Source organism: Streptomyces sp. NPDC049541 (assembly GCF_044465725.1).
Classification (GTDB): domain Bacteria; phylum Actinomycetota; class Actinomycetes; order Streptomycetales; family Streptomycetaceae; genus Streptomyces.
The window spans coordinates 629,655-741,611 of record NZ_JBITLY010000002.1 but is presented as its reverse complement, the minus strand read 5'-3'; the positions used below and the strand labels follow the sequence as shown (position 1 = coordinate 741,611).

General features: G+C 71.4%; 104 protein-coding genes and 4 pseudogenes (2 of these 108 running past the window's edge). 55 read left to right on the top strand and 53 right to left on the bottom strand.

What is annotated here, in order from left to right; genetic code table 11:
- From ACIBW9_RS10485 to ACIBW9_RS10445, 9 genes are all read right to left on the bottom strand, one after another.
- Nucleotides 1–1,523, bottom strand: the 5' portion of a protein-coding gene (locus tag ACIBW9_RS10485; RefSeq protein ID WP_398953296.1) for an alginate lyase family protein. 436 nt of this gene lie to the left of the window's left edge; only the first 1,523 of its 1,959 coding nucleotides appear in the window; its start codon is at nt 1,521–1,523; the stop codon falls past the left edge of the window.
- The gene (locus ACIBW9_RS10480) at nt 1,520–3,700 is read right to left on the bottom strand and encodes a bi-domain-containing oxidoreductase (RefSeq protein WP_398953294.1); all 2,181 of its coding nucleotides are present in this window, start codon (nt 3,698–3,700) and stop codon (nt 1,520–1,522) included. The genes ACIBW9_RS10485 and ACIBW9_RS10480 overlap by 4 nt, the downstream gene beginning before the upstream one ends.
- Before the next feature lie 17 nt (nt 3,701–3,717).
- Nucleotides 3,718–5,652, bottom strand: a complete 1,935-nt coding sequence (gene asnB, locus ACIBW9_RS10475; RefSeq protein WP_398953292.1) for an asparagine synthase (glutamine-hydrolyzing) — start codon at nt 5,650–5,652, stop codon at nt 3,718–3,720.
- 3 nt (nt 5,653–5,655) lie between these two features.
- Complete coding sequence (locus tag ACIBW9_RS10470) at nt 5,656–7,173, bottom strand: Wzz/FepE/Etk N-terminal domain-containing protein (RefSeq protein WP_398953290.1); 1,518 nt, start codon at nt 7,171–7,173, stop codon at nt 5,656–5,658.
- A complete protein-coding gene (locus tag ACIBW9_RS10465; protein ID WP_398953288.1) occupies nt 7,170–8,540 on the bottom strand; it encodes a polysaccharide biosynthesis protein in 1,371 nt (456 codons plus the stop codon). The genes ACIBW9_RS10470 and ACIBW9_RS10465 overlap by 4 nt, the downstream gene beginning before the upstream one ends.
- Nucleotides 8,537–9,787 carry a glycosyltransferase family 4 protein gene (locus ACIBW9_RS10460; protein WP_398953286.1) on the bottom strand — a complete coding sequence of 417 codons (1,251 nt, stop codon included), beginning with the start codon at nt 9,785–9,787 and terminating at the stop codon, nt 8,537–8,539. Before ACIBW9_RS10460 ends, ACIBW9_RS10465 begins: the two co-directional genes overlap by 4 nt.
- Before the next feature lie 4 nt (nt 9,788–9,791).
- The gene (locus tag ACIBW9_RS10455; protein ID WP_398953284.1) at nt 9,792–11,108 is read right to left on the bottom strand and encodes a nucleotide sugar dehydrogenase; all 1,317 of its coding nucleotides are present in this window, start codon (nt 11,106–11,108) and stop codon (nt 9,792–9,794) included.
- A gap of 103 nt (nt 11,109–11,211) precedes the next feature.
- Complete coding sequence (locus ACIBW9_RS10450; RefSeq protein ID WP_398953282.1) at nt 11,212–12,690, bottom strand: sugar transferase; 1,479 nt, start codon at nt 12,688–12,690, stop codon at nt 11,212–11,214.
- A gap of 933 nt (nt 12,691–13,623) precedes the next feature.
- Nucleotides 13,624–14,025 (bottom strand): hypothetical protein, encoded by a 402-nt coding sequence (locus tag ACIBW9_RS10445; RefSeq protein ID WP_398953280.1) that lies wholly within the window; start codon nt 14,023–14,025, stop codon nt 13,624–13,626.
- 35 nt (nt 14,026–14,060) lie between these two features.
- Between ACIBW9_RS10445 and ACIBW9_RS10440 the strand changes: the two genes are divergently transcribed.
- Both ACIBW9_RS10440 and ACIBW9_RS10435 read left to right on the top strand, forming a co-directional pair.
- Entirely contained in the window at nt 14,061–14,402 is a 342-nt protein-coding gene (locus ACIBW9_RS10440; protein ID WP_398953978.1) for a CoA transferase, read from the top strand.
- A gap of 105 nt (nt 14,403–14,507) precedes the next feature.
- Complete coding sequence (locus ACIBW9_RS10435) at nt 14,508–15,893, top strand: MFS transporter (RefSeq protein ID WP_398953278.1); 1,386 nt, start codon at nt 14,508–14,510, stop codon at nt 15,891–15,893.
- 40 nt (nt 15,894–15,933) lie between these two features.
- Here the strand turns inward: ACIBW9_RS10435 and ACIBW9_RS10430 are convergent, their stop codons facing one another.
- The 4 genes from ACIBW9_RS10430 to lnt all read right to left on the bottom strand — a co-directional run bounded on the left by ACIBW9_RS10430 (nt 15,934) and on the right by lnt (nt 20,972).
- The gene (locus ACIBW9_RS10430) at nt 15,934–17,883 is read right to left on the bottom strand and encodes a helix-turn-helix domain-containing protein (protein WP_398953976.1); all 1,950 of its coding nucleotides are present in this window, start codon (nt 17,881–17,883) and stop codon (nt 15,934–15,936) included.
- 76 nt (nt 17,884–17,959) lie between these two features.
- Nucleotides 17,960–18,760, bottom strand: a complete 801-nt coding sequence (locus tag ACIBW9_RS10425; protein ID WP_398953276.1) for a 3-hydroxybutyrate dehydrogenase — start codon at nt 18,758–18,760, stop codon at nt 17,960–17,962.
- A 54-nt stretch (nt 18,761–18,814) separates the two neighbouring features.
- Nucleotides 18,815–19,294, bottom strand: a complete 480-nt coding sequence (locus ACIBW9_RS10420) for an NUDIX hydrolase (RefSeq protein ID WP_398953274.1) — start codon at nt 19,292–19,294, stop codon at nt 18,815–18,817.
- A gap of 67 nt (nt 19,295–19,361) precedes the next feature.
- Entirely contained in the window at nt 19,362–20,972 is a 1,611-nt protein-coding gene (lnt, locus tag ACIBW9_RS10415; protein ID WP_398953272.1) for an apolipoprotein N-acyltransferase, read from the bottom strand.
- Nucleotides 20,973–21,217: 245 nt separating this feature from the next.
- Here lnt and ACIBW9_RS10410 point away from each other — a divergent pair, with 245 nt between their 5' ends.
- Nucleotides 21,218–22,285 carry an O-antigen ligase family protein gene (locus ACIBW9_RS10410; RefSeq protein WP_398953271.1) on the top strand — a complete coding sequence of 356 codons (1,068 nt, stop codon included), beginning with the start codon at nt 21,218–21,220 and terminating at the stop codon, nt 22,283–22,285.
- A 9-nt stretch (nt 22,286–22,294) separates the two neighbouring features.
- On the opposite strand, the gene ACIBW9_RS10405 is transcribed toward ACIBW9_RS10410, so the two are convergent.
- The 3 genes and pseudogenes from ACIBW9_RS10405 to ACIBW9_RS10395 form a co-directional block, all read right to left on the bottom strand.
- Nucleotides 22,295–22,840 carry a hypothetical protein gene (locus tag ACIBW9_RS10405; protein WP_398953269.1) on the bottom strand — a complete coding sequence of 182 codons (546 nt, stop codon included), beginning with the start codon at nt 22,838–22,840 and terminating at the stop codon, nt 22,295–22,297.
- Between the two features lie 106 nt (nt 22,841–22,946).
- Nucleotides 22,947–23,075 (bottom strand): annotated as a pseudogene (locus ACIBW9_RS10400) (glutamate racemase); the annotation flags it as partial.
- A 94-nt stretch (nt 23,076–23,169) separates the two neighbouring features.
- Nucleotides 23,170–23,955, bottom strand: a complete 786-nt coding sequence (locus ACIBW9_RS10395; protein WP_398953268.1) for a glutamate racemase — start codon at nt 23,953–23,955, stop codon at nt 23,170–23,172.
- A gap of 39 nt (nt 23,956–23,994) precedes the next feature.
- Between ACIBW9_RS10395 and ACIBW9_RS10390 the strand changes: the two genes are divergently transcribed.
- Complete coding sequence (locus ACIBW9_RS10390; protein ID WP_398953266.1) at nt 23,995–25,194, top strand: glycosyltransferase; 1,200 nt, start codon at nt 23,995–23,997, stop codon at nt 25,192–25,194.
- Between the two features lie 6 nt (nt 25,195–25,200).
- Here ACIBW9_RS10390 and ACIBW9_RS10385 read toward each other — a convergent pair whose 3' ends face one another.
- Entirely contained in the window at nt 25,201–26,505 is a 1,305-nt protein-coding gene (locus tag ACIBW9_RS10385) for a TerD family protein (RefSeq protein WP_398953974.1), read from the bottom strand.
- Nucleotides 26,506–26,806: 301 nt separating this feature from the next.
- Here ACIBW9_RS10385 and ACIBW9_RS10380 point away from each other — a divergent pair, with 301 nt between their 5' ends.
- The 4 genes from ACIBW9_RS10380 to ACIBW9_RS10365 all read left to right on the top strand — a co-directional run bounded on the left by ACIBW9_RS10380 (nt 26,807) and on the right by ACIBW9_RS10365 (nt 31,504).
- Nucleotides 26,807–27,247: a DUF6643 family protein gene (locus tag ACIBW9_RS10380; RefSeq protein WP_398953264.1), complete on the top strand. Its 441-nt coding sequence runs from the start codon at nt 26,807–26,809 to the stop codon at nt 27,245–27,247.
- A gap of 43 nt (nt 27,248–27,290) precedes the next feature.
- Nucleotides 27,291–28,118 (top strand): MOSC domain-containing protein, encoded by an 828-nt coding sequence (locus tag ACIBW9_RS10375; RefSeq protein WP_398953262.1) that lies wholly within the window; start codon nt 27,291–27,293, stop codon nt 28,116–28,118.
- A gap of 227 nt (nt 28,119–28,345) precedes the next feature.
- Nucleotides 28,346–28,951 (top strand): hypothetical protein, encoded by a 606-nt coding sequence (locus ACIBW9_RS10370; RefSeq protein ID WP_398953260.1) that lies wholly within the window; start codon nt 28,346–28,348, stop codon nt 28,949–28,951.
- 108 nt (nt 28,952–29,059) lie between these two features.
- Entirely contained in the window at nt 29,060–31,504 is a 2,445-nt protein-coding gene (locus ACIBW9_RS10365) for a right-handed parallel beta-helix repeat-containing protein (protein WP_398953259.1), read from the top strand.
- Here ACIBW9_RS10365 and ACIBW9_RS10360 read toward each other — a convergent pair.
- Nucleotides 31,474–33,828: a hypothetical protein gene (locus ACIBW9_RS10360; RefSeq protein ID WP_398953257.1), complete on the bottom strand. Its 2,355-nt coding sequence runs from the start codon at nt 33,826–33,828 to the stop codon at nt 31,474–31,476. The two genes, ACIBW9_RS10365 and ACIBW9_RS10360, sit on opposite strands and share 31 nt — an antisense overlap.
- A gap of 286 nt (nt 33,829–34,114) precedes the next feature.
- Here ACIBW9_RS10360 and ACIBW9_RS10355 point away from each other — a divergent pair, with 286 nt between their 5' ends.
- Both ACIBW9_RS10355 and ACIBW9_RS10350 read left to right on the top strand, forming a co-directional pair.
- On the top strand, nt 34,115–34,933 hold the full coding sequence (locus tag ACIBW9_RS10355; RefSeq protein WP_398953255.1) for a DeoR/GlpR family DNA-binding transcription regulator: 819 nt from the start codon (nt 34,115–34,117) through the stop codon (nt 34,931–34,933).
- Between the two features lie 92 nt (nt 34,934–35,025).
- Nucleotides 35,026–35,502, top strand: coding sequence for an SRPBCC family protein (locus ACIBW9_RS10350; RefSeq protein WP_398953253.1), 477 nt, complete (start codon nt 35,026–35,028; stop codon nt 35,500–35,502).
- 118 nt (nt 35,503–35,620) lie between these two features.
- Here ACIBW9_RS10350 and ACIBW9_RS10345 read toward each other — a convergent pair whose 3' ends face one another.
- The gene (locus ACIBW9_RS10345) at nt 35,621–36,745 is read right to left on the bottom strand and encodes a PLP-dependent cysteine synthase family protein (protein WP_398953251.1); all 1,125 of its coding nucleotides are present in this window, start codon (nt 36,743–36,745) and stop codon (nt 35,621–35,623) included.
- A 325-nt stretch (nt 36,746–37,070) separates the two neighbouring features.
- Here ACIBW9_RS10345 and ACIBW9_RS10340 point away from each other — a divergent pair, with 325 nt between their 5' ends.
- Both ACIBW9_RS10340 and ACIBW9_RS10335 read left to right on the top strand, forming a co-directional pair.
- The gene (locus ACIBW9_RS10340) at nt 37,071–37,394 is read left to right on the top strand and encodes a hypothetical protein (protein ID WP_351463376.1); all 324 of its coding nucleotides are present in this window, start codon (nt 37,071–37,073) and stop codon (nt 37,392–37,394) included.
- A gap of 230 nt (nt 37,395–37,624) precedes the next feature.
- Nucleotides 37,625–38,155, top strand: a complete 531-nt coding sequence (locus tag ACIBW9_RS10335; RefSeq protein ID WP_398953248.1) for an ATP-binding protein — start codon at nt 37,625–37,627, stop codon at nt 38,153–38,155.
- A gap of 351 nt (nt 38,156–38,506) precedes the next feature.
- On the opposite strand, the gene ACIBW9_RS10330 is transcribed toward ACIBW9_RS10335, so the two are convergent.
- From ACIBW9_RS10330 to ACIBW9_RS10320, 3 genes are read right to left on the bottom strand one after another with little or no spacing between them, the layout of a single operon-like run.
- Complete coding sequence (locus ACIBW9_RS10330) at nt 38,507–41,068, bottom strand: ABC transporter permease (protein WP_398953246.1); 2,562 nt, start codon at nt 41,066–41,068, stop codon at nt 38,507–38,509.
- Nucleotides 41,065–41,814: an ABC transporter ATP-binding protein gene (locus tag ACIBW9_RS10325; protein WP_398953244.1), complete on the bottom strand. Its 750-nt coding sequence runs from the start codon at nt 41,812–41,814 to the stop codon at nt 41,065–41,067. Before ACIBW9_RS10325 ends, ACIBW9_RS10330 begins: the two co-directional genes overlap by 4 nt.
- Nucleotides 41,811–42,095, bottom strand: coding sequence for an SHOCT domain-containing protein (locus ACIBW9_RS10320; RefSeq protein ID WP_398953242.1), 285 nt, complete (start codon nt 42,093–42,095; stop codon nt 41,811–41,813). Before ACIBW9_RS10320 ends, ACIBW9_RS10325 begins: the two co-directional genes overlap by 4 nt.
- Before the next feature lie 187 nt (nt 42,096–42,282).
- Here ACIBW9_RS10320 and ACIBW9_RS10315 point away from each other — a divergent pair, with 187 nt between their 5' ends.
- The 4 genes and pseudogenes from ACIBW9_RS10315 to ACIBW9_RS10300 form a co-directional block, all read left to right on the top strand.
- Nucleotides 42,283–42,852, top strand: coding sequence for a TetR/AcrR family transcriptional regulator (locus ACIBW9_RS10315; RefSeq protein WP_398953240.1), 570 nt, complete (start codon nt 42,283–42,285; stop codon nt 42,850–42,852).
- A 12-nt stretch (nt 42,853–42,864) separates the two neighbouring features.
- On the top strand, nt 42,865–43,275 hold the full coding sequence (locus tag ACIBW9_RS10310; RefSeq protein ID WP_398953238.1) for a cupin domain-containing protein: 411 nt from the start codon (nt 42,865–42,867) through the stop codon (nt 43,273–43,275).
- Nucleotides 43,276–43,286: 11 nt separating this feature from the next.
- Nucleotides 43,287–43,871: a DUF4865 family protein gene (locus ACIBW9_RS10305; RefSeq protein WP_398953236.1), complete on the top strand. Its 585-nt coding sequence runs from the start codon at nt 43,287–43,289 to the stop codon at nt 43,869–43,871.
- Nucleotides 43,868–44,761, top strand: a pseudogene (locus ACIBW9_RS10300) (phosphotriesterase); the annotation flags it as partial. The gene ACIBW9_RS10305 and the pseudogene ACIBW9_RS10300, both read left to right, overlap by 4 nt.
- A 109-nt stretch (nt 44,762–44,870) precedes the next feature.
- On the opposite strand, the gene ACIBW9_RS10295 reads toward ACIBW9_RS10300, so the two are convergent.
- Together ACIBW9_RS10295 and ACIBW9_RS10290 are read right to left on the bottom strand one after the other, a co-directional pair.
- Nucleotides 44,871–45,398, bottom strand: a complete 528-nt coding sequence (locus ACIBW9_RS10295) for an SMI1/KNR4 family protein (RefSeq protein ID WP_398953234.1) — start codon at nt 45,396–45,398, stop codon at nt 44,871–44,873.
- A 34-nt stretch (nt 45,399–45,432) separates the two neighbouring features.
- A complete protein-coding gene (locus ACIBW9_RS10290; protein WP_398953232.1) occupies nt 45,433–46,902 on the bottom strand; it encodes a ketol-acid reductoisomerase in 1,470 nt (489 codons plus the stop codon).
- Nucleotides 46,903–46,990: 88 nt separating this feature from the next.
- Here ACIBW9_RS10290 and ilvY point away from each other — a divergent pair, with 88 nt between their 5' ends.
- The gene (gene ilvY, locus ACIBW9_RS10285; protein WP_398953230.1) at nt 46,991–47,833 is read left to right on the top strand and encodes an HTH-type transcriptional activator IlvY; all 843 of its coding nucleotides are present in this window, start codon (nt 46,991–46,993) and stop codon (nt 47,831–47,833) included.
- A 15-nt stretch (nt 47,834–47,848) separates the two neighbouring features.
- Here ilvY and ACIBW9_RS10280 read toward each other — a convergent pair whose 3' ends face one another.
- The 5 genes from ACIBW9_RS10280 to ACIBW9_RS10260 all read right to left on the bottom strand — a co-directional run bounded on the left by ACIBW9_RS10280 (nt 47,849) and on the right by ACIBW9_RS10260 (nt 52,626).
- Nucleotides 47,849–48,808, bottom strand: coding sequence for a pseudouridine-5'-phosphate glycosidase (locus tag ACIBW9_RS10280; RefSeq protein WP_398953228.1), 960 nt, complete (start codon nt 48,806–48,808; stop codon nt 47,849–47,851).
- Nucleotides 48,805–49,974: a PfkB family carbohydrate kinase gene (locus ACIBW9_RS10275; RefSeq protein ID WP_398953226.1), complete on the bottom strand. Its 1,170-nt coding sequence runs from the start codon at nt 49,972–49,974 to the stop codon at nt 48,805–48,807. The genes ACIBW9_RS10280 and ACIBW9_RS10275 overlap by 4 nt, the downstream gene beginning before the upstream one ends.
- 73 nt (nt 49,975–50,047) lie before the next feature.
- On the bottom strand, nt 50,048–50,503 hold the full coding sequence (locus ACIBW9_RS10270; protein ID WP_398953224.1) for an RpiB/LacA/LacB family sugar-phosphate isomerase: 456 nt from the start codon (nt 50,501–50,503) through the stop codon (nt 50,048–50,050).
- Nucleotides 50,504–50,706: 203 nt separating this feature from the next.
- On the bottom strand, nt 50,707–51,948 hold the full coding sequence (locus tag ACIBW9_RS10265) for an ROK family protein (protein ID WP_398953222.1): 1,242 nt from the start codon (nt 51,946–51,948) through the stop codon (nt 50,707–50,709).
- 36 nt (nt 51,949–51,984) lie between these two features.
- A complete protein-coding gene (locus ACIBW9_RS10260; RefSeq protein ID WP_398953221.1) occupies nt 51,985–52,626 on the bottom strand; it encodes an alpha-ketoglutarate-dependent dioxygenase AlkB family protein in 642 nt (213 codons plus the stop codon).
- Between the two features lie 68 nt (nt 52,627–52,694).
- Between ACIBW9_RS10260 and ACIBW9_RS10255 the strand changes: the two genes are divergently transcribed.
- Entirely contained in the window at nt 52,695–53,828 is a 1,134-nt protein-coding gene (locus ACIBW9_RS10255; protein WP_398953971.1) for a methyltransferase, read from the top strand.
- Here ACIBW9_RS10255 and ACIBW9_RS10250 read toward each other — a convergent pair whose 3' ends face one another.
- From ACIBW9_RS10250 to ACIBW9_RS10230, 5 genes are read right to left on the bottom strand one after another with little or no spacing between them, the layout of a single operon-like run.
- The gene (locus tag ACIBW9_RS10250; protein ID WP_398953219.1) at nt 53,829–54,689 is read right to left on the bottom strand and encodes a ketose-bisphosphate aldolase; all 861 of its coding nucleotides are present in this window, start codon (nt 54,687–54,689) and stop codon (nt 53,829–53,831) included.
- A gap of 31 nt (nt 54,690–54,720) precedes the next feature.
- Nucleotides 54,721–54,846, bottom strand: a complete 126-nt coding sequence (locus tag ACIBW9_RS10245) for a hypothetical protein (protein WP_398953217.1) — start codon at nt 54,844–54,846, stop codon at nt 54,721–54,723.
- A gap of 29 nt (nt 54,847–54,875) precedes the next feature.
- Nucleotides 54,876–55,001, bottom strand: coding sequence for a hypothetical protein (locus ACIBW9_RS10240; protein WP_398953215.1), 126 nt, complete (start codon nt 54,999–55,001; stop codon nt 54,876–54,878).
- 31 nt (nt 55,002–55,032) lie between these two features.
- Nucleotides 55,033–55,158, bottom strand: a complete 126-nt coding sequence (locus tag ACIBW9_RS10235; RefSeq protein WP_398953213.1) for a hypothetical protein — start codon at nt 55,156–55,158, stop codon at nt 55,033–55,035.
- Between the two features lie 30 nt (nt 55,159–55,188).
- Complete coding sequence (locus tag ACIBW9_RS10230; RefSeq protein WP_398953211.1) at nt 55,189–56,070, bottom strand: SIS domain-containing protein; 882 nt, start codon at nt 56,068–56,070, stop codon at nt 55,189–55,191.
- A gap of 228 nt (nt 56,071–56,298) precedes the next feature.
- On the opposite strand from ACIBW9_RS10230, the gene ACIBW9_RS10225 reads away from it, so the two are divergent.
- From ACIBW9_RS10225 to ACIBW9_RS10210, 4 genes are all read left to right on the top strand, one after another.
- Nucleotides 56,299–58,089, top strand: coding sequence for a glycoside hydrolase family 15 protein (locus ACIBW9_RS10225; protein ID WP_398953209.1), 1,791 nt, complete (start codon nt 56,299–56,301; stop codon nt 58,087–58,089).
- A 129-nt stretch (nt 58,090–58,218) separates the two neighbouring features.
- A complete protein-coding gene (locus ACIBW9_RS10220) occupies nt 58,219–58,872 on the top strand; it encodes a hypothetical protein (RefSeq protein WP_398953207.1) in 654 nt (217 codons plus the stop codon).
- A gap of 41 nt (nt 58,873–58,913) precedes the next feature.
- Nucleotides 58,914–59,453, top strand: coding sequence for a hypothetical protein (locus ACIBW9_RS10215; RefSeq protein ID WP_398953205.1), 540 nt, complete (start codon nt 58,914–58,916; stop codon nt 59,451–59,453).
- Between the two features lie 302 nt (nt 59,454–59,755).
- Nucleotides 59,756–60,304: a hypothetical protein gene (locus tag ACIBW9_RS10210; protein ID WP_398953204.1), complete on the top strand. Its 549-nt coding sequence runs from the start codon at nt 59,756–59,758 to the stop codon at nt 60,302–60,304.
- Nucleotides 60,305–60,310: 6 nt separating this feature from the next.
- Here the strand turns inward: ACIBW9_RS10210 and ACIBW9_RS10205 are convergent, their stop codons facing one another.
- From ACIBW9_RS10205 to ACIBW9_RS10195, 3 genes are all read right to left on the bottom strand, one after another.
- Nucleotides 60,311–61,315, bottom strand: a complete 1,005-nt coding sequence (locus ACIBW9_RS10205; RefSeq protein WP_398953202.1) for an alpha/beta fold hydrolase — start codon at nt 61,313–61,315, stop codon at nt 60,311–60,313.
- A gap of 518 nt (nt 61,316–61,833) precedes the next feature.
- Nucleotides 61,834–62,817, bottom strand: a complete 984-nt coding sequence (locus tag ACIBW9_RS10200; protein ID WP_398953200.1) for a S1C family serine protease — start codon at nt 62,815–62,817, stop codon at nt 61,834–61,836.
- A gap of 108 nt (nt 62,818–62,925) precedes the next feature.
- Nucleotides 62,926–64,038 carry a GNAT family N-acetyltransferase gene (locus ACIBW9_RS10195; RefSeq protein ID WP_398953198.1) on the bottom strand — a complete coding sequence of 371 codons (1,113 nt, stop codon included), beginning with the start codon at nt 64,036–64,038 and terminating at the stop codon, nt 62,926–62,928.
- Between the two features lie 414 nt (nt 64,039–64,452).
- On the opposite strand from ACIBW9_RS10195, the gene ACIBW9_RS10190 reads away from it, so the two are divergent.
- The 7 genes and pseudogenes from ACIBW9_RS10190 to ACIBW9_RS10160 all read left to right on the top strand — a co-directional run bounded on the left by ACIBW9_RS10190 (nt 64,453) and on the right by ACIBW9_RS10160 (nt 74,068).
- Nucleotides 64,453–65,541: a glycerophosphodiester phosphodiesterase family protein gene (locus ACIBW9_RS10190; RefSeq protein WP_398953196.1), complete on the top strand. Its 1,089-nt coding sequence runs from the start codon at nt 64,453–64,455 to the stop codon at nt 65,539–65,541.
- A 164-nt stretch (nt 65,542–65,705) separates the two neighbouring features.
- A pseudogene (locus tag ACIBW9_RS10185) lies at nt 65,706–66,005 on the top strand (DUF2079 domain-containing protein); the annotation flags it as partial.
- 114 nt (nt 66,006–66,119) lie between these two features.
- Nucleotides 66,120–69,053, top strand: coding sequence for an AAA family ATPase (locus tag ACIBW9_RS10180; protein WP_398953194.1), 2,934 nt, complete (start codon nt 66,120–66,122; stop codon nt 69,051–69,053).
- Nucleotides 69,054–69,193: 140 nt separating this feature from the next.
- Nucleotides 69,194–70,822 carry a protease pro-enzyme activation domain-containing protein gene (locus tag ACIBW9_RS10175; RefSeq protein ID WP_398953192.1) on the top strand — a complete coding sequence of 543 codons (1,629 nt, stop codon included), beginning with the start codon at nt 69,194–69,196 and terminating at the stop codon, nt 70,820–70,822.
- 260 nt (nt 70,823–71,082) lie between these two features.
- A complete protein-coding gene (locus tag ACIBW9_RS10170) occupies nt 71,083–71,655 on the top strand; it encodes a MarR family winged helix-turn-helix transcriptional regulator (RefSeq protein ID WP_398953190.1) in 573 nt (190 codons plus the stop codon).
- 107 nt (nt 71,656–71,762) lie between these two features.
- The gene (locus tag ACIBW9_RS10165; RefSeq protein WP_398953188.1) at nt 71,763–72,473 is read left to right on the top strand and encodes a type 1 glutamine amidotransferase; all 711 of its coding nucleotides are present in this window, start codon (nt 71,763–71,765) and stop codon (nt 72,471–72,473) included.
- Nucleotides 72,474–72,688: 215 nt separating this feature from the next.
- On the top strand, nt 72,689–74,068 hold the full coding sequence (locus ACIBW9_RS10160; protein WP_398953186.1) for a Tat pathway signal sequence domain protein: 1,380 nt from the start codon (nt 72,689–72,691) through the stop codon (nt 74,066–74,068).
- Between the two features lie 40 nt (nt 74,069–74,108).
- Here the strand turns inward: ACIBW9_RS10160 and ACIBW9_RS10155 are convergent, their stop codons facing one another.
- Both ACIBW9_RS10155 and ACIBW9_RS10150 read right to left on the bottom strand, forming a co-directional pair.
- The gene (locus tag ACIBW9_RS10155; RefSeq protein WP_398953184.1) at nt 74,109–74,456 is read right to left on the bottom strand and encodes a hypothetical protein; all 348 of its coding nucleotides are present in this window, start codon (nt 74,454–74,456) and stop codon (nt 74,109–74,111) included.
- A gap of 59 nt (nt 74,457–74,515) precedes the next feature.
- Entirely contained in the window at nt 74,516–75,058 is a 543-nt protein-coding gene (locus tag ACIBW9_RS10150; RefSeq protein ID WP_398953182.1) for an NAD(P)/FAD-dependent oxidoreductase, read from the bottom strand.
- A 14-nt stretch (nt 75,059–75,072) separates the two neighbouring features.
- Between ACIBW9_RS10150 and ACIBW9_RS10145 the strand changes: the two are divergent.
- A pseudogene (locus ACIBW9_RS10145) lies at nt 75,073–75,195 on the top strand (sugar diacid utilization regulator); the annotation flags it as partial.
- A gap of 91 nt (nt 75,196–75,286) precedes the next feature.
- Entirely contained in the window at nt 75,287–75,598 is a 312-nt protein-coding gene (locus ACIBW9_RS10140; RefSeq protein WP_398953969.1) for a helix-turn-helix domain-containing protein, read from the top strand.
- 203 nt (nt 75,599–75,801) lie between these two features.
- On the opposite strand, the gene ACIBW9_RS10135 is transcribed toward ACIBW9_RS10140, so the two are convergent.
- Nucleotides 75,802–76,647 (bottom strand): SMP-30/gluconolactonase/LRE family protein, encoded by an 846-nt coding sequence (locus tag ACIBW9_RS10135; RefSeq protein WP_398953180.1) that lies wholly within the window; start codon nt 76,645–76,647, stop codon nt 75,802–75,804.
- Between the two features lie 105 nt (nt 76,648–76,752).
- On the opposite strand from ACIBW9_RS10135, the gene ACIBW9_RS10130 reads away from it, so the two are divergent.
- Nucleotides 76,753–77,013, top strand: coding sequence for a hypothetical protein (locus ACIBW9_RS10130; RefSeq protein ID WP_398953178.1), 261 nt, complete (start codon nt 76,753–76,755; stop codon nt 77,011–77,013).
- A gap of 103 nt (nt 77,014–77,116) precedes the next feature.
- Here the strand turns inward: ACIBW9_RS10130 and ACIBW9_RS10125 are convergent, their stop codons facing one another.
- Complete coding sequence (locus ACIBW9_RS10125) at nt 77,117–77,884, bottom strand: FadR/GntR family transcriptional regulator (protein WP_398953176.1); 768 nt, start codon at nt 77,882–77,884, stop codon at nt 77,117–77,119.
- Nucleotides 77,885–78,123: 239 nt separating this feature from the next.
- Here ACIBW9_RS10125 and ACIBW9_RS10120 point away from each other — a divergent pair, with 239 nt between their 5' ends.
- The 6 genes from ACIBW9_RS10120 to ACIBW9_RS10095 are packed head-to-tail and all read left to right on the top strand — an operon-like array spanning nt 78,124 to nt 84,855.
- Nucleotides 78,124–79,020: a proline iminopeptidase-family hydrolase gene (locus tag ACIBW9_RS10120; protein WP_398953174.1), complete on the top strand. Its 897-nt coding sequence runs from the start codon at nt 78,124–78,126 to the stop codon at nt 79,018–79,020.
- Between the two features lie 35 nt (nt 79,021–79,055).
- Complete coding sequence (locus ACIBW9_RS10115; protein WP_398953172.1) at nt 79,056–80,780, top strand: ABC transporter substrate-binding protein; 1,725 nt, start codon at nt 79,056–79,058, stop codon at nt 80,778–80,780.
- Entirely contained in the window at nt 80,777–81,802 is a 1,026-nt protein-coding gene (locus ACIBW9_RS10110; protein ID WP_398953170.1) for an ABC transporter permease, read from the top strand. The genes ACIBW9_RS10115 and ACIBW9_RS10110 overlap by 4 nt, the downstream gene beginning before the upstream one ends.
- 5 nt (nt 81,803–81,807) lie before the next feature.
- Nucleotides 81,808–82,776, top strand: a complete 969-nt coding sequence (locus ACIBW9_RS10105) for an ABC transporter permease (protein ID WP_398953168.1) — start codon at nt 81,808–81,810, stop codon at nt 82,774–82,776.
- On the top strand, nt 82,769–83,839 hold the full coding sequence (locus tag ACIBW9_RS10100; protein WP_398953166.1) for an ABC transporter ATP-binding protein: 1,071 nt from the start codon (nt 82,769–82,771) through the stop codon (nt 83,837–83,839). Before ACIBW9_RS10105 ends, ACIBW9_RS10100 begins: the two co-directional genes overlap by 8 nt.
- Nucleotides 83,836–84,855 carry an ABC transporter ATP-binding protein gene (locus ACIBW9_RS10095; protein WP_398953164.1) on the top strand — a complete coding sequence of 340 codons (1,020 nt, stop codon included), beginning with the start codon at nt 83,836–83,838 and terminating at the stop codon, nt 84,853–84,855. The genes ACIBW9_RS10100 and ACIBW9_RS10095 overlap by 4 nt, the downstream gene beginning before the upstream one ends.
- Nucleotides 84,856–84,920: 65 nt before the next feature.
- Here the strand turns inward: ACIBW9_RS10095 and ACIBW9_RS10090 are convergent, their stop codons facing one another.
- Complete coding sequence (locus ACIBW9_RS10090) at nt 84,921–85,754, bottom strand: SAM-dependent methyltransferase (RefSeq protein WP_398953162.1); 834 nt, start codon at nt 85,752–85,754, stop codon at nt 84,921–84,923.
- A 45-nt stretch (nt 85,755–85,799) separates the two neighbouring features.
- Here ACIBW9_RS10090 and ACIBW9_RS10085 point away from each other — a divergent pair, with 45 nt between their 5' ends.
- Both ACIBW9_RS10085 and ACIBW9_RS10080 read left to right on the top strand, forming a co-directional pair.
- A complete protein-coding gene (locus ACIBW9_RS10085; protein ID WP_398953160.1) occupies nt 85,800–86,636 on the top strand; it encodes a GAF domain-containing protein in 837 nt (278 codons plus the stop codon).
- Nucleotides 86,630–87,241 (top strand): PP2C family protein-serine/threonine phosphatase, encoded by a 612-nt coding sequence (locus ACIBW9_RS10080; protein WP_398953158.1) that lies wholly within the window; start codon nt 86,630–86,632, stop codon nt 87,239–87,241. The genes ACIBW9_RS10085 and ACIBW9_RS10080 overlap by 7 nt, the downstream gene beginning before the upstream one ends.
- A 21-nt stretch (nt 87,242–87,262) precedes the next feature.
- Here the strand turns inward: ACIBW9_RS10080 and ACIBW9_RS10075 are convergent, their stop codons facing one another.
- On the bottom strand, nt 87,263–87,691 hold the full coding sequence (locus tag ACIBW9_RS10075; protein WP_398953156.1) for an ATP-binding protein: 429 nt from the start codon (nt 87,689–87,691) through the stop codon (nt 87,263–87,265).
- 203 nt (nt 87,692–87,894) lie between these two features.
- Between ACIBW9_RS10075 and ACIBW9_RS10070 the strand changes: the two genes are divergently transcribed.
- The 3 genes from ACIBW9_RS10070 to ACIBW9_RS10060 are packed head-to-tail and all read left to right on the top strand — an operon-like array spanning nt 87,895 to nt 89,863.
- A complete protein-coding gene (locus tag ACIBW9_RS10070; RefSeq protein ID WP_398953967.1) occupies nt 87,895–88,773 on the top strand; it encodes a helix-turn-helix domain-containing protein in 879 nt (292 codons plus the stop codon).
- A complete protein-coding gene (locus ACIBW9_RS10065; RefSeq protein ID WP_398953154.1) occupies nt 88,770–89,060 on the top strand; it encodes a DUF397 domain-containing protein in 291 nt (96 codons plus the stop codon). Before ACIBW9_RS10070 ends, ACIBW9_RS10065 begins: the two co-directional genes overlap by 4 nt.
- Nucleotides 89,057–89,863 carry an SAM-dependent methyltransferase gene (locus ACIBW9_RS10060; RefSeq protein WP_398953152.1) on the top strand — a complete coding sequence of 269 codons (807 nt, stop codon included), beginning with the start codon at nt 89,057–89,059 and terminating at the stop codon, nt 89,861–89,863. The genes ACIBW9_RS10065 and ACIBW9_RS10060 overlap by 4 nt, the downstream gene beginning before the upstream one ends.
- Here ACIBW9_RS10060 and ACIBW9_RS10055 read toward each other — a convergent pair.
- Nucleotides 89,853–90,233: a helix-turn-helix domain-containing protein gene (locus tag ACIBW9_RS10055; RefSeq protein ID WP_398953150.1), complete on the bottom strand. Its 381-nt coding sequence runs from the start codon at nt 90,231–90,233 to the stop codon at nt 89,853–89,855. The genes ACIBW9_RS10060 and ACIBW9_RS10055 overlap by 11 nt on opposite strands.
- Before the next feature lie 278 nt (nt 90,234–90,511).
- Nucleotides 90,512–91,564, bottom strand: a complete 1,053-nt coding sequence (locus ACIBW9_RS10050; protein WP_398953148.1) for a glycoside hydrolase family 5 protein — start codon at nt 91,562–91,564, stop codon at nt 90,512–90,514.
- Nucleotides 91,565–91,756: 192 nt separating this feature from the next.
- Here ACIBW9_RS10050 and ACIBW9_RS10045 point away from each other — a divergent pair, with 192 nt between their 5' ends.
- Both ACIBW9_RS10045 and ACIBW9_RS10040 read left to right on the top strand, forming a co-directional pair.
- On the top strand, nt 91,757–92,812 hold the full coding sequence (locus ACIBW9_RS10045) for a LacI family DNA-binding transcriptional regulator (RefSeq protein WP_398953146.1): 1,056 nt from the start codon (nt 91,757–91,759) through the stop codon (nt 92,810–92,812).
- An 80-nt stretch (nt 92,813–92,892) separates the two neighbouring features.
- Entirely contained in the window at nt 92,893–93,627 is a 735-nt protein-coding gene (locus ACIBW9_RS10040; RefSeq protein ID WP_398953144.1) for a YqjF family protein, read from the top strand.
- 232 nt (nt 93,628–93,859) lie between these two features.
- On the opposite strand, the gene ACIBW9_RS10035 is transcribed toward ACIBW9_RS10040, so the two are convergent.
- Nucleotides 93,860–94,027: a hypothetical protein gene (locus tag ACIBW9_RS10035; protein WP_398953142.1), complete on the bottom strand. Its 168-nt coding sequence runs from the start codon at nt 94,025–94,027 to the stop codon at nt 93,860–93,862.
- A 107-nt stretch (nt 94,028–94,134) separates the two neighbouring features.
- On the opposite strand from ACIBW9_RS10035, the gene ACIBW9_RS10030 reads away from it, so the two are divergent.
- From ACIBW9_RS10030 to ACIBW9_RS10000, 7 genes are all read left to right on the top strand, one after another.
- Nucleotides 94,135–94,326 (top strand): hypothetical protein, encoded by a 192-nt coding sequence (locus ACIBW9_RS10030; protein ID WP_398953140.1) that lies wholly within the window; start codon nt 94,135–94,137, stop codon nt 94,324–94,326.
- Between the two features lie 55 nt (nt 94,327–94,381).
- Nucleotides 94,382–96,763: an ATP-binding cassette domain-containing protein gene (locus tag ACIBW9_RS10025; protein WP_398953138.1), complete on the top strand. Its 2,382-nt coding sequence runs from the start codon at nt 94,382–94,384 to the stop codon at nt 96,761–96,763.
- Nucleotides 96,764–96,826: 63 nt separating this feature from the next.
- Entirely contained in the window at nt 96,827–97,468 is a 642-nt protein-coding gene (locus ACIBW9_RS10020) for a class I SAM-dependent methyltransferase (RefSeq protein ID WP_398953136.1), read from the top strand.
- Between the two features lie 141 nt (nt 97,469–97,609).
- Nucleotides 97,610–99,895 carry a glycosyl hydrolase family 95 catalytic domain-containing protein gene (locus tag ACIBW9_RS10015; RefSeq protein ID WP_398953134.1) on the top strand — a complete coding sequence of 762 codons (2,286 nt, stop codon included), beginning with the start codon at nt 97,610–97,612 and terminating at the stop codon, nt 99,893–99,895.
- A 33-nt stretch (nt 99,896–99,928) separates the two neighbouring features.
- The gene (locus ACIBW9_RS10010) at nt 99,929–100,774 is read left to right on the top strand and encodes a helix-turn-helix domain-containing protein (protein WP_398953132.1); all 846 of its coding nucleotides are present in this window, start codon (nt 99,929–99,931) and stop codon (nt 100,772–100,774) included.
- 65 nt (nt 100,775–100,839) lie between these two features.
- Complete coding sequence (locus ACIBW9_RS10005; RefSeq protein ID WP_398953130.1) at nt 100,840–101,268, top strand: VOC family protein; 429 nt, start codon at nt 100,840–100,842, stop codon at nt 101,266–101,268.
- Between the two features lie 128 nt (nt 101,269–101,396).
- Entirely contained in the window at nt 101,397–102,953 is a 1,557-nt protein-coding gene (locus ACIBW9_RS10000; protein WP_398953965.1) for a metallophosphoesterase, read from the top strand.
- On the opposite strand, the gene ACIBW9_RS09995 is transcribed toward ACIBW9_RS10000, so the two are convergent.
- The 5 genes from ACIBW9_RS09995 to ACIBW9_RS09975 are packed head-to-tail and all read right to left on the bottom strand — an operon-like array spanning nt 102,883 to nt 107,585.
- A complete protein-coding gene (locus ACIBW9_RS09995; protein ID WP_398953128.1) occupies nt 102,883–103,509 on the bottom strand; it encodes a hypothetical protein in 627 nt (208 codons plus the stop codon). The genes ACIBW9_RS10000 and ACIBW9_RS09995 overlap by 71 nt on opposite strands.
- Before the next feature lie 5 nt (nt 103,510–103,514).
- Nucleotides 103,515–104,375 carry a carbohydrate ABC transporter permease gene (locus tag ACIBW9_RS09990; protein ID WP_398953126.1) on the bottom strand — a complete coding sequence of 287 codons (861 nt, stop codon included), beginning with the start codon at nt 104,373–104,375 and terminating at the stop codon, nt 103,515–103,517.
- On the bottom strand, nt 104,372–105,316 hold the full coding sequence (locus ACIBW9_RS09985; RefSeq protein ID WP_398953124.1) for a carbohydrate ABC transporter permease: 945 nt from the start codon (nt 105,314–105,316) through the stop codon (nt 104,372–104,374). The genes ACIBW9_RS09990 and ACIBW9_RS09985 overlap by 4 nt, the downstream gene beginning before the upstream one ends.
- Nucleotides 105,313–106,596: an ABC transporter substrate-binding protein gene (locus ACIBW9_RS09980; protein WP_398953122.1), complete on the bottom strand. Its 1,284-nt coding sequence runs from the start codon at nt 106,594–106,596 to the stop codon at nt 105,313–105,315. Before ACIBW9_RS09980 ends, ACIBW9_RS09985 begins: the two co-directional genes overlap by 4 nt.
- A 50-nt stretch (nt 106,597–106,646) precedes the next feature.
- Complete coding sequence (locus ACIBW9_RS09975; RefSeq protein ID WP_398953120.1) at nt 106,647–107,585, bottom strand: PmoA family protein; 939 nt, start codon at nt 107,583–107,585, stop codon at nt 106,647–106,649.
- 317 nt (nt 107,586–107,902) lie between these two features.
- Here ACIBW9_RS09975 and ACIBW9_RS09970 point away from each other — a divergent pair, with 317 nt between their 5' ends.
- A complete protein-coding gene (locus ACIBW9_RS09970; protein ID WP_398953962.1) occupies nt 107,903–109,036 on the top strand; it encodes a S1 family peptidase in 1,134 nt (377 codons plus the stop codon).
- Nucleotides 109,037–109,687: 651 nt separating this feature from the next.
- On the opposite strand, the gene ACIBW9_RS09965 is transcribed toward ACIBW9_RS09970, so the two are convergent.
- A complete protein-coding gene (locus tag ACIBW9_RS09965) occupies nt 109,688–110,533 on the bottom strand; it encodes an NAD(P)H-binding protein (RefSeq protein ID WP_398953118.1) in 846 nt (281 codons plus the stop codon).
- A gap of 148 nt (nt 110,534–110,681) precedes the next feature.
- Here ACIBW9_RS09965 and ACIBW9_RS09960 point away from each other — a divergent pair, with 148 nt between their 5' ends.
- A complete protein-coding gene (locus tag ACIBW9_RS09960; protein ID WP_398953961.1) occupies nt 110,682–111,071 on the top strand; it encodes a winged helix-turn-helix transcriptional regulator in 390 nt (129 codons plus the stop codon).
- Between the two features lie 25 nt (nt 111,072–111,096).
- Here the strand turns inward: ACIBW9_RS09960 and ACIBW9_RS09955 are convergent, their stop codons facing one another.
- Nucleotides 111,097–111,537, bottom strand: a complete 441-nt coding sequence (locus ACIBW9_RS09955) for a helix-turn-helix domain-containing protein (protein ID WP_398953116.1) — start codon at nt 111,535–111,537, stop codon at nt 111,097–111,099.
- 74 nt (nt 111,538–111,611) lie between these two features.
- Here ACIBW9_RS09955 and ACIBW9_RS09950 point away from each other — a divergent pair, with 74 nt between their 5' ends.
- On the top strand, nt 111,612–111,957 hold the beginning of the coding sequence (locus tag ACIBW9_RS09950; RefSeq protein ID WP_398953115.1) for a class I SAM-dependent methyltransferase. The gene runs 509 nt beyond the window's last position; only the first 346 of its 855 coding nucleotides appear in the window; its start codon is at nt 111,612–111,614; the stop codon falls past the right edge of the window.

Sequence of the window (111,957 nt, the reverse complement as noted above, 5' to 3'; positions counted from 1 at the left end):
GCGTGCCGGGTCCACAGGAACGGGCCGCCGGAGACGGACTGGTCGGCGCCGTCCAGTTCGAGGGTGTTGTGGCCGAGGGTGGAGCGGAAGTACTGCCGCCACTCGGGCTGCCCGTGGTAGCAGTACGTGCCCGGGTCGGCGAGCACGTCGACCCCGTCGTGCCGGACTTCGACGGACAGCGCGTCCGCGTGGGCGTGCGCGGCGATGGACAGGAAGCCGTGCGGGCCGCCGTCGCAGCGGCACCAGATCTCCTCCGGCCCACGCAGGATCGTCATGCCCGCATCGGCGAAGTGACCGGGCCTGCTTGCCGGGCGGGACACGGCCGGTCCGGTTCCGTCCTTCGCGTACGGCCGGATGAGCGCGGCCAGCAGTGGGGTGCGCACATCGGTGCCGGTCACCGTCGGCCACCAGTCGAGCCGGCCGAACACCGCCTCCCCGGTGGACAGCAGCGAGCCCCAGCGGTCGGTGCCCTCGCCGTCCAGGATCAGACCGTGCCCGTCGTCCGCGTCGCCCTGGCGCGGCGGCCGCAGCCGGTTGTCCACGACGGCGGCGAGCGCGTCGGTCATCCGCAGCAGCACCAGGCGGAGGGTCGCGGGGACCGGCACATCGGCCGCGTCCGCCTCGGCCAGCGCGGCCAGGCCGAGCTCCAGCACCAGGCCGTGGTACTCGGAGGCCAGTTCACGGTTGAGGCCGGAGAGGAAGGTGTTGCTGCGCAGATGCCGGTCGAGCGAGCGCAGGGCGTCGGCCCGCCAGCGCTCCGAGGCGGGGAACCAGCCGAACGCGCAGGCCGCGGCGAACTGCCCGGCGGCCTCGGCGATGACGTGGTTGTTCGCCGACGATCCCCGGCTGGGGAAGGCGGCCAGCCAGCGCTGGTGGTGCCAGATCTGGTTCAGCGCCACCGGGTTGTCCTCGAACAGCCCGGCCGCGCCCGGCCACCCTTCCAGCAGCCGGCGCACCCACACCCAGGACAGCAGCCGGATGCCCAGCTCGATGCCGCTGATCCAATGGACCCCGCGCAACGGCGGGTTGCTTTCCCACCACGACCGCAGGTGGGCGGCCACGCGCTCGGCATACCGCTCGTCGCCGGTGATCGCGTAGGCGGCGGCGAGCTGGGTGAGGTGGTGGTGCCGGGACAGCTCCCAGATCTGCTTGATGTCCCCGACCGCGTCCTCGCTGCGGTACGGCACGTCGAAGGCGTAGCCGGACGGGGCCCGGCGCCCGGTCTTGGGGTCGTACCACCAGTCCGGGTCGACGAGGTCGTCGCGGGCCACCCCGAAGTACTCGGCGTGCCCCTCCATCAGCCGGTCCGCCTCGGCCACGAGGCGTTTCGCGGCGTCCGACGGCACCGCGGCGATCGCCTCGGCGGGCAGTACCGCGGTGAACCGGGCGCCGGTCACGCTCGGGCAGCTCGGCGGCGCCGACCGCCAGCGCCGTCTGCGCAGCGTGTCGCCCACCCGGCCCGCGACCTCCTGCGGTCCCATCCGGGACAGCCGTCGCAGGTACCAGCCCGCACTCATCGTCATCGTGCGTTCTCCAACGTCACCGGCGCGCCGCCGGCCAGGCCGGCCTGCACGGCGAGGGTGGCCGCGGTGGTGGCGACCAGCGACTGCAGCGGCACCGGCATCGGGCCGCCGGTCCGCACGGCCTTGATGAACGCGGCCAGTTCGGCGTTCTGGCCCTTGTCGCGGGCCTTGGGCAGCCGTGAACTGACCCACTTCTTGCGGCCGTAGACCGAGGCGCGGACGAAGTCGTCGAGCCGCAGCACCTTGCCGTCGGCGACCAGGTCCAGCGTCTCCTTGGGGAAGCCGGGCGCCCCGGTGGTGACATAGCTGATGGTGGCGGTGGACCCGTCCGGGTAGCGCAGCACGATCTGCAGGTCCTCGTTGCCGGAAGGGGCGACCGCGTAGACGGAGACCGGGTCGGCGTCGAGCAGCCAGCTCGCCGTGTCGATGAAGTGGCCGCCCTCGCCGGCGAAGCGGGAGCCCTCGGTGCCCTGCTGGAGGTACCAGCTGCCGTGCTGCAGCTGACCCGCGTTGACGAGGTAGCGCAGGCTCGCGGGGCCGCTCCGGGTGCCGAACTGCTTCCTGGCCTCCTGCAGCAGGGGCGCGAAGCGGCGGTTGAAGCCGACCTGCAGCCGGTCGTTGCCGGATTCCTCCACCGCTGCGAGCACACCGGCCAGCTCGTCCTCGGTGAGCGCCAGTGGCTTCTCCACGAACACCGTCTTGCCCGCCAGCAGCGCCTTGCGGGTCAGGTCGGCGTGCGAGCTGTGCCGGGTGACCACGAACACCGCATCGATGGACTTGTCGCCCAGCACGGCGTCGAGGTCGGTGGTCGCCTCGGTGAAGCCGAACTTCCGCTGCGCGTTGGCCGCGGAGAGCGCGGTCGTGGTGACGACGGTCGACAACTCGACGCCCTCGCGCTGCGCCAGGTGCGGCAGCAGCATCGACGTCGCGTAGTTGCCGGCGCCGACGAACGCCAGCTTCACCGGTGTCCTGGCGGCGCGGGCCGCACTCGGCTTCACGTTCACGGCGGGGACGGCGACCGCCGGAGCCTTCGCTTCCTCCGCTTCCCCCGCCTGTTCGGGGTAGCGGAACAGCGCGGTGATGGCCTTCAGCTCGCCGTCCTTCAGGCGCTGGTAGGTCTCCACGGCGTCGTCGAAGTCGGCGACGTGGGAGATCAAGGGCTCCACGTCGATCTTGCCGCGGGCGGCGAGGTCGAGGAAGCAGGCCAGGTTGCGGCGCTCGGTCCAGCGGACGTAGCCGATCGGGTAGTCGCGCCCGTCCAGTTCGTACTCCGGGTCGTAGCGCCCGGGGCCGTAGGAGCGGGAGAAGCGGACGTCGAGTTCCTTCTCGTAGTACGCGTTCCACGGCAGGTCGAGGCGGCACTTGCCGATGTCGACGACCCGGCCGCGGTCCCGGGCCAGCTTGGCGGCCAGCTCGACGGGCTGGTTGCTGCCGCCGCCGGCGGCGAGATACACCTGGTCCACGCCGTGACCGTCGGTGAGTTCGGCGACGGCGTTCTCCACGGCGGTGGAGGCGGGGTCGCCGCAGGCCGCGGCGCCCAGGCGCTCGGCGAGCTCGCAGCGCGCCGGGTCGGGGTCGGCGCCGACGACGCGGACGCCGGAGGCAGCCAGGAGCTGCACCACCAGCTGGCCGATCAGGCCGAGGCCGATGACCAGGGCCACTTCGCCGAGCTGCGGCTCGCCCTGGCGGACACCCTGCATGGCGATCGAGCCGACGGTGCCGAACGCCGCGTGCTGCGGCGCGAGGCCGTCCGGCACCGGGACGTACAGGTTCTTCGGCACCCAGTTGAGCTCGGCGTGCAGCGCGTGCTCGTTGCCGGCACAGGCGACGATGTCGCCGACCTTCACGTCGTCGATCCCGGCGCCGACCTGCTCGACGACCCCGCACAGCGAGTAGCCCAGCGGTGTGTAGGAGTCCAGCTTGCCCATCACCTTGCGGTAGGTGGCGGGCACCCCGTTGGTGGCCACGCTCTGCATGACCTTGGCGACCTGGTCCGGGCGGGAGCGGGCCTTGCCCAGCATCGACATACCGGCCTCGGACACCTTCATCATCTCGGTGCCGGTGGAGATCAGCGAGTAGGCGCTGCGGACCAGCACCCCGCCCGGCTTGCACCCCGGTACCGGAACGTCGAGCACCGCGAGCTCGCCGCTCTTGTAGTTCTGTACTACCTGCTTCACTCGAACTCCCCTGATTCCTAAGCCGTTTGCCGAGTGCTCTGGCGGGACCCAGAGGTCGCGTCGCGATACCAGTACTCGAGGGTCAGCACATGCCACAGATGCTTGGAGAAGTCCTGCTGCCCGGCCGCGTCCTCGGCGACCATCCGCTGCAGCGCGTCGCGGCGCAGGATCCCGGAACGGACGAGCTCGCCGTCGTGGACCACCTCGCGCACCAGCGGTGCCAGATCCCGGCTCATCCAGGCCCGCAGCGGGGCGCTGAACAGGCCCTTGGGCCGGTACACGATCTCCCGGGGCAGGATCGAGGTGGCCGCCTCCTTGAGGACCGCCTTGCCCTGCCGTCCGGCGATCTTGCGGTCGCCGGGGATCGCGAACGCCGCCTTGACCACCTCGACGTCCACGTACGGCGTCCGTACCTCGGTCGACGCGGCCATGCTGGAGCGGTCCGTGTAGGTGAGGTTCAGACCCGGCAGGAACATCCGGGCGTCGGTCAGGCACATGCGGTTGACGAAGTCGTCGAGGTCGTTGTCCTGGTAGACGTCCCTGTGTTCGGTCAGTACGTCGTCGACCGTCCCCGCAAGGTCCGGGTCGAGCAGGGCGAGCAGTTCGGCCTGGTCGTACATGGTGTAGCTGCGCCGGAAGGCGGTCTCCTCCGGCAGATCGGCGAAGGACAGGAACCGCTTGGCGAAGCGCACCGACCGGAACCCCCGGCGGGAGGTGGCGACCGGCAGCCGGTCCACGGCCGCGGACACCCCGCGCCGCAGGGGCCGCGGGACGCGCTGGTAGCGCAGCGCGATCAGGTTGGCCAGGTGCTTGCGGTAGCCGGCGAACAGCTCGTCGGCGCCCATCCCGGAGAGCATCACCTTGACACCGGCCTCCCGGGCGGCCGTGCAGATCAGGAACGTGTTGATCGCGGCGGGGTCGCCGATCGGCTCGTCCAGGCTGTACGTCATCTGCGGCAGCAGGTCGAGCACGTTCGGGGCGATCTCGATCTCGTGCAGGTCGACGCCGAACCGCTGCGCCACCTGCCGGGCATAGCGCAGGTCGTCGGGCATCGCCTCGAACTTGGCGTCCTCGGCGCGGAATCCGATCGTGTAGGCGGAGATCCCGGGCTGGTGGCGGGCCGCCAGCGCGGTCAGATAGCTGGAGTCGAGGCCGCCGGAGAGGAAGGTGGCCACGGGCACGTCGGAGAGCAGGTGGCGCCGGGTCGACTCCTCGATGACGGCGGCCAGGTCGATCTGCTCGCCGGCCCGGGCCCGCTCCCGGCCCTCGGCGGCGACCTCCTTCAGGTCCCAGAACCGGCCGCGCTCCACCCGGCCGTCGGGCCGGCACCGCAGCCAGCTGCCCGGCGGCAGCTTCTCCGCCTCGCGGAACGCGCACCGCGAGTCCGGCACCCAGTAATAGAGGAGGGAGGCCACCAGCGCCGTGTGGTCCACCTCCAGCTTGCCGCCGGTGGCGGCGGCGAGCGCCTTCAGCTCGGAGGCGAACACCAGGCCGTCGCCGCGCCGGAGCAGGAACAGCGGCTTGATGCCCAACTGGTCGCGGACCAGGACCAGTTCACCGGTGCGTTCGTCGAAGATCCCGAACGCGAACATGCCGCGCAGCCGGGGCAGACAGTCCGTGCCCCAGCGCCGCCAGGCCTCGAGGAGGACCTCGGTGTCGGAGGTGCCGCGGAAGCGCACCCCGGCGGCCTCCAGTTCGGCGCGCAGCTCGGGCGCGTTGTACAGCTCGCCGTTGTACGTCAGGGCGAGGCCGTCCGAGACCATCGGCTGGGCGCCGGTCTCGGTCAGGTCGATGATGGAAAGGCGGCGGTGCCCGAGGTGCACCTCGCCGTCACCGACGGGGTGGCCGTAGCGGCCCGCCCCGTCCGGGCCGCGGTGGGCGAGGGTCTCGGTGAGCCGGTCGGTCACGACCTTTCCGTCCGGCCAGCGGTAGGTGCCTGCGATGCCACACATGTGCTACCGCCCGTCCTGGTCGTTGCCGGGGACGTGTGCGGCCCAGATCGGCTGCCGCTCCGTCCGCGACTGGTTGGTGCCGTTCTGCCGGGCGGGCCGCTCGGCTCGTCCGCGCAGCGCGGTGTGCAGCCCGTCCCACAGGGTGCCGTCGGTGCGGTCGCGCGGATCGGGGTCGATCAGTACCACACCGATCACCGGGATGCGCTGGTCCGCGAGTTGCCGGGCCACGGTGTGCAGCCAGGCGGCGCTGCCGTGTCCGGCCCGTACGACGAGCACGGTCTGGGTGCCCAGGTGGCGCAGGTCGGTCCATGCCGTGCCGGGCGCGACCGAGCCGACGCCGATGCGGCGCTCCGACGGCGACAGGGTCGCGGCACGCTCGCCGCTGACCACGGGCGGATCTCCCGGCTTGGTGCGGCCTTGGAGACGGCCGCCGGGCAGATCGTCGACGACGGTCACCGGGCCGTGTGCCGCCAGGGCCCTGGCGAGGTCCAGGGCGATCACGCTCGCGCTGCGCGCGCAGCCCAGTTCCAGCAGGGACACCGGTTCCGTGGAGTCGCCCGTGGTGCGGGCCAGGGTCGCGGTGAGCCGTTCGCGGGTCACCCGGGTGCGTCGGCGCCGCCACGGCTTGCCCGAGCGGCGAGGCAGCTCCGCGATGACCGAGGCGCCCAGGTTCGCGGCGATGTCCCGGCGCAGCACGGGGCGGTCCGCCACCACCGTGCCGACCGCGGCGATGGCAAGCCCGAGGACGAGCCCGAGGATTCCCCCGACGGCGGCGTCGGTGACCAGGGCCTTGGGCAGGGAGTGGGGCACCGCGCGCGGTGCGTCCACGATCTGCGTGCCGGCGATGACCTGCGGCGTGCCGGTGCGGGCGTCCGCGGCGCGCTGGTCGAAGTCGGAGATGCGCGAGTTGAGTTCGGCCCGGCGGGCGAAGAGCGTCTCGATGCCCGCCGACGCCTTCGGGTCGGTGTCCGGGGACCGGTTTCCTATCTGCTTGTTGACCTGGGCGAGCTCGACCCGCATGCGGTCACGCTGGTCGAGCAGGGCCTTGGCCTCGGCCTGCGCGGTGTCCTTCATCCGCCGTACATGGTCCGCGATGAACGAGTCGGCCAGTGCCTTGGCCCGGGCCACCGCTTGCGCTTCGCTGTCGCCGGTCACGGTGATCTGCAGCAGGTTGTTGGTCAGACCGGCACCCTGGTAGTCCTTCATGAAGTCCTCGGGCTTCACCGGGGACTTCAGGGACTGCAGGGCCTTGTCGGCGATCCGGGTGGTCTGCAGCAGCTGGACGTCGGTGCGGATCAGCGTTCCGGTGTCGTTCGGCTGGTCCTCCGCGTGCGCGACCAGGACCTTGGTCACCGCGGTCGGCGGCGGCGGCAGCAGGACCGCCACCGCGGCGCCGGCCAGCAGGCCGAGCAGCGCCATGGCCGTCCACAGGCGGCGGCGCCTGCGCACCGACACGACCAGCCCCTGCAGGTCGATGAGCGGAGTGGCAGCCGACGACTCCGAAGTCGTGCTTGTCGTCACGCCGAACCTCCCGTTGCGTGGCCGCGCACCGCGAGCGCCAGCGTGGCGTCGTCCGGGAGCGGGCCGGCCGACCTTGTGGGGCGGGCCTGGACCAGGTCGGCGACGACGATGCCGACGACTTCGTGCCTGCCGTCCGCGCATGCCTCCGCGATGCCGACGAGCTCCTCCGCGGTCCAGCTGTCGGCGCTGAGGACCACCACGGCGCCGGACTCGTTCTCGCGGTCCGGGACCACCGGGCGGTCCACGGAAACCTCCACCATCCGCAGCATCGGGCCGCTCCTGGCCTCGGCGACCAGCTGTCCCGCGGCCCGGCGGGCGATGTCGTCGCCCGCCGGTACGACGACCAACAGCCGCTGGGCGGAGGGCAGTCGCTCCTTCAGCCGGGCACACACCCGCCGGTAGCGCAGCCGTCGGCCGGCCTCGTCGCCGGACTTCTGCAGGGCCGGTACGTTCCAGGGCGTGTCAAGGCCGAGAAGTCGGCGCATCCGGGCTCGGAAGCCCCCGCCTTCCGTTCGGTGCGCGCGCCGTTCACCGGCCACGTCGACCGTGCCCAGCAGCGTCGAACCCAGCGCCGCGGCGATCTCCGGTTCGGTGCGCAGCCGACGGTTCATACGGGCGGCCACGAGATGGCCGATGACCGCGACCAGGAAGAACAGCAGCGCTCCGCCGACGATGAGCTGGATCCTCGTCGGGGCGGCCTCGCCGGTCGGCGGGGCGGCGGGCCCCATGACGACCATGCCTGCCTTGTTGGTCGCCGGGTTGGCCTCGTCCACCTTCTTCATGGCCCCCTCCAGCGAGGTGCGCAGGTTCTCGAGCTCGGTGCGGGCCTGCACGCTCTCCACGGTCTGTCCGGGGTTTGCCGCCTTGGCCAGGTCGCTGATGCGGCGGCTGGTCTCCTCGACCTGCTTGCGCAACGTGTCGTTCGCCGTGGTGGTTGCGGAGTCCGTGCCGCTGCCGGCGATCTGCGCGGTGTACTGCACGAACTGCTGGGCCACCTGGTCGGCGAGCTGCTGCGCGCGCTTGGGGGTGTCGGCCGTACCCGCGATCGTGATGATGTTCCCGTCCGCGGCCTTGGCACTGACCTGCTTGCGCAGATCGGCGGTGCTCACACCGGACCAGCGCAGCCCGTCGGCCGCGCGGTCGACGACCGCCGAACTGGTCGCGAGGTCCACCTGGGTGAGCAGCTCGCGCTCCTCCCACAGTCCCGGCAGCAGTACCGGTGCCGACGCCGTGTAGCGCGGTGGGAACACCACGACCGAGGCGCCGAAGCCGACCAGCGCGCCCACGACGGCGAGGACGGCGAGCAACCGCCAGCGCCGACGGAATATCCGCCCGATGGTGGCCAGGCGTATCGTGTCCTCGCTCAACTGCGCTGCCTCTTCCCTGTCCGGACCGGCTCGACCGCCGATGCCGGGGTGTGGTCACGGCAGGCGGCCGCATAGGCGGCGAGCAGCGACGCTTGTGAGTTCTCCCAGGAGAGCGGTCCGCTGATCCGCTCCTGGCCGATCTTGCCCATCCGGGTCCGCTTGTCCGGATCGTCCATCAACTCGGCGACGAGTTCGGCGAACCGGGCCTCGTCGTTGGCGGGCGCGTAGACGGCGGCGTCGCCGGCGGAGACGCGCGCCTCCTTCAGCTCGAAGGAGACGATGGGCCGGCCCATCGCCATGTACTCGAGGACCTTGTTCATGGTCGACACGTCGTTCAGCGGATTGCGCGGGTCGGGAGACAGGCACACGTCCGCGGTGGACAGGTAGCGCACCAGGTCCGCGTCCGGAATGCGCCCGGTGAACTGCACCTGCTCGCTGAGACCCAGCTTCCTGGACAGCTCGACCATGGCGTCGAAGGCGTCGCCGGAGCCGACGAACACCGCATGCCAGTCGGTACGCCCGAGCTCGTCGCGCAGCTTCGCCAGGGCCCGCAGCGCGTAGTCGACGCCGTCCTGAGGGCCCATGACGCCGAGGTAGCACAGCAGATGAGGCTTGCCCCGCTTCAACTCCGGCTCGGGCGGCACCGGTTGGAACCGCTCGATCTGGGGTGCGCTGCGCACCACGAACACGTCCTCCGGGCGCTTGCCACCACGGCGCGTCGCGACCTCGCGGTAGCTCTCATTCGTGGCGAGGACGATGTCCGCGGCCCGGTAGGTCCGCCGCTCCAGCGCGCACACGCCGCGGTAGAGCAGGTCCTTGCCGCGGTCGAACCGGGACAGATACAGCTCGGGCACCAGGTCGTGCTGGTCGAAGACGAACCGCGCGCCGCGCCGCTTGAGCCACAGGGCCGGCAGGAACAGCAGGTCGGGCGGGTTGCAGGCGTGCACCACGTCGACCGGGCCGACCTTGCGGGCCAGCCGGGCCGTGTGCCACAGCGCCGAACCGTACTCCTTGAGATAACCGGCAGGCCCTCCGGTGGCCGCGCGCAGCGGGTAGCGGTGGATCCGCACCCCGTCGATCACGGCCTCCGGCTCCGTGTCGCGCTTGGTGCCCTGCGGACAGATGACGTCCACCGTCCAGCCCGCGTCGCGCAGCGTGGTGCACTCCTGCCAGACCCGCCGGTCGAAGGGCACCGACAGGTTCTCCACCAGGATCAGGGCGCGTCGCCCCGACCCCTCACCGCTCATTGCATTACCAAGCAAGGCCCACGTACCCAGGTTCGGCCCGGCGCTCGTCGGCGTCGGGAAGGTGGATGAGGTCGACGATCACCGGGGCGTTCCCGTGGGGCAGCACCGACAGCACGGACGGGTCCCTGGTGCCGACCAGGCACACCTCGGCATGGTCGAGCACCTCCTCGACGGACTCCGCGAGCAGCTGCGCGAGGTGCGGCAGCCGGTTCTCGATGTACTCGCGGTTCGCGCCGAGCAGCCGGGACAGGCTGACATTGGCGTCGTAGATCTTGAGGTCGTACCCCTTGCCGAAGAGGCGCTCCGCCAGCTCGACGAGCGGGCTTTCGCGCAGGTCGTCGGTGCCGGGTTTGAAGGACAGCCCGAACATCCCCACCCGGCGCTTGCCGGTGCGCTCGACCAGGTCCACCGCGCGCTGGAGGTGGTCGGCGTTGGAGGGCAGCACATGGGAGAGGATGGGCACCGAGACATCGGCCCGCTGTGCCGCGTGGACCAGGCTGCGCAGGTCCTTGGGCAGGCAGGAGCCGCCGAAGGCGAAGCCGGGCCGCAGGTAGGCGGGGCTGATGTTCAGCTTGCGGTCGGCCAGGAACACGTCGATGACCTGGTGCGAGTCCACCCCGAGCGCCTGGCACACCGCGCCCAGCTCGTTCGCGAAGCCGATCTTGAGGCCGTGGAACGCGTTGTCCGCGTACTTGATCGCCTCGGCCACGGGGACCGGCACCCGGAACACCTCGCCGGGCAGGCCCTCGTACAGCGCCAGCACGGCGTCGCCGCTGGCCGGGTCGAGTTCGCCGATGACGGTCTTGGGCGGGTCGAAGAAGTCCCGCACGCTGGTGCCCTCGCGCAGGAACTCCGGGTTGACCGCGACGCCTACGTCCACCCCGACCGTGCCGCCGAGGTTCTTCTCCAGGATCGGCACCAGCAGGTTCAGGCAGGTGCCCGGGAGCATGGTGCTGCGGAACACCACGGTGTGCCGTCCGCCCCGCTCGGCGAGCGCGGCGCCGATCTCCTCGGTGACCCGCTCCAAGTAGGTGGTGCACAGGCTGCCGTTGGGCTCCGACGGTGTGCCGACGCAGATCAGCGAGATCTCGCTGTCCATGATGGCCTCGCGGACGTCCGCGGTGGCGCGCAGGGCGCCGGTCCGCACGACGTCGGCGATGAGCTCGCCGATCCGCTCCTCGACCACCGGGGCCTTGCCGTCGTTGACCAGGTCGACCTTCACCTGGTTGACGTCCACGCCGATGACTTCGTGGCCCATGCTGGCCAGGCACGCGGCCGATACGCAGCCCACGTAGCCGAGCCCGAAAACGCTGACTCTCATGACCCGTTCCTCCCCCCACGCAGGCCCTTGTGGCCTGCGGTCCCCCCAGCAAGGCCCTGGTGGCCTGCCGTCCACATGTCGGCCGGCCGACGCCCCCCACGCATCAGTAGGCCCCCTGCCCGTGCAGCACCGCACGCATCGTCTTCCACAAGATCACCGTGTCGAGGGCGAGCGACCAGTCCTCCACGTACCTGAGGTCGAGGCGGACCGCCTCCTCCCACGGCAGGTCGCTGCGTCCGCTGATCTGCCACAGGCCGGTGAGGCCGGGCTTGACCAGCAGCCGCCGCCGGATGTCCGGGTCGTACGCGGCGCACTCCTCGGGCAGGGGCGGCCGTGGGCCGACGAGCGACATCGATCCCGTCAGTACGTTGAACAGCTGCGGGAGTTCGTCGAGCGAGTACCGGCGCAGCACTCCCCCCACCCGGGTCACCCTCGGATCGTGACGGACCTTGAACAGCAGCCCTGCGCCCTCGTTCTGATCGGCGAGTTCGGCACGTGCCCGGTGGGCGTCGGCGACCATGGTGCGGAATTTGAGGATGGTGAACTCCCGGCCGTCCTTGCCGACCCGGCGCTGGCGGTAGAAGGCCCCGCCGCGGCTGTCCGCCAGCACGAGCAGCGCGACGGACACCATCAGCGGCGCGAAGAGCAGCAGCAGGACCGCCGCGCCGACCCGGTCGACGACCGCCTTGATGGCACGGCGGCCTCCGGTGAAGGCCGGCAGGCTGACCCGCAGCAGCGGGATACCGAGCACCGCGTCGACGTGCAGCCTGGGGCCGGCCACCTCCATCAGCACCGGCGCCACGACCATCTCGGCTTCGCTGCCTTCGAGGTTCCAGGCCAGCCGCTGCAGCCGGTCCGGAGTCCAGTGCGGGTCGGGTGTGACGGCGACGACGCGGTAGCCGTCGTGGTGGACGTGCTTGGCGACGTCCGTCAGCCGGCCGACGACCGGCACGCCGTCCAGTTGGTCGCCTTCGCGCCCGCGGCCGTCCGGCGTGCACACGGCCTCGACGCGCCAGCCTATGTGCGGGAACTTGCGGGTTCGGCTGATCAGGTCGCGCACGGTGGCCGGGCTTCCGGCGGCGAGCACCGGTCTGAGGCACCGGCCTTCCTTGCGCTGTTTGTGCAGCCAGAGGCGGAGCACATACCGCTCGGTCATGGTGACCAGCGCGATCGCGGGGATCGCGACGAAGATCCAGAGCTTGATGTTGCGCGAGGTGAGCGCTATCCCGCCGAGCGCCAGTACGACGGTCGCCGCGAACAGCGAGCGTCCGAGTCTTCGGAATTCCTCGGCGCCCTGGCCGAGTACGGCCGGAGCCCACGCCCGGCCGACCGCAAGTGCTGCCAGCACCAGCAGCCAGGTGCCGAAGGCGAGTATCCCCCACTTCTCGTGCCAGTTGGCCGCGTCCCGGGCCCCGAAGAAGTTGCCTATCGATGCCACCACCAAGGCGGTGGCCACGGTGTCGCTGGTGATCACGGTACGGCGGTACCGCTGTTCCCAGTCGCTCGCGAGCTGGCTCATCGACTCTTTCGCCAGACGCCCGCGCGCCGACGAAAAAGGATCGACTATTCCCCCCTGTCGCACAGAAACCCCCCGGTCCCCAGTGATACGACGTGTTCGCCCAACACTGCTGCCCCTCCCCCACGGGAGGCCCCCGCCTCCCGCACGATTCCTCCCCTTGGGAGGTCCCCGCCCCCCGCGATGCGCTGTCCCTTCCCCGCGAGAGGCCCCCGCCTCCCGCGCACGACATCACGGCTACTGCAGCCCGCCTGAACAACTCACCCTGGCCGCAGCACACTCATATGCCCGGCCAGACTCTCGAGCTGCGTGAAACCCCGTCGACACCTCGGATGCTCCCCGCACCCGAAGCCCCTCTCGGGCCTCAAGAATTGATCACCCCCACGTCGGCGCCAGAGACGCGGCTACTTGCCCCCTGCATCGCCGACCCATGGATCACCATTTGTCGCCTCGTGTCCCAGCATGCGAAGCAAGGTCAATCTAGACCATCGGAACCCGTCTGGAGAGTGGAACGTGTGGAATTTGTGCCCGAGATTTGAAGATGGCTCCAATGGATCGGTGGCCGACTGCGGGTGCCGCGGCGACGGAGGACGCGCCTGTGACCTGTGCTGCCGGGTTCGGACGGGGTCGGTCCGGCGAGATCTCGTCGGTGAGCACAGGGCGGTGGGAGCGGGTGGGAGCAGTCGACGGCACATAGAAAGCGGAATCTCAACGCTCTGTTCAAGCAGCCAGACACCGAGGCCGCACGGACGAGCCGCGCCGGACCACGGGGAAGTCAAGGGTCACTTTCGACAATCTGCGCGACGGGGTGCCGCGTCCCGCTCGGCACGTGGACGAGACCCTTGCCGCACCTGAGCCTGCGGGACGTGGACGTCAGCACGACGGGGATCAGCCGGCCGCCGCCGCGGACATGCTGTCACCGCGGGCAGCGGCATGGCCGGCCCCACTCTCACGCGGCACATCGACCTCGGTGGCCGCACAGTCCTGGACGGCGGACACTCAATGCGTCCCGCTTCGCGGCTGGTAACAGCCTTGCGGAGACGACGGCTCCACACCGGACACGCCACGCTCCAACGATTGCGGTGACCGGCGTTGCTGAACCTCGGCGAGGTCGACGCGTACGACGGCGAGCACACCGTCCGTGCGCGACCAGGCTTCGAAGGCGGTCACCGACACTCCACACGCCCGTCCGTCGACAACAGGTCGACAGAACAGCAGGAACTGTCCAACTTCCCTGAAGAGCCCTCCGTAGACCTGCCCGAGTTTCCAGCCAAACTCTGTCCCGATGCGCAACTCCTTGCGCAGCGACTCGTCCGACGCGGGACGACGATGCAACTCGCGGTGCTGCGCGTCCACTTGACGGGCTCGGCCGAGCAGAAGATCGACAGCCTCCGCCTTCACGACGTCTCGGTCATCGCACGGCGTGGTGCCCTCGAATTCCCCGCGGCCGCCACTCGGTCGCTGCCAACCTGAAGGACACGGCGGGCGTCCGGACCGTCCTGGCCCTGATCCAGCGGGCCGGGGCGCTCATCAAGGGCTTCCGCCCCGGAGCGACCGAACGCCTCGGCCTGGCCCCGACATCTGCCTGGAACGCAACCCCACCTCCCCCTCTTCCGGCCAGAGGTCACGCGGAGCAATCCTCTCTGCCACCACCCTGGCCTGCGACAACCCAGCCATGTACGCCAAGGCGGACCACGCTTCGCGGAAGGCGCCGTTTTCCCCCTCTCCATGCCTCTCAGCCGCCGCTCCGCGAGCGGGCATGGTGGTCTGATGCATAGCCTCGCCCCGAACTATGTTGCCCCACCACATGTGCCCCTCACTTGCGCCTTCCTACGGTGTGCGAACACGTACCCGTCCCCACCGCACACGAGGAAGTGGCGCACATGGCCTCAGCAGCATCCGCTCCCCCAACGCCCGCGAATCTCAAGCGCATCGTCGCCGCCAGCCTCATCGGCACCACCATCGAGTGGTACGACTTCTTCCTCTACGGTTCCGCCGCCGCGCTCGTCTTCAACAAGCTGTTCTTCCCGGACTCGGATCCCCTGGTCGGCACACTGCTGTCCTTCCTGACGTACGCCGTCGGGTTCGCCGCCCGCCCGCTGGGTGCGCTCGTCTTCGGCCACTACGGCGACCGGATCGGGCGAAAGAAGCTGCTGGTGCTGAGTCTGCTGCTGATGGGCGGGGCGACGTTCGCGATCGGGTTGCTGCCGACGCACGCGACAGTCGGCGCAGCCGCTCCTGTGCTGCTGACAACTCTGCGTCTGGTTCAGGGCTTCGCACTGGGCGGTGAGTGGGGCGGCGCCGTGTTGCTGGTGTCCGAGCACGGGGATGCCCGGCGGCGCGGCTTTTGGGCCTCGTGGCCGCAGACCGGCGCGCCGGCGGGGCAGTTGCTCGCCACCGGTGTGCTGTCCCTGCTGACGGCCGTGCTGTCGGACGACGCCTTCGGGACCTGGGGCTGGCGGATCCCGTTCCTGCTCTCCGGGGTGCTGGTGATCGTCGGTTTGTGGATTCGTCTGTCTGTCGATGAATCGCCGGTGTTCCAGCAGGCGTTGGCGCAGGCCGAGGCCCGCAAGGCCGACCGGAGTGCGGAGGCGGAGAAGCTGCCACTGGTGTCCGTGCTGCGCCACCACTGGCGGGACGTGCTGGTCGCGATGGGCGCGCGCATGGCGGAGAACATCAGCTACTACGTCATCACCGCGTTCATCCTCGTCTACGCCACCACCTCGGCCGGCGTCTCCAAGCAGACCGCCCTCAACGCCGTACTGATCGCATCGGCCGTGCACTTCGCGGTCATCCCGGCCTGGGGCGCGCTGTCGGACCGGGTGGGACGGCGCCCGGTGTATCTGCTGGGCGCGGTCGGCGTCGGGCTGTGGATGTTCCCGTTCTTCTCCCTCATCGACACCGGCGGCTTCGGCAGCCTGATCCTCGCGGTCACCGTGGGTCTGGTGCTGCACGGCGCGATGTACGCACCCCAAGCCGCCTTCTTCTCCGAGATGTTCGCGACCCGGATGCGCTACTCGGGCGCCTCGATCGGCGCCCAGTTCGCCTCGGTCGCGGCCGGCGCCCCGGCACCCCTGATCGCCACCGCACTGCTGGAGGACTACGGCAGCTCCACCCCGATCGCCCTGTATGTCATCGCCGCGGCCCTGCTGACGGTCCTCGCGGTGGGGCTCGCCAAGGAGACCCGTCAGCGGGACCTGGCGGATGTCGAACCGTCCGCGGGCACGGAGCCTGCGACTGCCCCGGCGGCGGACGTACGCACCGTGTGACCCGCCGCCAGCCAGCCCCCGTACGCCTCGCGTACGGGGGTCAGTGCTGTGCGCGGGCCGACAACCGGTGCAGCCGCAGGGCGAGTTGGATCTCCAGGGCGCGGGCGGGGTCCTGCCAGTCGTCGCCCAGGAGGCGGGCGACGCGTTCCAGGCGCTGCGCCACCGTGTTGACGTGGACGTGCAGTTCGTCCTTGGTGCGGGCCGGGCTCATGCCGCAGGTGAAGTAGGCGTCGAGGGTGTGCACGAGGTCGGTGCCACGTCGTTCGTCGTAGGCGACGACCTGGCCGATGGTGCGCTCGACGAAACCGGAGATGTCCCGGTCCCCGGCGAGCAGCAGGCCGAGGAAGCCGAAGTCCTCGGCCGCGGCTCCGTCGCCGGAGCGGCCGAGCAGGCGCAGGGCGTCCAGGCAGCGTCGGCCCTCGGCGTAGGCGGCGGCCGCGGTGTCGGGGTGGGTGGCGAGGTCCTGGACGGGGGCTGAGGCGCCGACGGTGACCTCCTCGTGGACCGCCGTGCCCAGTTCGCGGGCGGTGCGTCGGGCCAGGTCGGTGGCGGTGTCGCCGGGGGCCAGCGGCAGCAGCAGGACGGTGCCGCCGTCGCGGGCGGCGGCCAGGCCGCGCCGGGTCGCCGCGAGGTGCGAGGCGGCGGACCACAGGCGGCGGCGGGCGGCCGCCTCCTGGTCGGCGTCGGGGGCGGTGCCGTCGAGTCGGGCGGCGAGCACCACATGGGTGGCGTCGAGGTCGGCGTGCAGCCGGGAGGCGCGCTCGCGCAGCAGGCGTGGGTCGCGGTCGCGGGCGTCGAGGAGGTCGTCCAACAGCTCGCCACGCACGCGCTGTTCGGCCTCGGCGGCCGAGCGTCTGGCGAGCAGCAGCAGTGAGGTGACCATCGCGGCCCGTTCCAGGGTGCGTTGGTCGACGGGGTCGAGACCGGGGTGGCCGCGCAGGACGAGCGCGCCGAGCAGTTCGCCGCCGGCGGCCACGGCGGCGATCCAGTCGTCACCGTGCCGTACGGCGTGCCCTTCGGCGCGGGACGCCTCCAGGGGTGTTGCCGGTGCGTCGGCAGCCTCGGTGAACTCGACCGTTCCGTCGAGTACTTGGGAGACGGCCGCCGCCACGTCGTGGACCCCGCCGCCGCGCAGCACCAGCTCCGCGAGCCGGTCGTGGACGTCGGAGGCGCGCTCGATGACGGCGCTGCGGTCCCGGATGATCTCGTTGGCGCGCTCCAGGCCGGCCAGGGCCGAGCGGGTCTCGGTGAGCAGATTGGCGGTGTCGATGGCGGCCGCGGCCAGTGCGGCGAACGAGCCGAGCAGCGCGATCTGTTCCCGTTCGAAGACCCGGGCGCGCCGGTCGGCCGCGAACAGGACCCCGATGACGTGGTGGCCCAGCATCAGGGGCACCCCGAGGATGGCGACCAGGCCCTCGTCGCGCACACCGTTGTCGATCGTGTTCGTGTGCTGGAAGCGGTCGTCCTTGAAGTAGTCGTCGGTGACGTACGGGCGGGCCGTCTGGGCCACCAGGCCGCCGAGCCCCTCCCCCATGCCGAGCCGCAGCTGCTGGAAGCGGGCGGCGACCGAGCCCTCGGTCACCCGCATATAGGTGTCGCCGCGCTCCGGGTCGTTCAGGCTGAGGTAGGCGACGTCGGTGCCCAGCAGGGAGCGGGCGCGCTGCACGATCGCCTGCAGTACGGCGTCCAGGTCCCGCAGGCCCGCGAGGTCGTGGGCGGTCTCGAAGAGCGCGGACAGCTCGGCCTCGCGGCGGCGGCGCCCCTCCAGCTCCGCGCGCACCCGCAGCGCGAGCAGTTTGGCGTGCTCGAGCGCGGCGATCGCTCCGGCGGGCCTTCCCTCGGCGCGGGCCAGCAGCACCGGCTGCTCGTAGGCTTCGGCGGACGCGCCTCTGGCCAGCAGCTGGAGGTACGGCGTCTCGGCGCCGGTGAGCGCGCCTGCTGCGGCTTCGGCTTCGGTGCGCTCGGCTGACTGCACGTGATCGCGGGACATGCCCACAGGATCACTCATGGCGAGGCCACCTGGTCAGCCCTGTGGACAACTCGGCGATGCACCGCTGCCTGCCCGGTCAGTGCGCGGTCCAGCCGCCGTCGAGGACGAGCGAGGTACCGGTCACGAAGGAGGCCTGGGGGCTGCACAGATAGGCCACCGCCTCGGCGACCTCCTCCGGTTCGATGAGCCGTTTGACGGCGCTGTCCTGCAGCAGCACCTCCGCCAGGACGCGTTCCGCGGGGATTCCGTGCGCCTGCGCCTGGTCGGCGAGCTGCTTCTCGACCAGGGGGGTGCGCACATAGGCGGGGTTCACACAGTTCGAGGTGACGCCGTGGGGCGCGCCTTCGAGGGCGGCGGTCTTGGACAGGCCCTCCAGACCGTGCTTGGCGGCCACATAGGCCGACTTGTAGGCCGAGGCCCTCAGTCCGTGGACGGAGGACACGTTCACGATACGGCCCCACCCCTGGCCGTACATGTGGGGCAGCGCTCCGCGGATGAGCCGGAAAGGTGCCTCCAGCATCACGGTCAGCACGGTGTGGAAGACCTCGGGCGGAAACTCCTCGAGGGGCCGCACCAGCTGCAGCCCGGCGTTGTTGACCAGCACGTCGGTGCCCGCGGCGGCCAGTTCGGCGGCGTCCAGGTCGGTGAGGTCGAGGACCTGTGCTTCGACCGTACCCGCGAGGCCCCTGGCCTGCTCGGCCAGCGTGTCCAGGCCCTCGGCGTCCCGGTCGACCGCTCTCACCTTGGCCCCGGCGGCCGCGAGGCGCAGCGCACAGGCACGGCCGATGCCACCGGCGGCGCCGGTGACGAGCGCGGTACGGCCGCCGAGGTCGAGGGAGGGAGCGTGGGGAGCCGGAAGGGCACTGGGCGGGGTCATGTCTCGACCCTAAGCAGCAGCCCCTCCTCCCCACATGTGCTCAGCACCCATACTTCACTCGGAACTCATGGGCTCGAACCATGTGGGTTCGTCGGACAGGGCCTGCTTGATCCGGAAGTAGTGGTAGTCGGTCATGACTGGCAGCTCGTCCAGCGCGAACCAGCCGACCGCCAGGGACTCGTCGTCGTTGACCCGGGCCTCGCCGTCGATGACGCGACAGCGGAAGCAGAGGTCCATGAACTGGCAGATGTCGCCGTTGGGGTAGGTGACCTGCCGTCCGGTCCGGACAGTGATCAGCCGCTCGACGGCGACCCGGACGCCGGTCTCCTCCTCCACCTCCCGCGCCAGTGCCGCGGCGGGCTGCTCACCGGGTTCCGGGATGCCCGAGATCAGCGCCCACCGGTGGTTGTCCGCACGCTGCCCGAGCAGCACTCTGCCCTCGTCGTCGAAGACGACGGCGCTCACGCCGGGAAGCCAGAGCAACTGGTGGCCTGCGGAGGCCCGGATCTCGCGGATGAAGTCAGGAGTAGGCATGACACCGACCCTAAGGGGCCGGTGTCCCGGTAGCGCGCACTTCAGGGAGCGTGCGCCGGGCGTAGGGCTACACGTTCCGGGCGCGCCGCCCGCGCAGACCGGCGCCGATCGCCCAGCCGAGGCCGCCCGCGGCGACCAGCACGAGGGCGATCTCCGGCAGGATGCCCACCCGGGTGGCGGGCGTCTCCGAGGAGCGCAGCGGCACCTTCTGCACCAGGTGGGCGTGGACGAACATGCCGGTCTTCTGGGTGATCTTCCCGTCCGGCATGATGACCGCGCTGACGCCGCTGGTGACCGGCACGGTGACGGTCCGGCTGTGTTCGACGGCGCGCACGCGCGACATGGCGAGCTGCTGGTAGGTCATCTCGCTGCGGTCGAAGGTGGCGTTGTTGCTCGGCACGGAGATCAACTGCGCCCCGTCGGTGACCTCGGAGCGCACGGTCCAGTCGAAGGCGGCCTCGTAGCAGGTGACCAGGCCGACCTTGGCATGGCCCATGCTGAACACGCCGGGCTTGGTGCCGCGGCTGAAGTCCTGGCGGACCATCGAGGTCCAGTTGCTGTTGATCGCGCCGATGAGGGGGCGCAGCGGCAGGTACTCGCCGAAGGGCTGGATCTGCCGCTTGTCGTAGCTGTCGGTGGGGCCCTTCTTGGGGTCCCACAGGATCTGCTCGTTCCACAGCTTGCCGTCCCGCTCGACGACGCCGCCGACCGAGATGGGCACGCCGATCGCCTTGGCCGCGCTGTCGATGACGGCGTACGCGTCGGCGTTGGCGAAGGGGTCGACGTCTGAGGAGTTCTCCGGCCACAGCACGAAGTCGGGCTTGGGCGTCTTGCCCGCCTTGACCTCGGCGGCCAGGCGCATCGTCTCCCGCGCGTGGTTGTCGAGCACGGCGCGCCGCTGGGCGTTGAACTCCAACCCGGAGCGCGGCACATTGCCCTGGATGAGGGCGACGGTCGCATAGCCGTCCTCGGCCTTGTCGCTGACCAGCGAGCGGGCGGCGACCGCGCCGACCACCGGGACGGCCACGCTCAGCAGCGCGACGGCCGCCGCCGACCGCTGGACGTCACGCGTGCGCCGCACATCCAGGGCGAGGCGTACGACCTCGTAGAGGCCGAAGCCGCACAGGACGACCGCGAAGCCGAGGACCGGGGTGCCGCCGAGCGCCGCCAGCGGGAGAAAGACGCCGTCGGCCTGACCGAATGCGATCTTGCCCCAGGGGAAGCCGTTGAACGGCACGCGCGCGCGTGCCGCCTCCCCGGCTATCCACAGCGCTGCCGCCCACACCGGCCACGCGGGCAGCTTGGACACCACGGCGACACCCGCGCCGACCAGTGCGACGAAGATCGCCTCGATCGCCACCAGCGCCAGCCAGGGCACAGGGCCGACCTCGACGCCGGTCCACACGAGCAGGGGCAGCAGGAAGCCGAGGCCGAAGAGGTAGCCGAGGCCGAGGCCCGCCTTCCAGGTGCGGCCGCGCAGCACCCAGCCGAAGACTGTGAAGGCCGGAACGGCCAGCCACCACAGGGTGCGGGGCGGGAAACTGACGTAGAGCAGCACTCCGGAGAGCGCCGCGGCGAGGGCCGGAACGAAGCGTACGAGGCGCGCCGCGCGCGATGCGGGCGAGGCCTGCGGCTGCAACTGGTCCGACTCGTCCACGGAGGTTGCGGTGACGGTCACTCCGGGAGTGTACGGCGCGTGACTTTGACGCGGACAGCACGGTCCAGGGGGTGGCACGGGGCACCGGTCCGCACGGGAGCCGTATCGTTCCTGCGCAACTCGGTCCAACTCATCCACAAAACGTCCATCAGCGGTTACGGTGTGCCCAGCCACAGTCGCGCGGCCGGTCACGGCCTCGGCGGCCTGGGTCGTTCGAGGTCGGGGGGCTTCGGTCCGGTTCGGGGGGCGGGGTGGGTTCTACAGGGATGACGTCTGCAGCCGGTCCGGGGGAGGTCGGCGAGAGACGAAACGTTTCCGACGCGGTGGGTGTGGTGGTGCTCGGTGCGTGCGCCACCTGGTCGCTGGTCACGGCGACCGTGCAAGACGGCCGCCCGGAGGGTGTGCTGCTCGCGGTGCTGGCCGTGGCGGCCGGTTATGCCGCGGGGCGGATCTGCGGGGCGCTGCTGCCGGTGGCCGCGCCGTGTGCCGGGGCGCTGACCGGGCTGGGCCTGGCCGTCGCCGTGCCGCACCTCGCCCCGGGGCCGCAGATCGTGGCACCGCTCGGACACACCGGTGCCACTGCCGCGCTGCTGACCCTGTGCGTGGGGGCTGCATGCTGCGCGGCCTGGGCCGCCGACTCGCCCGGCGGGCGGTTCGCCCTGAGCGCGCTGGCGGCCGGCATCACCGTGACCGCGGCCTTCCTGGGGTCGCTCAGCGGTTTCGTCATCTGCAGCGCCGTGCTGCTGTGCTCGCTGGCGGCCGGCCGTATGCGCAGCCGTGCGGCGGGCATCGCCGGACTCGCCCTGACCGCGGCCCTGGTCACGGGTCTGACCTGGGCAGTCGCGGGAAATTCGCTGCCCGAGGGACTGACCACGTCCCTGGACGGCCCGCTCACCGAGCACCGAGTCCAGCTGTGGCAGGACGCCCTGCACATGGCGCACCGCAACGCGGCGCTGGGCGTGGGACCGGAACGTTTCGGCGAACTGAGCACGACGGCGAGCGGGACCCTGCTCTCGGACGGCAAGCCGCACTCGGCGCTGTTGCAGCAGGCGTCGGAACAGGGCCTCGTCGGAGTGGTCCTGCTGGGGGCGTCCTTCTGCTGGGTGCTGCATGGGCTGTGGCGCTCTCCGCGGCCCACGCCGGTGGTGCTCACCGCGGGGGCGGCCCTGACGGGACTCGCGGCGATCGCCGCGGTCGGCAACGCCCTCAGCTTCACCGCCGTGTCGGTCGGCGCGGGCCTTCTCGCGGGCCTGGCCACGGCTCGGCCGCTGGCCGAGGAGCCACCTCAGCGGGAGGCGACCGTACGACCGCGTCGTGACCGGCTCACGCCATGACGGGGCTGCTCAGTGCAGCGCGCCGGTGGTGCCCGGGCGCAGCCGGTCCTTGATGACCCGCACCGCGGTCTCGGCGTTGTCCACGGTGACCGTGAACGTATGGCCGTCCCACAGGCGCAGCACGACACCCTCGCCGCGCCGCACCACGACCGCGGTGCCCTTCTCGGGACGCCAGCGGTAGCCCCAGCCGCCCCAGTGGCGCGGGGTGACGTGCTCCGCGAACTCGGCGCCCGCGACATGGGAGAGCGGAATGCGGCGGCGCGGCACCCCGATGTGGCCGCAGCGCACCTCGACGCACTCCGTGTCGAGCTTCAGATCGACGTGCAGGAACGCGAGCGTGCCGAAGAGGACCAGCAGCCCGGCGGCGATGCAGCCCACGACGGCCATGACGAGCGGGGCGATGCCCGACGTCCAGGCGGAGTCGACGGCCAGCTCGATACCGAGCGCCATGACGGCCGCACCGGCCAGCGCCGGCAGCCACTGGACCCGCTTGGTGGCGTGCCCGGTCCAGACGTCGGGGTGCTTGGCTTTCTCGCCGTGGGGGTGGTCCCTCATGACTACGAGGTTACTCAGATTTCGCTGCGCGGGCACCGAGTCGCGGAGTGTGACCATGCCGACGTTGCCCATCGCGGACCACAAGCGTCCGTTTCGCGGCTTTCGGTCACCCCGCGGGGCTGACCGCCTGCAGAAGCCTGCCCTCCTCGTAGGCCAGGGCCGGCGCCAGGAGCCCACCCTCACGCCCGCTCAGCAGCACCGTCAACGTACCGGTGGCCGGCGCATCGGGGGCCGGCTGCTCGCCGAGGCGGCGCAGCGCCTGGGCGACTACGGCTGCCCGCGGAGCCATGCCGTGACGGTGCCGATCGCAGACCACACGCGGCTTTCGGTCACCGCGCGGGGCTGACCGCCTGCAGAAGCCTGCCCTCCTCGTAGGCCAGGGCCGGCGCCAGGAGCCCACCCTCGCGCCCGCTCAGCAGCACCGTCAACGTACCGGTGGCCGGCGCATCGGGGGCCGGCTGCTCGCCGAGGCGGCGCAGCGCCTGGGCGGCTACGGCGCCCGCGGAGCCGTGCAGGACGAGGGGCGGGAAGCCGGGCTGTTGTACGGCGGCGCGGATGCGCTCGGCGACGAGCTCGTAATGGGTGCAGCCCAGGACGACGGTCGTTACATCGCCGGGGGTCAGTGCGGCGGCCGCGGCGACGGCGGCGTCGATGGCCGCCTCGTCGGCGTGTTCCACGGCCTCGGCGAGCCCGTGGCAGGGCACCTCGGTGACCGTCACACCGTCGGCGAACTCCGCGATCAGGTTGCGCTGGTACGGGCTGCCGGTGGTGGCCGGTGTCGCCCAGATCGCCAGGGGGCCGCCGCCCGCCGCGGCCGGCTTGATCGCCGGGACGGTGCCGATGACCGGCAGCTCTGGTTCGAGGCGGGCGCGCAGGGCGGACAGGGCGTGCACGGACGCCGTGTTGCAGCCGACGATCAGGGCATCGGGCTTGTGCGCGGCGGCCGCCTCGGCCACGGCCAGGGCGCGCTCGGTCAGGTCCTCGGGGGTCCTGGGTCCCCACGGCATGCCGTCGGGGTCCAGGGACAGGACAAGATCTGCGTCGGGCCGCAGACGCCGTACCGCAGCGGTGGCCGCCAGCAGACCGATTCCGGAGTCCATGAGCGCGATCTTCACCCGGCCACGATAGACGATGGGCCCTTACGGGCAGGCCGGGTGGGGCAGACTGCGCGGGTGAGCGCCATCGTGTGGATCGCCGCCGTATCACTCGCCGCCTGGCTGTGGCTGCTGCTGTGTCAGGGCTTCTTCTGGCGCACGGATGTCAGGCTGCCGCTCCGCCGGGATCCCGACGACTGGCCGTCGGTGTGCGCCGTCGTGCCCGCGCGGGACGAGGCCGCCGTGCTGCCCGCGAGCCTGCCGTCGCTGCTCGCCCAGGAGTATCCGGGCCGGGCGGAGATCTTCCTGGTCGACGACGGCAGCTCGGACGGCACCGGGGAGCTGGCCCGCGAACTGGCGGACACGCACGGCGGACTGCCCCTGACTGTCACCTCTCCCGGTGAACCACCCGCAGGCTGGACGGGCAAGTTGTGGGCCGTGCGGCACGGCATCGACCTGGCACGCGCGCGTGGACCCGAATATCTGCTGCTGACGGACGCGGACATCGCGCACGCGCCGGACAGCCTGCGGGAGCTGGTCGCCGCGGCGGAAAGCGGCGGCTTCGACGTCGTCTCGCAGATGGCCCGGCTGCGGGTGGAGAGCCTGTGGGAGCGGCTCGTGGTGCCGGCCTTCGTCTATTTCTTCGCGCAGCTGTATCCGTTCCGCCGGATCGGCAGGAAGGGGACGCGGACGGCGGCCGCCGCGGGCGGCTGTGTGCTGCTGCGCACCGAGGCCGCCGAGCGGGCGCGGATCCCGGACGCGATCCGGCACGCCGTCATCGACGACGTGGCGCTCGCCCGCGCGGTCAAGGGCAGCGGCGGACGCATCTGGCTGGGGCTGGCCGAGCGGGTGGACAGCGTACGGCCCTATCCGCGGCTGCACGACCTGTGGCGGATGGTGTCACGCAGTGCGTACGCGCAGTTGCGCCACAACCCGCTGTTGCTGCTCGGGACGGTCGCCGGGCTGGTCCTGGTGTATCTGGTGCCGCCCGCGGCCCTGATGGCGGGCCTGGCCTCCGGGGACGGGGCGGCCGCACTCGTCGGGGGTGCCGCGTGGCTGGTCATGACGGGGACATACCTCCCGATTCTCCGCTACTACCGCCGGCCGCTGTGGCTCGCTCCGCTGCTGCCGTTCACCGCGTTCCTCTATCTCCTCATGACGGTCGACTCCGCGGTGCAGCACTACAGGGGACGCGGCGCGGCCTGGAAGGGCCGCACCTATGCGCGCCCGGACGCCGTCGCGGACGAGCATCTCCTCTAGAAGCGCTCACTTCCTGCCGGGAGTCCAGTTCATGCCCCACCCGTAGGCGTAGTCGACGGTCCGCTGGGGGCTCACCCCGCGCTCGGGCACCAGATAGCGGGCCTCACGCTGGACGACCAGGTCGCTGCCCGTGTTGGTGATCAGGGCGAGGGCGCACACCGTCGAGGGGACGGTGCACTCGTCGAGCGAGAAGTCGATCGCGGCGCCGTGCTGCGGCTGGAGGGTGACCGTGGCGTGCAGGTCGGCGAAGGAACGCGCGCCCTCATAGATGGTCACGAAGACCAGGATCCGCCTGAAAGACTGTTTGTGGTCCAGGTTGATCGTGAGGTTCTCGCCGCTGGCGAGGGCACCGGTGCGGTCGTCGCCGTCGAGGTGGATGTACGGCGGCCGCTGCAGGGACCCGAAGGCGTTGCCCAGGGCCTGGACGACGCCCTTGCTGCCGTCGGTGAGTTCGTACAGGGCGCACAGGTCGAGGTCGAGGTCCGCGTGCATGGCGACCGCACGGCCGCGTTTGCTGCCCCATCCCGAGAACTGCTTGCGCACCTGCCAGTTGAGGTTCACGCGCATGGCGCCCGAGGTGCCGCCCTGTTTGGCCAACGAGACCGCCGGGGCCGCCTTGGTGAGCGTCACCTTGCTCAGACGGACCGGCTGCGCCGGGGGCGCGGGTGGCGGAGGCGGCTGCACGGCGGCCGGGGGCGCGACCGGCGGGGGCATGTGAACCGGTGGCACGACGGGCGAGGGCGGGGTCATCGGCGGTGCGACCGGGGGCGGGGATGCAGGGGCGGCGCGCTGCGGTTCGTCCACCGTGATCCCGAAGTCCGTCGCCAGGCCCTCGAGGCCGCTGCCGTAGCCCTGGCCGACGGCACGGAACTTCCAGGCGCCCTGGCGGCGGTAGAACTCACCGAGCACGAAAGCGGTTTCCACACTCGCGCCCGTGCTGTCGAAGCGGGCGACCACACCGCCCTGGGCGGCGTCGCGGACCTCGATGTAGAGATCGGGGACCTGTCCGAAGGTGCCGCCGTCCGCGGAGGCGGCGAGGACGATCGTCTCGACAGCGGGCTCCACGCGCGCGAGGTCGACCAGGAGGGCGTCGACGATGCGGCCGCCAACATCCCGCTTGCCCTCGTGGCGGACCGCCCCGGAGGCGTGCGCGGGCTGGTTGTAGAAGACGAAGTCGCCGTCGGAGCGGACCTTTCCGGCCACGAGCAGAAGCGCCGAGGCGTCCGCGTCCGGGACACCGGGGCCGGAACGCCAGCCCAATTCCACCCGCAGTGCCGTCGTCGGCACCGGGGTATTCGATCCTTTCGGCATTGACATGTCCGCCCCCATCACGTGTCACTGCGCCAGTCCGTGGCCCCGGCAGCTCTTCCCGTTCTCTACCCGCACAACCTATTCCCCGGGACGGCGAACTCCCACGAGAGCACCACAAGAGATCGACGACCGACCCGCCGGTAACCCGCTCGGAGCTTGGCGTTTACAGGACCGGTACCTCGTTCGACGCCCTTTTTTGCCAAGTTCGCTCGCATTGGGGATCCCGCGTCACCGCGAACACTCAAAACAACCCTCTTATCGGTCTCCCCAACTAGCACATCGAGGGCTTAACTTATGAGCCATGACCTCCCCCCGCTCCACCTTCGGCGGCGGTTACTACTCCGCCTTCCCGGACACCCCGATCTACGACCGGCTCGTCGCCGAGCGGGGCACCCCGCAGATCGCTCCGATCCGGGTCCCCGCCGCGTACGACGCGCCGGGCAGCTACCTGCCGGCCCTGCCGTCGGCCCTGCCCGCCCTTCCGGCGGGTCCCTCCCAGCCCTCCTACGGCTATCCGCAGGCGCAGCAGCCGGCACCGCTGCAACAGGCGCCCGCGGCCTACATCCCTCAGCAGGCCTCGGCGCCGCGCGGCTATCCCGGCCCCGGCCCGCAGCCGCCGCAGCCACAACGGCCGATGGCGACCGGCACCGGCTACGAGGCAATGCGCCCCGCGGCCGCCCGGCCCGCCCCGGCTCCGTATCAGGACCCGTACAACAACCAGCAGCAGTACCGCGGCTACTGACCGCTGCTCCCGGGTTGTCACTGCCGCCTGGCAGGATGGCCTGATGGGCAACGCGCTGCTGCAGTCGATTCACGTCCATCCGGTGAAGGCGTTCCGGGGCCTTGCGCCCCGGGAAGCCGTCGTGGAGCCCTGGGGGCTGGCCGGAGACCGGCGCTGGGTGCTGATCGACGACGGGGGAAAGGTCGTCACACAACGTCAGCAGCCGCGCCTCGCGCTGGCCGCCGCCGAGCTCCTGCCCGGCGGCGGTGTCCGTCTGTCCGCGCCGGGCATGGACCCGCTGACCGTGCCGGTGCCCCGCCCGGGCGGCACGGTTCCGGTGGAGATCTTCGACGACAAGGTCGAGGGGGTCCCCGCCGCGGAGGCCGCCGCGCACGCCTGGTGCAGCGCGTATCTCGGCGTCGGTGCACGCCTCGTGCACATGGACGATCCGGCTGCGCGCCGCCCCCTCGACCCGGAGTACGCACAGCCGGGCGAGACCGTCAGCTTCGCCGACGGCTACCCGTTGCTGCTCGCTTCGGTCGCCTCCCTTGAGGCTCTCAACTCCCTGATCGCCCAAGGTGCCCACCCGGCCGAGGGGCCGCTGCCGATGAACCGCTTCCGGCCGAACGTGGTCGTGGCCGGCACCGCGGCCTGGGCCGAGGACGACTGGTCCCGTATCGCGATCGGCGAGGTCACCTTCCGCGTCGCCAAGATCTGCGGGCGCTGCGTGGTGACCACCACCGACCAGAACAGCGCCGTGCGCGGCAAGGAGCCCCTGGCCACGCTGGGACGCCACCGCCGTATCGACGGCAAGCTGGCGTTCGGCCAGAACCTGGTTCCCCTCTCCCCCGGCACGATCCGGGTCGGCGATCCGGTGACGGTCCTCGCCTAGCCGACTCCTCGGCAGACGACTTTCGGACGGCTGCGCGGCGGCCCGCGGAGAAAGATCCGGCCAAGGACTGCTGCGCGGGAACCCGCGGCGGGGGCCTGGGCGTTGGGTTTTCGTGAGAAGTTCATGAGAGGCCCCGGGGACAGGTGATATCGATCTCTCTTTGACCGGGCCCGCGGGTGAACGGCTCCGCCGGGGGTTATCACGGAGCGGGAAGGGGGTGCGGGACAGTGCGCGCAATCGGCGGACTCTGGCGCTGGCGGCACAATCCGCTGCGGCGCACGAGCGATCTGGTCGAGGCGTGGGTGGCGCTGGTGGCGCTGCTGCTGATCCTCGCCGTCGCGCCCGTGGTCGGTTCCCTCGTCGGCGGCATCGCCCAGGACGCCCTGCAGCAGTCCGTCCGCGACCAGCGCACGGCCCGCCACCTGGTGACGGCCACCGTGGTGCGCAAACTGGAGCGCTCCCCCCTGGAAACCGACCCCGAGACGGCCTCGGCGCGAGACCTGCGCAGCCGCGTCGTCGCCGACTGGACCGCACCGGACGGCTCCCGCCACCACGGCGCGGCCCTGGCGGAGCTCAAGTCCCCGCACCACGGCGACCACTTCAAGATATGGACGGACGAGCAGGGCCAGATGGTGGCCCGTCCCCTGGACTCCACGACGGCGACGACGCATGCGGTGCTCGCCGGATTCGGTGCCGCCCTGCTCACCGCGGGTGCCGTCGAGGGCGCCCGGCGGCTGATCGTCTGGCGCATGGTCCGTCGCCGGTACGCCCGTTGGGACCAGGCCTGGGACCGGGCGGGCCCGGACTGGGGCAGGACCGGCACGGGCAGCTGACGGCCTCACGGCTCTGGTCAACTCACCGCCCGCGCGCACGCTACGGTGGACCGGCCGAACGCAATCGGCATCAACCCGCGTACCACGAGGTGGGGGCACAGCAACGCCATGGCACAGGGCACGGTCCAGGTGACGCACACCGGCACATCGCGGTGGCGACGCCGCACGGGTGAGTACGCATCGCTCGCCGCCGCCCTGGAGGCCGCTGCCGACGGTGACGTCCTCACCGTCGCGCCCGGCACCTACCGGGAAAACCTCGTCGTCCAGCGGTCGGTGACCCTGCGCGGGCCGGAGGGCTCTCCCGGTTCGGTGCGGATCGCACCGGCGGACGGGGTGCCGCTGACCGTGCGTGCGTCTGCCGTGGTCCAGGACCTGCACGTGGAGGGACAGGACGCCTCGGTGCCCGCCCTGCTGGTCGAGGAGGGCACACCGGAACTGCTGGACGTGCGGATCATCACCCGGTCCGCGGCCGGCATAGAGGTGCGGTCGGGCGCGCGTCCGACCGTGCGGCGGTGCACCGTGGACAATCCGGCCGGCATCGGCATCGCCGTACTCGACGGCGGGGGCGGGGTGTTCGAGGAGTGCGAGGTCGTCGCCGCCGGTCAGTCGGGCGTCGCGGTCCGCGGCGGTGCGCACCCGCGCCTGGAGCGCTGCCGGATCCATCACGCCTCGGGGGCGGGGTTGTCGGCGACCGGGGAGAACTCCGCGCTGGAGGCGGTGGGTTGCGAGGTGTACGAGGTCCGCGGCAGCGGCGTCCAGGTCACCGGCCGGGCCACCGCGCACCTCACGGACTGCGATGTGCACCGCACCACCGCGGACGGCGTCACGCTCGACACGGACGCGGTGCTCACCCTCGCCGACTGCCGCATCCACGACATCCCGGAGAACGCGGTCGACCTGCGCTCGCGCTCCGTGCTCACGCTGACCCGCACCACGGTGCGTCAGTTCGGGCGCAACGGCCTGTCGGTGTGGGATCCGGGCACCCGCGTGGACGCCAACCAGTGCGAGATCTTCGACAGCACCGGCGACTACCCGGCGGTGTGGGTCAGCGACGGCGCCACCGCGGTGCTGGAGTCCTGCAGGGTGCACGACGTGCCGGACGCCCTGTTCGTCCTGGACCGCGGCTCGCGCGCGGACGTCGTCGACAGCGACCTCACCCAGGTCCGCAACACGGCCGTCTCGGTGAGCGACGGCGCGACCGCGCAGCTCGACGACTGCCGCATCCGCGACGCCGCGACGGGCGCCTGGTTCCGCGACCACGGCAGCGGCGGCACCCTGAGCAACTGCGCCATCGACGCCACCCAGACCGGCGTGATCGTCACCAAGGGCGCGGACCCGACCATCGAGCGCTGCACGATCGACGCCCCCGCGGAGGCGGGATTCTATGTGTCGGCGGGCGGCCGCGGCAGCTTCGTGGGCTGCCGGGTGACCGGCAGCGGCGGCTACGGCTTCCATGTGATCGACGGCAGCCGTACGACACTGCGCAAGTGCCGCACGGAGCGGTGCGCGCGCGGTGGGTACGAGTTCGCGGAGGGCGGCGACGCGGCCCCCGGTTCCGGCCCGGTCGTCGAGGACTGCACCAGCGACGAGAGCGCGGGCCTCAGGCCGCCCGCGGCCCACGAGACCGCCGTACAGCAGACCGCCCAGTCGCCCGGCCTGCTGGGCGCGATCCCCGGGCAGCGCAGCACCGAGCAGGAGCCCCTGCTGGCCGCCGCGCAGCCCCCGCAGCCCGAGCGGCCGGCCCGGACGTCGAAGGCCGTGCTGGGTGAACTCGACGCGCTGGTGGGTCTGGAGAGCGTCAAGCGCGAGGTGCGGGCGCTGACCGACATGATCGAGGTGGGCCGACGCCGGCAGCAGGCGGGCCTCAAGGCGGCCTCCGTCAAGCGGCATCTGGTCTTCACCGGCTCCCCCGGCACCGGCAAGACGACCGTGGCCCGGCTCTACGGCGAGATCCTCGCCTCACTCGGCGTACTGGAGAAGGGGCATCTCGTCGAGGTGTCGCGGGTCGACCTGGTCGGCGAGCACATCGGCTCGACGGCGATCCGCACCCAGGAGGCCTTCGACCGGGCGCGCGGCGGTGTGCTGTTCATCGACGAGGCGTACGCGCTGTCGCCGGAGGACTCGGGCCGGGACTTCGGCAAGGAGGCCATCGACACGCTGGTGAAGCTGATGGAGGACCACCGGGACGCGGTCGTGGTGATCGTCGCGGGCTACACGGCCGAGATGGAGCGGTTCCTTTCGGTCAACCCCGGTGTGGCGTCCCGTTTCTCACGGACCATCACCTTCAGCGACTACGAGCCCGACGAACTGCTCAGGATCGTCGAGCAGCAGGCCGACGAGCACGAGTACCGGCTGGCGCCGGGCACCGCGCAGGCGCTGCTGAAGTACTTCACGGCACTCCCGAAGGGGCCGGCGTTCGGCAACGGCCGGACCGCACGCCAGACCTTCGAGGCGATGGTGGAACGCCATGCGGGCCGGGTCGCCCAGGTCGACGAGCCGAGCACGGACGATCTGACCCTGCTCTACGCCGAGGACCTGCCCGAGTCCCCCTGAGGTAACCGCTCGGGGCGTGGACCGGGTAGCTCCGAGCGCAGACGGGCCAGGAGCCGTTCCCGCTCCTCGGCGAAGGCCGGGTCGGCCTGGTAGTCGCCGTGGCCGAGGATCGGGGCGGGCAGCGGGTGCCGTGCGGTGCGGCCGTAGACGAGGGGGTCCTTCAGGGGTGCGCGGTCCACTTCGGGGCCGCAGTCGCCGGACAGGCGTACCGGGCCGCCGATGGGGTCGGTGAGCCGGTACAGATTGCGCCAGCAGTCGACGTCGTGGTGCAGGGAGCTGAGGGCGGCCGGCCCGAAGTGGGCCGGGAACCAGCGGCCGTAGAGGCGCTCGAGCGGGGAACCGTAGGTCAGCAGGGCGACCCGTCCGCGGACGGACGGCTCCAGCTGCCAGGCCGCGGCGGCCGCGAGCACGCTGCCCTGGGAGTGCCCGGACAGGACGAGGCGGCCGCCGGTGGCACGCGTCCAGGTGGCCATCCGCCAGGTCAGGTCGGGCACCGCGCGCTCGGCGTAGCAGGGCGGGGCGAAGGGGTGGGCGGCGCGCGGCCAGAAGGTGCCGACGTCCCACAGGATGCCGATGGTGCGGCGGGCGGAGGCGTCCTTGTAGGCGCGCCTGCCCCAGGTGACGAAGAGTATGAAGCCCAGGCCGATCAGCCAGGAGCCCAGCGCCTGGGCGGTCTGCGCGGCACCGTGCAGGAAGGCGTAGGCGTGCTCGGCGGCCGCTCCGGGCGCCTCTTCGGTGATCTTCGCTCCGAGGAGGGCTCCGGCGCCCAGCAACAGGGTCGTGGCCGAGGTGACGGCGACGACGAGGGGGCCGCGGTCGGTGAGTGCGGCCAGCGCGCGGGTGGTGGCGATGCGGCGGGTGCGCGCCGTGTCCTTGGGTTCGCCCGGGTAGTCGAGCTCGACGGCGCCCAGCTCGGTGCGGCGCAGCAGCCAGGCCCGCCGGCCGAGCCCGGCACAGAAGACGAGCAGGACGAGGAGCAGCACGGGGATCACGGACGCCTGCCAGGTCAAGAGGACCGGCGGGCCGTCGATGGAGGTGCCGGTCCCGTCCAGCCAGTCGGACACCCGCTGGGAGACACCACCGGACATCACCCCGCCCAGGGCGCACGCCAGCATCGCCACGGCAGGTCCGCCCTGGCCGCGCAGCACGGTGCGGGCATCGGGCCGGCTGCGGTACAGCAGGTGCGCGACCACCGCGAGGGCGATCACCAGTAAGCCCTGGACCAGGGCGAGGGCGCCGAAGGTGGTGCCACCGCCGGCCAGCAGACCGGCGGAGCGCCAGCCCGGGCGCTCCCAGCCGGCGTACACCGCGCACAGCAGCAGCAGGAGGAGGGCGGTCAGCGGCAGGCGTCGTACGAGGTGCTCGTCGAGTTCCCGGTCGAGGCGGTTCTCGGTGCGCCCGCGGCGGCAGACCACCCACACCACGACGACGGCGGTGGCGACGACCGCGATCTCCAGGAGCCGGCCCGCGGTGTCCAGTGCCGCGGGGCCGCCTGGCCTGCGGTCGAAGCGGGCCGCGGAGGATGCGACCGCCGCGGCGACCGTCAGCAGGCCCGCCGCGGTGTGCGCGGCGCGCAGCCGGGCGACCAGCCGACGGCCGTACCAGAAGCCGGGCCGGCCCAGGCCGGTGCGGCCTGTGTCCTCGTCGGGTTCGGGCCGGCGGTCGATGGGCTGCTGGGACTCGTAGGCGCTCCAGGTGCGGTGGGAGAGGTACCACAGCAGGGCGGTGAGCGCGGCGGGCACCAGGGCAGCGACGGCGAGTCGCCGCCCGGGCCTGCTCCACCAGCCGTGCTGCGACACCTCGGGCGACAGGAAGCCCAGCCAGGAGTGCCGCTCGGCGCACGCGCGCGTGCCCGCGCACTGCCAGACCGCCAGATCCAGGGCGACCTCGCAGGCGGCCGCGACCAGCAGCACCGTCAGTGTCAGGCCCGCCAGCCGCACCAGCAGCCCGTACAGGCGGACCGTGCGCCGGTGGCCGCGCGCGGTGGGCTGCATCCAGTGGGCGAGGTTGACCACCATGAACGGCAGGAGCAGCAGCCACAGAGCCCGCGCGCTGTTGCCGGAGGTCAGGTTGCACCAGACGTAGGCCTCCGGCACCGGTCTGCCGCGGTGGTCCTCGGGTCTGCTCTCCGCGTCGACGTCCTCGGCGCGCCGGAAGACGGCCGCCGTGTCGTCGCCGGTGATCCGCACCGTGCGCGGATCATTGAGCATCTCCTGGGGCGTGGTGCCGCCCACGCCGTGGACCAGGAGTTCCAGGGCGACTGCGGATCTCTCGGGTCCCGGGACGGGACCGCCGGCCGGGACACGTTCCTGTGCACGTTCCACTGCTCGCACTTCCCCCGTGACGCGCCGTCTTCTTGTCACCGTGCGGGCACCAGGATCTCCGCTCGGGAGCCGGCGTACACCCGTGAACACGGAATCTCCCCGATCCGGGTGATCTGCGGGGAACAGAAAGGACATTGGTGACATGCGCGCGTCGGGCAGATGGCGTCATGGGGGCCCACCCGTGCAAGGATGGGACGTCCGCGCACCGGGGCAGGGAAGAATGTCCTTGTCGGAGCAGGTGTGCAGGGCGTGTCGGACGGCTTGAGGCGAAAGGACCGGAGCGTACGTGAGCGAGAATCAGAACCTCCTCGCGGAGCAGCGCCGCGCCCTGATCCTGGACGAGGTCCGGCGCCGGGGCGGGGTCCGTGTGAACGAGCTGACCCGCAAGCTCGGCGTGTCGGACATGACGGTGCGCCGCGACCTGGACGCGCTGTCCCGCCAGGGCGTGCTGGAGAAGGTGCACGGCGGCGCGGTGCCGGTCGTGGAGGCGAGCACGCACGAACCGGGCTTCGAGGCCAAGTCGGGCCTTGAGCTGACGGCCAAGGAGGACATCGCGCGCTCAGCGGCCCAGCTGGTGGCGCCGGGTACCGCGATCGCCCTGTCGGGCGGTACGACGACGTATGCGCTGGCCCACCATCTGCTGGACGTGCCGGACCTGACCGTGGTGACGAACTCGGTGCGGGTGGCCGACGTCTTCCATGCGGCGCAGCGCACCTCCGGCCCCCGGCAGGGCGCGGCCACGGTGGTGCTGACCGGCGGGGTGCGCACGCCCTCCGACTCGTTGGTGGGGCCCGTGGCCGACCAGGCGATCGCTGCGCTCCACTTCGACGTGCTGTTCCTCGGTGTGCACGGCATATCGGTCGAGGCCGGCCTGTCCACGCCGAACCTCGCGGAGGCCGAGACCAACCGTCGCCTGGTGCAGTCGGCCCGGCGGGTCGTGGTGGTGGCCGACCACACCAAGTGGGGCGTGGTGGGCCTGAGTTCGTTCGCGGCACTGGAGCAGGTCGACACGCTGGTGACGGACGCGGGCCTGGCGGGCGACGCGCGCGAGGAGATCTCCGAGCATCTGCGCCGGCTGGTCGTGGTGGGCGAGGCGGAGAGCTGACCCCTCGGGGCGCTGCTGACATCTGACGGGTCGCCAGCTATCGTGACGTGGCCCCGGTCAACCACCCTTCTCCGTCAAGGGGGTCCGCGTTCATGGCTCACCGTCTGCGTCCCGTCGGGCTCGAATTCATCGACGTCGCCCCCGTGCGTCTGGTCTTCGCGCAGGAGGCCTCCGCGTCCCCCGAGGCGGTCTTCCACGCCCTCAACGACGACGTGCCGGGGTGGGCGGAATGGTTCGCGGCCGTGACGCACGCGCAGCCCCTCGACGACGGCGCCGGTCGCGACATCCGGCTCAAGGGCGGCGGCCGCTTCCGGGAGACGGTCATCGCCTCGAAGGAGGCGGAGGTGTACGCCTACCGGGTCGACGTCACCAACGCACCGGGCGCCCGCGCCCTCGCCGAGGAGTGGCGACTGGTACCGGCCGGGACCGGCACCCGCGTCCAGTGGACCTTTGCCGCGGACGGGACGGCACCGTTCCGTTTCGCGGTGAAGGCGGCACGGGCCGGGCTCGGGCGCGCCTTCCGCGACGCGGTGGTCTCGCTGGACCGCCGGCTCGCGCACCAGGGCTGAGCCCTACCGGCAGCGCCCCGAAGGGGCCCGGCGCTGTATCGCTGTGCGGCTCCGCCGCGCGGGCGCGACCAGCCACGACGATGCCGCAGACGATGGACGGCACTCTCCGCGGAGCGACTCAGCAGGGCCAGACGCCAGTCTCCAGCAGCGCATCGATCGCGGCCGAGTACGGCTCGATGTCCAGTCCCTGCTCGGAGAGCCACGCATCCGAGTAGTACTTGTCCAGGTAGCGGTCGCCCGGATCGCACAACAGCGTCACCACGCTCCCCTGCCGCCCCTCGGCCACCATCTCGGCGACGATCTTCAGCGCGCTCCACAGCCCGGTGCCGGTCGAGCCGCCCGCCCTGCGGCCGATGGCCCGCTCCAGCGCCCGTACCGCGGCGACGCTGGCCGCGTCGGGGACCTTCATCATCCGGTCGATGGCGCCCGGCACGAAGCTCGGCTCCATACGAGGGCGGCCGATGCCCTCGATGCGTGAGCCGCAGTCACTGGTGACGTCCGGATCGCCGGTGGTCCAGCCCTCGAAGAAACACGAGTTCTCCGGATCGGCCACACAGATGCGGGTGTCGCGCTGGGTGTAGTGCACATAGCGCGCGAGGGTCGCCGAGGTACCGCCGGTGCCCGCCGTCGCCACGATCCACGCGGGCTCCGGGAACCGCTCCAACTCCAGCTGGCGGAAGATGGATTCGGCGATGTTGTTGTTGCCGCGCCAGTCCGTGGCCCGTTCGGCGTAGGTGAACTGGTCCATGTAATGGCCGCCGGTCTCCACCGCGAGGCGGGCCGACTCGTCGTACATCTTGCGGGAGTCGTCCACGAAGTGGCACTGCGCGCCGTGGAACTCGATCAGGCGGACCTTCTCGGCACTCGTCGTGCGCGGCATGACGGCGATGAAGGGCACGCCGATCAGCTTCGCGAAGTACGCCTCGGAGACGGCCGTCGAGCCGCTGGACGCCTCGATCACCGGGCGGCCCGGCCGGATCCAGCCGTTGCACAGTCCGTAGAGGAAGAGCGAGCGGGCGAGCCGGTGCTTGAGGCTGCCGGTGGGGTGGGTCGACTCGTCCTTCAGGTACAGGTCGATCCCCCACTTCTCGGGCAGCGGGAAGCGCAGCAGATGCGTGTCGGCCGAGCGGTTGGCATCGGCCTGGACCTTGCGGACGGCGTCTTTCAGCCAGTCGCGGTAGGCGGCGTCACTGTGGTCGACATCGAGGGTTTTGCCGGTCCGGGTCTGCTGGGGGGTGCTCACGACGGGTGCTCCTTAGGCTGTGCGCCGACGGCGCGGAGCGCGGCCGACGCACCGATCATAAACACCTTCCGCACGCTTCTCACCTGCATAAACGCACCTTTGAGCACCTCAAAGAACACCCTGGGGCCGCCGGGCGCGCGAAGGTGGGGGCGCATTCGCGCGAGTGCTCCGGGCGCTCGCTCCGAGCGTGTCGTGCGTACTGGTGTCAGACGCCGGGTGGGGGCAGACTGCCACGAACGGGGGCGCACACTGGATCACGAGACGAGCTGGATCACGATCCGCGCAGGAGCAGGTCCAGCGCACCGGACGGCCACAAGGGGGCGGCATGGCGGAGCCGGAGTTCACGGCGACGGGCGTGCGGATCGGCAAACGGCTGCGTTCGCTCACCCGGGCCGGGCAGGTCCGGATCAGCGACGGCAGACTCGCACTGCTCACCAGTTACGGCACCGAGATCGACAGCGCGCCGGTGCAGGCGGTGCGCGCCTCCAAGCCCTGGTTCGCCCCGGAGGACCGGGCGCTCGCGGACCTCAACGGCAAGCGGTACCTGTTGACCCTGGGCGATCACGACCCCGCGCCGGGCGAGCCGGGGCCGCCCGCGGCGCGCCGATTCATCGAGGCCGTACGGAAAGCGGCGGGGCGCGGCGGCTGACAGGGCACACAGGACGGTGGCGGGCTCGCCCCCGCGTGGTCGGTGGAACCGATTGCGAGTTGCGGTCCCGCGCCCCCTGGGTCACGCTGTTCTCACGTCACTCTGGGTTTACCGGCGATAACGCTGCGAACCAGCCCGCCGGGCACGACGGCAGGTGGCCAGGCCCTCAGGCACCTGCTGGATCCGTACTCCGTGTTCTTCCGGACCTCTTAAGTCGGGGAGTCGCAGCCGTGATCAGTCACCCAAGCAGGCACTGCACGGTAGAGCTGCAAGCCCTGCCGTCGCGGATCGGCCAGGTCCGCAGAATCGTCTCTGCGCAGTTGCGCTACTGGCATCTGGACGCCCTCATCGACCGGGCCGCGCTCGGTGTGACGGAGCTGTTGACCAACGTCCACCTGCACGCCCAGCCCGACAAACTGTGCACCGTGGAGATAGAGCTCGTGCTGGACCGGCTCATGGTCTCCGTGCACGACCACGACCCCCGCCTGCCCGAGGTCCGGGACGTCGAAGCCTCCGCCACCACCGGGCGCGGGCTGGCCATGGTGGCCGCCGTGAGCGAGAGCTGGGGGGCGCGCCCGGACGGCGACTCGGGCAAGGTCGTCTGGTTCGCGCTGCCGACCACGCCCGCTCCGGTGGCTGCCCCGGCCCGCCGTCCGCGCCGTACGGCCGACACGCCGGCCCGTCGGCTGGTGGAGCTCGAGCACGCGGCCGACAGCCACACGTCCACGCACGCTCCCGCCCGGTCCGCCGTTGCCGGCTGACCGGGCGGTGACGTATTTGATGGGTCGGTCGCCTACGGGAGCGCCTCAGCCGGTGTCGAGAGACCGATCGTGCTCAGCGCTTCGCGCCACCCCTCATTCGGGTCGGTCGCCTACGGGAGCGCCTCAGCCGATGCCGAGGAACCGAGCCTGCTCAGCGCTCCGCGCCACCCCTCATTCGGGTCGGTCGCCTACGGGAGCGCCTCAGCCGGTGCCGAGAGACCGATCGTGCTCAGCGCTCCGCGCCACCCCTCATTCGGGTCGGTCACCTACGGGAGCGCCCCCTCCGGCTCCCTCCCGGCCGGTGTCCGGCGGTGCAGTGTGCGTTGCAGGGCCTGTACCGCCGGGCGTCGGTCACTCCGTGGCGATGGCCCGCAGGACGTCCAGGCGCCCCGCTCGTCGGGCCGGGCGCAGGCCTGCCAGGGCGCCGGCCGCCAGGCCCACCAGGGCCACGATCGCGAGTTGTGCGGGTGGGATCGCGAAGGCGAAGGCGCTGTCGTCGGCGCCGTCCGAGGCCTTGACCAGGACCCAGCCGAGGAAGGCGCCGAGGCCCAGGCCGCCGGCGGTGCCGAAGGCGGCGACCAGGACGGACTCCCAGCGGACCATGGCCCGCAGTTGGGGGCGGGTCTGGCCGACGGCCCTGAGCAGGCCCAGTTCGCGGGTGCGTTCGTGGATCGCCAGGGTGAGGGTGTTGGCGATGCCGAGCAGTGCGATGAGGACCGCGAGGGCGAGCAGGGCGTAGACGAGGGTCAGCATCATGTCGATGCCGCCGGCCGAGGACTGTGCGTACTCGCTGCGGGTCTGGACCTCGGGGTTGCCGTACCGGTCGGCGACCTTCTGCACGGCGGCCTTGCCCGCGTCCGTGTTCACGCCGTCCTTGAAGGAGACGGCGACGAGGGTGTCGGAGTCCTGGGTGCGGTGCGGGGCCCAGGCGGCGCGGGTGATGACGTAGTCGCCGGCGAGTTCGGACTGACCGTAGACGGCGCGGACGGTGAAGGTCTGCGTCTTGCCGTCGGTGAAGGTCAGTTGAGCCCTGTCGCCGGTGGTGAGGTGTTGTTTGTCGGCTTCCGCCTTGGTGAGGGCGATGCCGTCGGCGCCGAGGGCGCGGAGTGAACCGTCGACCTTGCCGAGGTCGAAGGTGCGTTGCAGGGCGATGGGGTCGGTGACGGTCAACGCCCGTCCCTTGCCGTCGACTTTCGCCACTCCTCGGCCGAGGCCCACGGCCGTGTCGACCTCGGGGAGTTGTTGTATCGCGCCGGCGAGCCGGGGGCTCAGGCCGCTGCCGCCCGCGCCGAAGGAGGGTGTGCTGACGGCGACGTCGCCGGCGAAGGACCGGGACACGGTCTGGTCCATGGTGGCCTTCAGCGATGCACCGAAGACGGTGAAGAGGGAGACGACCGCCACCCCGATCATCAGGGCGCCGGCGGTGGCGGCCGTCCGCTTGGGGCTGCGCAGGGCGTTGCGGCGGGCGAGGCCGCCGGTGACGCCGCGGAGTCTGTCCAGGGGGCCGCCGAGGATGCGTACGGCCGTGGTCGAGGCGACCGGGCCGAGGACCACGAACGCCACCAGGGCCAGTACGGCGCCGGTTCCTGCCATCCAGAGGGATGGTGAGACGAGCACTCCGCTGAGCGTGGTGGCCACGGCGAGGGCGGCGAGGCCCATGCCGGTGACGGTACGGGTGCGGGAGGCGCCGGAGGTGTCGACGGCCGTCTCTCGCAGCGCGGCCAGCGGGGCGGTGCGGCCGGCGCGTGCGGCAGGCAGCAGCGCCGAGCCCAGGCAGACCACGATGCCGACCGCGAGCGGAAGTGTCATGGACAGGGCGCTGATGACCAGGTTGCCGTCGGGGAAGGGGAATCCGATCGCCGGGAACAGGGCCTGCAGTCCGGCGGCGATGCCGATGCCGCCCGCGAGGCCCGCCGCCGAGGCGGTCACGGCGACGGCGGTGGCCTCGATCAGGGTCGTGGCGGTGACCTGGCGGCGGGAGGCGCCGAGGGCGCGCAACAGGGCGTTCTCGCGGGTGCGTTGGGCGATGACGATCGCGAAGGTGTTGTGGATGGAGAAGGTCGCGACGAGGAGGGCGATGCCGGAGAAGACGAGGAGGAAGGTGGTGAAGACGGTCAGGAACTGGCTGGAGATCATGTCGGTGTTCTCCTGGGCCGACGCCTGGCCGGTGATGGCCTCGACTCCCTTGGGGAGTGCAGGGGTCAGGCGGTCGACGAGTTGCTTCTCGCTGACGCCGGGGCCTGCCCGCACCTTGATGCTCGTCGCCTCGCCGGGGCGGGCGGTCAGGTACTTCTCGGCGTCGGCGCGGGTCATGCCGGTGAAGGTCACCTGCGCCATGCCGTCCTCTCCGCCGAAGGTCGCGAGGCCGACGATGGTCACCTTGATCGGGTCGGGGGTTCGGAGGGTGGTGGTGTCGCCGATCTTCAGATTGCCCTTCTTCGCGGCGCCGCGGTTGACGACGACCTCGCCGGACCTCTGCGGGGCGCGCCCCTGGGCGAACTGGTAGGGGTTGAGTTTGGCGTCGGGGATCCAGTTGCCGGCGAGGGTGGGCGGGCCCTTGCCGCCGATGGGCTCGCCGTTCTTGCCGACGAGTTGGCCGGCGCCCTCGATGTCGGGTGCGGCGGCCGCGACACCGGGCACCTGCTCGATGGTGTTCACCAGGGCCGTGTCGACGGGCTGGCGCACGCCCTGGCTCTCGCCGGGTGTGGTGATGGCGTCGGCGCTGCGGACGATGGCGCCCGTGCCGCTGGTGGCGTTGCCGAACATCGAGTCGAAGCCGGCGCGCAGCGTGTCGCCCATGACGAGGGTGCCGGCCAGGAAGGCGACGCCGAGGAACACGGCGAGAAACGTGCCGGCGAAGCGCCGCTTGTGGGCGCGCAGGGAGGACGCGCTGAGGCGTACGGAGGCGTTCATGAGGGCACCTCGAAGGCTTTCATGCGGTCCAGGACCTTGTCGGCGGTCGGGGATTCCATGCGGTCGACCAGGCGCCCGTCGGCGAGGAAGACGACCTCGTCGGCGTGGGCGGCGGCCACCGGGTCGTGGGTGACCATGACGACCGTGCGGGAGGTCTGGCGCACCGCGCGGCCGAGCAGGCCGAGGACCTCCTCGCCGGAGCGGGAGTCGAGGTTGCCGGTGGGCTCGTCGGCGAAGACGACGTCGGGCTGCCCGGCGAACGCCCGTGCCACGGCGACGCGTTGCTGCTGGCCGCCGGAGAGTTCGGCGGGCCGGTGGTGCAGGCGGTCGCGCAGGCCGACGACGTCGATGAGCGCCTCGATCCACTCGGGGTCGCCCTTGCCGCCGGCGAGGTCCAGCGGCAGCGTGATGTTCTCCGCGACGCTCAGCGTCGGCACCAGGTTGAACGCCTGGAAGACGAAGCCGACGCGGTCGCGGCGCAGCAGGGTCAGTCGGCGGTCGTCGAGGCCGCTCAGATCGGTGTCACCGATGTACGCGGTGCCCGAGCTGAGCGTGTCGAGGCCGGCCGCGCAGTGCATCAGGGTGGACTTTCCGGAACCCGAGGGCCCCATGATCGCGGTGAAACGTCCGGCCGGGAAGTCGACGCTCACCCCGTCCAGGGCCCTCACCTCGGTGTCGCCGCGGCCGTACGCCTTCACGGCGTCGACGACCCGGGCGGCCGTACGGAGGGTGGTCGTGGTGGTCATGCGGCACCGCCCTTGCCGCCGAACTGCTCGTCCAGCACGGACAGTCGGCGCCAGTACTCGTCCTCGTCGATCTCACCGGAGGCGAAACGGCGGCCGAGCACGGCGAGCGGCGAGTCGCCGGAGGGGCGCGGATCGTCCATGGCCCGCCAGGGCCCGCGCCGGCCGCGCCAGACGGTGCGGCGCAGGACGGTCACGACGCCGATCACGACGGCCGCCCAGATCAGCGGGAAGAAGAGGATCCACGGCCCGGGGCCGCCGTGCCAGTCTGCGAGGGTCTGCATCTCGGGTCATCTCCTGGGTGGGTCGGTGGTGCGTCTTGTGGTGATGGCTCGAGACTCCCGCCGCGGACGGGTCCGGGTCGTCGTACGGCCAGCGGCAGTGCGCGTACCTCCCGGGGAGTAGGCGGGGCCATGACCGCTGCTCCCAAAGGGCTCGACTTCTGTAACTACTAGTATGTACAGTCAGTGCATGAGCACCTCGGAGAGCACCTCGGACCGGCTGATCGATTCCACCCGTGAGCTGCTGTGGGAGCGCGGTTACGTGGGCACCAGCCCCAAGGCGATCCTGGAGCGCTCGGGCGCCGGGCAGGGCAGCATGTACCACCACTTCAAGGGCAAGCCGGATCTCGCGCTGGCGGCGATCCGGCGGACGGCCTCGGAGTTGCGGGCTACCGCCGAGGGAGTACTGGGCGGGCCGGGAACGCCGTACGAGCGCATCGAGGCGTATCTGCGGCGTGAGCGTGACGTGCTGCGCGGCTGCCCCGTCGGGCGGCTGACGATGGATCCGGACGTCATCGCCAGTGACGAGCTGCGCGCGCCGGTCGACGACACGCTCGACGCGATCCGGGAGCTGATCGCCGGGATCGTCGAAGAGGGCAAGGAACAGGGGCAGTTCTCGCCCTCTCTGGACGGCGAGGAGATCGCCGCGACCGTCCTCGCGACCGTCCAGGGCGGCTATGTCCTCGCCCGCGCCTCCGGCTCACCCGCCGCCTTCGACGCCGGCGTCCGAGGGCTGCTCTCCCTGCTCGCCCCGCGTTAGGAGTTCAGGTCCGTGCACATCACCAGGAAGCGCCCCGACACCCGGCAGGGCCCGGCGGAGAACTTCACCGGCTCGGTGTGGCTCGACGAGATGGCCGCGCCCGCCGCGCCGTCCCGGCTGCGCATGTTCAACGTCCACTTCGCGCCCGGCGCCCACACCGCCTGGCACCGCCATCCGCACGGTCAGGTGCTGCATGTCCTGGAGGGCGAGGGGCTCGTGCAACGCAGGGGCGGCGCCCCGGAGTTGATCCGCGCGGGCGACACCGTGTGGATCGAGCCGGAGGAATGGCACTGGCACGGCGCCGGGCCGCGCACCTTCATGACGCATCTCGCGGTCGTCGAGGCCGCCGAGGACGGCACCACCACGGAGTGGGACGCGCACGTCGGCCCCGAGGACTACCCCGCGAACGGCTCTTCAGCCTGAGGAGGCATCCGATGCACGCCATGCAGTACGAGTTGACGCTGCCCGCCGACTACGACACGGGCATCATTCGCAGCCGCGTCGCCCGCATCGGGCATGTGCTGGACGACTGGGAAGGCCTCGGCTTCAAGACGTATCTCCTGCGGGAGCGCGGCGTGAACGGCTCACCGGTCAACCAGTACGCGCCGTTCTACCTGTGGAACACGATGGAGGGCATGAACACCTTCCTGTGGGGCGGCGCCTTCCAGGGGCTCAGCAACGACTTCGGGCGACCGTCGGTGCGGCAGTGGACCGGATTGGCGTACGAGGAGGGCGGCGCGCCGGGCTCACCGGCGCGGCTCGCGGTACGGCGGCGTCAACCGGTGCCCGAGGGCGTGGTGTTGGCCGATGTCATGGCGGACGCGGTGCAGGAGACCGAGCGGCTGGCCGGTGCGGACGGTGCGGTGCTCGCGGCGGCGGCCGTGGACTCCAGCCGCTGGGAACTGGTCCACTTCTCGCTGTGGGAGCACGACACGCCGAAGGCCGACGGCGATGTGTTCGAGGTGCTGCACATGTCGGCGCCGGGGCGGGAGAAGTTGCCGTGCGGGCGGCAGTGGTGAGCAGTGTCCGTACGGTGCTGGGGGATGTGCGTCCCGAGGACCTCGGGGTGTGCGACGCGCATGACCATCTCTTCCTCCGCAGCCCGCAACTGCCCGGCCAGGAGCTGAACGACGCCACTGCCGCGCGGGCCGAGTTGGAGGCGTTCCGTGCGGCGGGCGGAGCGAGCGTCGTCCAGTGGACCCCACTGGGGATGGGACGGCGGGCCGCCGACCTGCCCCTCCTCTCCCGAGCGGCCGGTGTGCACGTGGTCTGCGCGACCGGACTGCACCAGGCCGCCCACTACACGCCCGAGTTGCTCGACGAGCTGTGCGGCAAGCTCGCCGACGTCTACGTCTCCGAACTAACCGAAGGCATCGGCACATCGGGCGTCCACGCCGGCCTCGTCAAGGTGGCCGGCGGCTTCCACACCCTCGACGCGCACGCCCGCTGGACCATGACCGCGGCGGCCCAGGCCCACCACGCCACGGGGGCACCGATCGCCGTCCACCTGGAGCTGGGCACGGGCGCACTCGACGTACTGGACCTGCTGTGCGGTGAGTTGGGCGTCCCGCCGAAGCGCGTGATCCTGGGTCACCTCAACCGCTCCCCCGACCTCGTGGTCCAGCGCCAGGCCGCGGAGGCGGGCTGCTGGCTGGCCTTCGACGGTCCCTCCCGCGCCCACCACGCCACCGACTGGCGCATGCCGGACGCGGTACGGGCCCTCGCCGAGGCGGGTTTCGGGCACCGCCTGCTGCTCGGCGGGGACACGGTGGTCGCAGGGGCACGGTCGGTCGACGGCGGCCCGGGGATGCCGTATCTGCTGCGCAGGATCCGGCCACGCCTCGCGCGGGAGCTGGGCGAGGAACTGATGAACCGCGTCCTCACGGAGAACCCCGGCCGGGCATTCGCCTCGAGTGGCGTTGAGCGGAAAGGATCACCGCCGCAACGAGTCGGCCCCCTGGTCGCTCGGTCACGGCGTGGCGCAGCACCCGGACGCGCCCCGTCCCTGACCAGCCGCATCAACGACAGAGCTCGTCCAAATCCTCGCAGAAGGTCGGGAACTCGGCCTGCGCCTCCGCGACGATCTCCTGAGCGGTCCGGCGCGGAGTGGTGGCGTGTCGCCCGGCCAGTTCGGTCAGCGTCGGGTTGGGGCGGGCCTCGCGCTGCTCGTACTCGATGACCTCCATCGGGCCCAGTCCGTCGGCCAGCACCCACAGGAAGTCGGAGAGGTTTCCGGCGATGACGCCCCGCTCCCCCTCCGACCCCAGGAACACCACGGGCTGATCCGCGAGGGGCCGGCCCGGCCGCGCGCACCAGAGGGCGGCGAGGCCTCCGGTGCCGTCCTGGCCGAAGACCCGGTAGGCGTCGCCGTCCAGTTCGTGGTTGCCGGTCCAGTGACGGATCCAGTCGGTGGTCTCCTCCGCGGAGTCGAAGGCGCCGTAGGGCTCGAAGTCGATGCCCTCGCCGTCGTCGTAGTCGAACTCCACCCCGGCCACGGCGGCCAGGGCGGGCGGAAAGCGGCGGTCGTCGCCGGTCGTCTCGATCATCCCCGCAGGCTAGCCGCCGCCACTGACAACGACCCTAGGCGACGGCGATGTCCACGGACGGCCGCAGTTTCGCCGCCGCGGCCAGGGCCTCGTGCACCGGGTGGGTGTCGAAGGCCGACAGCAGGGCCTCGTCCGCCGGGCGTTCGGCGACCGGGTAGGCGATCTGCTCGTAGGCCGACTGGAAGCGGGGGCCCCAGCGGCGGGCACCGAGACGGGCCGTGCGGGAGCAGTTGTCGACCATGTAGGCGACATTGCGGGCGTGCATGTAGGGCAGCAGGGAGTCGACGGCCTCGATGACGGACTCGTTGACGATCTCCGACCAGGGGTGGCCGCGTTCGGCGAACTCGTCGATCTGGGCGGTCATGGTCGCGACGAAGACGCCCGCGGTGAACGGGTCGACGGGCAGATCGCGTGCGCCGCGCCGGGCGTGCACCTGGTCGGCGGCGGACCACATGGGCGAGCCGCCGAGATCGCTCATCGGGCGGCTGCCGAGCCGCTGTTCAGCGAGGATGACGCTGCGCAGCTCGGTGCCGTCGGCGACCTCGTCGTAGATCTCGGCGACGATCTCGCGGGCGGGCGCGTACGCCGCGCAGTACGCGCGGTCGAAGACGTCCCGGCCGGCCGTGTCGAGGCCCGCCCGCACGGCCCGCAGTCCGGCGTGCGAGATGGTGCGGGCGATCGGCCCCGTGATGTTCTCGCAGGTCTTCTCGTACGCGGTGACGGGGTCGTCGCCGTCGAGGCGGGCGCGGGTGTACAGGCTCTCCACCATTCCGTGCACGGCGCCGAGCAGGATGGCACGTTCGCCGACGATGTCGGAGAGGTACTCGCTGTCGAGCGTGGTGCGGAAGGTGTACGGCGATCCGAGGGCGACAGACCAGCCGAGTGCGAGGTCGGTGGCGCGGCCGTCGGGGTCGGCGTGAACGGCGTAACTGCTGTTGATTCCGGCGCCGTTGATCTGCTCGCCCTGCTGGTAGAGACGGCGCACGGAGTCGCCCATGCCCTTGGGGCACACGGCGATCACCCCGTGTCCGGGCGGGAACTCGCCGCCGGTTTCCCTCAGATGGCCGAGCAGGAAGCCGTGCGAGAGGCCGATGACGGCGCCGGGCTTGAGGGCGGCGAAGATCTGCTGGTGGTGGGCGGCGAGGGCGGCGTCGGCGATCAGGAGGATCAGCAGGTCACTGTCGGCGGCGACGGCGAGCCAGTCGCCGAGCGTGCCGTTCTCCTGCGTGAAGCCGTGGGCGCGGGCGTCGGCGGCCGACGCGGAGCCAGGGCGCAGTCCGACCGCCACCCGGATGTCCGTGCCCGCGAGGGAGTCGCGCAGGTTGAGGGCCTGGGCACGGCCCTGCGGGCCCCAGCCGAGCACGCCGATGCGGCGGACGCCGGCGAAGGCCTGCGGCAGCAGCGGGAAGAGGTGCCGACCGCCGCGCAGGATGGTCTCGGTGCCGCCGGGCACGTCCATCGTTTCGAGGGGGAAGACGCGGGAGGTGTACGTGGTGGAGGTCATGGTCGAGTTGTAGGCTCCAGGAAGTCGTTGCAGCAAGCGCAACATTCGCATCGCGGTGTTGCGCGAAGTGAAAGGGCGAGGTCACGGCGTGCGGGACGACCACCGGGAGCTGCGGCTCTTTCTGCATCTGGCGCAGACGCTGAATTTCGGGCGGACGAGCCTCGACTGTCATGTCAGCCCGGCGACGCTGACGCGCACGGTGCAGCGCCTGGAGACCGATCTCGGGCACCGGCTGTTCGAGCGCGGGCCGCGCGGGGTGTCGCTGACGGCGGAGGGGCACCGCTTCCGTGAATACGCCGTGCAGGCACTGGAGTTGTGGCGCGCCTACCGCGAGGAGCACCCCGACCCGGCCCGGCTCACCGGCCGTCTCGCGGTGTTCGCCACGGTGACCGCCTGCCAGGCGCTGCTGCCCGACCTGTTGGCCCCTTTCCGCACCGCACACCCCCGGGTCCTGTTGGACCTGCGCACCGGGGATGCGGCGGCCGCGCTGGCCCGGCTCGACGAGGGCGAGGTGGATGTGGCCGTGGCGGGCATCCCAGCACGGCTGCCGGAGGGGCTGGTGAGTCGTACGGTCGCGGTCACCGAGCTGGTCCTGGTCACCGCACGGGACCGTCCGGACCCCGGTCTCGACGGCCCGTTCGTGCTCCCCCACCGCGGGCTGGTCCGCGAGGCCGCCGACCGCTGGTTCCGCGCCCGCGGTATGCGACCGGAGGTGACCTGTGAACCGGACGGCCACGAGGGGCTGTTGACGCTGGTCGCCCTGGGCTGCGGCACGGGCGTGGTGCCCCGGCTCGTGCTGGAGCACAGTGCGGTGCGCGACCGGCTGGCGGTGGTTCCCGCGGATCCGCCGCCGGAGCAGTTCCCCATCGGGCTGTGCGTACGGCGGGCGGATCTGCGGCGGCCGTTGGTGGCGGCACTGTGGAGCATGTGAGCGGGGGCTCGGGTCTCAGGCGAGCTCGGCGTACTCGACGGCGATGCGTGCGCCGAGCCGGGCGTTGTTCTTGACCAGGGCGATGTTGGTGCGCAGGCTCTCGCCGCCGGTGAGCTCGACGATCCGGCCGAGGAGGTAGGGGGTGGTGTCCTTGCCGGTGATGCGGGCCTTGTCCATCTCGGCGAGGGCCTGGGCGATGACGCCGTCCATGCGCTCGGCCGGGACCTCCTCGTCCTCGGGCACGGGGTTGGCGATGCTGACGCCCCCGGGGATGCCGAGGTCCCAGCGGGCGTGCATCACGGCGGCGATCTCGGCGGGCGAGTCCACACGCATGGGCGAGGTGAAGCCGCTGCGGCGCGAGTAGAACGCCGGGAACTCGTCCGTGCCGTAGGTGAGGACCGGGACGCCAAGGGTCTCCAGGGTCTCCAGGGTCAGGCCGATGTCGAGGATGCTCTTGACGCCCGCGCTGATCACCGCGACGCCGGTCGCGGCCAGTTCGGTCAGGTCGGCGCTGATGTCGAACGTCGTCGGCGCGCCGCGGTGCACTCCGCCGATGCCTCCGGTGACGAACGTACGGATACCGGCGAGGGCGGCGAGCCGCATGGTCGCGGCGACGGTCGTCGCGCCGTGGGCGCCGCGCGCGATGACGTAGGCGAGGTCGCGGACGCTGGCCTTGGTGACGTCCGGCGCGGTCGCGAGGAGTTCCAGGTCCGCCTGGGTCAGCCCGATGTGGGGCCGGCCGTGCAGGACGGCGATCGTGGCTGGGACGGCGCCGCCCTCGCGGATGATCTGCTCGACCTCCACGGCCATCTGCACGTTCTGCGGGTACGGCATGCCGTGGCTGATGATCGTCGACTCCAGCGCCACGACGGGACGCCCGTCGCGCAGCGCCTCGCGGACCTCGTCGGTCAGCACGAGGCGCGGATGCGGGACGGGGGTCGCGGGAGTCGTCGGGGCGGGGGTGGGCGTGATCATCTCTGGCTCCGCATCGGATCGTTCAGGTCGTTCGGTTCGATCGGGTGGTTCGGTTCGGTCGGGTCGGTGAGTGCGTCCTCGATCAGACGCGGGGTCAGGTCGGGGCGCACCGTCGCCGGGCTCTGTACCGTCAGGGCCGCGGCCGCGTGCCCGTAACGGGCGGCGTCCAGCGGGTCGCCGCCGGCCAGCAGTGCGTGGACGAACGCGGCGAGCATCGCGTCCCCGGCGCCGGTGACGTCGGCGACCTCCGCGGGCGGCGCGGGCAGGAAGGCCGCCTCCTCGCCCGCGGTGCTCAGCACGCTGCCGCGCGCGCCGAGCCGTACCCACACATGGCGCACCCCTCGCGCGTGCAGCGTGCCGGCGGCGGCCGTCACCTCGGCCTCGCTGTCGTCGACGGGCCGGCCGAGCAGGGCCCGAAGTTCGTCGAGGTTCGGTGTCAGGGCGAAGACGGGGCGGCGGGCGGTGAGCAGCGGTGCGAGCAGGGCCGCCTTGGGGGCGCTGACCGGGTCGATCACCACCGGTACGGCGGCGGGCTGCGCGACGTCCATCGCGTGGGCCAGCACCTCGGCGGGCAGATTGCCGTCCAGGACCAGCATGTCGGCGTGGGCGATCAGCTCGCGCGCCGGGTGCAGGTCCTCGGGCGCCAGGGCTTCGGTGGCCGCCATGTCCGCGACCGCCACGACCAGGTCCCCGTCGGCGTCGAGGACCGCCGTGTACGTCCCCGTAGGGTGGGCGCTGCGGTGCACGTGGTCGAGGCGCACCCCGGCCGCGGCGGTGTCGGCGAGGAGCCGCTCGCCCGCCGCGTCCCGGCCGACGGCGGCGATCAGATGGGTCGGGGTGCCCAGCCGCGCCAGGTTCTCCGCGATGTTGCGCCCCACACCACCCGCGGTGGTGCCGGCCCGCCCCGGGTTGCTGGTGCGCTGCCGTACGGGGGCGAGGCTGCGCACCTTCACGTCGACGTTGGCCCCGCCCACGACCACGACGGCGTTCTCCTCGCGGAGGATGTAGCCGCGGCCGAGGATGGCGCCCTTCTTGCCCAGGTTGGACAGGTGCACGTTCACCGCGGCCCGGGTGCTGCCGAGGGCGTCGGCGAGCGCCTGCGGCCCGGCCAGCGGGTCGCGGCGCAGCAGCGCGATGATCTCGCGCTCCCGCTGGGTCAACATCATGCTGACCAAACTAAAGGGCCTTTATTGGAGTAAGCAAGAGGTGATCGGGAGTCTTGAGCGGGGGTGCGCGTCGTCAGCCGGCGGCCCTTCCGGCATCGAGGCGTCCCACGCGCTCCATGCTCTCCCGGTCCTCGGCATCCTGGCTGGGCTGCGCCGCGAACCAGGCGTCGAGGATCTCCTTGAGCAGCGGCTCGGACGTCAGGCGCAGGCTGAGCGCCAGCACGTTGGCGTCGTTCCAGCGGCGGGCGCCGGCCGCCGTGTACGCGTCGGTGCACAGGGCGGCCCGTACGCCGGGCACCTTGTTGGCGGCGATGGACGCGCCCGTGCCGGTCCAGCAGCACACGACCGCCTGGTCGGCGCTCCCCGCGGCGACCTCGCGGGCCGCGGCCTCCGAGCAGGCGGCCCACTGGGGGTCGTCCCCGGGGCTCAGCGCCCCGTGCGGCACGACCTCGTGGCCGCGCCTGCCCAGTTCCGCGACGAGCGAGCGCGCCACGGGTTCGTCCATGTCCGAGGAAACGGAGATCCGCATGTCCGGAGCCTAACTCCGCCGAGGAGAGGCCCGCGCTCGACCCGCTGTCCTGAATCCTGGCGCCATGCGCCCGCCTTCAAGACCTCACCCTGGAGATCCGGCCACCGAGAGTGCCGAACTCGCCGTCGTCCACCTGCCGTTTCCCTGCACACCGCATGTGCTGGAGCCGTGGGCAGGCGAACTGACCGAGGGCGTCGGCGATCTCACCGCGTGAGCGCCCCCAGCGGATCGTCCAGTACCGGCTGCCACGCCAGCTCGGCCGCGCCGACCAGGCTGTTGTGGTCGAGGGTGCAGGCCAGGATGGGGACACCGCCGCTCTGGCCCCACAGGCTGCGGTCGGCGACGACGGCGCGCAGGCGCTCGGGGTCGGCGTCCAGGAGGGTGCGGTGGAGGCCGCCGAGGATGATGCGGTCGGGGTTGAGGATGTTGACCAGGCCCGCGAGTCCGAGGCCGAGGCGGTCGATGAGGGCCTCGGTGGCGGTGCGGATGGCGGGGCGGTCGTAGTGGTGGCGGATCAGGTCGTTGGCCTGCCGCAGGAGATTGACCTCGGGGCCGGGCTCGCGGCCCGCAGCGGTGAGCAGGGCCAGCGGGTCGGCCTCGACGTCGAGGCAGCCACGGCTGCCGCAGTGGCAGGGGCGGCCCTCGGGATTGACGGTGAGGTGGCCGACCTCCAGGGCCAGGCCCGAACTGCCCGTGTGCAGACGGCCGTCCAGGACCAGCGCGCCGCCCACGCCCCGGTGCCCGGTGGCCACGCACAGCAGGTCCCGGGCGCCGCGGCCCGCGCCGTGCCGGTGCTCTGCGAGGGCGGCAAGGTTGACGTCGTTGCCGGCGAAGGCGGGCCCGGTGATACCGGCGGCGCGCACGCACTCCGCGAAGATACGGCGGACGGGCGCGCCGACGGGCCATGCCAGGTGCAAGGGGTTGAGGGCCAGGCCGTCCGGTTCGGCGACCGCGGACGGTACGGCGAGCCCCGCGCCCACGCAGCGCCGACCCGTCGAGCGCAGCAGCTCGGCGCCCGCCTCCACGACCGAGCCGAGGACCTTCGCCGGGTCGGCGTCGACCGTCTCGCAGCCCGGCGCGGTGGCCACGATACGGCCGCCGAGCCCCACCAGCGCCGCCCGGAACCCGTCGGCGTGCACCTGGGCGGCAAGGACGACCGGGCCCTCCTCGGCGACCGCGAGCCGGTGCGAAGGCCTGCCCTGCGAGCCGGCCGCCGCACCGGGCCGGGCGTCGACCCGGATCAGCCCGAGCGCCTCCAGTTCCGCCGCGACCGCGCCTGCCGTGGCCCGCGTGACGCCGAGCTCGGCGGTGAGCACCGCCCTCGTGGGCGCCCGCCCGGTGTGCACGAGCTCCAACGCGGGCCCGAGCGCACCGCGCCCCCGGTCCAACCGCGCCCTCGAGGTGCTCCCTTCCCCCGTCGGCCGGGGGTCCGCCTTGCCGCTCATGAGGGCGAGTCTCCCATGATCCGCAGTTACAGCGGGCTACAGGCCGCTGACCCGGAGCGTGATGTTCAGCCGTCCCGTCAGCCCCAACTCCGCGGGCGCGGTGCCCGCGTACACCCGCGGCACCCCGTGGTAGGCGAGGCGGGACGGTCCGCCGAACACGAACAGGTCGCCGCTGCGCAGCTCGACATCCGTGTACGGCTTCGTGCGGGTCTCGGTGTTGCCGAAGCGGAAGACGCAGGTGTCGCCCAGGCTCAGGGAGACCACCGGTGCGTCGGACTTCTCGTCGCTGTCGCGGTGCATGCCCATGCGGGCTTCGGCGTCGTAGAAGTTGATCAGTGCGATGTCGTACGGTGCCACCGGTTCACCGAGTGTCTCCAGCACCGCCCGCCGGCCGAGTTCGCCCAGTCGGCCCGGGAACGGTTTCACGGGGGCACCGTCTCCGTCGACCACCGTGCGGGCATAGCCGTACGGGTACCAGTGCCAGCCGAGGCAGACCTGCCGGGCGGTCATCGTGCCGCCGCCGGGCGTGCGTACCGTGCGCAGGCCGGCCGGTGGGCGCGCCCACTCGCGGCAGGCCTGCAGCAGCTCGCGCTGGGCGTCCGCGGCCAGCCAGCCGGGCACATGCACCGCGCCGGGCGCAAGCTCCGTGCGCTCCCGTGGGAACAGCTCGGCATCCATGTGATCCATCCTCCCCCACCGGCCGTGAGCTGCGGCTCGGCTAGCCTTGACGCACGATGAACGACCGTATGACGACGCCCTGGGGCGAGCTCGCGCTGGCCCGTTTCCCCGAGGACCCGCGCGAGAGGCTGCGTGCCTGGGACGCCTCCGACGAGTACCTGCTCAGGCACCTCGAAGCCGAGAAGGTCCCGCTGTCCGGCACGGTCGTGGTCCTCGGCGACCGCTGGGGCGCCCTGGTCACCGCGCTCGCGGCGCACCGGCCCGTGCAGATCACCGACTCGTTCCTGGCGCAGGAGGCGACCCGCGCGAACCTGGCCCGGGCCGGCGTGGAGACCGGTGCCGTACGGCTGCTGACCACGCAGGATCCGCCGCCCGACCGCATCGACGTCCTCCTGGTCAGGGTCCCCAAGAGTCTCGCGCTCCTGGAGGACCAGCTGCTGCGGCTGGCGCCCGCGTTGCACGAGGGGACGGTCGTCGTCGGCACCGGGATGGTCAAGGAGATCCACACCTCGACGCTGCAGCTGTTCGAGCGGATCCTGGGGCCGACCCGCACCTCGCTGGCCGAGCGGAAGGCCCGGTTGATCTTCTGCACGCCGGACACGGCCCTGGAGCGGCCCGCGAACCCGTGGCCGTACAGCTACGCGCTGCCCGAGGGCATCGGCCCGGTCTCGGCGCGCACCGTGGTCAACCACGCGGGCGTGTTCTGCGCCGATCGCCTCGACATCGGCACCCGCTTCTTCCTGCAGCACCTGCCGGCGGCGCTGGGCGGCCGGCGGGTGGTGGACCTGGGCTGCGGCAACGGGGTGGTCGGGACGGCGGTGGCGGTGGCCGAGCCGTCGGCCGAGGTGCTGTTCGTGGACGAGTCGTTCCAGGCGGTGGCCTCGGCGGAGGCGACGTACAAGGCGAACGGGGTGCCCGGGCACGCGGAGTTCCGGGTCGGGGACGGGCTGGCGGGGGTGCCGGACGGGAGTGTCGACCTCGTGCTCAGCAATCCGCCGTTCCACTCGCACCAGGCGACGACCGATGCGACGGCGTGGCGGATGTTCACCGGGGCGCGGCGCGTGCTGCGTCCCGGCGGTGAGATGTGGGTGGTCGGCAACCGGCATCTGGGGTACCACGTGAAGCTGCGCAGGGTGTTCGGCAACAGTGAACTGATCGCCGGTGACCCGAAGTTCGTGGTGCTGAAGGCCGTCAGGAAGTGATCAGGCGGCGGGCCGGCCGACGGTCCGGATGATCCCCGTCACCGCCCGCACCATCGCCTCCCTTCCCACGCTCAGATACGTGCGTGAGTCGACCGCCTCGGGGTGGGCGGCGAGGAAGTCACGGATCGCGCCCGTCATGGCGATGTTGAGGGCCGTGCCGACGTTCACCTTGGCGATGCCGCCCGCGACCGCCGCGGCGAGTTCGTGGTCCGGCACACCCGAGGAGCCGTGCAGGACGAGGGGCACGTCCAGGGCGGCCGAGAGGCGTTTGAGGAGGTCGTGGTCGAGGGTGGCGGTGCGGGTGGTCATGGCGTGGGTGCTGCCGATGGCGACGGCGAGGGCGTTCACCCCGGAGTCGCCGACGAAGGCGCGTGCCTCGGCGGGGTCGGTGCGGGCACCCGGCGCATGGGCGTCCAGCGGGGGCTCCCCCGTCTTGCCGCCGACCTGCCCCAACTCGGCCTCGATCCACAGGCCTTGGGAGTGCGCCCAGTCGACGGCGGCTCGGGTCGCGGCGAGGTTCTGCTCGTAGGGCAGACGGGCCGCGTCGTACATCACGGAGCTGAATCCGGCGTCCGCCGCCTGGCGCAGCAGGTCGTCGCTCTGGACATGATCGAGGTGCAGCCCGACCTGCACCGAGGCACGTTCGGCGGCGGCGACGGCCGCACGGGCAAGCGGAAGCAGCCGTCCGTAGCGGAACTTGACGGCGTTCTCGCTGACCTGGAGGACGACGGGGGCCTCGGCGGACTCGGCGCCCGCGATGACGGCCTCGACGTGTTCGAGGGTGACGATGTTGAAGGCGGCGACGGCGGAGCGTCCGGCGGCAGCCTGGGTGACGAGTTCGCCGGTGGTGACGAGGGGCACGGCTTCTCCCTTCCAGCGTTTCGGGGATGCGTCAGGGCGCGAGGGTCACCAAGCGGGTGAGGTGGCGCGGCCGGTCCGAAGCGAGCCCGCGGGCCACGACAACGCGGCGCGCGCCGGCGGCCCGGGTGACGAGTTCGCCGGTGGTGGCGAGCGGCACGGCCTCTCCTTCGGGCGTTTCGGGGCGGGTCAGGGCGCGAGGGTCACCAAGCGGGTGAGGTGGCGCGGCCGGTCCGGGTCGAGCCCGCGGGCCACGACGACGCGGCGCGCGCCGGCGGCCCGGGTGACGAGTTCGCCGGTGGTGGCCAGGGGCACGGCCTCTCCCTTCCAGCGTTTCGGGGATGCGTCAGAGCGCGAGGGTCACCAAGCGGGTGAGGTGGCGCGGCCGGTCCGGGTCGAGCCCGCGGGCCACGACGACGCGGCGCGCGGCAGCGGTCAGACTGACCAGATCGCCCATGGTGACGAGCGGCACGGCTTCTCCCTTCCAGCGCTTCGGGGCGGGTCAGGGCGCGAGGATCACCGAGCGGGTGAGGTGGCGCGGCTGGTCCGGGTCGAGGTCGCGGGCCGTGGCGACGGCGACCGCGAGGCGCTGGGCGCGGACCAGTTCGGCGAGCGGGTCGAGGCCGCCCGCGATCCACAGTGCGCCGGTGGCGCGCACCTGCGCGGCCAGGCCCTCGGGGGCGTCGCCCAGCATCCAGGTGGCCGTGCCCTGGGTGGTGATGCTGATCGGGCCGTGCCGGTACTCCATCGCCGGGTAGGCCTCGGTCCAGGCGAGTGAGGCCTCGCGCATCTTCAGGCCCGCCTCGTTGGCCAGGCCCACCGTCCAGCCCCGCCCCAGGAAGGTGAACTGCGTGCAGGCGACGAGCCCTTCGGGCAGCGGGGTCGCGAGAGCGGTGCGGGCGTGGGCGACGACGGCGTCGGTGTGCAGGCCCAGATGGGCGCGGAGCAGGGTCAGCGCGGTCGTCGCGAACCGCGTCTGTACGACGGACCGCTCGTCCGCGTAGTCGAGGACGACGAGGTCGTCGGCGGCCGCCATGACCGGTGTGTCCGGGTCGGCGGTGATCGCCGTCGTTCGCGTGCGTCCCCTCAACTGGCCGAGCAGGTCGAGGACTTCGGTGGTGGTGCCGGAGCGGGTGAGGGCCACGACACGGTCGTACGAGCGGCCGTGGGGGAACTCGGAGGCGGCGAAGGCGTCCGTCTCGCCCTGTCCCGCGCCCTCGCGCAGTGCGGCGGCCGCCTGCGCCATGAAGTACGAGGTGCCGCACCCGACGATCGCGACCCGCTCCCCCGGCGCGGGGAGCGCTCCGCGGTGCCGGACCGCCTCCGAAGCGGCCCGTATCCAGCACTCGGGCTGGCTGGTCAGCTCGTCCTCGACATGCGTCATGCCGGGCCCTCCCCTGATTCGATCTCTGGTCCGCTTCGCCATGTGTTTTTTCTTGCAAGATATAGCTATCTTTCGAGCACAATCAAGCATACGGGCGCATGGGCACGACCGCCACCCAGGTGGCGCGTACTCCCGACCGTGCGTCCCGGGCCCTGCGATCCACACGCCCGGCCGGTTGATTCGGCCTAGGCTGGGAGCGCGGATGCGGGTCGGGGCAGGGAGGCTGCGATGGGCTCAGGAGCGATCGACCAGGGCGTCCCGGGGGCCGCTCCCCGCTATCTGCCGATCGCCGAGCACGGACTGATCGGCGATCTGCGCAGCGTGGCCCTCGTGGGCACCGACGGCACCATCGACTGGTACTGCTGCCCGGCCTTCGACGCGCCGAGCGTCTTCGCGGCGATCCTGGATGCGGAGCGCGGCGGCTCCTTCGAACTGGCGGCGTCCGTGCCGGCGAAGACCAAGCAGTTCTACTTCCCCGACACCAATGTGCTGATCACCCGCTTCTTCACCGAGGACGGCGTCGGCGAGGTGCAGGACTTCATGCCTCTCAACGGCGGCAAGGTCGAGACCGAAAGGCACCGGCTGATCCGACGGGTGGTGTGCGTGCGCGGCTCCATCCCCTTCCGCACGCGCGTTGCCCCGCGCTTCGACTACGGCACCCGGCCGCACACCGTGCGCCTGGTCGGCGAGGTCGCGGTGTTCGCCTCCGAGGAGCTGTCCCTCGCACTGACGGCGACCGTGCCGCTGGAGATCGACGGGCCGGACGTACAGGCCGACTTCAAGCTCTCCGAGGGCGAGACCGCGGTGTTCGCGCTGGACCAGGTCGGCGGCGACGTGCAGCCGCGCCGCTGCGCGAAACTGGAGGCGGAGGAGCAGTTCGGCACGACGGTCGCGTACTGGCGGCGCTGGCTGTCGGCCTCCAAGCTGCTCACCTACGCGCCCACCGGCGCCATCGTGGCCGCGCCGACCACCAGCCTGCCCGAGCAGCTGGGCGGCGAACGCAACTGGGACTACCGGTACGTGTGGGTGCGCGACGCCGCCTTCGCCGTCTACGCTCTGCTGCGGCTCGGCTTCACCGAAGAGGCCGAGGCGTTCATGAACTTCCTGACCCGGCACGTCAGCCCGTCGGCCGACGGCACCTCCGCACCCCTGCAGATCATGTACGGCATCGACGGCCGCACCGACCTCACCGAACTCGAACTCGACCATCTGGAGGGCCACCAGGGCTCCGCGCCGGTACGCATCGGCAACGCGGCCGCCGACCAGCTCCAGCTCGACATCTACGGCGCCCTGATCGACTCGATCTATCTCTACGACAAGTGGGCCAAGCCCATCTCCAGCGCCCAGTGGGACGACGTGTGCGCGCTGGTGGACTGGGTGTGCGAGCACTGGGACCAGCCCGACGAGGGGATATGGGAGACCCGCGGCGGCCGCAAGAACTTCCTCTACTCGCGGCTGATGTGCTGGGTGGCCATCGAGCGGGCCATCCGCATGGCCAACCGGCGCGGTCTGCCCGCCGACCTGCTCCGCTGGCGCGAGTCCCGCGACACGATCTACCGGCGGATCATGAAGCGGGGCTGGTCCGAGACCCGGCAGGCCTTCGTCCAGCACGAGGACGGTGACGACGTACTCGACGCGGCCGTCCTGATGATGCCGCTGACGAAGTTCATCGCGCCCACCGACCCCAAGTGGCTGTCCACCCTCGACGCGCTCACCCACGACCTGGTGTCCGACTCCCTCGTCTACCGCTACGACCCGACGGCCAGCCCCGACGGGCTGCGCGGCGACGAAGGCACCTTCTCCATCTGCTCGTTCTGGTACGTCGAGGCCATGGTCCACGCCGGCCACATCGACGAGGCACGCCTCGCCTTCGAGAAGATGCTCACCTACGCCAACCATCTGGGCCTGTACGCCGAGGAGATCAGCCACACCGGCGAGCAACAGGGCAACTTCCCGCAGGCGTTCACTCATCTGGCGCTCATCAGCGCGGCCTTCAACCTGGACAAGGCCCTGGGCTGAGGGTGGTGCTGGGGACACCGTGGATCCGGTCCCCAGGCCCAGGGACGGCGGGCCCCACAGCCGGAAGGATTCATCACGTCGGCAATCGGGCCGACGCGGAATCCACTTCACGGACTCGGGGGAACACCCATGACCGAAACCTTCGCCAGGCGCCTGGCAGGCGTCGCCGGCATCGCCGCCGCGGCCGCACTCATCGTCGAAGTACCCCTGTACTTCGTCTACTCGGGCCCGCCGCCGGACACCAACGTGCTCGCCCGGCTGCTGCTCGGAATCGTAGCCCTCGCCTGCCTGGTCGTCTTCGTGACGGCCTTCCGTGAACTGGTCAGGCGCACGCATCCCGCCTACGAGTGGGCAGGCTCGCTCGCCTCCGCCACGGGGCTGGTCTATGCGACGATCACCCTGGTCTCCATGGGCCTCGAGGCCGGCGCGGTCATCGCCACCGACCATCCGATCGACCCGACCATCACGGTCAACGGGACATACATCCTCTACGGATCGATCTCCCGACTGATGCTGGGCCTCTTCCTGACGGCGGTCGGCTACGTCGTCGCACGCACCGACGTCCTGCCCCGCTGGATCAGCCGCTCGGCCTACATCCTGGCCGCGATCAACCTGGCCTTCGTACCGTCCCTGTTCTTCGGCAACACACCCGCGCACTTCTACGCGGCGAACGGCTGGGGCACGACCGCCCTGATGGGGGCGATCCTCAGCTACTGGCTGCTGGCCGTGGGCATCTCCACCTACCGGAGCTCCACCCGCCTGCACGGCTCCCTCGCCGCGTAGCCTCGGCCGCGGATCACCGGCACCTCACCACTGGAGCCCTGATGACGAGCCTCGGCGGCAGACCGGGCCCCGCCGCGGATGAACTCGGCACGCCGCCCGCGCTGACGCTCTCCCGAGTGCGGTTGGGCGCCGGTGGCCCGCTGGCCAGTGTGCGTAGCGCGGACGGCCGGGTCGTCGCCGTCGAGGTGGACAGCAACCTCGGCGGCGCGGTGCTCGACATGGACGGGCGGACCGTGCTGCCGGGCCTTTGGGACGCCCATGTGCACGCGGCGCAGTGGGCCGGCAACCGGCACCGGGCCGATCTCGCCCGGCCGGAGTCCGCGCGGGCGGTCGCTGACATCGTCCGTGTGCACGCGGCCGGACTGCCCACCGCGGCGCTCGCCGCGTCGGCGCGGGGACGACCTGGTGGCCCTGGACGTGGACCCCTCGGAGGCGGACGCGCACACCCTGCGGGAGATGCCAGTGCACGCCATCATGCCGGGCGGGCGGTGGGGGCACGGGCCGCAGTGACGGCGAACGGCGCTCCCGACAGTCCATTCATGGCTGGTCCCGGAATTCCGGGCCCTTGCGGTCAAGGCTGATCAGCAGGGCCGGCAACCGGCTCAGTCATCCGACTCGAGCCGCGCCGCACCGCGAGGATGAACATGGTCAGGTACGGCGATCGACGAAACACGCTGGGTACGGATGTGCGCGTCGACGGCGGATTCATCCTGACCTGGTAGCCGGCGGAAGCCGCGTGAGCGCACCCTGGAAATAACCGGCCGGCGACCGCAACCTTTCAGCCACCACGTATGTCTCATCAAATACCAGTACGAACCAGGCTTCGGGGGACAAGATGAGACGAAGCAGAGCAATACGCAGCAGGACCGCATGGGCAGCGCTCATGCTCCTGGGCACCGCGATGGGAGCGACCGCGGTTCCGGCCGACGCCGCACCCGCCGCCACCGCCCAGACCGTCACCTGCCCCACCGGCTGGGGCAGCCTCGCCAAGACACGCGCAGCATCCACGACGAAGCCGGTCAAGAACATCAGGACCGGCCGCCACACCTGCTACGACCGGATGGTCATCGACATCCCCGGAGCGGCCGGCAGCAGCCTCGGCTACTCCGTCAGGTACGTCAGCCATCTCTACCAGGACGGATCGGGCCGGCTCATACCCGTCGGCGGCGGCGCCGTCCTGGAGGTGCGGGTGCATGCGCCCAGCTACGACCCCGACACAGGGGCGCCCACCTATCCCGCCCGGGCGGGCCGACCGCTGCCGGGCGTCGACCTCACCGGGTACCGCGCGTTCCGGGACACCCGGTTCGCCGGCAGTTTCGAGGGCGACACCCAGCTCGGACTCGGCGTCCGGGCCCGGCTGCCGTTCCGTGTGCTGCGGACCGACGGCCACGTGATCGTGGACGTGGCCCACACCTGGACGGGCAAGCCCTGACGCGTATCAGACACCAGGAGAGTCGGAAGAATCGAGAGAGCCGAGCCAGTCGATCAGTAGCCGGTTGACCTCCTCGGGGCGTTCCTGCTGGATCCAGTGGCCGCAGCCGACGAGGACGTGCGAGGAGGTCAGGCCGGGAAGGGTGGTGGGGTACGCCTCGATCGCGTCCGCCAGCCAGGTGGTGGACGCGTCGAGGGACCCGCCCACGAACAACGAGGGCTGCGCGAGGGGGGCGCCGTGGTGGGCGGCCAGGTCCTCCCAGTCACGGTCCATGGTGCGGTAGCGGTTCAGGGGCCCGGTCAGGCCGGTCCGTTCGAACTCCCCGGCGAAGACGTCGAGTTCGCTCTCGCCGAGCCAGTGCGGCAGACGGTCCGCCGGAAACCTGTCGCGCAGTGTCCCGCCGCGGCCGACGAAATGCGGGTCGGGCGCGCCGGGCGGGGGCATGGTGTCGGCGGACAGTGCCGCGTAGAAGCCGGCGAGCCAGCCTCGTACGTCGGGCTCGATCTCGGCCTCGGCCCGGCCGGGGCTCTGGAAGTAGGAGACGTAGAACTCCTCCTCGCCGCCGATTCCTGCGAAGACCTCGCTGGGCCTGGGGCCTCCGGGCGGGGTGTAGGGCACGCTCAGCAGCCCGACCGCGCGGAACACATCGGGCCGCAGCAGAGCCGAGGTGGCGGCGATGGCCGCGCCCCAGTCGTGTCCGACGATCACCGCGGACCGCTCGCCGAGGGCGTCGACCACGGCGACGTTGTCCGCGACCAGGTCGAGCATGCGGTACGCGGCCACGTCCCCGGGTTTGGAGGAACGTCCGTAACCGCGGACGTCGAGGGCCACGGCACGGTAACCGGCGGCGGCCAGGGCCGGGAGCTGGTACCGCCACGAGTACCAGAACTCCGGAAACCCGTGCACCAGCAGCACCAGGGGCCCGCTGCCCTGTTCGACCAGGTGGGCGCGACCGGCGGGCGAGGGCACGAGGCGGTGGTGGGGGCGGTCGGTGGCTGGGCTCTGCGGCATGGGTCCCTCCCGGGGACGAGCGTGACCGGAGGCGCGGGCGACGATCATGCCGGGTGCGCGGCGATGCGGTCGATGCCTGTTGCCGTTTCAGCAAAACGGCAAACCCGTGCAAGCCCGGATACTGCGCGGCGAGCGCGAGTGCCGTCCGGTAGGGCGCGCCGCCGAGCCGCAGCCCAGGCACTGGTCGCGTCCGGTAGGGGGACCGCGGCCCCATGGTCGGGCGGTGGGGCCCAGCATCGGGCAGCAGGGCCCTGGCGGGAGCTAGCCCGGGTGCTGAGCCGCAGGCGCCCATGCCCGGACGAGCGCCGGGCTGGACGGCTCACCGTGGACCCACCGTTTGGCGCCTGGGTTTGCGTTCTGCCGTTCCGGGGCTGCGGTGTGGAGGCGTCCGTGTCTGGTACTGCCCGCCTTGTTGCGCGCGGTTTTGCGGTGGGTGCCCGGGGCTTGCGGCCCGGCGCAGGCTTCCGTAAGCATCGCCCGCCTCGCCGGGCCGCAAGCCCCGCGACCGCGAGGGCCGCTCAGTCCTCCGCGATCAGTTCCACCGGTGTGGCGATGACGTCCACGAGGGCCTCGCCGCGCAGTGCGGTCAGGGCGAGGGGGCGTCCTATGGCGTCCTCCAGCATCAGCCGCTGCAGGGCCTGGGCGTTGGTCACCGGTTCGCCGTGGGCCGTGATCAGCAGGTCGCCGTCCCGCAGTCCGGCGCGGGCGGCTGGGGAGGCGGGCACGACCTCGACGATCCGCAGGCCCGTGTGGCGACCGGTGCGGGCCCGCAGCAGGGGCGGCAGCGGCGCGGGGATGCCGGCGAGGCCGAGGTAGGCGCGGCGGACTCTGCCGTCGGAGAGCAGGGTCGCGATGATCTGGCGGCTGGTGCCGTTCACCGGGATGGCGAGGCCCAGGCCGACGTCGGCGATGGCGGTGTTGATGCCGACCACGCTGCCGTCTGCCGTGGCGAGCGCCCCTCCCGAGCTGCCGGGGTGGAGGGTGGCGTCGGTCTGGACGACGTCGTCGATGACGCGGGTCGCCCTGCCCGCGCTCGCCGGCAGCGACCGGCCCAGCGCGCTGACCACTCCGGCGGTGACGCTGCCGGCCAGTCCGAGGGGGTTGCCGACCGCCACGACCAGCTGCCCCACCCGTAGCGCGTCGGCCTCGCCGAGCCGGGCCGGCGGCGGGGTCGGCCCGTCGGCGCGGACCACCGCGAGGTCGGAGAGCGGGTCGGCGCCGATGACATGGAAGGGGGTGATCGTGCCGTCGGCGAAGTGCGCCGTACCGGCGTCGGAGTGCCCCACGACATGGGCGTTGGTGAGCAGGAAGCCGTCGTCGGTGAAGACCACCGCGGAGCCGGTCCCCCTGACGAATCGGCCTCTTGAGCGGCGGTGCGCGACGTTCAGGGCCGCCACCTTCGCGGTGAGCTCGGCGGCGACGAAGGTGACGATCTGCGAGTAGGAGTCGAGCGCGGCCTGCTCCTGACGGGAGCGGTCGGGCTCGGAAAGTGTCTCGGCCACGAGTCGACCTTTCCGCTGGCCCAAGGGCATGCATGCGCGTATTACATGCTTACACCCTTGCTCCGACAGGCGGACCGGACTTCGCTGCGGGCTGACGCCGGTGGTCGTTCAGGGTGTGCGGGGCCCCGCGGCGCCGGAGGTCGTCCGCGAGGTGCGCAGGGTCCCGACCGTCTTCAGCAGACGGTCGGCGGGTGCGCGCAGCTCGGGGTGGGCATTGACCGTGTTCCGCAGGCCCCGCACGGGTCTGCGCCACAGCCGGTGCGCCGCCGCGACCGGGTGGGGGCGGCTGGCGAATCCTTCCGCCACGCGCAGCTCACGGGTCTTGAGCCAGTCCTTGTACTCCTTGTCGCCGCGCCCCAGGTCCATCAGCGTCACCCCGTTCCGGGCAGCCGCCTCGGCGGTGCGCAGATGCATCATCAGGCCGGGCGAGTAGTAGTGCAGGTCGGGGTCGTAGGCGGTGAACCAGGCCGCCAGCACGGTGCGCGACCGGGGCCCGAAGTGCGCCGCGACCGGCCGGTCGCCCGCGTACAACACCGACAGCACACCGGTGAAGTGCTCCTCGCGGACCTCGAAGAGATGGTCCACCAGGTCGACGATCCACGGCCGCGAGAAGCGGTCCATCCGGCCGGTCCTGCGGTACTGGGCGGACTTCCACTGCATGAGCCGGCGCAGCATCCGCGGATCGCGCTCGTCGAACTCGAAGCGCACCTCGCCCACGTCCCGCCCGAGCCGGCGTTCCTTCTTGAGCGTCGTCTTGGCCAGCCCGGGATAGGCACCGCGCAGCCACGGCGCATAGCCGCTCTCGTCGGGTTTCAGATCGACGACCGGGGAGGCGAACATCCCGGTCACATGCCGGCCGAACGGCTTCTGTTCCTCGACGAGATGATCGAACTCGAAGATGGACAGCCCGCAGGCTCTCAGCAGTTCCTGGGCGTCCCAGGTGACTCCGGGGCGGTGCACCAGCGCCTGGCAGTCGGAGAGGCCGAGCCCGACGGCCCGGCCGACGCCGAAGGCGTTGCGTTCGTACGGGAAGAAGCCGACCGGCGCCCCGTCCTCACGCAGGACGGCGATCCGGGTGCCGGGGCGGTATCTGCCGATCCCGAGGGCGAACTCCGGAGCCAGGAAGGGATTGGCGTACTCGGGGGACTCGTCCATCGCCGCATGCCACGCCGTACGCAGCGAGGTGCTCAGTTCGTCGACTCTGTGGATCGTGACGTCCACGTCAGATCATCCGCCCTTCCCCAGGCTCCGCGAGGGACGACCCGGCCGCAGGGCAGGCCGGTAGAGCGTGTGGACCCCTGTTCATTGATCGCATCCGCGACCGCTCCCCCCGTGACGTCCCCCCGCGGCGCACCGTCCGCGTCCTACCACGTTCCTTGAGTATCCGCCGGTTCCCGGCCGTGTACACGGTCGTTCCTCGGTCGATCCTCGGGTTCCGAACTGTCCGCCGAGGATCAAACGTCGCGAAACAGTACGCATGTTGTCAAGAGTGCCTGCCGCTACAAAACGGCAGCAGAAGATGCGGCCCTTGCCGCGCACGCACATTTCACGCCGTCCTCATGTGCGGGCCGTTTCACCGGCCCGGGCTCCAACTAGCGTCGTGCAGTGGCCCGAACCGACCCGAGTGAGGTTTCGATGTCCGCAAGGCACACCCTCGCCGCCCTGGCGCTCGCTCCCCTGCTCGTCTTCCCGGCGGCGGCCCATGCGACGACGTACGACGGCTCCCGCGTGCCGCCTGGGAAGACGCACTTCGACCTGCAGGCCCACCGCGGCGGCATCGGCATGACGACCGAGGAGTCCCTGGAGGGATTCGGCAAGGCGATGCGTCTTGGGGTGTCCACCCTGGAACTGGACACCCAGATCACCAGGGACCAGAAGGTCGTCGTCAACCACGACCGGCAGGTCAGCGCCCAGAAGTGCCGTGACACGGCACCCGCGACGCCGGGCGACCCGATGTATCCGTACGTCGGGAAGTACATCAAGGACCTCACGCTGGCCCAGATCAAGACCATGGACTGCGGCTACCAGCAACTACCCGGTTTCCCCGAGCAGGAGGTGGTCAAGGGGTTCCGGATGGTCGAGCTGAAGGACGTCCTGAACCTGGTCAGGAGCTATCACGCGAGGCAGCTCAAGCTGAACATCGAGACCAAGGTCGAGGCGGGCGCCCCCGAACAGACCGCACCACGCGCGCTGTTCGTGCGCCGGGTCTACGAGGAGATCCACCGCTCCAGCATCGAGCGCCAGGTCACCATCGAGTCCTTCGACTGGGGCGCGCTGAAGGTGATGCACAAACTGGCCCCGAAGTGGCCCCTCGTCGCGCTCACCAACTACGACTTCCTCCAGGTCGGCCGGCCCGGCGCCTCCCCGTGGCTCGGCGGGATCGACGCCGACGACTACGGCGGCGACTTCGTGAAGGCGGCCGCCACCATCCCCGGCGTCAGGGCCCTCTCCCCCAACTACGGCTTTCCGCAGACCGGAAAGGTCGGCGAACCGGACTTCCGCTTCTACTCCGACCGGACGATGGTCCAGGAGGCCCATGCACGGGGCCTGAAGGTCATCCCGTGGACCTGCGACGATCCGGCCACCGTGGAAGCGCTGATGGACATGGGCGTCGACGGCATCATCACCAACTACCCCAACCACGTACGGCAGATCATGGCCGACCGGGGCATGCGCCTGCCCAAGCCGTACGAGCCCGTTGACACGCCCGAGCGGAGTAAGTGATCTACGTCTCAGCGGGTGAACCGGGCGCCGGCGAACGCGGTCACTGCAGATGACATAGTCATCGAGTGCCTGCGGCGGATGATCCGCGCCGGCACATGAGGACGCCCCCCACCGTGCCCAACACCCAGCAGGACACCCCCACTTCGCTCCTCCGAGCCAAGTCCATACCGGCGCCGGTCGCGCCACCCCCGCGTGACCGGCGCCCCCGTCCGCCCGGCCGCCACGACCCCCACCTCCTGGCGACCGCCCTGTTCGCCGCGTACGCGATCCTGTCCCTCCTCCGGTACGAGCATCTGGCGACACGCTCCTGGGACCTCGGCATCTTCGAGCAGGCGGTCCGTGGCTAGGCCCAGCGGCGGGCGCCGGTCGTCGATCTGAAGGGGCCCGGGTTCAACATCCTGGGCGATCACTTCAGCCCGGTGCTCGCTCTGCTCGCCCCCGTCTACACCCCGACGCCCGTCACGTGATCGACGACGCCGCCTACGGTTACGTCGTCCTCAAGCACAGGTCGTGAGCGGCAGCCACCGGCCGTCATTGACAATCTGGATCAACCAAGGTTGTCATGTCCACATGCTGCGATGCTCTGGGACCTGCTGCACTCGCCGCGGGTACCGTCATTGAGCGGGCGCCGCGCGCTGCTCGACACCGCCCTGGCCGAATTGACGGCCCGCCCCGGAGTGCTCCTCCACGGCCCCGCAGGTATCGGCAGGTCCACGCTCCTCACCGCCCTGGCGGCGTCCCTGGCCGCGCAGGACACGTCATGCACGGTGTTGTACTGCTCGCCCGCCCAGGAAGATGCCCGACTGCCGTTCGTCGGCCTGATCGACCTGTTCACGCGGGTGCCGGAGAGCTGCCTGGAGGCCCTCGCGCCGCAGCCGCGGGCGGTGCTGCGGGCGGTCCTGCTGCGCGGTCCGGAACCGGCCGACGACCGAGCCCGTCTCGCGGTGCGCGTCGCCGTCGTCGACGTGCTGCGCGCCCTTGCCGCCGCCGGCCCCGTGCTGCTGGTGATCGACGACCTCCAGTGGCTCGACGTGCCGAGCGCCGAGGTGCTGGCCTTCGCCGTACGCCGTCTCGAAGGCCTCGCCGTCCGGATGGTGGCTGCCGAGCGGGTGGCCGACGGCGAGCAGCCCGAACGGCTGCGCTGCTGCCCGCCGGGCACCGTCGAAGTGCCGGTGCCGCCCATGACGGACGCCGAGGTGGCCCACCTGGTGCGCACGGCGATCGGCGCCGATCTGCCGCCGGCGGTGCTGCGGGCGGTCCAGGACACCGCTGCCGGAAACCCGTCGTACGCGCTGGAGTTGGGGCGTGCGGCCCCGCGCGACGCGGCCTCCGTCGGCTTCGGGCGGGCGCTGCCCGTGCCCCGGAGGCTGCGCGACCTGCTGCTGGACCAGGTACGTACGCTGCCGGAGACCGTGCGGCACACTCTTCTCGTCGCATGCACCGCCGCCCGCCCCAGCCTCACCGTGCTGCGGGCCGCCGGGCTGGACGACCCGGCCGCGGACCTCGCGGAGGCCGAACGGCTCGGGGTCGCTGCGGTCGACGACGACGGAACCGTACGTTTCAGCCTTCCGCTGATCCGGGCCGCCGTCCGCGCCGACGCCCCGGAACACAGCCGAAGACAGGCGCACGGCGTGCTGGCCCGTGCGGTCACCGAGCCCGTGGAGCAGGCCCGCCATCTCGCTCTCGCGCACCCGTACGAGGACGAGGTCACCGCGCGTACGCTGATGTCCGCGGCCGAGTCGGCCCGCCGCGACGGCGCGCCCGATGCCGCCTTCGAACTGGCCGGACTCGCCGCCCGGCGCACTCCTGGCGACCGCCCCGCGGACCGGGCCGACCGGCTGCTGGCCGCGGCCGACTACGCGTGTGACGCCGGGCAGTTGGAGGAGGCGGGGCAGGCGGCGGAGACCGTGCTCGCCGGGTCGGGCTCGGCACGGCAGCGGGTGCAGGCCCGGCTGATCCTGCTGCGCAACGCCGGGCAGGCGCTGGGAGGCGCCCGTGACCTGATCGAGGACGGCCTCAGGGACGCCGACGGCGACCCTGAGGCCGAGGGATGGCTGCACCACTGGGCGGCCGTACGCGGCTTGCTGTGCGGGGAGTTGGCGGAAGCGGCCCGGCATGCCCGGCGCGCCGCCCGGCAGGCGGCCCGGGCAGGCGACACCGACACGCGGATCGGCGCCCTCGCCACCTTGGCCCGGGTGCAGTCCCTGGCCGGGCAACCGGCCGCCGCCGGGGCCGCGATCGAGGAGGCCCTCACCCTGGTCGGCGGCGCCGACGCCGGGCCGGAGAGCTGGGGGCTGATCCGGATGCGCGCGATCCTCGCCCTGGACTCCGACCGGGTCACCGAGGCCGGGCAACAGGTCGGCGAACTCCTCGCGGACATCGGCGAGTTCGCCGGGGTCGAGGAGGTGATGGCGACCCTGGTGGCGCTCACCCGTATCCAGGTGCGCGCCGGGCACTGCCGGGAGGCACTGCGCACCGCGGCCCGCTGCTCGCGCGCCCTGGCCGAGACGGGCGTACAGGCGGCGCCCGCACTGTATGCGGCGGCACTCGCGGCGACCGCGGGCGGCACCGCCGACGAGGCCCGGCACCTGGCCGAGCAGGCGGTCAGGGCCTCGGAGGCGGACGGCGACCGGCTGTTCCTGCTGCGCGCGCTGGCGGTGCTCGGACAGGCCGAGCTGCTCGCCGGCGACCCTCGGGGTGCGGCGGCCGCGGCCGAGGCGCTGCACCGTGTCAGAGAACTGGGCGAGGCGATGGGCGCCGCCGATCCGCCGCTGCTGCACTGGTACGGCGACCTCGCCGAATCCCTGGTCATCCTGGGCGAGACGGACAGCGCCGGGGCGGTGCTCCGCGAGGCCCGCGCACGGGTGTCCGACGATGCGCCCGGCAGCGTACTGGCGGCTCTGGAACGGGCGGAGGGGCTGCGGGAGGCGGGGCTCGGCCGGGCGAAGGAGGGGGCGCTGCGACTGCGTGCTGCGGCGGACCGTCTGAGTCACCTCCCCCTGCCCATGGAGCTGGTGCGCACCCTGATCGCGCTCGGCGCGGTCGAGCGCCGCGCCCGCCGCAGGACCGCGGCACGAGCAGCGCTCGGCGAGGCGCTGGAGACCGCGACACGCATCGGCGCCGCTCCGCTGGCCGCGCGGGCCGGGGACGAGCTGGCGCGGCTGGACGCCGGGGACCGCAGCGGTGAGGCGGGCGCGGCCGGACCCGAACTCACCCCGACGGAGGCCAGGATCGCCGAACTCGTCGGTGGCGGGGCCACCAACCGGGAAGTCGCCGCTGAGCTGTTCATCAGCGTCAAGACGGTGGAAGGCGCCCTGTCGCGGGTCTACCGCAAGGTCGGTGTCCGCTCGCGCACCGCGCTCGCCCATGCGATGGCGGTCGCCGTCATCGCCTCCGGGGCGGCGGCCGCGAGCGCCGGGGACGACGACCAAGCAAGGCCCGCTGCCCAGGCAGTCACGTCGAGTCAGCCGGCCCGGGTCCGCACGGCCCGTGCGCTGGGCAACCCCCGCTGACGTGACATCCGGCGTTCACGTGACATCAGTTGTTAACACGTGAAGCAAGGGTTCCCCCGCTTATGCGGGTGGGGCGGTTGTTCCTACGTTGAAGCCGTTCCGACTTCCGGGACGCCACCCCCCACCTCCGGAGGACCTCAGTGAAGTCACGTCTGAAACTGCTCGGCCTGGTCACCGTTCCGGCCCTGCTCGCCGCCGCCGTACCCGCCGCCTACGCCGCGGGCACCGGTCAGCCGAACGCAACGCGCGCCGCCGTCACCGGAGATGTCCTCGAGGGACTGAACAAGAACGCGACCCGTACCGGCCACGTCGCCGCCGCGAAGCGGATATCGGTGGCCATCAGCCTGACCCCCAGAAACGACAAGGCACTCGACACATTTGTCGCCAAGGTCAGCGACCCGCGGTCGAGTTCCTACGGCCACTACCTGACGAAGGGCCAGTTCGCTGCGCGCTTCGGCCGGACCGACGCCGAGGTCGGACAGCTCAAGGACTACCTGCGCGCGCAGGGCCTCACCATCGGCAAGGTCCACTCGGGCAATCTGCTGGTCGACGCCAGCGGCACCGCCGCCCAGCTGGAGAAGGCCTTCGGCACCAAGCTGTCGACCTGGAAGGACACGGCCTCGGGGCGCTCCTTCTACGCCAACGACACCGCGCCGACGCTGCCGGCCTCCGTCGCCTCCCTCGTCAGTGACGTGGCCGGCCTCAACAATCGCCTCACCCTGCACCACCAGGCGCCCTCCACCGTCACCCCGCACAACGGCCCGGGCGGCGGCTACACCCCGGCGCAGCTCAAGGGCGGCTACAACGTCTCCGGCACGTACACCGGCAGCGGCCAGAAGATCGCCCTGCTGGAGTTCGACGGCTTCCAGCAGTCCAACATCACCAAGTACGACACCAACTACAGCCTGGGCTCGCCCAACCCGACCGTGCAGAAGGTCGACGGCGGCTCCGGCGCGCTCGGCGACGGCCAGGTCGAGGTCGAGCTGGACATCGAGGTCCTGCACGCGATCGCCCCCAAGGCGAACGTCACGGTCTTCGAGGGCCCCAACTCCGACGCCGGCGAGGTCGACACCTACCAGGCCATCGTCGACAGCGGCATCCCCACCACCTCGATCAGCTGGGGCGCCGCCGAGAGCGCCCGCACCACCTCCGGCATCAACGCCGTGGACGCCGTGTTCAAGGCGGGTGCCGCCCAGGGCCTCGGCTTCTACGCGGCCTCCGGTGACAGCGGCTCCGACGACGCGGGCGACGGCGGCACCTCCGTCGACTACCCGGCCAGCGACCCGTATGTCACCGGTGTCGGCGGCACCAAGCTGACCGTGACCTCGTCCAACGCCTTCAGCAAGGAAGTGGCCTGGTCCGGCGGTGGCGGCGGCAAGTCCTCCGTCTTCAAGATCCCCAGCTGGCAGACCGCGGTGCAGAAGAGCGCCGGCGGCGGCTTCCGCCAGGTCCCGGACGTGTCGGCGCACGCCAACCCCAGCCCGGGTGTCTCGATCTACTCGCAGGGCTCGTGGTCCTCGGTCGGCGGCACCAGCGCGGCGGCCCCCGAGTGGGCGGCGTTCGCGGCCCTGTACAACCAGCAGGCCGCGGCGGCCGGCAAGGCCAACCTCGGCTTCGCCAACCCGGCCCTCTACTCGGCGAGCGGCACCGGCTTCCACGACATCACCAGCGGCAGCAACGGCGCCTACTCCGCGGCCACCGGCTGGGACTTCACCACCGGATGGGGCTCGTACAACGCCGCCACCCTGGCGAGCAAGCTGCTCGGCTGACCCCGGGCGGCTGACGACGGACCTGTGCAGCGCGGGCCGGGAACACTCCCGGTCCGCGCTGCGGCATGAACCGGTGGACGGTCTCGGACCTGATGGACGCGGTCGTCGGGCCCGAGCGGTCCGCCCAGTGGCCCACCCGGGTCGAGGCCTTGCGGGCATACACGGTCGACGCGGCCCGGCAGGACCTCGCGGAGCATCGTCCACGAACGCGACCCGTACAATTTGAGTCCGAACGGTCAATGAAGTGCGAGGGAGCGCCCGTGCCCGGCCAGCGATCCATCACCGAAGCCGAGAAGCTCGCCGCGGCGAAACTCGGCGGCATCCCGATACGACGGGACCAGATGGCCGCCGTGGCCAACATCTACCGGGCCGCCTCCGCCGTGCGCCAGCACGTGGAGAACTCGGTGCTGCGCGGCTCCGACCTGACCTGGACGGCGTTCGTCGTGCTGTGGGTCGTATGGGTGTGGGGCGAGTCGGAGACCCGGCACGTGGCCGAGGAGGCCGGCATCTCCAAGGGGACCCTGACCGGGGTGGCGCGCACCCTGGAGTCGCGCGGACTGGTCAGGCGGGCCGGCCACCCGACGGACGGCCGGCTGGTGCTGCTCAGCCTCACCGACGAGGGCGAGCAGCTGATGCAGCGGCTGTTCCCGGCCTTCAACGAGGAAGAGGCCTTCGTCACCGGCCAGTTGACGGACGAGGAGTGCCGGACCCTGGCGGAGGGCCTGCGGCGCGTGGTGATGCAGGTGGAGCAGTACGGAGAGGAGCGCCGCCAGTCCCTCCTCAACGGCGCCGAGCCCGCACCCCGGCGGAGTGGCCGACGGGCGAAGGGCTGAGTTTAGGCCACCGTGATCGCTGTCATGCGCGGCAAACCCAGGCTATCCTTTGAGGTCAAACAACATACTCGAAGAGGCCCGCTGCCAAGAACCAAGGAGCCACCACCGTGCGCGCACTCGTCGTCCAGCACGACCACACGACGGAACCGGGGCTGGTCGGCGCCCGCCTCACGGAGCGCGGTTACGACCTCGAGGTCGTGACCGTCGTGCCCGAGCACCGTCACCACACCCCGGACGTCACCTTCGACTTCCCCGACGCAGCCGACTGGGATCTCGTCGTCTCGCTCGGCGCGCCCTGGTCGGTGTACGACGAGACGGCCATAGGCAGCTGGATCGGCGGGGAGCTCGCACTGCTGCGCAAGGCGCACCACCTCGGCATACCGGTGCTCGGTGTCTGCTTCGGCGCCCAGGCGCTGACCACCGCCCTCGGTGGCTCGGTCGAGCCGTCGCCACGTCCCGAGATCGGCTGGACCGAGATCGACACGTACGACCCCTCGCTCGTGGGTCGGGGCCCCTGGATGCAGTGGCACTACGACCGGTGCGCACTGCCGCCGGGTGCCGAGGAGCTGGCGCGTAACGAGGTGGGCGTTCAGGCGTTCCGGGTCGGGCGGAGCCTCGGGGTGCAGTTCCATCCGGAGATCACCCTGTGGATGCTGCGCGGATGGCTGGCGACCGGCGGCGAGCAGGAGGCGCTGCGGCATGGCGTCGACCCCGACCAACTCCTGGCCCTGAGCAGCGACTTGGAACCGGTCGCTCGGGCGAACGCCCGCAACCTGGTCGACGGGTTCCTCGACCGGGTGGCGGCCGCGACGGACTGAGGCGGGCTGCAGCGGGCACGGCTCAACCGCCGCCCGAGAAGGGAGTTGGGGCGCGACCCCACCCCTGACCCCATCCGGCACCCAGACCTCTCTTCCCCCCGCACATCACCTTGACCACCACCGCCGGCGCCAGCAGAATGTGGACGCCTTGAGAGCGCTCTCAAAGAGCTGAGCTCTCCGACCCGGCAACGCCACCGACCCCGAGGAGAGCAGCCATGGCCGACATCGCCCGTCGGACGGTCATCGGGGCAGGGGGCGCCGCTGCCGCCCTGGCCATGTTCGGCAGTGGCACGGCTCGCGCGGCCACCGGCTCAACCCCCGCCGCCGGGGCGGAAGATGCCCGTACGCGTGGCTACGCCTTCCTCGGTGCTGCCATGGACGGCTACCCGGACCACGGCAGCATCCGCCTGGCCCAGAGCTACACCGATCAGGCCGGGCTCTTCAGCACGGCGTTCACCTACGACAACGCGCTCGCGATCCTGGCCCACCTCGCCCACTCAGCCCCCGGTGCGCGCGCCAGAGCCATCGCCCTCGGGGACGCACTGCTCTACGCGCAGACCCACGACCCGCAGCACACGGACGGCAGGCTCCGGCAGGCGTACAACGTCGGGCCGTACGTCTTCTACGACGGTTCACCGCAGCCGGACGGCTTTGTGCGCGCGGACGGCAGCGTGAACGTCGGCACCCAGTTCGGCTTCACCGGTACGGCTGTCGGTGACATGGCCTGGGCGGGCATCGCGCTGGCCGCGCTGGCCGCCCGCACCGGGGCGGCGCGGTTCCTGACGGGTGCCCTGCGGATCGGCGAGTGGATCGAGACACACGGCCGCACCGACGAGCCGCTCGGCGGCTACAAGTTCGGCGTCGACGGCAGCGACCAGAAGCTCCCCTTCACCTCCACCGAGCACAACATCGACCTGACCTGCCTCTTCGCGCGCCTCGCCCGGCTCACCGGAGACAGCGTCTGGCTGGAGCGGCGGGCCCGCGCGCAGGCGTTCCTGGACAAGATGTGGAACGAGTCCGGCGGCTTCTTCCACACCGGCACCAACGACGGCGTCACCGTCAACACCTCCCCGGTTCCCGAGGACACCCAGACCTGGAGCTATCTGTCCCTCCACGACCGCCGCCGGGCCCGGTCGGTGGACTGGGCGGCAGACCACCTCGCGGTGCTGGACACCGCCGACCGGCCCAACAGCACGGTCCCGGCCGGGCAGTCGTACGAAGGTGTCACGTTCAGCTCGGCTTCCCTCCTCGCGGACGAGGACTCGCCCATCGCAGCCTCCCAGCCCAAGCCCGACCGCAACGGCGTGTGGTTCGAGGGCACCGCCCACCTGGCCCTGGCCCTGCGGGAGCGCTGCGCGAGCGGCGACGAACGGCGGGCCGCGCGCCTCATCGCCTCCATCGAACGGGCCCAGGACCAGCTCGGCGCGGGCCAGACGGTGGGGGGCAAGGCCCTGCCCGAACGCTCGGGCGTGGTCTCGGCCAGCAGCCCCTTGGACACCGGTTTCGGCTTCGGCTACTACCCGTACCGGCACGTCGGCGCCACGGCCTGGTATCTGCTCGCGGCGGCCCGCGCCAATCCGCTGCGGGGACGCTGAGCCGCCCCGGCCAGACGCCCGGTCGCCGCGGAGGCAGCCGTCAGCCGCCGGCTGGGCGCTTCTGCTGCCCGCCGACGAACGCCAGGGCCTCCCGCGCAAGGGGTGACCAGTCCAGGGCGGACTCCGGGGAGAGAGCGAACCACTCCTTCATGGGGGTGCCCTTGTTGGCGTCGAAGTTGTCCCCCTCGTCCGCGTCGACCAGCGCGTCCACCCGGTCTTTGGGCAGCTTCACGACCAACTGCCCGCGGACGAGCATCGCGAAGATCTTGCCGTGCACCCGCAGCGCGCTCCGACCGAAGCCGGAGCCGGAGCCGCTGGGAGGCGTGACCCCGGGAAGGCCCAGCAGCTCGCTCACCAGGTCGTCGAAACGCTCCTCGGCCGGCGTCATACGGCTCCTCCCGGGTCCTGCGGCGAGACCGCTACCCGGCCCACTGAATCACGTCGGCATCACTGGCGCAGCCTGTCGAAGCGGAACGGTTCCAGGACTTCGGGACGCCGGCCTGTGCAGACGTACTCGGTGAGTCGGCGCCCGGTGACCGGGCCCAGGGTGACGCCGAGCATGCCGTGTCCGGTGGCCACGAAGGCGTTGGCGTGGCCGGAGACGCGGTCGATGACCGGGAGGCCGTCGGGCAGGAAGGGGCGGCCACCGACCCAGGGGTCGCGGATCAGGCCGACCAGGTCGTCCGGGTCGTCGAACCAGCGGCCCAGGTAGTGCCGGCTCGCGAGGGCGACGGCCACGACGCAGCGCCAGTCGAGACGGTTGTTGTTGCCGCTCAGCTCCATCGTGCCGCCGATCGGTGAGGCGACGGCCCGGCGTTCGCCGAAGTACAGGGTGTGCCGGGGGGCCGGGTCCAGATCCACGGAGAAGCTGTAGCCCTTGCCCGCCTGGAGAGGCAGCGGGTGTCCCAGCGCGCCCAGGAGGCCGGAAGAACGCATGCCTGCCGCGATGACCACGGCCTGGCACGGCAGCTCGCCCAAGTCGGTGCGCACCGGCGCCCCGGCGGATCGGTGTCCTGCACCGTGTTCCGGCCCGCCGCCGAACGGGGTCCGTCGCCGACTGCCGGCGGGTCGTCGACGTCATCGCCGCGCAGGACGGTCTCAACGCCCGGGTGGGCATCGGCGAGCCCGCCTCCTCGGTGGGCGGTCTGCACGACTCGTACGAGGACGCCTGCGACGCGTTGCGTCTGCGGGCGTTCGACGGGAGACTCCCCCGTCCAGCTGATCGCCGACCTGCGGGTCCACCAGGTCCTGGCCGCGGTCAACCAGTCCGCCCGCAACCGCCTGGTCGACCTCACCACCGCGGAGCTGCGCGCCCAGCCGGACTGGCCGGCGCTCCGCGACACGATCACCGCCTGGTGCGAAAGCGGATTCCACCTCGTACGGGCCTCCGCCGCCCTGCACATCCACCGCAACACCGTCCTCCACCACATGAACAAGATCGAGCAGATCACCGGCCGCCCGCTGCGCGAGCACCGCACGACGACGGCCCTCCATCTGGCCTGTCTGGCCGACCGTCTGGGCGGTGGATGACCTCACGAGGGAGGCCAACTCCCGCCGCGTCACGGGGCGTTGACACACCAGCATCAGCACGAGGCGACGGTCACCCATCTCCAGGCCGCCGAGGCGGCGCGGCTGTGTGGCCGGGCTCTGCGAGGAGGCCGTCGACCTGATCGTCCCCGCCTCCGGGGCGTCGTCGCTGCACCGGGAGGTGCCGATCCAGTGAGCAGCGGTCGCTACGGCCGGCCCGCTCCCGGCACCTCGACCTGGACGGCGAGTACCTGACCGCTTCCGGGTGCCACCATCTCTGACTCGGTCATGCCCTGCCACTGTGCCGCCGTGATGAACAGCGTCCTGCCCTCGGGTCCGCCGAGCACGCAGGCGAAGGCTCCGCGGTCCAGCTCCACGGTCTCCAGGACGGTGCCGCCTTCCGCGACGCGCACGCACCGCCGGTTGGGCACGTCCGCGTACCAGACGGCGTTCTCCGCGTCGACGCAGATGCCGTCCGGTGCGCCCTCGCCCAGGTCGGCCCACACGCGCCGCCGGGAGAGTCCCCCGTCGGTGTCGATGTCGAAGGCGACGAGCCGGCGGCGGTAGGAGTCCGCGACGATCAGCGTGGCGTTGTCCGGGGTGACCGCCATGCCGTTGGGAAAGGCGATGTCGTCCGCCACCTCGCGCACCGCGCCGTCGCGGCCGACCAGGTGGACTGAGCCGGGTTTGACGTCCTCCCCGGCCGTCGGGTCGAAGCCGGCGCGGTTGACGTAGGCGTTGCCGCCGCCGTCCGCCACGATGTCGTTCCAGCCGGGTGCGCCGAGCTCGGCGTGTGTGACCAGGCTGCCGTCGGGCTCGCGGCGCAGCAGCCGCCCGTCCGCGGAGGAGACGATCAGCAGGCGGTCGTCGTCCGGGAGCCAGGCGGTGCACAGCGGGAGCGACGCCACCCGGGCGACGACCTCGCTGCGGCCGGTGAGGCCCACGGCGACGACCTCGCCTGCGGTCCAGTCGGAGAAGTACAGCCGGTCACCGTGCCAGCGCGGTGATTCGACCAGGCCCCGGCCGGTGAGCAGTGTGGATACTCCGGTCATCGTCATCACAGCCCTTCTGCGGGACCGGTCCGGCACCGGCCCTCCACCCTCCACACGAAGGGCGATCGGCGAAATCGACAACCTGGGCGAACGAACTGGCCGATCATGCGGGCCTTCACCACGGCGTCCTGGGCCTTCGCCGGAGGGGCCGACGCCATCGTCCTGGCCGACTCACCGGCCGAGGCCCGTGCCCTCGAGGCGGGCAGCCCCGAGTACATCACGCTCAGGGACGGGCCGCCCGCGCCCGGCGACGCGGTCGATTCGCCGGCCCTGGTGCGCTCGCTCGACCTCGCCGCGCACGCTGGTGCAGAAGACCACGAGCGGTACGGTCGGAGCGCCGGCCGCCAGGGCCGCCCCGCTGGGTGACCTTCGGGATCACCGGCCGGGACGGGTGCGCCGAGGAGGATCTCGCCGCCGTGGAGCGGGAGCACATGGCCCTGCGCCCCGCCACGGCCACGTCACGTGAGCGTCAGGACGGCGCCGCGCCCCGGACCCGGGCCAGCACGTCACGGATCATCTCGGCGCTGATCATGAAGTGCTGCCGGGCGATCTGTTCCGCGCGCTCGGGCTCGCCGCCCGCGATGGCCTCGTAGAGCGCCTTGTGGTCCTCGCCGCCGCGGTGGAAGTCGGCCCGTTCGCCCCTGCCCCAGGGCTCGACGGGGAAGCCGAGGCTGATCCGGGCGAGCAGGCCGCGGCTGAGCATGACGATCTGTGGGTTGCCCGTGGCGGCGCACACGGCCTGGTGGAAGGCGCTGTCCGCGCTCTGTTCGTCGCGCGGTGTGCGGGCGGAGAGGTACGCGGTCAGGGCGTCCCGCATGGTGTCGAGGTCCCGGGAGCCGCGGCGCCGGGCGGCCGTCGCGGCCACCATGCCCTCCACCAGCCCGCGCAGGTCGAAGAGCTGCTCGAACTCCTCCCAGCGGGGCACCAGGGTGTGCCGCACCGCGGCCGCCGTCGACTCGGTCCAGCTGTCGCGGACGTAGGCCCCGCCGTTGCGGCCGCGGCGGATCTCGACGACGCCGACGGCCTGCAGCCGGGCGATCGCCTCGCGCACGGTGGGCCGGCTGACCCGGAGCAGCTGGATCAACTCCCGTTCCACCGGCAGCCGCTCCCCGGGCAGGAAGTCACCGACGGCGATCGCGGTGAGCAGCCGGTCGGAGACCTCGTCGACGGCGGACGCGACACGCACCGGGCGCAGCTCGGGCGAGGGCGCACCGCCGAGGAGGACACGGTCGAGCACCCGGGAGAACTCGCCTCCCGGTTCGGACGCCTCAGGTACGGATGTCAGCTCGTTCCCCCTTGTTCGCCGCTTCTGTTAACGCACACAGGCCACGTAAACACGCCGTTACTTCTTGGCCCGACCCCACTAAAAGGTCTTGTGCGCTGACCATTTACCCAATCAGTATCTCACCCATCCGTCACACCCACACCGTTTCAGCCAGCGGCCGACTCGTTCCGGCCGGTCTGGGAGGCTTCCTCGTGGCGATCCCCGAACCGAACCGCACCGGAACCGTCGACTTCAACGGCCATTCCACCTGGTACCGGATCACGGGCGAACCGGGCCGGACACCCCTGGTGGTCCTGCACGGCGGACCCGGCGCCGGCCACAACTACACGCTCAGCATCGCGAACATCGCCCAGCAGGGCCGCCAGGTGGTGCACTACGACCAGCTCGGCACCGGACTGTCCACCCATCTGCCCGACAAGGGCGCCGGCTTCTGGACCGTCCAGCTCTTCCTCGACGAACTCGACAACCTCCTCAAGGCGTTGGGCATCGCCGACGGCTACCACCTGCTCGGCCAGTCCTGGGGCGGCATGCTCGCCGCCGAGCACGCCGTACGACGACCGTCCGGACTGCGCGGCCTGGTCATCGCCAACTCCCCCGCGTCCATGGAGCTGTGGCTCAAGGCGGCGGCGGAACTGCGCGCCGAGCTGCCGCCGGAGGTCCAGCGCACCCTGCTCGCGCACGAGGCCGCGGGGACCACCGACGACCCCGGCTACCGGGCCGCCGAGCAGGTCTTCAACGAGCGTCACGTGTGCCGTCTGACGCCCAACCCGCCCGAAGTACAGGCCACGTGGGACAACATCGCGGCCGATCCGACCGTGTACCACACCATGAACGGGCCCAACGAGTTCCATGTCGTCGGCACGCTCAAGGACTGGTCCGTCATCGACCGGCTGCACCTGATCGACGCACCCACCCTGCTGGTGTCCGGCCGCCACGACGAAGCCACCCCCGAGACCCTGCGCCCCTTCGCCGATCACATCCCCGATGTGCGCTGGCACATGTTCGAGCACTCCAGCCATATGCCGCACGTCGAGGAGGAGGAGCTCTACCTCCGGGTCGTGGGCTCCTTCCTCGATTCCACCGACTGAGCCAACGCCCCTTTCTCTGTTGGGAGTTCATAGCGATGTCCCGCAGCACGAGACGGGGCGCGCTCGCCGCCGCCACCGTCGCCCTCGCCCTGACCGCCGCCGCCTGTTCGTCCTCCGACGGCGGCTCCTCCGACAACCCGAGCACGTCCTCCGCCGGCACCGGATCGTCCGCCTTCCAGCCCCAGCACAAGGGCGGCACCCTGAAACTGACCGCCCACGCGGCCGCCGGCACACTCGACCCGCAGGTCAACTACACGCTCCAGTACTGGCAGTTGTACCAGTCGATGTACGACGGTCTGCTCGCGTTCAAGAAGGTCGGCGGACAGGAGTCGTTCACCGTCGTCCCGGACCTGGCCGCGGCGCTGCCGAAGGTGACCAACGGCGGCAGGACGTACACCTTCACCCTCCGCAAGGGCATCACCTTCTCCAACGGCAAGGCGCTGACCACCGATGACGTGGTGGCGTCCTTCCAGCGCATCTTCAAGGTCTCCAGCCCCACCGCCGGCACCTTCTACAACGGCATCGTCGGCGCCGACGCCTGCATCGAGAAGCCCGCCTCCTGCACCCTGCCCAAGGGCGTGATCGGCGACGCGAAGACCAACACGGTCACCATCAACCTCACCGCCGCGGACCCCGAGTTCCCGTACAAGCTGGCTGTCCCGCACGCCAGCGTCGTACCGAAGGACTCGCCCACGAAGGACGCCGGCACCAAGCCGCTGCCGTCGACCGGCCCGTACACGGCCGCCTCCTACGACCCGAACCGCGAGCTGAAGCTGGTGCGCAACCCGCACTTCAAGGAGTGGTCGCGGCAGGCGTCGCCGCAGGGCTACCCGGACGTCATCGACTACACCTTCGGGCAGACCGTCGAGTCCGAGGTCACCGCCGTCGAGAACGGCCAGGCGGACTGGATGTTCGACGCGCCGCCCACCGACCGGCTGAACGAGATGGGCACCAAGTACGCCTCCCAGACGCATGTGAACCCGCTGACCGCGTTCTGGTACGCGACGCTCAACGTCAACATGCCACCGTTCAACAACAAGTTGGCGCGCCAGGCGATCAACTACGCCGTCGACCGGGCCGCCGTGGTGCGGCTGTACGGCGGCACCAACCTCGCCTCTCCCGCCTGCACGGTCCTGCCGCCGGGCTTCCCCGGACACGTCGACTCGTGCGACTACACCAAGGGCGGCGGCACGACCTGGAAGGCCGCGGACCTCGCCAAGGCCAAGGAACTGGTGAAGAAGTCCGGCACGGCCGGGCAGGAGGTCGGCATCGTCGTGCAGGACGACGACGTCAACAAGTCCATCGGGCAGTACCTGCAGAGCCTGCTCACCCAGCTCGGCTACAAGGCGAGGCTCAAGCCACTGTCGCCGAACATCCAGTTCACCTACATCCAGAACACCAAGAACAAGGTGCAGCTGGCGCTGACGTCCTGGTACCAGGACTATCCGGCGGCCTCGGACTTCCTCAATGTGCTGCTGTCCTGCGCCTCGTTCCATCCCGGCAGCGACTCGAGCATCAACATCTCCGGCTTCTGCGACAAGGGCATCGACGCGAAGATGCACGCGGCGCTGAAGACCGCGCAGACCGACGAGAAGAGCGCCGACCAGCAGTGGGGCGCCATCGACCAGCAGATCATGGGCGAGTCGCCGCTCGTCCCGCTGATCAACCCCAAGCTCGTCGACTTCACCTCGAAGCGGGTCGGCAACTACCAGTTCAGCAAGCAGTTCTACATGCTCGTCGGGCAGCTGTGGGTCAAGTGACCAGCGCCGAGCCATCGTTGACCGCCAAGGCCCGGCGCTCGCCGGGCCCCTGGCGGACGGCCGCAGCCGACCTGGTGCGCAACAGGTCGGCGCTGGCCGCGGCCGTCGTCCTGCTGATCGTCGCCGTGGCCACGCTGTGCGCGCCGCTGTACGCGTCCCACATCGCCCACACCGACCCCTTCCAGTCCCATGTCTCCGGCACCACGGTCGTCGACGGCAAGACCGTGCCGGTGCTCACCCCGAGCACCACCGGCCTCGGCCTCGGCGTCACGCCCATCGGCCCGACCTGGGACCCCACCCACTACTTCCTCGGCGCCGACAACCAGGGCCGCGACGTCATGGCCCGCCTGCTCTACGGCGGCCGTACGAGCCTGTTCATCGGCATCACCGCGGCCCTGCTCACCTGCTTGGTCGGTACGGCCGTCGGGGTCGTCGCCGGGTACGCGGGCGGCGTCGTCGACTCCGTCATCTCCCGGGTCCTGGACGTCATCTGGGCGTTCCCGGTGTACCTGCTGGCCATCTGTCTGTCGGTGGTGCTGCTCACCAATGGGCTTACGCTGGGCCCGCTCACCGTCGACGCGGGAAGCCTCTGGCTGCCCGTCGCGATCATCGCGGCGATCTATGTCCCGTACATCGCACGGCCGTTGCGCGGTCAGGTGCTGGTGCTGCGCAACAAGGAGTTCATCCACGCGGCCGTCGGCTCAGGCGCGCCCACCGCGCGCATCCTGCGCCGCGAGGTGCTGCCGAACGTGCTGCCCACCGCGATCGTGTTCGTCCCGCTGATGACCGCGCTGGCCATGCTCACCGAGTCGGCGCTGTCCTTCCTGTCGGTCGGCGTGCAGCCGCCCGACGCCAGCTGGGGCACGATCATCGAGGACGGCCTGGGCCTGCTCTACACCCGCCCCACGGTGACGATCGCCCCCGGTCTGCTGATCGCGCTGACCACGGCGGCGCTCAACGTCCTGGGCGACGGGGTGCGCGACGCCCTCGACCCGAGCGCCCGGCTGCGCGGAGGGGTGTGACACGCATGGTCTCCTTCGCCCTCAAGCGGTTCGCCTCGGCGCTGCTGGTGATGTTCGCGATCAGCGTCCTGGTGTTCCTGATCTTCTTCGCCACCCCGGGAGTCGATCCCGCGGCACGTATCGCGGGCCGCAACGCCGACCCCGCCACCCTCGCCCAGGTGCGGCACTCCTTCGGCCTCGACCGCCCGATGCCGATCCGCTATCTGCTGATGATGCGTCACCTGCTGATCGACCGCGACCTGGAGTCCTTCGTCAACCGCGGCGCCCGGGTCATCCCGCAGATCGTGCAGGCCACCCCGGCGACCCTGTCGCTGGTCGTGGGCGCCGCGGTCATCTGGATGGTCGCCGGCATCCTCATGGGCACCTCCGCCGCGACCCTGCGCGGCAAGGCCGCCGACCCGTTGATCATGCTCGTGGGCGTGGTCGGCGTCTCGCTGCCCGCCTACTGGCTCGGTGAGGTCGTGAACCTCATCACCCAGAAGCAGCTGCACGGTTCGCTCTTCTCCTGGGTGCCGCCGCCCGGCTACGCCGGTCTGAGCCAGGACCCCGGCCAGTGGGCGCTGCACATGCTCTTCCCCTGGCTGACCCTGGCCCTGCTGTACGCCGGGATCTACGCCCGCCTCCTGCGCGGCGAGGTGATCACCGCCCTGAACGAGGACTACGTCCGCACGGCCCGCGCCAAGGGCCTGTCCGAGCGCCGGATCCTGCTGCGCCACGCCCTGCGCTGCTCGCTCATCCCGATCGTGTCGCTGTTCGGCCTGGACTTCGGCGCCCTCGTCGGGGGCGCGGCGCTGCTCACCGAGGTGGTCTTCGGTCTGCCCGGCATCGGCAAGCTGACCTTCGACGCCCTGCAGAACCTCGACCTGCCCGTGATCATGGGGACCGTCCTGTACGCCGCCTTCTTCGTGGTCCTCGCCAACGCCCTGGTGGACATCCTGTACGCGCGACTCGACCCGAGGGCCCGCCATGCCTGAACCCCTGCTGGACGTACGCGACCTGCGGGTCTCCTTCCGCACCCGCACCGGCCCGGTCACGGCCGTCGACGGCCTCTCCTTCACCGTCGCACCCGGCGAAGTCCTGGGCGTGGTGGGTGAGTCGGGCTCCGGCAAGAGCGTGTCGATGCTGGCCGTGCTGCGCCTGCTGGCCAACCCCAACGTCACGGTGTCGGGCGAGGTCCACTTCCGCGGACGGGACTTGCTCCTTCTTCCCGACAAGGAGATGCGGGCGGTACGGGGCCGGGAGATCGCCATGGTCTTCCAGGACCCGATGACCGCGCTGACCCCTGTGTACACGGTCGGCTGGCAGATCGCCGAGCAGATACGGGCGCACGAGCAGGTCTCCCGCAAAGCGGCGCAGGCCCGCGCGGTCCAGCTGCTCTCCGACGTCGGCATCCCCGACGCGGCCTCCCGGGTGAACGCCTACCCGCACGAGTTCTCCGGCGGCATGCGCCAGCGCGCGGTCATCGCCATGGCCCTCTCCTGCGGCCCCGCACTGCTCATCGCCGACGAACCGACGACCGCGCTGGACGTCACCGTCCAGGCCCAGATCCTCGACCTCATACGGGAGTTGAACGCGGGCGGTGCGGCCCTCGTGCTCATCACGCACGACATGGGCGTGGTCTCCCAGATCGCCGACCGGGTCCTGGTGATGTACGGCGGTCGGGCGGCCGAGGAGGGCCCGCGCCAAGCGGTGTTCCACGGCCCCCGGCACCCCTACACCTGGGGTCTGCTGGACTCGGTGCCCCGCGTCGGCGGCCCCCGGTTGCGGCGACTGCCCACCATCGCGGGCATGCCGGTCTCCCCCGGCGCCCTTCCGCAGGGGTGCGCGTTCGCGCCGCGCTGCCGGCTGCGGCACGAGCGGTGCGAGGAGCGCCCCGCGCTCTGCGGCGACACCCATCGCGACGCCTGCTGGCTGCCGCCGGACGACCGCGCGGCACTGCGCCTGACGGCACGGGTGGCGGCGAGCGGCCCTGCGGGCCCGGATCCGGAGGCGGCGGCGAGCGGCCCGGCGGACATCAACACGGAGGCGGCGTCGTGACGGCACAGCACATCGTGGCAGTGGACGAGGTTGCGCCTCCCGCGGGCGATGTCCTGCTGCGCGCCACGAACGTCACCAAGCACTACCCGCTCGCCCGGCGCCGCAAGGTCCTGCGCGCCGTGGACGGGGTGTCGCTCGACGTCCGCACCGGGGAGACCCTCGGCATCGTCGGCGAGTCGGGCTGCGGCAAGTCCACCCTGGGCCGCTGCCTGGTCCGGCTCACCGAACTCACCGGCGGCCGGGTCGAGTTCGACGGGCAGGACATCAGCACCCTGTCCACGCGCCGACTGCGCCCCCTACGCCCGGGCATGCAGCTCGTCTTCCAGGACCCGCAGGCCTCGCTCAACCCCCGCCGCCGCGCCGGGGACATCGTGGCCGAGCCCCTGCTGGTGCACCGCTACGGCGACGCCGCCGCGGTCCGGCACCGGGTCGCCGAGCTCTTCGACGTCGTAGGACTGGCCACGGCGCATCTGGACCGCTATCCGCACGAGTTCTCCGGCGGTCAGCGCCAACGCATCGGAATCGCCCGGGCGTTGGCCACGAACCCGAAACTGATCGTCGCCGACGAGCCGGTGTCCGCGCTCGACGTGTCGATCCAGGCCCAGGTGCTGAACCTGTTCGCCGACCTCCAGGAGGAGTTCGCGCTCACGTACGTGTTCATCGCGCACGACCTCGGCGTGGTCCGCCATGTGTCGGACCGGATCGCCGTCATGTACCTCGGCGGGATCGTCGAACTCGCCGGTACGGAGGCCCTGTTCGAAGCCCCCGCCCACCCCTACACCCAGGCGCTGCTGTCCGCGGTGCCGGACATCGACGACGGCAGCACGGTGGCCGCACCGCCCCGGGAACGCATCGTGCTCACCGGCGAGGTGCCCAACCCGGTGGACAAGCCGACGGGTTGCCCCTTCCGCACCCGCTGCCCGTACGCACGCGAACGCTGCGCCGTGGAGCGCCCCGAACTCGCGCCGACACCCGCGGGACGCCACGTCGCCTGCCACTACCCTCTGACCGGGTGACCGCCCGCCGAGCCCCAGGAAACGGCCTGAGTGCCAGGTGATGCATCCGCAGACGATGACAGAACCTACCGGGTCTCCTCGACCGACTGTCCGGCCTTGCGGCCGACTCCCGCATACACCCAGTACTCCTTCGGGTTGTCCGGGATCAGGTCGTCCCGGCCCGGGCGCCACAGGGGTAGGTGGACCAGGCCTGGTTCCACCAGGTCGAAGCCGGTGAAGAGTTCGAGGATCTCGTCGTGGGACCGGGTGGTGACCGGCGAGGTGGCCCTGGACTTGTACAGCTTGCGCACCGCGTCGGCCGTGTCCGGGCGGTCCTCGTGCGTGCCATGGGACATGGCCAGGAAACTGCCCTCCGGCAGGACGTCCCGGAAGGCGGCCACCAGACCGGCGGGGTCCTCCTCCGCTGTGACGAAGTGCAGGATCGCATTCATGAGTACGGCGACCGGCTGCTCGAAGTCGATCAGCTTGCGCACCTGCGGAGAGGCCAGGATGTCGGCCGGCCGCCGGATGTCGGCGTCGACGATGTCCACGTCCGGGTTGCCGGCCAGCAGCGACGTGCTGTGCGCCACGGCCACCGGGTCGTTGTCCACGTAGACCACCCGGGCTCCCGGTCTGACCGCCTGCGCCACCTCGTGGACGTTGCCCTGGGTGGGGATACCCGAGCCGAGGTCGATGAACTGCCGTACCCCGGACTCGACCAGGAAGCGCACGGCCCGGCCGAGGAAGGCACGGTTGGCCCGGGCCAGGGTGCGCGCCTGGGGTTCGATGGCCGTGATGGCCGCCACCGCCTCCCGATCGATGGCGAAGTGGTGCTCCCCGCCCAGCAAGGCGTCGTAGACACGGGCGACGCTCGCCCGGTCCGGATCGGTCCCTGGCGGGAAACCTTCACTCTCGGGCACTACAACTCCCTTATGGACCAGGGGCCTTGACGTAACATCATATAGTTGCCGACGACGCACGGCGAGCCACCCGCATCGCCGCGCGCCCGGAGCCCCACACCCGGAAAGGCACGACCCCTGCGGAACGAACCGCGCAGCCGCACCGACCTGTCCCCCGCCGCACTGCCCTCGCCCCGCCGGTCGGTCTTCTCCCCCGCCGCCGACGCCATCGGCTCGGAACTCGACCTGGGGCTGACCGGCAGCCATGTCGTGCACGCGCTGACCCCCGGCTTCTGCGATGCGGCCTCGATCTATCTGCTGGAGCGCTGGCTGCGCGACGAGAACGCGTACGCCGTCGCGCAGGCGCCCCGGATAGAGGCGCGCCGTCTGGCGCTGCGCGTCGGCACGGACGCGGTGGAGGACTGGGAGGGCGTACTGCCGGTCGGCGAGGTGATCGTCTTCCCGCGCGAGACGCCGTACGCGCGTGCGCTCGCCGCCGGGCACGCGCAGTTGCTCGACAGGATCGACCCGCACACCTCCCAGCGGCTGTCGGCCTCCGGGGGCGGTGACGCCCGGGTCGAGGACCTGCTGCACGTGTCGTCCTTTCTCGTCGTCCCGCTGCAACTGCGGGGCACCGCCGTCGGCTTCGTCGCCTGCTCGCGCACCCCGGACCGGGCCCCCTTCCGGCCCGCGGACGTCGTGGCCGCGGAGGCGCTGGGCGCACGCGCCGCCACGGCCCTGGACAACGCGCGCCGCTACGAGCGCGAGCGCCGTACCGCCCTGGCGATCCGGGGCAGCCTGCTGCCGGGCACGGCGCAGGAGGTCGAGGGCTCCGCATCGCGCACGGCTGTCTGCCCGCCGGGCAGGGCAACATCATCGGCGGTGACTGGTTCGACGTGCTGAAACGGCCGGGTGACCGGGTCAGTCTGGTCGTCGGGGACGCCATGGGGCACGGCCCGGAATCAGCCGTCGCGATGATCCAGCTGCGCACCGCCGTCCGCACCCTGGCCACGCTCGACATCCCGCCGGCCGAACTCATACGCCGCCTCGACGCACTCGCCTGCGACACCCCGGGAGCGTCGTTCGCGACCTGTATGTACGCCGAGTGGGACCCTGGGCGGCGCACCTGCACCCTGGTGGGGGCCGGCCACCCGCCCCCGCTGCTGCGCGGACCGGACGGCCGGACCGCGCCGGTCGCGCTCACCGGTCCCGGCCTGCCCCTGGGGCTGGGCACGGGCAGCTACGAGGCGACCGTACTGACCCTGGACGAGCCCGCTCTGCTCGTCCTCTACAGCGACGGCCTGGTGGAGTCCCGGGACGCCGACATCGACCAGGAGATCGTCCGCCTCGCGCGCGCCCTGGACTCGTCGGCCGCCGAGTCCGCGGCAGCCGGCGAGCAGGACCCGCTGCAGTCCCTGTGCCGACGGCTGCTGAGCACCCCTTCCGCCGCGGCTGCCGCCGATGACCGCACCCTGCTCCTCGCCGAGCTGACCCCCCAGAACGGCTGAACGCCCGTCCCCGGCAGGCTCTCAGGCCGTCAGATGTGCCCACACGGCGTTGCCGCCGGTGAGTCTGGACCGGTCGATTCCCCAGCTGTCCGCGATCGCCTCCACGATGAGCAACCCGCGGCCGCTCTCGTCGTCGGGGCACGGCTCGCACCGGGGCAGGGTGCGGTCCGTGCGGGCGTGGTCGTGGACCTCGAGGCGCAGACACTGGTCGGTGATGAGCCCGATGCCGCACAGGATCCGGGCGCTGAGCGTGTGCCGTACAGCGTTGGTGGCCAGTTCGGACACGAGCAGGACGGCATCCGCGCACAGGTCGCCCGGCAGCCGCCAGGCGCTCAGCCGCGCGCCGATGGAGCGGCGGGCGATCTTGATGCTGGAGCGGTGCGGCGGCAGTTCGAGCCAGTGGGTGCGCTCCTGGTTCGAGGCGTCTAACAGCTGCGGTGAGGAAGTCATGTGGGGGGACACGCAGTTGCCTTCCGTGGGGAGCGGGGCGCGCGGTGACCGTCGGAACCAATCACCCAAGTAACTATGCTCACAGGGCAGTTCAAGCTGCAACCAACTACCTGATAATTTCATGGAGCCGGTATCTGTCCGTCCGCATCGTCAAGTCGCTTTCGGCAGCGTCGCGATGACGGCGACTCAGGAGGTAGGGCGTGGTGAACGAAGGCCGGTCGGGCGCGGGCAACAGCCCCAGCGCACCTACCGTTCTCCGCATGATCCTCGGCCGGCGGCTGCAGGAGCGGCGCCAGGATGCGGGTCTGACGCTGGACGAGGCGGCCAGGGCCCTGCGGGTGACGTCCCTGACCATCCGCCGTCTGGAGAAGGCGGAGGTCGGCCTCAAGCCCCTGTACGTGGACAAGCTGCTGGAGACGTACGGGGCCGACCGGCAGGAGATCGACGAGTTCGTCGCCCTCGCCGAGCGGGCCAACGAGCCCGGCTGGTGGCATGTGTACCGCGATGTGCTGCCGAGCTGGTTCAGCGGCTATGTGAGCCTGGAGTCCGGGGCGACGACGCTGCGCACCTACGAGCCGCACTATGTGACCGGGCTGCTGCAGACCCATGACTACGCGCGCGAGGTGCTGCGCGGCGGCTTCCCGGGCGGCAGCGAGGAAGACCTGGAGCGGCGGGTGGATCTGCGGCTGCGCCGGCAGGGTCTGCTGGAGAAACCCGATGCGCCCACGCTGTGGGTGGTACTCGAGGAGACGGTGCTGCACCGGGTGGTGGGCGGCCCCGAGGTGATGCGGGAACAGATCGACCGGCTCCTGGAGGTCTCGGAGCTGGAGCACGTCAGCGTCGACGTCGTGCCGTTCTCCGCGGGCGCCCACGTCGGTGCGTGCGCCCCCTTCACCTACTTCCGGTTCAAGGAGCCCGAGCTGCCCGACATCGTCTACAGCGAGATCCTTTCCGGCGCCATGTACCTGGACCAGCGCTCGGATGTCGCGGCCCATCTCGAGGCGCACAACCGCATGTCCCTGCTGACCTCGGACACGGACAGCAGGGCGCTCCTGAACCGCATGCGAAAGGAGTACTCATGACCAGCGCCGACGGCGGTGTCCGCGGCGTCTACAACGGCATGCCCGCGACGGACCTCGGCGAACAGGGCTGGGAGTCTCCGTGGAGCGGCCCCAACGGGGGCCAGTGCGTGCAGACGAAACAGCTCGCCGACGGCCGGGTGGCCCTGCGGCAGTCGACCGACCCCGCAGGACCCGCGCTGATCTACACCCCGGAGGAGATCACCGCGTTCGTCGCGGGAGTCAAACGAGGTCTCGCCGATCATCTGACGGCCCTGTACCCCCCACGCCCACCGAAAGGGACAGCATGACCAACTCGCACGCCGCGCGGGACATCGACACCAGCAGGCCCCATTCCGCCCGGATGTACGACTACTACCTCGGCGGCAAGGACCACTTCGAGGTCGACAAGCAGGCCGCGGAGACCGTCGCCTCGGTCTATCCGGCGATCTTCGTGTGCGCCCGTGAGAACCGGGCGTTCATGCATCGCGCCACCCGCGTGCTCGCCCAGGAGCACGGCATCCGGCAGTGGCTGGACATCGGCACCGGCATCCCCACCGAGCCGAACCTGCACCAGGTGGCCCAGTCCGTGGTCCCCGAGGCCAGGGTGGTGTACGCGGACAACGACCCGCTCGTCCTCAAGTACGCCGAGCGCCTGATGCGCAGCACGGCCCAGGGCCGCACCACGTACATCGAGGCGGATGTCAACGACCCGGCCGCGCTGCTGGAATCCCCCGCGCTGGCCGAGGTCCTGGACCTGGACCAGCCGGTCGCCCTGTCCCTCAACGCCCTGATGCACTTCGTGACGGATGCGCAGGACCCGTACGGCATCATGGACCGTCTGCTGGCCGTCCTGCCCTCGGGCAGCGCGCTGGCCCTGAGCCACTGCACGCCCGACTTCGACCCGGCGACCTGGCAGAAGGTCACCGACATCTACACCAATGCGGGTACGCCGGTGCAGTTCCGCTCGAAGGACGACGTCGCCAAGTTCTTCAGCGGACTGGAGCTGCTCGACCCCGGAATCGCGGTCGGCCACCGCTGGCGCCCGGACGGCGAGTCCGACGCCACGGACGCCGAGGTCAGCCTCTGGACCGGGGTGGGCATCAAGCCTTGACTTGTTCCCCGGGCCGAAGCCCGGGGATTCTGGCCTTCTCGACCGGTTGCTGTGCCGCTACGCGGCACAGTTTCCGGTCGGGAGTCCGTGGCTTCCTGTTTCTTCGCGCTGTGCCGGGATCGCTCCCGGTCTTACCGGCGCTCCGCAGGCCGACACCGCCAGTCCGGCGGCCGTCGGGCCGCCGCTTCGCCTCGGTGATCAGCACGCGGGACAGCAGACCCTGCCTCGGATACGGAAGATCCTGAGCGTAGGCCTCACGGCGGGCGCGGACAGCATCGTTGCAGACAACACGGGCACTGCCGAACGCCCGCCCCAGCGCGGCCCGTTGACCGCGGGTGGGGTGGAGGCGGAAGGCATATCTGAGCTGCACGACAAGGAGCACCCCCAGGGACAAGACCCCTCAATCGCGAAGATCCCTATTGATCGGTATCAGCCCCCCTTCGCACATGTTCGCGGTCTTCGTGACCACGTTCTGAGAGGAAGTGCTCGCCGGTGCGTTTCCCCCATCCCTCCGTGATGAAGCCTGAGCAGTCCGCCAGGTGCTCCACGCCCAGCCTGCCCATGAACCCCGGTAGCCGCGACGGGTCACGAGGTGCCGGACGGCCCCGGGCCCAGTGGCTCCGGGACCGTCCGGCGGCTATGGCGCGGTCAGGGCTGGACGGGCCGGCCGCGTCCCCAGGCCCAGGCGAGACGGTCGGCGCCGGACTGGTTGGTGGTGGCCAGCCACGGGCGGGAGGCGTCGCCGACGAGCTTCTGTATCGAGTAGATGTCGTCGGTGCGCAGGCCCGGCCAGTACACCGAGCCCATCTTCAGCTCGCGGGCGGTGTCGGTCTCGGCCTGGATGAAGTTGACGTAGTTGTCGTCGGGCGCCGGCTTGTCGTAGTTCAGGCCGGTGGTCATCGGGGCGCCGAACTCGTCGATGACGGTACGGCTCGCGCAGTCGCCGATGCGCTCCTTGAGGTCGGCGGTCCACTGGTCGTAGGTGGCGTACGACTTCCAGAAGCCGTAGTGGTGCAGCGACAGGTAGGTGCCCTTGAGGCGCGGGTCGGCGCAGACCGAGGTGACGTGGTCGTTGTAGCCGGCGCCGCTGACGAAGACGCGGTTGCGCGGGACGGACCCGTAGGTCGCGAGCCACTTGGCGGCGATGTCGGCCCACTGGGTGTCGGTGTAGCCGTGCGGCTCGTTCATCGGCTCGAAGTAGACCTTCGAGTTGCCCTTGTAGGCCTTGACGACGGTGTTCCACATCGGCCAGTAGGTGGCCTCGTCGTCGATGAAGCCGTCCTTCTGGTCGCCCGTGCCCTCCCAGTACGACAGGATCACCTTGAAGCCCTTGTCCGTCGCCGCGTCGATCACACCGCGGTACGACTTCCAGTAGGAGCCGTTGACGGTGTACGGGTTGATGGGCAGCCGGACGGTGTTGGCACCGAGGTTGGCGCGGAACGCCGAGATGACCCGGCTCGCCTTGGTGTACGTCTGCGCGTAGGTGTCGGAGAGCGAGAGGCCGGACAGGACAACGGGGTCGTTGGCGTAGTTGTCGCGCGGGTCGGCCCAGTTGACGCCCTTGAACTGGGTGGTGTCCGTCTTCGGTGCGGCGGAGGCGGGGCTGCCGGTGAGGGTCGCGCCGCTGACCGCGGCGATCGCGACCGCCGCACAGACGGCGCGCAGCCGGGGAGCGAGGCGGTGGGTGGGGGTCTTGCGCATCGACGTGGCCTTTCGGGAGATGGCGGCTCGGCGCTCCGCATGTTTACGTAAACATGCGCTGTCGTCGCAATGGATGTTTACGTAAACTCGGCGGCGCCGGAATCGTGGCATCCGCCCCAGCAGCCGTCAAGGCTCCTCACGCGTAACATCCGGTGCGTCGCGCAACAGGTCGGGCACCCGAGGGAGGCACCAGTGGTCGAACGGGGCAGCACCGGCGTCCCGGGCGGACGCCGCAAGCAGCGGGTCTCCATGGCCGATGTCGCCAAGCTGGCGGGCGTGTCCTCCCAGACGGTCTCGCGGGTCTCCAACGGCTACCCCGGGGTGATCAGTTCGACCCGGGAGCAGGTGCTCTCGGCCATGCGCGACCTGGGCTACCGGCCCAACAGCGCGGCACGTGCTCTGCGCTACGGCCAGTTCAACACCATCGGCGTGATCCTCTTCAGCCTGTCCTCCACGGGCAACAGCCGCACCGTGGAGGCGATCGCCACGCATGCCGCGACCGAGGGATACGCGATCACCCTGATCCCCATCGACGTCCCCACCCAGGACAACGTCCTGGGGGCGTTCACGCGCATGGGAGAGCTGGCCGTCGACGCCGTCATCGTCATCATGGAGATCCATCTCCTCGACACCGGCACGGTGCAGCTGCCGCCCGGCGTGCACGTCGTCGTCGTGGACTCCGACGCCGGTGACCGCTACAGCGTGGTCGACACCGACCAGGCCGACGGCACCCGCAAGGCCGTCAGCCACCTGCTCGACCTGGGCCACCGCACCGTCTGGCACGTGACAGGACCGGAGACGTCCTTCGCCGGGCAGCGCCGCACCCAGTCCTGGCGCACGGTCCTCGAGGAGGCGGGACGCCCGGTGCCGCCGCCCCTGCACGGCGACTGGTCGGCCGAGTCCGGCTACGCGGCAGGCCTCGCGCTCGCCGAACAGCCCGACTGCACGGCCGTGTTCGCCGCCAACGACCAGATGGCGCTGGGGCTGCTGCGCGCCTTCCACGAGCGCGGTCTGCGGGTGCCCGCGGACATCAGCGTCGTCGGCTTCGACGACATCCCCGACGCCGCCTTCTTCGTGCCGCCTCTGACCACCGTCCACCAGGACTTCGCGGAGGTCGGCCGCCGCTGCGTCCAGGACGCCCTCCAGCAGATCCGCACCCGCGGCGACTCCGAGCCCGGCACCGATCTCGTCCCGACCAGCCTGGTGGTCAGGCACAGCACCGCGCCCCCGCCGGACCGGCCCCGATGACTGTGCCGTTGCGCACAACACCGGCGAACCCGGGTCCGTCGGAGCAACCGGGCCGCTGCCCGCGTGCTACAAGCCTCGTCATGGAGATCGAGCCGGTCACCCCGTCCGCCCCGCGGCCCGTGCGCAGGCCCACGCTGGTGCAGGGCTGGCACGAACTGACCTTCCTGCACTGGCCGGTGGAGCCGGAGCGGGTGGCTCCACTGCTGCCTGCCGGGACCCGGCCCGACACCCTCGACGGGGTCACCTACGTCGGCCTGGTGCCGTTCCTGATGCGCGGCGTGGGCCTCGGCCCGGGGCCCGGTCTGCCGTATCTCGGAACGTTCTGCGAGACGAACGTACGGCTGTACTCGGTGGACGGGCGGGGCCGCCGCGGTGTCGTGTTCCGCTCCCTGGACGCGACCCGGCTGCTGCCCGTGCTGGTGGGGCGGCTGGGCGTGCGGCTGCCCTATGTGTGGTCGGCGATGCGGCTGCACCGCGGGAACGGCAGGATCACCTACACCTGCCGCCGCGGACGGTCCGCGGCCCGCGGCCCCCGAAGCCGGGTCGTGGTGCGACCCGGCGCGCCCATAGCGCATCCCACCCCCCTGGAGCTGTTCCTCACCGCCCGCTGGGGCATGCACGTCCCGTGGCACGGCCGCACGGTGCACCTGCCCAACGAGCACGCGCCCTGGCCGCTGCACCGGGCCGAACTGCTCGACCTGGACGACGAGTTGATCACCGCGGGCGGTCTGCCGCGGATGACGGAGGCACCGGTCAGCGTGCTGTACTCACCGGGCGTCGCGGTCCGGTTCGGGACACCGTCGGCCGCCTGCTGAGTGCTCTGCGGGAAGTGCCGCCCCGTGCCGTCGGTCGACCGCGGCGTCATCATGGCCGGTCGCGCCCGCGCGGTGGAGCCGCATATGGATGCAGCCCCGCACGCGCCTTTGCGCGCTGACCACCCAGCGGGTCCCCACGAGGTACTTGCCCCCGTACATGGCGGCGCTGTCGAGGTCGCCCTGCCACTGCATGTCACCGAGGACCTGCACGCACCCGGCACGCTGCTCGGCCTTACTGGATGCCGTTCGGCCTCGGGGCCGTGATCGGCTCGCTGGCGGTCGGTGCCTTGCAGCGGCTGCCGCTGTGGCCCGTGACGGTCGGCATCGTGACGGCCTGGGGGCTCGTACTGGTGCCGTTCGGGACCGGTGCGCCGACGGCCGTCAGCGTCGCGTGGTTCACGCTCGGCGGCGCGATCTACGGCCCGTTCGTGGCGCTGTCGGTGACGCTGATGCAGCCCAAGTCGCCCCCGCAGCACCTGGCGGCGATTCTCGCGGGCCCGCAGCGCGGTGCTGCTCACCGCATCGCCGCTCGGCACGGCACTCGGCGGACCGCTCACCACGGCGCTGGGCCCGCGCGCGACGCTCGGCGGGTCGGGGCTCGCCACCCTGACGCTCGGCGCACTCGCGTGCGTCCTGCTGCTCGCCCGGCGCTGGAACCGATCAGGAATCGAGAAGCGCGCTCTCCTGAGCCACGGCTAACGTGACCGCAGAACGACGACTCCCGCGCCCGCCCGGCCCGACCCATGGAGAGACGATGACCACGGCGAAGAGGACGAACGCGCAGGTACCCGCGCTGCACGCCGCAGACAGCCACGACATGATCCGTGTGCACGGGGCGCGCGAGAACAACCTGAAGGACGTCAGCATCGAGATCCCGAAGCGCCGGCTGACGGTCTTCACGGGTGTCTCAGGCTCGGGCAAGAGCTCGCTGGTCTTCGACACGATCGCCGCGGAGTCGCAGCGCCTGATCAACGAGACCTACAGCGCCTTCGTGCAGGGCTTCATGCCCAGCCTGTCGCGGCCCGAGGTCGATGTCCTGGACGGTCTGACCACCGCGATCAGCGTGGACCAGCAGCGGATGGGCGCCGACCCGCGCTCCACGGTCGGCACCGCCACCGACGCCAACGCGATGCTGCGGATCCTGTTCAGCCGCCTCGGCAAGCCCTATGTCGGGCCGCCCGGGGCGTTCGCCTTCAACGTCCCCTCGGTCTCCGCGGCCGGAGCGATCTCGGTGGGCGGCGGCGCCAAGCAGAAGGTCACCTTCAACAAGGTGGGCGGCATGTGTCCGCGCTGCGAGGGCCGCGGCTCGGTCTCCGACCTGGACCTGACCCAGCTCTACGACGACAGCAAGTCGATCAACGAGCGTGCCTTCACCATCCCCGGCTACACCGGCGGCGGCTGGAACTCCCGGCTGTACGCGGAGTCCGGCTTCTTCGACCCCGACAAGCCGATCAGCAGGTTCACCAAGAAGGAGCTGCACGACCTGTTGCACCGGGAGCCGACCCGGATGAAGATCGCGGGCATCAACATGACCTACGAGGGTCTGATCCCGCGCATCCAGAAGTCGATGCTGTCCAAGGACAAGGAGGCGATGCAGCCGCACGTGCGGGCCTTCGTGGAGCGTGCGGTCACCTTCACCGTCTGTCCCGAGTGCGAGGGCACCCGGCTCGCCGAGCACGCCCGCTCCTCGAAGATCAAGAAGATCTCGATCGCGGACGCCTGCGCGATGGAGATCAGGGACCTGGCCGACTGGGTGCGCTCACTCGCGGAGCCGTCGGTGGCGCCGCTGCTCACCTCGCTGCAGCAGACCCTCGACTCGTTCGTCGAGATCGGTCTCGGCTACCTCTCGCTGAACCGGCCCGCCGGCACGCTCTCCGGTGGTGAGGCGCAGCGCGTGAAGATGATCCGGCACCTCGGCTCCTCCCTCACCGACGTCACCTATGTCTTCGACGAGCCGACCGCGGGCCTGCACCCGCACGACATCCAGCGGATGAACGGTCTGCTGCTGCGGCTGCGGGACAAGGGCAACACGGTGCTCGTCGTGGAGCACAAGCCGGAGGTCATCGCGATCGCGGACCATGTCGTCGACCTCGGCCCCGGCGCCGGCACGGCGGGCGGCACCGTCTGCTACGAGGGTCCGCTCGAAGGGCTGCGCGGCAGCGACACCGTCACCGGGCGCCACCTCGACGACCGCGCGAAGCTCAAGGACACGGTGCGCAAGTCCACCGGCACCCTGGAGATCCGCGGCGCCACGGCGAACAACCTGCGGGACGTCGACGTGGACATCCCGCTCGGTGTCCTCGCCGTGATCACCGGTGTCGCGGGCTCCGGCAAGAGCTCGCTCGTGCACGGGTCGATCCCCGTCGAGCTCGGGGTCGTCTCGGTCGACCAGAGCCCGATCCGGGGTTCGCGGCGCAGCAACCCGGCGACGTACACCGGTCTTCTCGAACCGATCCGCAAGGCCTTCGCCAAGGCCAACGGCGTCAAGCCCGCGCTGTTCAGCGCCAATTCCGAGGGTGCCTGCCCGACGTGCAACGGCGCGGGCGTCATCTACACCGACCTGGGCATGATGGCCGGGGTCGCCAGCACCTGCGAGGACTGCGAGGGCAAGCGGTTCGACGCCTCGGTCCTCGAATACCGGCTCGGCGGCCGGGACATCTCCGAGGTGCTCGCGATGCCGGTCTCCGAGGCCCTGGAGTTCTTCGCCGAGGGCGAGGCCCGCACCCCGGCGGCGCACAAGATCCTGGAGCGTCTCGCGGACGTCGGGCTCGGCTATCTCACCCTCGGCCAGCCGCTCACCACGCTCTCCGGCGGTGAGCGCCAGCGTCTGAAGCTGGCCACGCACATGGGTGAGAAGGGCGGCGTCTACGTCCTCGACGAGCCGACCACCGGCCTCCACCTCGCCGACGTCGAGCAACTCCTCGGCCTGCTGGACCGGTTGGTGGACTCCGGCAAGTCCGTGATCGTCATCGAGCACCACCAGGCGGTCATGGCGCACGCCGACTGGATCATCGACCTCGGCCCCGGCGCCGGCCACGACGGCGGCCGCATCGTCTTCGAGGGCACCCCGGCCGACCTGGTCGCGGCCCGCTCCACCCTCACGGGCGAGCACCTCGCGGAGTACGTCGGCGCCTGAGCGCGGCGCCACATGTCCGGTCGGCCTTGACCCTGCCCAAGGGGCAGGGCCGACCGTGGCGGCATGGATGACGACGCACTGCTGGCCGAACAGTTGGCCTACTACCGGGCCGGCGCGGCCGAATACGACCGGCCCTATGCGCAGCTCGCAGACCTGCAGGAACTACTGGCCTCCATCGACGGTCTGCCGATCGCGGGAGACGTTCTGGAGCTGGCCTGCGGAACGGGCCAGTGGACCCGGCTGCTCGCCGCGCGGGCGCGCTCGGTGACGGCCGTCGATGCGGCGCCCGAGGTGCTGGCCCTCGCTCGTGCGCGAACCGCCGCCGCGACCGTCGAATTCGTCGAAGCCGACCTGTTCGCATGGCGCCCCCCGCGGCGCTACGACACCGTCTTCTTCTCCTTCTGGCTCTCGCATGTCCCGCCGGCGCGGCTGCCCCGCTTCTGGAGCACCGTCGCCGAAGCGCTCGCTCCGTGCGGCAAAGTGATCTTCATCGACGACGGGCCCGCCGGGGCCGCGACGGAGGACGTCCTGGCGGATCATCCCGTCCCGGCGGCGGTGCGACGGCTCGACGACGGCAGCGAGTACCGCATAGTGAAGGTCTTCCACGATGCCCGGGCACTGACGCGCGAGCTCGCCGCGCTGGGGTGGTCGGTTCGTATCCGGCCGGTGGCCGGTCGGTTCATCGCCGTCGCAGAACCTGCGTAGGACACCTTTACATCGGATCAATTTCCGAGGCGTTGGGGCCGTTGACGCCTACCGTGCAGCAGCCCTACGCTCCTCCGAAAAATAGATCCGATGACTCGAACCGTCAGGAACCGTCCGTTCGCATCGTGGAGGCACCCCGCAATGACCTCTAGACGAACCGTGCTCGGCTCAGCCCTCGGCGCCACGACGGCCGCCGCCTTACCCGGCGTCGCCGCTGCCGCCACCACTCCCCCGGAGGAAGCCTCCGCGGCCGGCGGCCGCTGGCAGCTGCGCAACCGGATGGACTCCGACGGGGCGTGGGCCGGCTTCCTGCGCGCGCAGGATCTCGTGTGGCACCGGCTGCCCACGGTCTGGTACGAGGGCCCGTTCCTGGGTGACGGGCGTCTGGGCAGCATGATCTACCGGGAGCCGAACGCGAACAGCATCCGCTTCACGGTGCAGCACGGCGAAGTGCAGGACCACCGGCCGGAGTTCGGCAGCGGCTGGGGCACCGCCCGGCTGCCCGTGGGGCATCTGACCCTCGACCCGGTCGGCACCATCACCTCCGTCGACTGGCGACTGAGCCTGTGGAACGCCGAGCTCACCGGCACGGTCACCACCGACAAGGGCACCCTGACGCTCTCCGCACTCATCCACGACGGGATCCTCGCCGCACGGGTGACGGCCGACGGTGAGGAGCAGGTCCGCTGGACCTTCCACCCCGAGGAGGCCATCAGCCCCCGCAAGATCCAGGAGGCGCCACCGGCCGGATACGTCACCAACCCGCCCTGGACCACACGGACCACCGGCGATGTCGAACAGGTCCTGCAGCCGCTCGCCGGCGGCGGCCAGACCGCGACGGCCCACCGCCGCTCGGGCGACACCCTCCTGCTCAGCGTGGCCCACAGCCACCCCTCCGACACCCGCGCCGGGGAGGTCTCGCTCAAGAAGATCCAGCGCGCCGGTTCCTACGGCGAGCTCCGCTCCCGGCACACGCGCTGGTGGCACGCGTTCTACCGCAAGAGCTTCGTGTCGATCCCCGACCAGCGGCTGCAGAGCTTCCACTGGATCCAGCTGTACAAGGTCGCGTCGGCGAGCCGCGCGGGCGGCCCCGTGATGGCCACCTCCGGGCCGTGGCTGGAACCGACGCCCTGGCCCGCCGTGTGGTGGAACCTCAACGTCCAGCTCGAGTACTGGCTCATCCACGGCTCCAACCACCTCGAACTCGACTCCCTCGTCAGCACGCTGAGGCAGAGCCAGGAGCAGCTGACCGCCAATGTGCCCGCCGCCTACCGCGCGGACAGTGCCGGCCTCGGCCGCAGCTCCGACATGTTCGCGAACCGCAGCGTCGGCATGCCCGGCAGCGGCGCCGAGGTGGGCGACCTGACCTGGGCGCTGCACAACGCGTGGCTGAGCTACCGGCACACCATGGACGAGGCCCTGCTGCGCGACACGATCCACCCACTGCTGCGCCGCACGATCAACTACTACTGGCACTTCCTCCAGCCCGGCGACGACGGCAGGCTGCACCTGCCCTCGACACTCTCGCCCGAGTACCCGGTGGTCCCGCCACGGGACACCAACTACGACCTGGCACTCATCCGTTGGGGCTGCACCACACTCCTGGACGCGACCGCCCGGCTCGGGATCGACGACCCGCTCAAGCAGCGCTGGCAGGAGATACTGGCCAAACTGGCCCCGTATCCGGTCGACGAGAACGGCTTCATGATCGGTGCGGAGACCCCGTACGCCCAGTCCCACCGCCACTACTCGCATCTGCTGATGGTCTATCCGCTCTACCTCGTGAACTGGGACCAGCCGGAGCAGCGGGAGCTGATCGAGAAGACGGTGGTGCGCTGGCACGCGCTGACCGGTGCGCACCGCGGCTACAGCTACACGGGCGCCGCGTCGATGTACGCGATGATGGGCCGCGGCGACACGGCGCTGACGTATCTGAAGAAGTTCTTCGACCCCACCACCCGCTATCCGTGCCGGGCCAACACCCACTACACCGAGGCCGGTCCGGTCATCGAGACACCGCTGTCGGCCTCGCAGTCCCTGCACGACATGCTGTGCCAGAGCTGGGGCGGAGTCGTACGGGTCTTCCCCGCCGTCCCGTCCTCCTGGCCGGACGTGACCCTGCACGACTTCCGTACCCAGGGTGCCTTCCTGGTCAGCGCGGTGCGCACCAAGGGGGTCACCCGCTTCGTGCGGGTGCGCAGCCTGGCGGGCGAGCCGCTGGAACTGCGCCACGGGCTGCCTGAGGGCCGGCTGACGGCCGTCCTCGACGACGGCCGTCCGGCGCACACCCGCACCACCTCCGAGGGCACCCTCGCGATCGACCTCCCCAAGGGCCGCGAGGTCCTGCTGTACACCGGCGACCGGCCCGATCTCGTCATCGCCCCGGTGGCGGTGAGCGAGCCCGGGGCGGCGTGGGGGCTTCCATAGCGCCGTCCGCACCCGGCGCAGGACAATGACCGCATGGGTGAGCTGGTGGACGAGGCGGTGCGGGCGGTGCCTGCGCCACCGCTGCGCGGGCTGGTCGGCTGGTACTCCGGCTACCGTCAGCGCGGCATCCCGCACGGCCGGCACCGGGGGCTGCCCTCCCCGTGGCTGACCTTGATCATCACCCTCGACGAGCCGCTCAGCATGGCCGCCCATCCCGATCCGGACGCCGCCCCCGGCGAGTACGCCACCCTGCTGGGCGGCCTGCACCTGACGCCCGCGCTGATCGACATCCCCGGACGGCAGTCCGGCATCCAGATCGCGATCAGCCCGCTCGGCGCCCGCGTCCTGCTGGGGCTGCCCGCGGGTGAGCTGGCCGGGACAGACGTCCACGCCGACGACGTACTGGGCACGGGCGTGCGCGAGGTGCACGACAAGGTGCGTGAGGCACCCGACTGGGCCGCCCGGTTCGCCGCCGTCGACGACTGGCTGCTGCACCGCATGTCCAGAGGCGACGGTGCGCAGACGATCACCCCGGTGGCGGAGGCCTGGCAGCGGCTGCTGTCCGCCGGCGGTCGCCTGCGCATCGACAAACTGGCCGCCGACACCGGCTTCAGCGAGCGGCATCTGCGCAACCGCTTCCGCGCCGACATCGGCCTCACTCCCAAGGCTGCCGCCCGGGTCATCCGCTTCGACCTGGCCCGACGACGCCTGGCGGCCCGCCCCGGCGTGCCCGATCTCGCGGGGCTGGCCGCCGACTGCGGCTATGCGGACCAGTCCCATCTCGACCGCGAGTTCGCCGCCCTGGCCTCCTGCACACCGAGCGCCTGGCTGGCTCAGGAGTTCCGAAACATCCAATCCGGGCACCATCCGCCCGCGTGACCCTGGGGAGAGCAGCCGGGCAACCCGGCAGGCTCCCGGCTCCCGCGAAACGGAGGCGCATCACCATGACGACCAGTACGCCGGACAACGCCAAGCAGCCGCCCGCCCCGCAGGTCTGGCCCACCCTGCGCGCCCACGACGCCCGCGCGCTGATCCGCTTCCTCGTGGAGGCCTTCGGCTTCGAGGAGACCGTGGTCCACGCGGAGGGTGACCTGGTCCAGCACGCCCAGCTCAGCTGGCCCGAGGGCGGCGGCATCATGCTGGGCTCCGTACGCGAGGAGAAGGAGCCGGGCACCGGCCCGACACCGCCCGGTGCCTTCAGCGCCTACGCCGTCACCGCCGACCCGGACGCCGTCCACGCCCGCGCCAAGGCCGCCGGCGCCGAGATCACCACGAATCTGCACGTCACCGACTACGGCTCCCGCGACTTCGCCGCCCGCGACCCCGAAGGCAACCGATGGTATTTCGGTACATATCGAGGCGAACCGCGCTGATCATCATGAGGTGAGCATTCTCACCCGGACCGGTCGCAGGCGGGCCGACCTGGGATTTGTCGCCCGTCGGCCCCTGTCCTGCCATCCACATCACTGCAGCCGTTCACCGCGTGCGCGCACACTGGGGCATGCGCTGCTGCCTGTCCGCTCCACTCTCCGCTCTGTCGGCCCTGCCGGACCCCTGCCAGATCCTGCGTTCCGGCGCCCTGCTCACCCCGGCCCTGCTGCGGACCGCCGCCGACGCCCTGCGCGGCCCCGCGGGCAGGAACAGGCACAGCCACCGCGACGGTCTGGCCGCCGTCCATCTGGAACTGGTCACCCTGACCGAGGACCGCGCCGTCATCACCTGGTACACCGGGGTGCCCGGCACCGACGACGGCTTCGGGCACATGCTCCCCGCGGTCACCGAGGGCGAGGTCGTCTACGGCACCCATCCCGGGCGCCTCACCCGCGTCGCGGCGGAGGAGGGCCCGGTGGCGCACCACTACGTGGAGCTCACGGACCTGGAGCCCGGGCAGACGTACTACTACCAGGCACGCTCCCGGGGCGTGGCCGCGACACCGACGCCGCTGCATCTCGTGCGCGGCAACGCCGTCGGCACCAACCGCCACGGGCTGGGCTCGGCCGGAGGCCCGTACTCCTTCACCACTCCGCAGCCGCCGCCGGGGCGGCACCTGCTGTCGATCGCGCTCTGCAACGACCTGCACCTGGGCGAGACCACCGCCGGCCTGGTGACCGGCATGCCCCTGATGCGCGGGATCAGGCAGGAACACGGTCGCGCACCCTATCCCGAGATCATGAGCCGGGCCGTGGTCGAGGAGGCCCGCCGGCGCGGGGCGGACGTGCTGCTGGCCGCCGGGGACATCTCGGCCGGCGGGGCGGCCGAGGACCTGGCCGAGGCCAAGCGGATCCTGGACGGTTTCGGCGCCCACGGTCAGGACTACTTCGTCGTACGCGGCAACCACGACCGGCCCGGGCACGGCAACTGCCGTTCCTGTGACGGTGGTTGCGGGGACTCCTTCCGGGACGGGTTCCTCGACGGCGACGGGCCCGCCTATTTCGCGCGCGAGCTCGGCGGTCTGCGGATCGTCGGGCTCGACACCTACGAGAAGGACGGCAACGGCGCCGACGCGGGCGGCCTCGGCGCCGAGCAACTGGCCTGGTTCCGGGCCCGGTTGAGGGAGAACAGGGACCAGCCCACGGTCGTGTTCGGACACCATCCGCTGGCTGTACGGGACTCCGTCTTCCCGGTGACCGGCGGGCAGCGCCTGGGCCGCCGGCAGGCCCGCTCCATCCTCGACGCCTATGCGAGCGCACCCGGCGTCTTCCTCCATCACGCGGGCCACACCCACCGCAACAAGCGCACCGTGCTGCCGCAGGCCCCGCATGTCACGATGCAGGAGGTCAGCGCGGTCAAGGACTATCCCGGCGGGTTCTGTCTACTGCGGATCCACTCGGGCGGTTACGCCGTGAACCACTACAAGGCGAGCAGCGCCGCGGCCCGTGAATGGACCGAGCGCAGCCGCCGGGTGGCCGCGGGACTGTGGCCGCACCACGCGCTGGGCCGCTCGGTCACCGACCGCAACAGCATGACCGCCCGCGACCTGTCCGGCATCACCCGCCCGGCGCCGGCGATCCCCTCCCAGCGCCGGCCCGAGGCGTACGCCGTACGTCCACAGCCGTGAGCGCCAACGCCAGTGGCCCCGGCGCCAGAAACGCCAGCGGCACCAGCACCCAGGCGCACACGGCGGCCGTCGCCACCGCGAGGAGCACCAGGCCGCTGCCTCCCGGATCACGTACCGCGTCGTTGGCGGCCGCGCGCAGCGCGGTGGGCCAGTCGTCTAGGGACTCCGGGCGGGCGCAGGCCCTGAGGGCGACCACGGTGGCGCAGGCGCCGATCGCGGCCGCGGTCACCGCGAACAGCGGCGCCCCCGGCAGTCCCGCCCCCGCGAGCGCCAGGTCCGCGGCGAACAGCAGCGCACCGGCCAGGGCGGCGGCGCCCGCGGCCAGGTCACCCGCCCGCAGACGCCCCCACAGCAGGGCGAAGTAGCGGCCGGCGGTGACCGGCTGGTCCTCCCTCGCGCCCCGCAGCACCGCGCAGGCCGTGGACAGCGCGGCCGGGGCGGTCAGCAGCGGCAGACAGGCCGCGGCCGTGGCGAGGCCGACGCTCAGCATGTCGGCGAACAGCGTCATGCGCGGCCCGAAGACCTCGCCCGGCTCGCGCGTCCGCGTGTCGCTCATCCCGCTCACCCCTTCAGTCCGGAGCTGGCCATGCCCTCCACCAGGAACCGCTGGAAGGCGAGGAAGAACAGCACGATCGGCAGCAGCGCGATCACCGACATCGCGAACATCGGCCCGAACGCCGACTGGCTGGAGGCGTCCACGAACGACCGCAGCGCAAGGGTGAGCGTGAACTTGTCGGGGTCGAAGAGGTAGATCAGCTGGGTGAAGAAGTCGTTCCACGTCCAGATGAACGTGAAGATCGCCGTGGTGATCAGCGCGGGACGGGTGAGCGGCAGGATCACCTGGAAGAAGCTGCGGAACGGCCCGCAGCCGTCGATGCGCGCCGCCTCCTCCAGCTCCCTCGGCAGTGCGCGCATGAACTGCACGATCAGGAAGACGAAGAACGCCTCGGTGGCGAGGAACTTCGGCAGGATCAGCGGCCAGTAGGTGTTCACCATGCCCAGCTTGTTGAAGATGATGTACTGCGGGATCAGCACCGCATGGTGCGGCAGCATGATCGTCGCGATCATGAAGGCGAACATCGGGCCGCGGAAACGGAAACGCAGCCGGGCGAAGGCATAGGCCGCAAGGGAGCAGCTGACGACGTTGCCGACGACCGCACCGCCCGCGATCAGCAGCGAGTTGCCGAGCAGCCGCCAGATCGACACGTCGTTCACACCGTCCAGGGCGGTCTTGTAGTTCGACCACTCCAGATGGCTGGGCAGCAGGTTGAGACTCGCGATGACCTCGTCGGCCGGTTTGAGAGACGTGGCGAGCAGCCACGCCAGCGGGTAGAGCATGACCAGCAGTGCGCCCAGACAGCCGAGGTGCACGGCGATGCGGCCCCAGCGAACGGGCCTTCGGGCTACGGCAGTTGTGGTCATCGGTCCCCCTCGGAGGCGTAGAAGACCCAGGAGCGCGAGGTGCGGAACAGCACCGCGGTGACGGCGCCGATGACGAGCAGCAGCACCCAGGCCATGGCGGAGGCGTAGCCCATGTGCGAGGCGACGAAGCCGCGGTCGTAGAGGTAGAGGGTGTAGACGAGGGTCGAGTCCGCGGGACCGCCCTTGCCGCCGCTGACCGCGAAGGCCGGGGTGAACACCTGGAACGCCTGGATGGTCTGCAGCACCAGGTTGAAGAAGAGCACCGGGGACAGCATCGGCACGGTGACGGCCCGGAACTGCCGCCACCTGCCCGCCCCGTCCACGGCCGCGGCCTCGTACAGCTCGGCCGGTATCTGCTGCAGCCCGGCCAGGAAGATGACCATCGGCGCACCGAACTGCCACACCGTCAGCAGCGCCACGGCGAGCAGTGCCCAGCCGGGTTTGTTGACCCAGCCGCCGGTGCCGAGGAGGTGGTCCACGGTGCCGCCGTCGTTGAAGACCGCACGCCAGACGAGGGCGATGGACATGGACGCGCCGAGCAGCGAGGGGGCGTAGAAGGCGGAGCGGTAGAAGCCCTTGCCGCGCTTCATGGTCTTGAGGGCTAGCGCTACCACGAGGGCGAGCGCCAGTTGCAGGGGCACCGCGATCACGACGTACGTCAGGGTCGTCACGACGGAACGCCAGTACCGCGGGTCCTCGGTGAACATCTGTGTGTAGTTGCGCAGGCCCACCCAGTGCGGCGGGTTGAACAGGTCGTAGTCGGTGAAGGAGAGATACAGCGACACGGCCATCGGCAGCAGCGTGAGGACGCAGGCGCCGAGCACCCACGGGGACAGGAACACCCAGGCGGCACCCTCGCGTTCACGCTTGGGGCGGCGCCCGGCGGCGGGTGCGGGCCGGGGCGGGCGTGCGGTGGGTGCGGGGATGTCGGTGGTGGTCATGACCTCAGCTCCGCCTTCGCCTCGGTGACATAGTTCTCGGCCGCCCGGCGCGGCGACATGCGCTCGTACGACACCTGGTCGTAGTCGCGCTGGAAGGTGGTCTGCAGGGCGTTGTCGCCCGAGGGCGGAGCCTGCGGCGGGTCCTTGAGGGAGCCCTCCAGGGAGGACTGGAAGTCGGCGACCGTCTTGTCGAAGTCCTTGAGCTGGGAGGCGGTCTGCTTGCGGACGGTCTCGTTGACGGGGATGCCGCGGGTGGCTCCGAGGATCTTCGCCGCCTGCGGGTCGTTGAGGAGGAAGTCGACGAGTGCGGCGGCCTCCTTGCGGTGGCCGGTGTGGGCTCCTATGCCGAGGAACATGGACGGCTTGAAGTACTGGCCGGGTGTGCCGTCCTCGCCGGACGGCATCGGTGCGAGCGCGACGCCGCCCTTGACGAGGGCGAGGTAGCCGCTGGACGGGGCGTCCCAGTTGAAGTCGGCGGTGGCCTTGCCGCGGCCGAGCGGGGTGTTCTCGACGGAGCCGTCGAGCTGCGTGGTCTGTTCGGCCGGGGAGACGGCGCCCTCCCGGCGGAGCCGGTCGGTGAAGGTCCACCAGCGGGCGAGGTCGTCGGCCGTGAAGCCGAGGCCACCGCCCCTGGTGTAGAGGGCCTTGCCCTGGCCGCGCAGCCACACCTCGAAGGCGTCCTCGCTCTGGCCCGGGTCGGTGGCACCGGGCCTGCCGGTCTTTCTGGCCAACTCCCGTACGTCGTCGGCCCATTGGCTCCAGGTCCAGCCCTTGCGCGGGAGGGGCACCCCGGACGCCTTCCAGGCCTTCACGTCGTAGACGACGGTCTCGGTGCCGCGGCCCTGCGGCACGGCGTACTGGGTGCCGTTCACCCGGCCGGTGGCCAGCAGACCAGGGTCGATCTCGGCGGTGCGCAGGACGTCCTTGACCTTGCCGAGGTCGAGCAGGACGTGTCCGGAGGCGTACTGGTCGATCTGGCGGTAGTCGAGCTGCATCACATCGGGTGCGTCGCCGCCGGTGGCCTGAATGGCGAGCTTCTGCTTGTAGGCGTCGTAGCCGGAGAACGACGTCTGCACCCGCACGTTCGGATGCTGTTTCTCGAACAGGGCGACGGCCTGTTCGGTGCGTGCCGCGCGGTCGGGGTTGCCCCACCAGGTGTAGCGCAGCACGACCTTGCCGCCGCCGGCCGACTCCCCGGATCCCCCGCAGCCGGCCAGCACCGCACTGAGCACGAGTGCGGCGGCCGCTGCGCAGAACCCCTTTGTCCTGTGTCCGGGCATGCCGAGGTCACCTCATTTCCTCACAGCTGCTTGCTCTCAAGACCGGTCGGTCACCACGCCAGACCAGCCAGGTGGCCGGCGACCCGGTCGCGGTCCCAGGCGCCGTCGGCGATGACAAGGCGATAGCGGTAGGCGAAGGACTCGCCGGGCGGCAGCTCGAACTCCTCGAAGAACGCCCAGGAGAACGCGACCGTGGGGATCGGTTCCGAGCGCACGAACCAGTGCGAGTCATGGATCGCCGACTGCCCGTCGAGGTTCTCGGGCGCGTGGGCGAAGACGAGCGTGGAGTGCGCGTCGACGTCGTCGTGCTCGGCGGTGAAAGCCAGCCAGGGGCCCTGGGTGCCCATCAGCTTGCCCGCGTCCGATCCCGCTCCTCCGTCGAGGTCGGCGCCGAAGGCGGTACCGCCGGTGAAGTCGCGGGGGCCGCGCCACTGCAGTCCGGTGTAGCCGGCCATCTCACGGCCCTCGGTGGTGGGCGAGCCGAAGGCCAGGGGCTCGTCGCGGAGGTTGGTGAGGTGGATCGACCAGTCCAGGGTCCAGGCCCCGGCCTCCTGGTCGACGGAATGGACGGTGAGCCCGCGCTCCTCTCGCGCCCACTCGGCGCCGCCGTTCTCCACCCAGGTGAGGGCCTCGGTGAAGGCGAGCCGGTCGTCCTCGACCGTGAACGCGGGGAAGCCGTCGTGGCGCATCGAGCCGATGCGGTCGGGCAGTGGCAGATAACCTCGGCCGTGGACATAGCAGTTGCCGCCCCAGAAGTTCTGCCCGGACAGATGACTCGCCGTCATCTGCAGGCCCTTGTGCCAGCGGTGGTCGCTGGGGCGGTAGCCGGTCACGGTGCGTCCGGCGAGGGTGCGCACCGGGTGCGCGTAGGGCTTGCGCGCCTCGAAGGCATCGGGGTCGGGGCGGTAGACGTAGCGGAGGATCTCGGTGCCGTCCGGCGCCGCGACCGCGATGTGGTCGCCGTACGCGTGGCTGACGCGAATGCTCATGCGCACTCCTCTGGGCGCAGTGTGGGGGTCGCCATGCCTGGCCTGGTTGCAGAAAGCGCTTGCGCCCGAAGGTGACCTTAGGTGCGAGGGAATGTCAGGACAACCCCCGTGCAGCGATGGGCGTTTACGCGAGCCACCACCCCCGCGGTGATCGACTCGTTCAACACTCCATCCCTCCCGGGATTGGTATGGACCTGCCATCGATCCCCCGCTAGGCTCTGCCACGCATGAAGTGAGAGCGCTCTCAACGTTCTGCTGTTCCACCCCCACCCTGCTGGAACAACGAAGGGGCCACTCCCTTGAGACGCACAACAGCCATGCGCACCGCACTGTCCGCACTTCTCCTGCTCGGCAGCTGGGCCACCGCGAATGCCGTGCCGGCCTCCGCCGCCGACTCCCCCTCACCCTCCCCCGAACCACCGGCCTCCGCCTCCCTCCTCACCGCCATGCAGTACGACCTGGGCCTGACGAAGAGTCAGGCCGCAGCGCGTCTGGCCGCCGAGAAGAGGGCGGGGGCCGTGGAACGGGACGCGAAGCGTGCCGCCGGGTCGTCGTACGGCGGCTCCTGGTTCGACGCCGGAAGCGGCAAGCTGACCGTCGCCGTCACCCGTGGCGCGAACACCGAGGCCGTGCGCGCGACCGGCGCGACCGTACGCCTCGTGCAGCACAGCGCTCGGCAACTGGACGCGGCGAAGAAACGCATCGACGCGCTCTCCGCGCCCGCAGGCATCGGAAGTTGGTACGTCGACGCCAAGACCAACAAGGTCGTCGTGGACGTCATCGCCGCACACCGTCGTGACAACGATGTCCGCGCCTTCCTGGCCCGGGCCCGCCAGGCCGGCCCGGTCACCGTGCGGCAGACCGTCGACGCGCCGCAGACCTTCGCCGCCGGCACCGTGGGCGGCGACCCGTACTACACCGGCAACGTCCGCTGCTCCATAGGCTTTTCGGTGTACGGCGGCTTCGTCACCGCCGGGCACTGCGACCAGCACACGGGCGCGGTGTACGGCTGGGACGGCTCCTACGTCGGCAACTTCCAGGGCTCGTCGTTCCCGGACAACGACTACGCCTGGGTGAACGTGGGCAGCGGCTGGTGGACCGTGCCGGTGGTACTCGGCTGGGGCACGGTCTCCGACCAGCTCGTGCGCGGTTCGGCCGAAGCCCCCGTCGGTGCGTCCATCTGCCGCTCCGGCTCCACCTCGCACTGGCACTGCGGCACCGTCCTGGCCAAGAACGAGACGGTCAACTACAGCCAGGGCGCCGTCCATGAACTGACGAAGACGAGCGTCTGCGCCGAGCCCGGCGACTCCGGCGGCTCCTTCATCAGCGGCGACCAGGCACAGGGCGTCACCTCCGGCGGCTGGGGCAACTGCAGCTCCGGAGGCGAGACCTGGTACCAGCCGGTCAACGAGATCCTCAACCGGTACGGGCTGACCTTGCAGACCGCCTGAGTCTGCGCCGGTGTGGCTGAGCGGGCTCCGCCGGGGACCAGCCGGCGGAGCCCGCCCCGCCTGGTGACCCGTCTACGTCGAGGTAACGCAGTCTCGGTCAGGCCTGAGCTCGCCGCCACCGCCACGGTCTGATCCCTGCAACCGGCTCAGTCCACGCTGCCGAGACGGCGGGCTCCGCCGGGCACCAGCCGACGCAGCCCGCACGGGCGTCGGGCAACTGCGAGGGCTTACCGCAACACGGCGATAACACTCTGCGCCCAAGCGGCGAATGTGCGGGGCGCTCGGTGGAGAACCTGCTCAACGGAGGGGCTGATACGCCGCGCGGCGGTCTGGACTCGCCGCCACCGCCACGGTCTGATCCCTGCAACCGCCTCAGTCCACGCTGCCGAGACAGCGGGCTCCGCCAGGCACCAGCCGACGCAGCCCGCACGGGCGTCGGGCAACTGCGAGGGCTTACCGCAACACGGCGATATCACTCTGCGCCCAGGCGGCGAATGTGCGGGGCGCTCGGTGGAGGACCTGCCCGCCGACCCGATGCGCTGTCGGCAAGCCTGTGCGCGCCGACACCGCTGAGTCCACGCACCGAGGCCGAGCGGGCTTCACCCGCATCAACCGACGCAGCCCGCACATGCCTTGGGCAGCCGTGAGGGCTTACCGGAACGCGGCGATATGACGCTGCGCCCAGGCGGCGAATGTGCGGGGTGCGCGGTGGAGGACCTGCTCGACGTCGGGGCTGATGCGCTGCTCGGCAGGTGTGGGGTTGCCGAGGATGTCGAGCGTGGTGTCGACCACGGGCTCGGGCAGGAACTGCAGCATCTGTGCGCGGGCCTCCTCGCGGGTCTGCTCGACGAAGCGCACCGGTTCACCGAGGGCTTCGCCGATCGCCTCGGCCCGCTGGCGGGGCGTGGTGAGGGCGGGGCCGGTCAGCTCGTAGGTCTGTCCGGCGTGGCGGTCCTCGCGGAGGGCCGTGGCGGCCACCTCGGCTATGTCGTCCGGGTCGATGGTGGGCAGGCCGATGTCGGCGAAGGGCGCGGCGATCGCTCGTCGGGTGCGCACGGACTCGGCCCAGGCGTAGGTGTTGTAGTTGAAGCCGCCGGGCCGCAGGATCGTCCAGTTCAGGCCCGACTGCCGGACGGCGTCCTCGATGGCGCGTGCGACGCCCCCGTGCGAGGCCGACTCCGGCCGGGTCGCGACCCCTTGGGAGGAGAGCAGCACGACTCGTTCGATCCCGGCGGTCTTGGCCACATCGAGGATGTCCCGCGGACTGAGCAGGTGCGCGCTGGGGCCGCCGTTCTGCAGGAACAGCGCCTCGGCGCCGTCGAAGACCGGCCGGAGGCTCTCCGGATCGGTCAGGTCCGCCTGTCGGTGCCGGACGCCGTGCGGCGCGTCCGCGGCCGATACGGCCCGGGATGTCGCGGTCACCCGCGCGCCGCCGGCTGCGAGGGTCTGCACGAGCGATCGGCCGACGTTGCCAGTCGCTCCCGTCACTACGATCACGGTCAACTCCCCTTGTGGTTCGGTGTGTTGTCGATGCCCTGGTCGGGCGTGAACGCCGCGGAGTGCTGTTTCCCGGGCGCCTCACGGACGCTAACACCGCCGATATAGTAGGTACCTAGGGGAAAGTGGCTATCCCGGAGGGATGCGCATGGCGGTCAAGGGCATGCAGGCGGCAACTGCCGGGACGGATCCGGAAGTTGCCTGTCCGATCGGTCCGGTCGTGGACATCGTGTTCAGCCGGTGGACCACCCCGATCCTGTGGAGCCTGCACACACACGGCCGGCAGCGGTTCGTCGAGCTGGAGCGGCGCATCGCGAGGATCACGCCGAAGGTGCTGACCCAGCGGCTGAGGCAACTGGAACGCGACGGTCTCGTCGTGCGCACCTACCACCCGGAGGTCCCGCCCCGGGTCGAGTACGAGATCAGCGAACTCGGCCGCAGTCTCGCCCCGCTGTTCGCGCATCTCGCCGAATGGTCCGCCGACAACCTCGAGAAGGTCGAACAGTCCCGGCGGGAGTACGACGCCGACTCGGCCTGAGGGGCTGTCCGTCCCGCAGGGTCCGTCAGCGCTCCTGCGGTGAGCGCGGAGCCCGCTTCCTCGGTGCGGGGGCGGCGCCCGAGGCGGTCGCCTTGAGGAGGCGGCGGAAGGTGGGGCACTCCATATGGCTCGGGGCGGGACAGGCCGCGGCATGCCGCAAGGAGTCGCGCAGGACGCCCAGTTCGCGGATGGCGCGGTCCAGCTCCTCCGCCTTGGCCGCAAGCACCTGGCGGTCGATGTGCGGCTGTCCGTCCGGCGCGAACATGCGCGCGATCTCGTCGAGTGAGAAGCCGGCGGTGCGCCCCATCGCGATCAGCGCCAGGCGCTCCAGTACCGCGGGGTCGTACTGACGGCGCAGACCCCGCCGGCCACTCGCGGCGATCAGCCCCTTTTCCTCGTAGAACCGCAGGGTGGAGGTGGGAACTCCGGCGCGCTGCACCACCTCGGCGATGTCCAGCTCTGTCATCCTCTTTACCTCAAGTCGACTTGAAGTGGCACGGTGTCACCTCGATCGGACGAAGGCAAGTGGAGGAGGCGTTGATGGACGTCAGGCGCGGGACCGGTGACGATCAGGCAGCCCGTTGGAAGGGGCCCGGCGGCAATGCCTGGGTCGAGTTGCAGACGGTGCTGGACGAGATGTTCAAGCCCTTCGAGGACCTGCTCGTCGATGCAGTGGCCGCGGGATCCGCGCATCGGGTGCTCGATGTCGGCTGCGGCACCGGGGGTGTCACGCTGGCCGTCGCGCGGCGGCTCGGTGCGGCGGGCCGCAGTGTGGGCGTCGACATCTCCGAACCGGTGATCGCCGCCGCACGGGCGCGCGCCGAACGGGAGGGCACACCGGCGACCTTCGTCCTCGGCGACGCCCAGGACCACGCCTTTGAGCCCG

What these genes read in the sequence shown, in the direction of transcription:
- asnB (WP_398953292.1), bottom strand. Translation starts at nt 5,652, where the DNA reads ATGTGTGGCATCGCAGGCACCTACCGCTGGCCGGACGGAAAGGTCGTG.
- ACIBW9_RS10460 (WP_398953286.1), bottom strand. Translation starts at nt 9,787, where the DNA reads ATGAGCGGTGAGGGGTCGGGGCGACGCGCCCTGATCCTGGTGGAGAAC.
- ACIBW9_RS10455 (WP_398953284.1), bottom strand. Translation starts at nt 11,108, where the DNA reads ATGAGAGTCAGCGTTTTCGGGCTCGGCTACGTGGGCTGCGTATCGGCC.
- ACIBW9_RS10435 (WP_398953278.1), top strand. Translation starts at nt 14,508, where the DNA reads ATGGCCTCAGCAGCATCCGCTCCCCCAACGCCCGCGAATCTCAAGCGC.
- ACIBW9_RS10430 (WP_398953976.1), bottom strand. Translation starts at nt 17,883, where the DNA reads ATGTCCCGCGATCACGTGCAGTCAGCCGAGCGCACCGAAGCCGAAGCC.
- ACIBW9_RS10425 (WP_398953276.1), bottom strand. Translation starts at nt 18,760, where the DNA reads ATGACCCCGCCCAGTGCCCTTCCGGCTCCCCACGCTCCCTCCCTCGAC.
- ACIBW9_RS10420 (WP_398953274.1), bottom strand. Translation starts at nt 19,294, where the DNA reads ATGCCTACTCCTGACTTCATCCGCGAGATCCGGGCCTCCGCAGGCCAC.
- ACIBW9_RS10410 (WP_398953271.1), top strand. Translation starts at nt 21,218, where the DNA reads ATGACGTCTGCAGCCGGTCCGGGGGAGGTCGGCGAGAGACGAAACGTT.
- ACIBW9_RS10405 (WP_398953269.1), bottom strand. Translation starts at nt 22,840, where the DNA reads ATGAGGGACCACCCCCACGGCGAGAAAGCCAAGCACCCCGACGTCTGG.
- ACIBW9_RS10385 (WP_398953974.1), bottom strand. Translation starts at nt 26,505, where the DNA reads ATGCCGAAAGGATCGAATACCCCGGTGCCGACGACGGCACTGCGGGTG.
- ACIBW9_RS10380 (WP_398953264.1), top strand. Translation starts at nt 26,807, where the DNA reads ATGACCTCCCCCCGCTCCACCTTCGGCGGCGGTTACTACTCCGCCTTC.
- ACIBW9_RS10375 (WP_398953262.1), top strand. Translation starts at nt 27,291, where the DNA reads ATGGGCAACGCGCTGCTGCAGTCGATTCACGTCCATCCGGTGAAGGCG.
- ACIBW9_RS10365 (WP_398953259.1), top strand. Translation starts at nt 29,060, where the DNA reads ATGGCACAGGGCACGGTCCAGGTGACGCACACCGGCACATCGCGGTGG.
- ACIBW9_RS10350 (WP_398953253.1), top strand. Translation starts at nt 35,026, where the DNA reads ATGGCTCACCGTCTGCGTCCCGTCGGGCTCGAATTCATCGACGTCGCC.
- ACIBW9_RS10340 (WP_351463376.1), top strand. Translation starts at nt 37,071, where the DNA reads ATGGCGGAGCCGGAGTTCACGGCGACGGGCGTGCGGATCGGCAAACGG.
- ACIBW9_RS10330 (WP_398953246.1), bottom strand. Translation starts at nt 41,068, where the DNA reads ATGAACGCCTCCGTACGCCTCAGCGCGTCCTCCCTGCGCGCCCACAAG.
- ACIBW9_RS10325 (WP_398953244.1), bottom strand. Translation starts at nt 41,814, where the DNA reads ATGACCACCACGACCACCCTCCGTACGGCCGCCCGGGTCGTCGACGCC.
- ACIBW9_RS10320 (WP_398953242.1), bottom strand. Translation starts at nt 42,095, where the DNA reads ATGCAGACCCTCGCAGACTGGCACGGCGGCCCCGGGCCGTGGATCCTC.
- ACIBW9_RS10315 (WP_398953240.1), top strand. Translation starts at nt 42,283, where the DNA reads ATGAGCACCTCGGAGAGCACCTCGGACCGGCTGATCGATTCCACCCGT.
- ACIBW9_RS10305 (WP_398953236.1), top strand. Translation starts at nt 43,287, where the DNA reads ATGCACGCCATGCAGTACGAGTTGACGCTGCCCGCCGACTACGACACG.
- ACIBW9_RS10295 (WP_398953234.1), bottom strand. Translation starts at nt 45,398, where the DNA reads ATGATCGAGACGACCGGCGACGACCGCCGCTTTCCGCCCGCCCTGGCC.
- ACIBW9_RS10290 (WP_398953232.1), bottom strand. Translation starts at nt 46,902, where the DNA reads ATGACCTCCACCACGTACACCTCCCGCGTCTTCCCCCTCGAAACGATG.
- ACIBW9_RS10280 (WP_398953228.1), bottom strand. Translation starts at nt 48,808, where the DNA reads ATGATCACGCCCACCCCCGCCCCGACGACTCCCGCGACCCCCGTCCCG.
- ACIBW9_RS10275 (WP_398953226.1), bottom strand. Translation starts at nt 49,974, where the DNA reads ATGATGTTGACCCAGCGGGAGCGCGAGATCATCGCGCTGCTGCGCCGC.
- ACIBW9_RS10270 (WP_398953224.1), bottom strand. Translation starts at nt 50,503, where the DNA reads ATGCGGATCTCCGTTTCCTCGGACATGGACGAACCCGTGGCGCGCTCG.
- ACIBW9_RS10265 (WP_398953222.1), bottom strand. Translation starts at nt 51,948, where the DNA reads ATGAGCGGCAAGGCGGACCCCCGGCCGACGGGGGAAGGGAGCACCTCG.
- ACIBW9_RS10260 (WP_398953221.1), bottom strand. Translation starts at nt 52,626, where the DNA reads ATGGATGCCGAGCTGTTCCCACGGGAGCGCACGGAGCTTGCGCCCGGC.
- ACIBW9_RS10255 (WP_398953971.1), top strand. Translation starts at nt 52,695, where the DNA reads ATGACGACGCCCTGGGGCGAGCTCGCGCTGGCCCGTTTCCCCGAGGAC.
- ACIBW9_RS10230 (WP_398953211.1), bottom strand. Translation starts at nt 56,070, where the DNA reads ATGACGCATGTCGAGGACGAGCTGACCAGCCAGCCCGAGTGCTGGATA.
- ACIBW9_RS10225 (WP_398953209.1), top strand. Translation starts at nt 56,299, where the DNA reads ATGGGCTCAGGAGCGATCGACCAGGGCGTCCCGGGGGCCGCTCCCCGC.
- ACIBW9_RS10220 (WP_398953207.1), top strand. Translation starts at nt 58,219, where the DNA reads ATGACCGAAACCTTCGCCAGGCGCCTGGCAGGCGTCGCCGGCATCGCC.
- ACIBW9_RS10215 (WP_398953205.1), top strand. Translation starts at nt 58,914, where the DNA reads ATGACGAGCCTCGGCGGCAGACCGGGCCCCGCCGCGGATGAACTCGGC.
- ACIBW9_RS10210 (WP_398953204.1), top strand. Translation starts at nt 59,756, where the DNA reads ATGCTCCTGGGCACCGCGATGGGAGCGACCGCGGTTCCGGCCGACGCC.
- ACIBW9_RS10205 (WP_398953202.1), bottom strand. Translation starts at nt 61,315, where the DNA reads ATGCCGCAGAGCCCAGCCACCGACCGCCCCCACCACCGCCTCGTGCCC.
- ACIBW9_RS10190 (WP_398953196.1), top strand. Translation starts at nt 64,453, where the DNA reads ATGTCCGCAAGGCACACCCTCGCCGCCCTGGCGCTCGCTCCCCTGCTC.
- ACIBW9_RS10180 (WP_398953194.1), top strand. Translation starts at nt 66,120, where the DNA reads ATGCTCTGGGACCTGCTGCACTCGCCGCGGGTACCGTCATTGAGCGGG.
- ACIBW9_RS10160 (WP_398953186.1), top strand. Translation starts at nt 72,689, where the DNA reads ATGGCCGACATCGCCCGTCGGACGGTCATCGGGGCAGGGGGCGCCGCT.
- ACIBW9_RS10155 (WP_398953184.1), bottom strand. Translation starts at nt 74,456, where the DNA reads ATGACGCCGGCCGAGGAGCGTTTCGACGACCTGGTGAGCGAGCTGCTG.
- ACIBW9_RS10135 (WP_398953180.1), bottom strand. Translation starts at nt 76,647, where the DNA reads ATGACCGGAGTATCCACACTGCTCACCGGCCGGGGCCTGGTCGAATCA.
- ACIBW9_RS10130 (WP_398953178.1), top strand. Translation starts at nt 76,753, where the DNA reads ATGCGGGCCTTCACCACGGCGTCCTGGGCCTTCGCCGGAGGGGCCGAC.
- ACIBW9_RS10115 (WP_398953172.1), top strand. Translation starts at nt 79,056, where the DNA reads ATGTCCCGCAGCACGAGACGGGGCGCGCTCGCCGCCGCCACCGTCGCC.
- ACIBW9_RS10105 (WP_398953168.1), top strand. Translation starts at nt 81,808, where the DNA reads ATGGTCTCCTTCGCCCTCAAGCGGTTCGCCTCGGCGCTGCTGGTGATG.
- ACIBW9_RS10100 (WP_398953166.1), top strand. Translation starts at nt 82,769, where the DNA reads ATGCCTGAACCCCTGCTGGACGTACGCGACCTGCGGGTCTCCTTCCGC.
- ACIBW9_RS10075 (WP_398953156.1), bottom strand. Translation starts at nt 87,691, where the DNA reads ATGACTTCCTCACCGCAGCTGTTAGACGCCTCGAACCAGGAGCGCACC.
- ACIBW9_RS10065 (WP_398953154.1), top strand. Translation starts at nt 88,770, where the DNA reads ATGACCAGCGCCGACGGCGGTGTCCGCGGCGTCTACAACGGCATGCCC.
- ACIBW9_RS10060 (WP_398953152.1), top strand. Translation starts at nt 89,057, where the DNA reads ATGACCAACTCGCACGCCGCGCGGGACATCGACACCAGCAGGCCCCAT.
- ACIBW9_RS10050 (WP_398953148.1), bottom strand. Translation starts at nt 91,564, where the DNA reads ATGCGCAAGACCCCCACCCACCGCCTCGCTCCCCGGCTGCGCGCCGTC.
- ACIBW9_RS10040 (WP_398953144.1), top strand. Translation starts at nt 92,893, where the DNA reads ATGGAGATCGAGCCGGTCACCCCGTCCGCCCCGCGGCCCGTGCGCAGG.
- ACIBW9_RS10025 (WP_398953138.1), top strand. Translation starts at nt 94,382, where the DNA reads ATGACCACGGCGAAGAGGACGAACGCGCAGGTACCCGCGCTGCACGCC.
- ACIBW9_RS10020 (WP_398953136.1), top strand. Translation starts at nt 96,827, where the DNA reads ATGGATGACGACGCACTGCTGGCCGAACAGTTGGCCTACTACCGGGCC.
- ACIBW9_RS10015 (WP_398953134.1), top strand. Translation starts at nt 97,610, where the DNA reads ATGACCTCTAGACGAACCGTGCTCGGCTCAGCCCTCGGCGCCACGACG.
- ACIBW9_RS10010 (WP_398953132.1), top strand. Translation starts at nt 99,929, where the DNA reads ATGGGTGAGCTGGTGGACGAGGCGGTGCGGGCGGTGCCTGCGCCACCG.
- ACIBW9_RS10005 (WP_398953130.1), top strand. Translation starts at nt 100,840, where the DNA reads ATGACGACCAGTACGCCGGACAACGCCAAGCAGCCGCCCGCCCCGCAG.
- ACIBW9_RS10000 (WP_398953965.1), top strand. Translation starts at nt 101,397, where the DNA reads ATGCGCTGCTGCCTGTCCGCTCCACTCTCCGCTCTGTCGGCCCTGCCG.
- ACIBW9_RS09995 (WP_398953128.1), bottom strand. Translation starts at nt 103,509, where the DNA reads ATGAGCGACACGCGGACGCGCGAGCCGGGCGAGGTCTTCGGGCCGCGC.
- ACIBW9_RS09990 (WP_398953126.1), bottom strand. Translation starts at nt 104,375, where the DNA reads ATGACCACAACTGCCGTAGCCCGAAGGCCCGTTCGCTGGGGCCGCATC.
- ACIBW9_RS09985 (WP_398953124.1), bottom strand. Translation starts at nt 105,316, where the DNA reads ATGACCACCACCGACATCCCCGCACCCACCGCACGCCCGCCCCGGCCC.
- ACIBW9_RS09980 (WP_398953122.1), bottom strand. Translation starts at nt 106,596, where the DNA reads ATGCCCGGACACAGGACAAAGGGGTTCTGCGCAGCGGCCGCCGCACTC.
- ACIBW9_RS09975 (WP_398953120.1), bottom strand. Translation starts at nt 107,585, where the DNA reads ATGAGCATTCGCGTCAGCCACGCGTACGGCGACCACATCGCGGTCGCG.
- ACIBW9_RS09970 (WP_398953962.1), top strand. Translation starts at nt 107,903, where the DNA reads ATGCGCACCGCACTGTCCGCACTTCTCCTGCTCGGCAGCTGGGCCACC.
- ACIBW9_RS09960 (WP_398953961.1), top strand. Translation starts at nt 110,682, where the DNA reads ATGGCGGTCAAGGGCATGCAGGCGGCAACTGCCGGGACGGATCCGGAA.
- ACIBW9_RS09955 (WP_398953116.1), bottom strand. Translation starts at nt 111,537, where the DNA reads ATGACAGAGCTGGACATCGCCGAGGTGGTGCAGCGCGCCGGAGTTCCC.